We start from the raw sequence: 81,183 nt of genomic DNA on the forward strand, positions 1-81,183 counted from the left end.
AAGAACTTTTATCTCCGTGGTTTGGGATAAAAGAGCCGGAATATGATGAGCAGGAAAACAAACTTTTTGAAACGCCTGAAGTTATAACAAAGCATATTGAACAAGTGATTACTGAATTTGCATCGGCTACCCCGCAAAACCTTGGTTATAAAGAATTAAATTGGACCGTCAGGAGTATGGCACAGGTGTTATACGCACTGGGCGTGAGTAAACGTGAAAGGGATGAAATTGTTAAAGAGTGGGTGAACAGGGCCGGTGTAAATATTTCTGAAGCCAGGTTGCGGGATATTTTGGATAGGTTAGACGTGGCGGGCCGCAAAGATTTTTTCTTGGGACCGGTAAATTGGCAGAGATTGAATGAAAACCTGGGAGTTAAAAATACGCCGCCGGCGCCGTGGGAATATAAATTTAACCGTACTCAATCGCTTAACCTGGTTGGAAGTCTTTGGCGCAACGCCTGGCGGGCAATTGAGAGGGCGCGTTCCCGGGAAGAGGCCCGGGGCGAGATGGAAAAACGGGCGCAAGATGAAAAGCGCATGCGCAGGCGGGAAAAGGAAGAGGAGCGAGAGCAGGAAAGGTAGTCTTTTGATGATAATTAACTTATGAGTTGTAAATTGTGATGTATTCCAATATTAAATAATTTTAGTTGTTTGATTAATAGCAGGAAATTGTTGCATTAAGAGCGAAGCAAATAAGGCAAAGTAATGCTTGATAGGATGGTATGTTAAAGTGGTAAGTATACATCATTTACCTCAAGATATTCGGGAATTATACGAGGTTTATGAGTGGAGAAACGCATGCGCTGTACTTTGTGGAGCTTATCCTGAAGAATGGAATGACCTCATTACTGTATTACGGGGATTTCAACTTTATCGAAGCGAGATACTTAAGCCTGGAGGGCGTAAATCCCCGATTGCCAACCGTATCGATTCGCATTTTTACCGTCTGGGTTGGGTAGAGAAGTCATTTAATACAAAAATAATGGTGGATAATAATTCACATGACTCTCCAACACATAGCGTTGATTGTTTTAAAAACAAAGTGGCTTTAGAGGTTGAATGGAATAATAAAGATCCCTTTTACGATCGTGATCTTAACAACTTCCGTTTGCTGTTTGAATTAAGGGTGATAGATGTAGGTGTTATAATAACTAGGTCCGACGAATTGCAGGAAATTTTTAATGTACTCGGTAAGGGCGCTAGTTATGGAGCATCAACAACTCATATGAGCCGTTTACTACCCAGAATCGAAGGAGGAGGTGGTGGTGGATGTCCGATTCTAGTATTCGGAATTCAAAGGACCTTGTATGTGGAGGATTAGGGGTAAAAGCAAGTGAATCATTTCTAGAATATCTAAATGGCACTAAAGTAGCAACGGTGTTGGCCGATCCACCTTGGCGTTTTAACAACCGAACGGGCAAGATGGCACCTGAGCATAAAAGACTTTTACGTTACAGTACATTAAGTGTTGATGAAATTGCCGGATTGCCGGTGTCAGAAATTGTTTTACCCCAAAGCCATCTTTATTTGTGGGTGCCAAACGCTCTTATATTAGAAGGACTCAAGGTAATGGAATCTTGGGGTTTTACATATAAAACCAATCTCGTTTGGTATAAAGTTCGCAAAGATGGTGGTCCTGATGGACGTGGTGTAGGCTTTTACTTTAGAAATGTAACAGAGCTTGTGCTTTTTGGGGTACGTGGTAATCTTCGCACGCTGCCGCCCGGACGCAGTCAGGTTAATATCATTGTTTCCCGTAAACGCGAGCATTCGCGAAAACCAGAAGATTTGTACGACATTATTGAAAAATGCAGCCCAGGTCCATATTTAGAATTATTTGCCCGAGTCTCACGGCCAAATTGGTATCAATGGGGTAACCAATTAGGTAGTTATGAACCATCCAACTATCCGTCTTACACTCTTCATTCAGATACATTGACTTGCTTACCGCGCCCATAGTCTAAACCTAAAAATAACTTATGGGTAGAAGCCTCCGGGCTCATTCCGGAGGAGGTTCACAATCTTTGATTGAGTAACGAAATTAATATTTGAATTATCTTATCCAGGTGTTATTGACCCTGGATTTTTTATTTTTATATCACATTTTTTTGGAGGTGGTTGTTAGTTGTTTACAGGGAAAAGAATACCGGCATTTGTGAGGTTGACCAGGGGCATGAAATTCCGTCTGGTGCTTTTGACAGCACTACTTTTTCTTGATTTTTTCATGTTGCCCTTGTTGCTGCAACTTCCCTGGTACGTCAAGGAACAAGGTTTTCAAGCAGGGCTGGCCGGGTGGAAACAATTTGTGGCCCCAAAACCCTTTGCCGGGCCGGTTGTGTTGTTCAGGGAAGAAAAGACCCGAACGGTCTGGTATTACTTTCAGCCCATGGCTATGGCCGCAGTTATCGGTATATTTACCCAGTATGGCTTGATGCGGCGCAAAAAAGGCGGCAAAGACATCGGCGGGCCGGATGCTGTGGGCCAGGGGCAGTTCGGTACAGCCCGCTGGCAGACGGAAAAAGAGGTAAACAGCAATTTTCACCTGTGGAATGCCGGCCGGGAACTGCCCGGAGGTGGGGTGGTTTTGGGAGCGAAGCGGCAGGGCAAGAATTTTTATGCCTGGCTTGACACGGACGATACCCATACCCTCTTAATTGGCGCGACCCGTTCGGGTAAGTCCCGCCGGCAGATCATGCCCAGCATCTGGACTATTGCCCGGTCTGGGGAGAGTATGATTATGCCCGACCCAAAGAAGGAGCTATATAATACAACCGCCGGTTACTTGCGGGAGCAGGGGTACAACGTAATACTGTTGGATTTCCAGGATCCGGGCAGCGGTAACCGCTGGAACCTGCTGTACCCGGTCATAATGCGCCTGCAAAGCGGCGATGCTGCGGGGGCTTCGAAAGCGGCCAAGCAACTGGCGCACATGCTGACCTACCAGTTCCAGCGACCGGAAGACTATAAGGGAGACAAAATCTGGCCGCAGTCACAGAAGAGCCTCACTGCGGCCCTTGCTTTGGCGGTGAGCATGGAGGCCCCGGCGCCGGGCCGGCACATGGGCAGTGTTTACCGCACATTAACCACACTGGGCAAGAACGGAGGAGAGGATCTGGATGTATATTTTAACAGTCTTGATGACGATCACCCGGCCAAGATTGCATATGGCGTAGCGGCCATGGCCTGGGGTAAACTCCGCAACGGTATTTTTACCGGTACGGCCGCCCAGTTGGAAATGTGGTCCGATCCGGGGGTCTGCTGGCTGACGGCGGAGCAGGACCACGACCTGGCCGCTCCCGGCAGGGAAAAAACGGCTGTATTTATTGTGGTGCCGGACGAGGACAGCAGCCTGCATATACTGGCAGCGCTGTATATAGCGCAAGTTTACCAAGCGCTGACCGAACTTGCCCGGGCGAACTGTGGGCGGTTGGATAAAAGAGTCCACTTCCTGCTTGAAGAATTCGGCAACCTGCCGCCGATACCGGACTTTGCAGAAAAAATCACCCTGGCCGGCGGGCGCGGAATGAAATTTTTATTGGCGATACAGGGATTGGATCAGGTCAAGAAGCGTTATCAGGATGATGCAACTACTATTACCGGAAACTGCAATACGTGGGTATACCTGTCCACGGCCGATTATGAAACGGCCAGGCTTTTAAGCGAAAAAACCGGCAAGTACACCCAGCAGACGGAAAGCCTGTCCGCCCAGGTGAGGAAAATTGACCATACCCGGGGTGTTTCGTACGGGTTGGCGGGCCGGGCACTTTTACTGCCGGACGAGGTGCTCAGGTGGCCGGTGGGCCGGTCCCTTATCTTCCGGGGCCGGACAAATCCAGCCCGGCTGCCGCTGCCGGATTTATCCGAGTGGCCGGCGGCGGCTGACTTTGGAAAGTCGTCCATTACTTCTGGAAAGGGGGCGATAGTTTTACCTGAGATCTGGGTACCCAAACCCGGGCCGGTGGAGGATACGGATGACTTTATTGTTGAAAAAGCGGAACCCGTGGATATTTTAAGTGAGTTGTAATTAGTTGACTAAGGAGGACAAAAAACATGCGAAGAATTGCTAAAAAGCTTTTAACTGTTAGTCCGGTGACGATTATGGTTTTTCTTGTGGTTGTTTCCCCTGCTGCTGCGGCCGGGGAGCCTGAGTTTGTGACCGGTTTTAAAAATCTGCTCAATGATGCCACCAGCTGGATTTTGGGGTTGATTCCGGTCGCCGCCGGGGCCAAAATAGGATATCATGCATTAATGAAAAACCTTAGCCAGGAGGAAGAGATGCACAGTGTGTCAGTGCATAACAAGGGCATTAAAAACGCTCTCGTAGGCGGCGCGATAGGTGTCAGCGCAACTTTAATTGTTAAGGCGTTTTTATCGTATTTTTAAAGCCTAAAAGGGCCGGTGTACGCACCCGGCCCTTGTGAGGGGAGGTAAAAGAGTGGATGTAATATACAACCTTATTTCCGGCGCCATTGTCAATTTCCTCGCCGGCATAGCAGACTTTATGATCAACATGGCCATGATTGAGGTTACGAATTTAATGAAAGTGGCTATGGATGTACTTAAGAATCCCCTGGTACGAAACGCCATTGTGATATCCCAGGCGGTTGCAGGGAGCCTGCTTGCGGTGGCGGTGGCGGTGGAGTGCCTGCGCTCGTATATTTTATACCAGCACGGGGAACCCGGCGCGGATATTGGCAGGTTGTTGACCAGGGCTGCCTTGGGTACTGCTGCAATAGCCGGAATGCCGTGGCTGGCCGAGTTTGTATATAAATTGGGCAACAGCCTGGCCGGGGCGGTTGGTACTATATCATCGTATGAAGTAAAACAGGGTTTTGAGGGCATCAGTCTGAATTCGGCCCTGAATATGCCGGCATCCCTGATTATCATGGTTGTTATAGTTTTGGTTCTGTGGTTTCTTATTTTGGTCCAGGCTGCCATTCGCGGGGTGGAACTGGGCGCGCTGGCGGTTGTGGGGCCGGTGATGGCCGTCGGGCTGCTCAGGTCTGATGAGGGCGTGTTTGCCACTTGGTGGCGGGAACTGGTAGTTTTAAGTATGACCCAGGCCCTTCAGGTATTGCTGATCAAGGGCTTTCTGGCCCAGGGAGTAAACCTTTCCAGCAGCGGAACCGGCCCGTTCTTTGCCATCGCCTGGCTTTGGGTGACTTTTAAAGCGCCCAGTTTCTTGCGGCAGTTTGCCCACCATACCGGTATCGGCAGTGCGGCCGGGGGTGCGGCCAAGATGGTTCTGGTGCGGAAAATGCTGACGAGGGGGGCTTGATATGGGTTCGGTGAACGATACAAATTCCGATATGTATTTAATACCGCGCAATGTGATGACCAGGTATGAAATTTTCCCGGGCTTCGGCTGGTTTGAGCTGGGTGTGGTGTTGGCCGGCGCTGCCGTGGGGGCGGCGCTGTTCGGTGTGGTCAGTTTATTTACCTCGGCGGGAATACGTTTTGTGATGCTGGTTATCCCGCCGGCTCTCGTATTTACCGTAACCAGGCCCGGGCCGGACGGGCTGAGTTTTTATGATTTGATTCGCAGAAAACGCCGCTGGGCCAAATCCCGGCGGCGGTATTTGTACAGGAGGATTGGTTGATGGTTATTAAAAAAATCAGGGGTAATAAAAAGGCAGTCGGCAAAAAAGAGGCGGCGGAAGAAACCAAGCAAGATGCCAAAGCTACGGTGCAGCGGTGGTTGCCTTTTAAAGATGTAGCGGGTGGGGTTCTTCACATACGGGACGGCAGTTTGGCGGCCGTGTTGCGGGTGCGGCCCTATAATTTTACCCTGAAGTCACGAAACGAAAAGAGGCGTGTAATAAGCGCCGTGCATGAGGCGTTCAACGGGCAAAAAGAACCACTGCAAATACTATGTTTGGGTCGCCCGGTGGACCTGGATGCGTACTTGCGACATCTTGAAAACCTTTCCCGGGATTTGACCGGCAAACCGGTCAGGAGGCGGCTGCTGCAGAACTACTTGCGGTATGTCTCCGGCATGGTTGCCGGCGGCGAGGCGCTGGAACGGCGATATTATATTATTTTGCCCCAAAAGAAGGGGAGTCAGGCCCGTGAGGAAGCGATCCAGCGGGCTTTTGAATTAAAAGGGATGTTGGAGGGCGCGGGCCTGGAAGTAGATGTTTGTAATGATCAGGAGATTATCGACCTGTTGTTTTGTTTCACTCATCCGGTGCAGGCGGCTTTTGAGCGGCCGCCAGCTCCCACACAGTATATAACAACTCTGGTTAATTCGTAGGAGGCGTCAAAAATGGCTAAAAAAGGTACTACAACGGTGGCGGCATCAGGGCTCTTGGACAGCCTGGCCCCGCAGGCGCTGGAGTTTAACGCGCGCGACATTGTTTTTGGTGACCAAATGGGACGGGTAATTGTTATCACAGATTATCCGCCCCGGGTTAACTCAGCCTGGTTATCAAGAGTATCCGGCATGCCGGGGGTGGTTTGTTCTATACACATAACGCCCACAGAGCCAGTGGAATTAACCAGCAACATTAATAAGTCCATTGGTGAGTTGAAAGCGAGGTTGGAACAAGGCGGCAACGCCCTTATTATGCAGCGTGCAGAGCAGGGGTTGAAAGATGCCCGGGAGCTTTTAAGGAAAATTGACCAGGAACAGCAGCAGGTATTTAATTTGACCACGGTTTTGCTTGTACTGGCCTCCGACCGGGAGACGCTGGACAGGCGGTCGCGGGCTGTGGAGGCGGCGCTGGCGGCGGCGGGCATGCGGGGCCGGGCGGCCTTATTCAGGCAGGAAGACGGTCTTAAAGCCGTTGGCCCCTGGGCGATATTGCCCTCTGAAATATCGGATGCCGGTAAGAGGAACATGCCGTCCGAAACGGTAGCGGCTTCGTTTCCTTTTACGGCAGGCGGGATTAATGACGGTAGCGGTAGTGTTATTGGTCGGGACCGGGACGGTGGGTTGGTCTTGGTGGATATATGGAAAAGAGGGGGCGATAGAACTAATTCTAACTGGACGGTGCTCGCAAAGCCCGGAGCGGGTAAATCTTATGCGGTTAAAATGATGCTGCTGCGGGAATTGGCGCAGGGGGCGCGGGTGATTATTATTGATCCCGAGCGCGAGTACAGGGAGATGTGTAAGCAGCTCGGCGGAGCCTGGATTAATTGTGCCGGCGGGCAGGGGCGTATAAACCCCTTGCAGGTGCGGGCGGTGCCGGTCGGCGATGATGATGAAGAGGACTATCAAAAGGCTGTGTCTGTGCAAGGCCCTCTGGCGCTGCATTTGCAAACGCTGCGCACATTTTTTTCGCTGTACCTGCGGGACCTTTCGGACGTGGAAAAAGCGGCGTTGGAAGATGCCCTGGTGGAAATTTATAAAGAGTCCGGCATCGGCTGGAATACTGATCCGGCTACCGTACCCGGAGAAAAGTGGCCTACGACCAGGGAATTGTATGATTATATCGCGGCCAAAGCCAAAACCGGCTCCGGTAACTGGGAGCGGCTGGCCGTGTTGTTGCGCCGGGCGGCGGAAGGTGCTGATTCTTCCCTATGGTCCGGACCCACTACGGCCGAGGCTGATTCGGATCTGATTGTCCTTGACGTGCACGAACTGCAGAACGCCGACGAAGCCGTACGACGGGCGCAGTATTTTAATGTGCTATCCTATGCCTGGCACCAGATAGAGCGGGACCGTCAGGAAAAGACTATCCTGGTGGTGGACGAGGCGTGGCTACTGGTGGACCCCCAGACGCCCCAGGCCCTTGCCTTTCTAAGGGATACCTCGAAGCGGATCAGGAAGTACAAGGGCGGTCTGTTCGTTATCAGTCAGAATGTCGTGGATTTCCTTGACCCGACTGTGGCCAGGTACGGGCAGGCGCTATTGGACAACCCCTGCTACAAGCTGTTGCTTGCCCAGGGTGAGAAGGATTTGGAGGCGCTGTCGCGGCTGATGAACTTATCCGAGGCGGAGCAGGAGTTGCTTTTCAGCGCCAGGCGCGGCGAGGGGCTTTTGGTTGCCGGCGCTCAGCGCATCCGGGTCAGGATTGAGGCGGCACCCTACGAACTGCCCATGTTGACGGGTGGTGGCGAATAATGGCCCCGCCGGCTGGTTTTATCGCTAGGGCTATAGCTAGATCTTTTATTTCGGGAGTTATGCCGGAACCGGAACAGGTTGTTAAATTTATCTTGCTGGCAATAATGCTGCCCCTGGCTCTTATTGCCCTGATTTTTGCCGGACCGATTGTGATTTTTAAGCATGTGCCCATGGCGATGCCCGGTATAGTTCAAATGTATGTGGAAGCTGCCAAAGAGGTAACGGCAAGCACAAAGTCGCCCTGCGACGACGGGGTTGAGTTGATTAACTGGCAGCAGATGATTGCCATAGATGCTGTGCGCCTCAAACAGGATTTTAAAAATGTTACCAAGAGTAGGACTGAATCTTTGGCTGAAAGCTTTATTGAACAGGTGGGTACGTGAACTCACTGCGTGGGTAGTGGTGAGGATAAAACCTGAACCACTTATCCGGTTTTCAGGCTGAAAACCTTGGCGGAAGTTTGTAGTGACCTGGGTGTGGACATGGAAGAAGTTCAGAATTACTTAGTTGCCGACCTGAGCTTTCTTTTAAACGCCGGTTCCGGTGTACCACCCGGGTGGAAGCCGGGTGAGTCCGGACCTTTGGTGTGGCCTTTGACCGGTGTATTTAATATTACTTCAGGGTTCGGCGAAAGGATCGATCCTGTAAATGGCAGTATTGGTTTTCACGAAGGGCTGGACGTGGCCGCTCCGACCGGCACACCGGTGCATGCTGCCGGAGCCGGGGTGGTAGAGGCGGCCGGGTGGATGGGTAATGCGGGCAATGCGGTGATTATAAGCCATGGAGTTGCGGAGACGAGGTATTTCCACCTGTCCAGTATTGTTGTTGCTCCAGGTCAGCAGGTGGACGCCGGCGAGGTAATTGGTTATGTCGGCAGTACGGGCAAGAGCACTGGCCCGCACCTGCATTTTGAAGTACGTGTAGGCGGCCGGCCGCGCAATCCAGTTGATTTTTACGGAGGTGCTCAATAATGAATCGTAAGTATTTGGTTTTAGCTGCTGCGGCAATTTTAATTGCCGCTGTAGCTTTTTTCGCGGGAATGGTATTTCGGGAACCGGAACCCGGAGCTTTATCATCTGAAAATGCCGGCTTGAACGACATTCAAGAACCGGAGTTGAGTGGTAATTATTTTAACTGGAAAACCACAACGCGTATGTATGTTTTTCGTTTTTTAGATTCCCAGCCTAATGAACAGGTCATGGAAAAGATTAAGCGGGACGAGCAAGACAAAACCACCGGAAACCTGGGTGTCGTTTATATCGGCGCGCCAGTCGAAGAGAAGGATTTGCAAGTAATCAGGACCGGGCATTACGGTATTACGAAAACCATGTCCACGGAAGAGGAAAAGATTTATCACTTGAAGCCCGGTGGGATCACTTTTCCGGTGTCCAACCGTGGCAGGCCGGTTGACGGGATAGAGGTAATGGTTCGCGGCAGTCGTTTAAACTGGCATGAGGATTTTGAAAGTTATTCGCATGTTGATTTCGATTTGACCGGCTATATTAAGACGGAAATAGCGCTTTCATCCAAAGGTCCCTGGACGGAGGTTGATTATTATCGCTATGGACAGCTGGCCATCAAGCCTTTGCTCGGGGATTTGCGGGGACATGATACGCTGTATGTGCGTTTTACGGAGAAAAAGCCCTTGCCTGAAGATGTTACCATTGATGAACTTGCTTTTTCTGTTGCGGACGCTTGATTGGAGGAAGGCTGGTGATTTAATGTTCGCTGTAGTTACCGTCCCGGAGCGGGCGGAGCAGGTGCAAGCGGCTGTGCAGGAATTCGGTGATTTGGTGTTTTGCCAGGCGGAGAAAATGGACAGCGGCGGTATTAAGAGCATGTTTCAGTCGTTGTCCCGGGTGGCGGCTGATACTTTGATTCTGGACGTGGATGCCGGGCCGGGGGAGGACCTGGTAATCGCGGTAAAGGGGTATCGTATTGCCAGGCCCGGCGTGCGGATAGTGCTCCTTGTTTCGGATAGGGAGCCGGGTGATGTTACAGTGGCCCAGTTGGTCGGCCTAGGTATTTATGATATTTCAGCCGGCAGTGATGAGTCGGATTGGGCTCTTCTGACCGGCCGGACCCTGCAGGCGCCGCCGGCTACCTTTGCGCAGGCGGCCAGGTGGCATGTATCCCGTGATCGGGAATATAACGGAACGAGTGAGCGGGTTGTTATTGAACGCCACCCGATCGGCGCAGTGACTATATCCGTAGCCGGAGCGGCTTCGGGAATAGGCTGCACGCATACCGCCCTGGCCATAGCCTCGCATATAGCCCAAAAAAAATATGCCGTGGCCTTGCTGGAATTGAATAATAAAAGAAGTCTTGGATATTTGGTTAGAGTTATAAAATTGCGCGAAGGTGACATGCCGGATTCTTACAGGGTGGGGAATCTGCATATTTTCCCGATTGGTGTGGATGTGCACGATTCGGAATTGGACCAGGTGTTTTATAAAAAGCTGCAGCAAATACGCGGTAGGTTTAAGTATATCGTTGTCGATCTCGGTGAGCTTGATCATTCCAAAATAGCGGATTTTTCTAGGTCAAATCTGGCTGTGGTGGTCGCTTCCGCTGCACCCTGGCGCTGGCATGACCTGCTGTTGGTTTTATCGCAGTGCGGGGAGCAGAGTAATGTCAGTTTGGCCTTTATTGCGCCTTCAGAAGATTTTTATAAGATACTGGCAAGTGAAACCGGTTTAAAGGCTTATAGTTTGCCATACATTCCCGACCCGCTCAGGCCGGATGATGCGGGCGAGGCGCTGCAGGCAATGCTCTCGGAGGTGTTGCCGGACAAAGTGGTTGAACAGAAACGTTCGTTCTTAAGGTTCTTTAAAAAATGATATTTAAGATTAAATTAGAAAAACGGGAGGTTTTATTAATGCAAATTTCAAGATCATTTACGCGGCCCGAAGGTTTTAAAGCTGCTGCTGAGGCCAGCGGGCTTGATGTCTTGTACACGGTTTGGGAACGTAACCTGGTTGTTGAAGCTGAAGTGCTCAAGGTAACGGAGATAGGCGGTGAACAATGCTGGGAGCTGGAATTGGACGGCGCCAAAGGGTTGGTTCCTTTTTCCGAATCTGGTTTGGAGTACCCCGGGCAGATGGACCAGTTTACCGGTTCAATGGTTTTTGTCAAGGTGAAAGGTATTGATAAAGATTCAGGTATCGCGGCCCTTTCACGGCAAGAGGCGCTGGCTGATATGCGCAAGTCGGTCATGGAAAGGCTTAGTCCGGGACAGGTCGTAGATGCAATCGTGCGGGGTGTAGGACGCAATACCGTATACTTGGACGTTGGTGGCGGTGTGATAGGAGAGATGCCCCGCAAGATGGCCACGTTTTCTCAAAAGCTCCAATCGCTGCGCAAGGTTTTTAACCTTGGGCAGCAGCTGCGGGTTAAGGTGATGGAGGTTGATTCGGAGCGGAATAAAATCGTTGTATCCCGCACGGAGTTGCTGCCGGATCCCTGGGAGAAGGTTGACTTCAAGCGCCGGGACAGGATCTCCGGTACCGTGGTGAGGGTGCATGGTGACAAGGCTTTCGTGGAGTTCAAGGATGGTGTGGTCGCCCTGGCCAACTTTTCGCTTTTGGACAGGATCAGCCCCGGGGACCGGGTGCGCGGGGTTGTAACCAGGTTTGACCCGGAAAAGAAGTTGCTGCGCTTGAAACTAACGGACCGGCTGGCTTAGGGTGGTGGCAATGTGCGGGACAGTCCGTTAGCTTATTTTGATAATATTACCCCGGGACCTATGAATGAGGCCCGGGGTAAAATATTAAGTTTGAGCTCCCGGGCGCTGGCGGTGCTGGAATTGCTGCGCGAGTCAAGAGCGGCGCTTACTACTACTATGTTGGCCGGCTACTTTAGGTGTAAAAAGTCGTCGCTGCAGAAGAACATGTATGCTCTGCAGCGGGCCGGCCTGGCCTACCGGCTTGATTGCTTAAAAGATGGGCATTATGTGCGTGTTTGGCTTGCCTCCACTGTGCCCGTGCCCGGTCCGGTGGAGGCGGCGCGGTTGGCAGCCCTGGGGGTGCTTTTTTTGCGCTTGCGCAGAGAATATGCGGGGATGATCTGGGAGATGTTGCCGGGGCAGGTAGCGAGGATGATAATTAATAATACGCGCCTGGTGGACCCGGTGCGGCGTGGAGAAAAACCCTTCGAAAAGGCTGATCTGTTGTTGTTTCCAACGCTGGACGAGGCACGGCAGCTTACACCGGAGGGAAAGTTATATACTGCGGATACTTTACTTATTAGTAATAATAAGCAAATAATCTTTAAGCAAGTGAAAAAATAATATTTTTTTTATTGAAATGTTTCAGGTTATGTGTTATTTTACCAGTATAAGTTGTTTATTTTGACTTCGGCTTGCGGGCCGCAAGTATGTTTTTGTTTATTATTTCAGCTTGCGGGCTGAAATGTGTCTGTTGAGTACCTTCGGCTTTCGGGCCGTTGGTTTGTTTAATTTGATAATGGTAATTGAGTTTAAAAGACAAGTGTCTGTATGCGCTTGTCTTTTTCTGTTTCAAGAGAAAAAAAAGCGGCTAAATTGAGTTTTATTCAAAAAAGTTAAAGGGTAAAAAAGTCCGACGAATGTTACGCGTGGGCTTTTATTTTAAAAAAAAGGAGGAATATACAAGATGAATGAGGTTTGGTTGATTGGCCGGCTGACAAAGGACCCGGAGGAAAAGAAAACACCGAATGGAAAGACTGTTGCCAGGATGACTCTGGCTGTGGAGCGGGATTACGCAAACGCTGACGGGGAGCGGGAAGTTGACTTCATAGAAATCATCGTCTGGGAAAAGCTAGCCGAGACTTGCATTAAATATCTCGGCAAAGGCCGGCTGGTTTCCTTCAAGGGACGTTTACAGGTTCGGTCATATGAGGATAGCCAGGGAATCAGGCGTAAAGCAGCTGAAGTGGTGGCTGAGAAAGTAAAGTTTCTGGATAAGGCAAAGGAATAAAAAGAGGTGATTTGCTTGGCATACTTAAGATATAATAATCTTGAGGTGGTTGCCATGGCAGTCCAAGCCGTACAAAAAGAGCACGTAAAGGCTCTTATTGATCGTTTAAGCCAAGAACAGTTACAGGCATTATGGGTAATATTAAACTCAATGGCCTGGCCGGTAGTTGAAATTTCCCCGGAGGAAGAAAAAGACATTAAAGAAGGGCTGAATGAACTTGAATCGGGTCTTAAAGTGAGCGCTGAAGATGTATGGAAAGAACTTGGTATTTAAGGTTGACTTCTCCCGAAAATCTCTAAAACAGCTTCAATCTATTGATCGGCAAAACCAAATACGAATCAAAGAAGCTGTGAAAAAACTGGAAATATATCCTCCAGGAATTGAGATTGGGAAAGTTAAAAAATATTCGGATGTATTCAAGTTGCGTGTCGGAGACTGGAGGATATTTTTCCGCTACAAATTTTTAACTTACCAGGTGGAAATAATATCAATCAGACTGAGAGATAAAGCATATAAATAAGCACTTATGTGCAAGAGAGCAAGGGCAAAGAGGTTATGATAAATAACTTTTTTGCCCTTTTTATTTTAGAAAAAAGAGGGGGTTTTGATATGTATAACATGTACAACAGACCGTTGACGGAGCTCTTTGGGTGCTGGCGACGCAAATGGCTGCACTTAAGAATTAAGCAAGTAAAGAAAAGGGTTATGCCCGATATTCCAACACACTCGACAGGAGGTGAATGGATGCGGGCATGGCCCGTATCCCAAGAGATGACCAAATTATGTCCGTTTAGAAAAAGAAGAGTAGTTGTTGCCAAGAATGAATGGGAAGAACAGTTTATGAAATGCTTGCTGGAAGAATGCGCCATGTGGGCCGGGGATGGTTGTGGCCTGGGACGGATTAATACAATAACCTGCGACATGACCACCGGCCGGGAAGAAGCAGCCAAGGAAAAGTCTACAAAGAATAATGATGGAGAAGACCAGCCAAACGATGAACCACTTGATTGGACACCCATCAAAGTTCTGGAAGCGAAGGAAACCAAAACTCTCGGTACGGTCCGGGCCTGGTGCCAATATGCGGACAGTGGCAAAAAGGAAGCCTTCTTTGCCAAAAATGCTACCGGCAAGGCTCTGCTTCAGTCAGTGGGCAAGCCGGTAGAAGTAAAATTTCGCCGCATGGAGAGCGGTACCGCATTTGTGATATTCGTGAAGGCGGAGTGGTAAGCAGGCTAATTAAAGCCAGAAACCACAGGGAGAACTAATCCGGGGTAAATAGCCCGTTCGTTCTCCTTTTGCATTTTAGCACCCCATAAACAGGAGGGCGGGTCATGAAACAATATGAAAAATTTGTTAAAGCCAAGCCGTCGAATCCCTGTCCCATATGTGGTGTGGGTGACTGGTGTGGTTTTAATAGCTATATAGCGAGCTGTATGAGGATAAAGGAAGGTTCGTTTAAAGAAGTACACATGAGCAATGGCCAGGTTGCGTACCTCCATTGGCTTAAACCGGGTGCGGTTAATATAACGGCTGTAATATTGAACGAAAAAATAGCGGCTGTGACAACTGCACCAGTGGAAGCACGTAACCGTGTTTATAGAGATTTTTTAAGACTTTTATCGCTTAACCCACACCACAAGGACGACCTAATCAGACGTGGGTTAAGTGAAATGGATATAAAAAGGAACGGCTATAAGTCCATCCCGGAAAGCGATAAACCCTGGAGCATATGTCGCAGGTTAATTGAAAGAGGCCATGACCTGCACGGTATCCCCGGGTTCTTTAAAGCCCGTGGCCGGTATGGAGGCAACTACTGGACCTTTGATTGGCAGACCGGTTACTTTATACCGGTACTTGACAGCAACGGACGAATTCAAGCCTTACAAAGAAGGATGGATGACCCTAATCGTGGAGGTAAATATAAGTTATTTAGCGGTCGTCAGCACCAGGGCGGCTGCAGCTGCGGTACCCCGGCCCATATAGCCAGGCCGGAAAACCTGAAAGATAACAGGGTTTGGATTACCGAAGGCCCGCTAAAAGCCGATATTGCATCTAAGTACCTGGGTGCCGTAGTGATAGGCTCGCTAAGCGCAACCACCTGGAAGCCGGTACTTCAAACAGTACTGGAAATGGATGCAAAAGAAATTATTATAGCCTATGACATGGACGCAACAACTAATTGTAATGTGGCTGAAGCAGAAAAGGCTTTGAAACATGAACTACTAAGACATGGGCTGAAAGTAAAAAGAGCGAGATGGAAAACAGGCAAAGGTATTGATGATGTGCTTGTGGCTACAGCCATAAAAAAGCAAAGCGCTTAATGTTCTGGAAATAAAGGTTGGTAAGCAAATGGGTAAAGTGTTGTTTATTTGTGAAAGGTGCGCAAACTTAATTAACGGAAGGTTACAGATTGTGCAAGGAGAGTATTTCGTAAAAGGCTTTTTATTGGACGGTAAACCGGTAACCGCTTGTTATGCAGCACCGAGCCATAAACGGAAATGTGCTGAATGTGGAGAGAAAACAAGAGTTTGTTATAAAACTATAGCGTGAATTTAATCTAAGTTAACCGGGCGTACGCCCGTAGACCAATCATCCGAAAGGAGGGATTGGATACGGGCCGTAAGCCCGTATCCGTGATAATGAATTTATGGAGCGATGAGCAATTAAAACAATATACCGGAGAAGTACCCAGCTCACGGGACTTTAAAGTGAGACGACCGGTACAAACAGTTCAGAGAACACTGTCCTTGCAAGTTAGGGAAGAAGTTATTCGGTATGGGGTGGAATCGATTGAATTACCTGGCGTATTAGCTTCCATTCTAGGACCTGTACCCGATGAAGCAATGGAATTTTTAATGAAACAGGGACTACGGACACTTGCTCAGATGTCATCTGAAGAACTTAGGAATTTACCCGGGATAGGTAAAGAAAAAGCTGTACGTCTTACTGCTGCATTTGAACTTGCCAGGCGCATGGTCAAGCTCATGCCGGAGGATAGACCGGTTATTAATTCCCCGGAAAACGCAGCCGCTCTGGTGATGGAAGAAATGCGCCACCTTGACCGGGAGCACTTTTGGGTTTTGTTATTAAATACAAAGAACCATGTATTGGCCCGGGAGACCATTTCTATCGGCACCTTGAATTCTTCATCGATTCATCCCAGGGAACTGTATAAAGCTGCTATCAGGCGCAGCGCGGCCGGGGTAATATTGGTGCACAACCATCCCAGCGGTGACCCCACACCAAGCCAGCAAGACATAGAGGTAACCAAACGTTTAATAGAGTCGGGTAATATTATCGGCATCAATGTCTTAGACCACTTGGTGATCGGAGATAAAAAGTTTGTGAGCTTTAAAGCCAGAGGTTTGATGTAAAGATGCAGTAACCGGGAGGTATAAAAATGTTTGAAAGGATATATTGTGAATTACTTGAAATGGCTTGTGATGAATTTGAATACTATCATTATGTGAAAAATAATGGTTTAAATAATGCCAGAGGGCTAGACAACGGTATGGGCATTCTAAGAGCATTAGTTAGGGTAGCTGGAATTATGAACAATGAACATAAAATCGATCAAGAAATTTATAAAGAGCTAGTAATAATGGCATGGGGTAAAGATTGTGAACCTCCTCCGGGATAAGCCCAGAGGCTTCTCCACGAAGGTTTCTCATTTTATTGATCAGTTATTTAAGAATGGAGTGATAGCAATGACGATTAAAGAAGCTGAAAGCTTTGTTAAAGCAGTTTTATTGCAACAGCAAATTAACCGTGAAGTTCACGGGGATACGGAGTTGGATGATCAGCGTAAACCTATGGAATGGGGGGTAATAGCCGCTGAACATATGGGGCACCTCCTTGGCGCATTGCGCAATGGAAATGAACAAGTTATTGAAAAAGAAATATTGCATGTCGCCGGGCCTCTATTAGAATGTTGGAATGCGGTAAAAACCGGTGTTAAGAAAGTTTGGGAATACAGGTGTACGGGCTGTGGTGAGATATTCACCCTGGCGAAGTCTAATAATAAGTGTCCATTATGCGAAAGTACGCTTGAACTTGAAAAAGTTATAGCACCGCAAATTTCTGAATTTCTTCAGAAGTAAGGGGATGGGCGTATGGTCAAGAAGCTGACTTTTAAAGATTTAATGAATGAGACATCGGAGCAAGAATCCTTCCGGATGAAAGAGGCGGAAAAAGTCATTAAAGCTGCCGGTTGGTACGAAGCCGGCGGAATTAGTTTCTATTTTCATCCAAATAGCTGCTACTGGATGGACCTAAATACAGGTGTCATTGCGATCTACCATATGGACCGCAAGGACGTTGGTGGTATTGACAGTGTTGCTGATGGCTATGCCTATACCGGCGAAGAGGCACTTGGTTGGATTCAGGAACATGAAATTAATATGAAGACAGATCATCTTTACCCTTGCCCAACGTGTGCAAACAATGGATGCTTAGCTTGTAAGGAATGCTTTGACGGAAATGGTTATATGTATTTTGCCGAAAGGATAAAGTAGGTTTTGAATTGTAAGTTAACTGGCCTGGCGTAAGCCGGGCCAGCTAACTTAATGATCACAAGGTAAATAAGGTTACAATTTAATCAATATACAGGTAAATTAGCATAAATATTGGTTTCGCATTGACCATTTATATCAAATTTGATATAATAACATTTGGGAGTGGAAAATAATGGGCCGAATTACCAAAAAAGAATTACTGGAAAGGATGTCTCAATGCTCCAGAATCGTCATGACCGAAGAAGTTGCACGATATATTATGAATCACCCACAACCCAAAGTATCGGCAAAAATACTCCACGATATCATGTTGCTGAATGAATTTGGCCTTAAGTTGCCGGATAGATATATTCATCGCATATGGGATAGTAATGAAAAACTATGGGAATTGCGAACGAAATTTGCCCAGTATAATGAAAGGGCACTATTCTTTTTGGTTTTAGACGATAAGTTTTTAATGACAAATTGCTTTCGGAAAAACTCTAGTAAAGTGCCACATTCGGAAATACGCAAGGCCGAAAACATTCTCTATGAGTTTTTGCAAACGATAGGGGGAAAAAAAGATGACTAAATTCGTCACTATGAACGAAATTGCCGAGGAACTTGAAAACAAACCGCAAATCATCGAAGAAATGCTTAAAGATGAGTCTCGTTATCAGATTGCTAGGGCTATTATTGCCGAACGAACCAGGCGCGGCTGGAGTCAGGGAACCCTTGCCCGTAAGGCCCGTTTGACACAGGCTCAGGTATCCAGGTTGGAAAGGGCGCGTATCGGAAATTTCGTTACCGTTTTAAAAACTCTTGACGCACTAGATCTTAAACTGGAAATCGTTCCATCAAAGCAACGCAAGGTATAATTTTTGTGTGGCATCTTAATTTTTTCTGCGTACATAATCCCTTTTTCTAGTAATTGAAACCGATTCTTTTATTAGCATATTGGAGCGATTCCGGGTGTCGCCTCCACCTGAAGCCGGGAAAGTCGGGGAGTTTTTATCTCCGGCTTTTCTGCTTTTTAGCGATGCCTTATCAATGAGTACTGACTTTGGCTTGTCCAACTGGAGGTTTGAACCCGGGCTTCTTTCTTCGCTCCATTTCTAAACCTTTCATTTTCACCAACTCTGCATGTTCTTCATCTGAAATAATTTTTGGGTGGGCATTTTCTATCAAAAGCCATTCCGCTGTATCTTTCCACTTTTGGCAGGTACCTACCAGACCATTGCCGGTGCGGTTAAAGTAACCTATCTCGTTATAATAACCTTCCATTGCCTTGATGCGCATCTCTCGAATATATGTTAGGCTCCAAGGTTTGCCCTTAGAGTTTCGTACCGGTCACGCCGCTCGTCCCATTTGGGTTTAGTAGTATCACCTCGGTAAAAAATTAGCTCGGCTTGGGATCTTTAGATTAATCACTTGGTTGCGCTTATGTGTTTGGCTAGATGAAAATGTAGCAAACGGAAGTTAATTTTTGGAGCACCCCTGCTCCCATATATGGCATTAAATGGTACTAGCCTTAAATAGTAAACGTAGTCACATTTTATACATCCAATGATAGTCAGGCGGCCTTGACAGGTGCTAATTCCGGAACCTTTGGCGGTAGTTCCGCCGGCTTTGGCTCATAATTTCCGGAAGTTAATCTTACGAAGTTGCTCCAGATGCTGTCCGGTCACTTAGGCCACGAGCCCACAGCATGGATTCATTCTGCTGGCCATAAAGCCGGGGATGCGTTATCAAACCATATCTCCCGGGATGAGCCGCCTATGTGTTCGAAGATGCTTTTTAGCCCTTCCAGCAGGATTTTGACCTCTGGTCATCGGATACAGTAAAAAGAATATTCACAAGGTTGGAGAATTTAGGTATTTTATTGGTTGGCAACTTTGACCAAGACAGAAGAGATCGAACAAAAAATGATTTAATCAAGTCCCTGTACATGTCCTAAAAACAACCATAAAGGTGGTGGATTTAAATTAAAAATTTAGTTATTGCTGAAAAACCATCTGTAGCTCGGGACCTTGCCTCAGTGCTTGGCAGCTTCCAAAAAAAAGACGGCTATCTGGAAAATAACGAATACGTTGTCACCTGGGCCATCGGTCACTTGGTGGAATTGGCTGAACCCCAAGATTACGATACACAGCTAAAAAAATGGACTATGGATACATTACCCATCATACCGACCAGATTTCAACTTAAAGCCAACCCGAAAACCGCTAAACAGTTTAAAATCGTTAAACAGCTGGTTAACAGATCCGATATCGAACAACTTATCTGTGCGACTGACGCCGGACGCGAGGGCGAGCTCATCTTTCGCTATATTTACCGCCTGGCCGGCTGCCAAAAACCTTTCATGCGGCTCTGGCTTTCAGAAACAACTCCGGCTGCCGTTAAAAAAGGCTTTACCGAGCTGCGGCCCGGAACAGAATTCAACCGCCTGGCCGCTGCTGCGGAAGCCCGCAGCCGGGCCGACTGGCTCATCGGCATCAACGCCACCCGCTCATTTACCGTAAGGCATAACACCTTACTGTCAATTGGCCGGGTGCAAACGCCCACCCTGGCGCTTATTGTGAACCGGGAACGCGAAATTAAAAACTTTGTGCCCGAATCCTACTGGGAACTATACGCCGAGTTTACTAAAAGCAACGGCCAGTTATACGTGGGCAAGTGGTTTAAAGGCGAGCAAAACCGTTTCCAGGACCAGCAGGCGGCCCGGGCGGTACAGGCCCGGGTTGATGGTCAGCCAGCCAACGTGCTGGAGGTGGAAGAAAAGGACATTGCGGAGCTCCCGCCGCTATTGTTCAATCTCAACGACCTGCAAAAGGAAGCCAACAAAAAATACGGCCTGGCGGCAGCCAAAACCCTGGCGGCAGCCCAGTCCTTGTATGAGACCAGGAAACTGCTTACCTACCCCCGTACGGACAGCCGGCACATAACTACGGAGCTTGCTAAAACCATTCCGGAACGTCTATCCGCACTGGCCGGTGCGGCTGAATACATGCACTATACAGACACCGCAAAGGCGGCTGGCCCACCCGGCAAGCGTTACGTGGATAACGGTAAGGTAAGCGACCATACAGCGCTTATTCCCACGAACGTTAAGCCCATTTTGGACAACTATTCTCCGGATGAACGAAAGATTTACGACCTGGTGGCACGGCGGTTTCTGGCCATCTTTTTCCCGCCGGCCAGGTATAAGCAGACCAAAGTGGTAACCGAAGCTGCCGGCGAAAAATTCCTTACCACCGGACGGGTGGAGCTGGACAAAGGTTGGAAGACGGTATACGCACCTGTGGAAAATAACCATGGCGATGACGAAAATGATGGTATCATACCCGACCTTACCCGGGGCGAAGCAGTGCGAACCACCAAAACAGAAATCAAGGAAAAAGAAACCAGGCCGCCCAAACGATATACCGAAGCCAGCCTGTTGGCAGTCATGGAGGGGGCCAACAGGCTGATAGAAGACCGGGAACTGAAAGCGGCTATGAAGGAGCACGGCTTGGGTACCCCGGCCACCAGGGCAGCGATTATCGAGCGTCTAATCCAAGTGGGTTATATCGTGCGCCAAAAGAAAACTTTAGTACCCACTGCCAAAGGAGAGATACTCATTGACTTGGTGCCGGAAATAATCAAGAATCCGGAACTGACCGGCCGGTGGGAAAAAACGCTGGCCGACATAGAAGCAGGCACGGCTGACCCGGAAGAGTTTATGACCGGGATTAAAAAGCTAACCGGTGAGATTGTTGAACTGGCCCGCACTCAGACCGCCAGTAACCAGTTTCAAACAAGCCGTGAAGCATTGGGCAAATGTCCATTTTGCGGCAAGGCAGTGATTGAGGGTAAAAAAGGCTACGGCTGCAGCGGTTACAAAGAGGGCTGCAAGTTTGTCATCTGGAAAGAGATTGCCGGCAAAAAGATTACCGCCAAACAAGCACAGGGTTTATTGCAAAAAGGCAAAACCGGCATAATTAAGGGTTTTAAATCCAAAGCCGGTAAAAGTTTCGAGGCAATTTTAGTGCTTGGACAGAACGGCAAAGTTGAATTTGAATTTAATAAAAAGAGAAGTAATCAACATATCTAACCAAAACATAATGGAATTCAAGATGCGCTTGTATAAAATAACCAAACTGAACGGCTTATCGCTATGGAAATAAGGTATAAGGCTATATCTGAAAACGACATTGAACTTAACTTGCCTGCCCAAACAGAGGTGGTGCTACGGGACCCTGGGAAGATGTTAAGAGGCTTGGCGACAGATTGACCGTCTAAGAGTAAAGGAATATCCGTTAAGAATAATGCCCGGAAATTGTCCGGGCATTGGCAACGCTAAATAACAAAAATTAATTTTCTATACGGGCTGCTTATTTGCAATATTTTCTAGGGCTAAGTTTCACGGCTTTGTAACAATTCCGGGTGTCGCCTCCAAAGAGCTAAAGCCCTTGAAAGACAAGGGATGTCGAATCACCTACTGTAAGGAGTAGGTGATTTTTGTTTTTGGGCGGCAAAGGACTGGCAGCAGGGGATTTTTCAGACGAAGTTAAACCTGCTGTGATTAATAAAATCCCCTGTCATTGGTAGAGTCCGCCAAAAATTATTTTTTGAGGGCTTTACTATGAGAAGTATGCTGAAAATATTTGTTGCCGGTGCGGTTGACCGAGGCTTTCTAAAGTCACATTTTGCCAATAATACATGCAAGGTATAAGGGCAGAAAAAAGCTCGCCAGCCTTATGCCAGCGAGCTTATTAATGTCTTGGATCACCTGGTCATTGGTAATAACCAGTTTGTTAGTCTAAAATCAAAAGGGTTTATTATATCCCTCAAGGTTCTTCCCAAATAATGCTCGAATTACTCAATTATAGCTAGAAATTATATATTATAATATATGATATGAACAGGTTTCACTCCCACGCATGGCCCCTGCGCCGGTTAAGTTACTTCTACAATATAACTTTTATTGGTCATTTTGGCTTTTGTAGAGGCTATACTTGCCTTATTTATAAGGTTTTCAATAACCTCATAACATTTTACTTCATTTCTGGCATATTTTCTTTGGCCACCACAGATGCCAGCCGATACAGTAGCGGGAACTCCGGCTTTTGAAGTCTCAATGGCTATTAAATCAATGATATCTTTTACCATTTTTTCCGCGCTACTTATTTTTTTTAAAGATACAAGCACAAACTCATCACCACCATATCTACAAACAAAGTCACAGTTAACTTCTGTTTTATCTTGAAAAACTTTTGCTATTTGCTTTAAACACCGATCACCATATATATGCCCATTTTTTTTATTTAATTGCCCAAAGTTATTTACGTCAAATAAAGCTACAGAGATTTCATGACCTTCGGAAAGTAACTTTGAAGCAACTTGGTATATATAACCGGAATTATATATGCCAGTTAATGGATCATATAGTTGGCCTAAACTTTTCATTATTATGGATTTGGTTATCATTCCGACTACTTTACCGCTTTCCACCACCGGCATGCGTTCTATTTTATATTCATGTAATAGCTCGGCTGCTTCCCAAATTGTATCATCCGGTTCACAAGAAATAACCGGGCTGCTCATTGAATCAGCCACTATCCGGTTGGGGTGGTGAAAACGCACATCTTTGGAGGTTATTATCCCGACTAAATTTTCACCTTCGATAACCGGCAGGCCGCCCACTTGGTGTTCCCGCATATATTCTGCGGCTTGTAAGACACTTTTCCCGGAGGTGATGGAAAAAACAGGGTTACTCATTATGTGTTTTACGTTATACATTTATATCAACTTCTTTAAATACAGAAACTGAGATTTCCAATTTGGCCTTTATCAAGGATTGTGTGCTGGTAAACTTCATACCTTCTTCAAGTATGGTTTTGATCAGCGTATCACGTGGCATCCAATTAAACAAACTGGTTCTTACAGCTATGGCTTCAATATCACTGTTTTCGATTAAAATTACCTCATATTGGCCCGGGGCAAGAGCTTCAATCATTCTGCGAGCGGCCTCTGGGCCGATTGGGGCACGTCTGCCTATAAGCAATAAATCCTGCATGGGTGGGAGATCAAATTCAGAGAAATGTATTTGTAAATTTGCCTTTTTACTACTAAAACTTTTTTTATTTTTGGAACTCATAGGTATAAACCTCTTTCCAATATTGTTTAAACAATATTGCTTAATGCCTTATGCCAAAAGTCAATCTCAGATGTTTGGGGAGGCTTTTTAATTAAGTCCAGAATGCATGATTCAAATGTTTGGACCAAATCAGGGGCAAATTGAAGGCCTTTATTACTGTTTAGTTCCAAAAGAGCATTGTTAAAAGTTTTAGGTTTTTGGTATGGCCTGGGACTTGTCATCGCATCAAATGCATCAGCAATTGCCACAATGCGTGCCAGTTTAGGTATGTTTCTTCCGGACAAACCCTCGTAACCTTTTCCATCCCACCGCTCATGATGATAAAGAATAATTGGTAAAAGATCATTGCATTCTTCAAAAGTTGATATCATTTTGGTACCTAACACAGTATGCTGTTTAACTATTGAAAATTCTTCGCACGATAGCTTTGTGGGTTTATTTAATATTCTTTCATCAATGCAACATTTGCCGATATCGTGAAGTAAAGCGCCTAAGGTAATTGTTTTTACCTCTTGGTAGGTGCAACCAGCATATTCAGCCGTTTTCATAGCAAGATAACATACGTTTAAAGAATGCATCATCAGGTCTTGAGGAAATCCTGAAAGTATGGTGTTGACAGTCTTTATATTAAAGTGCAAGTATTTCATCCCTCCACCGTGACACAAGACATATTCATCGATAAGAGGGGGGAAGTTATTAATATCATTTTTTCCCGCAACCTGGCAATCATAGCGCTATAAACAAGCTTTAGCACTTTAGACCCATGGCTTTGCGCCCTAATCTTTCGATGTAGTTTGCCTTTGTGAAACAGATATTAAAACCAAGCCAAGCATATTATATAACTACCGGATTGCATATTTCAACAAAAATAAACCATATGTTTATATTGGAGAAGATTGAGGGTTGAAAATGATTAAAAAGATTGTTGGGAAAAATATAAGGTATTACAGAATTCAACAAGGTTTTTCTCAAAAGGAAGTGGCTTCTTTAGTTGGGATTACGCCTTCCTATTGGGGGTACTTGGAAAGAGGACAGAAAAACCCTTCTATAGAGCTTGTTGCGATAATAGCAGAAATTCTTGGTGTTAAAGCCAACTTGCTTTTTGTTGAATCTCCAGCCGAGAACTTGCCGGAAGAATTTGTGCATTGCATGTATATGGTAAATAGCATGGGAAATAACCACATTGATTTTATATTGACTGTAATTAAAGCGTATATTGATTTGCAAAAAGAGCAAAAAAAAATAACTTAAATATTTATGCAATATAAGTCTTCTTAAATTTCCAACTTGTATCGTTTAAGCTTTTTGTAGAGTCCGGCCCTTGAAATGCCAAGCAGGGCCACCGCCTGGTTTTTGTTGCCATCGCAGGTTTTTAATGCATCAATGATGGCTTCGCGCTCAATTTCCTCGATTAATTGGTGCAGACCACCGCGATTGTTGAGTCCCCTGTATTTTTGTGCGCTTAATAAGTATAGGGGGAGGTGTTCCTTGTTTACAGTATTTCCTTCAAGAATATTAAAAGCCCTTTCAACGACGTTTTCCAATTCACGGATATTGCCGGGCCAGCGGTGGTTGCGAAGAATAGTCATGGCTTCCGGGTCTATCCCCGTCACCCGTAAACCGAATTGTTTATTGAACCTTTCAATGAAATGTTGCAACAATAAGTCCAGGTCTTCTATTCTTTCCCGTAAAGGCGGGATATTCAGGGAAACCACGTTGATCCGGTAATACAGGTCACTGCGAAATTCGCCTTTGGCCACCATCTCTTCAAGGTTGCGGTTAGTTGCTGCAATAACTCTTACATCAATTCGCTTGGGCTTAGTATCACCAAGTCGTTCGATTTCTTTCTCCTGAAGAACGCGGAGTAGCTTTGCCTGCATTAAAAGAGGCATATCACCAATTTCATCCAAAAAAATGATTCCCTTGTGCGCAAGCTCGAATTTGCCGGTATGTCCGCCCTTTTTGGCACCGGTAAAGGCCCCCTCTTTGTAGCCAAAAAGTTCCGACTCCAAAAGGTTTTCAGGGATCGCGGCGCAGTTAACCTTAATAAAAGGGCCGTGCTTACGCTCGCTCTCTGTGTATATGGCATGGGCAAAAAGCTCTTTGCCCGTGCCGCTTTCGCCCCTGATCAATATCGTGGACTGGTTTCTTGCCACCCGCCTGGCGGTTTTCTTTAAAGCAACAAAAGCCGGGTTCTTGCCGATAATCTGATCAAAAGTAAACTTGGAACGTTGTGCTCTTTTAAGCTCATCCTTATAAAAATCAAGCTGGTCATGCAAATTATTGATTTTTTCAGACAAGGCGTAAAGATCGGATATATTTTTAAAGGCAACGATACCCAGGGCGCCTACTATTTTATCATTTTTCTTGATTGGCAGCCTGTTTGCTATGATTTCATGGCCGTTTAAAGTTGTTACATAACCGTATTCCGGTTTGCCCGTTTCCATCGCTTTGGGAAAAATTGGGTTACCGTAAACCTTTTTAACATGCTGTCCGATAATTTCATCAACTTTTTTATTGAAAAAACTGGCAAATGCCTGGCTTGCCATAGTTATTATATAATCACGGTTAACCGCAACTATGCCGTCGCTGGATAACTCCAGGATATTGGTTAACATTTCTTTTAACTCGGTGATTTTTTCATTGTTTGTTGTTAGCTCATCGATAACATTTTGTATTTCGGTGACATCCTGAAAAACCGCCACCGCTCCCACTATCTTACCATTTACAATAATCGGATTTCGGTTGGAAAGATAGGTGCCGTTATTTAAAGATAACCGGGCGCCTGTTTGCGGCTGTCCGCTCTTTATAACTTCCAGCAATCCGGTGGTGGGAAAAAAATCCTTGACATGCCTGCCGACAATTTTTCCGGTCGGCAGTTCAAGGAATTTCTCCACCTGCCGGTTGCAGTAAATGATTATACCGGAACGATTTACTGCCAGAACTGCGTTACTGGTTGAATCGTAAATATTTTGCAATTTGATGGTAGTGCTTAATTCAACCATGCTTATTACCCCAGACCTTCTTGGATATTAGATTTTATAAACTAATGCCTTTATTCGACGATTCCAAAGAAAAAACCTGCCGGTGTCCAAATGAGCATGTTAATAAATGCAGATGTTAAAGGTCATGAAGTAAGATTATCAGAAGTTTTAAATTAAATTCATTTTGCGGGCTGCGGCCCGTAAATCGGCGCGGAAATCGGGATGAGCAATAGAAATCAGTTCCAGTGCCCTTTCCCTTGCTGTTTTACCCCGTAGCTTGGCGACGCCGAATTCAGTAACAACGTGATCGACATCGTTTTTAGAACAACTTGCCACTGCACCTTGCTGTAAAAATGGTACAATTTTAGAAATAGTGCCGTTTTTAGCTGTAGCATGAAGCGCGATGAATCCTTTGCCGCCGGGGGAGCGCAAACACCCTTGGGCGAAATCAGCTTGCCCCCCGGTGGCGCTGTATTGTTTAGGTCCAATAGTTTCCGATGCGCACTGGCCGAGCAGGTCAATTTCAAGGGTGGCATTTATTGACACCATCTTATAATTTTTGCCGATTACATAAGGATCATTTACATAGGAAACAGGGTACATTTCCACCATCGGGTTGTCGTTGAGGAAATTATAAAGTCTCCGGGTGCCGGCTGCAAAACTGCCGATAATTTTGCCGGGGTGTATGGTTTTTTTCCTGCCCGTAACCGCACCGCTTTCAACTAAATCCACCATTCCGTCGGTGATCATTTCCGTGTGGATCCCCAGGTCTTTTTTATTTACGAGAGCTTGGGCCACTGCATTCGGCATGCCGCCAATGCCCAACTGAATTGTGGAACTGTCCTCGATCATTTCCGCTATATATCCCCCGATGATTTTATCTTCTTCTGTTAATGGGGGGATAGGAATCTCCGGTATTGGAGCATTGTTTTCAATTACATAATCCACATCGGAAATGTGAATCAGGCTTTCCCCCCTGGTCCGGGGCATGTTCGGGTTGACTTCCAGTATAACTACCCTGGCTTCGGCGGCAGCAGTGGTGGTGTAATCAACGGACAATCCGAAACTGAAAAAACCTCGTTCGTCCATGGGGGATACCATCCCCATGAAAACATCCACCGTTATATATTCTTGAAAAAGCCTGGGGTAATCGTGAAAGTGGCCGGGCATAAAATCCGCCCATCCCTCGTTAACGGCACGGCGGTTAACCCCGCTGGTAAACCAGGACACGTGGCGGAAGCTCTTGGCCATCTCGGGGCTTAAGTAGTCGGCTTCTTTAAGCGGCAGCATCTGGTGCACCTTGACCCCTTTTAGTTCATTGTGTCTTTTGGCCATAGCTGTAACCAGGGCTCTCGGCTCTCCACATCCAAGGGGCAACGCTATATTGTCCCCGGACTTGATTACCTTAACCGCTTCCTCAGCTGTGACCAGCTTTTTGCTATATACTTCCCTTATTTTATTACGCTGTACGGGGTAAAGGACCAGTTTACGGGTGGCAGATACATGGGCCAGTTCTTGAAATAAGTCCACTGACATTTGGAATATTTCCTCCTATCAATAATTTTTGAATAATTTGATATAACCACAGTCGCAAAAGTTGTACCGAAAAGGATATAAAAGATTGCATTTTAACAGGCATGCGGTAAATTTATAAAAATAAAAATTAGATGTTTTAGGGAATGTTTAAGAATGATGTAAACTTTGTAGACTGTTAAAAGATAAATTTTGCCTTCCCGATAGGTTATTATAATAACCACAAGCCCGGTGTCTACGATGTAGATGTTGTTAACCAGGTAGGCATATTGTTTTAGTTTTGTAAGGTACTGATATTACAAATCCAGATCGGCATAGCCGGTAATAAAAAAAACTCTGAGTAAAAACCCAGAGTTTCTCTTATCACGCAACGGGTCTGCTGATAAACCTAAACGGAGGCGTAGAATGCCTACCTACTATACATACTATCCAGATAACTCAGACCGGTTTTGGTTTTGAAATATTTTTGTTTTATTGAGTTTACTTGTTCTTTTCTCAGGTCATCTTCAAAGATGTTGACCAGAAAATCAGCTTCTACCAGAATTTGAAAATCTATGTCATCTATTTTGGTATATGTATGATGGTTCCCGATTAAATAACAAATCCGGTAGATAAAATGTTGACTTAAATTAAACCCCTGTAAGAGATCCCGTGCTACAGGAGGCCCTTCGATTTGCTGGTACTTTCCGGCAGATGATGAGTATTTTTTTTCACTCTCTTTGATTCCTATATCATGTAAAATTGAGGCCAATTCAAGGATTTGTAGTTTTTCACCGGAAACGCCCTCCAACTCCCCTATGCTTTTGGCGAACGCATACACCTTAATGGCATGGTTAATACGCTTAATGTCACCATCAAAATAAAGGATCATTTTCTTGATCACACTACTTGCCATAGTTGCCACCGGCATCACCTCAATAAATCTTTTCAACGTTATAATTATTATAAAAAAAATCCAATTAAAATACAGTGATCCAAATCACTTTATCGGAAGTTTCGGCTGCATCTACGCCGGGGAACACTGAATTCACTGTTTTGGAGTCATACAAATCTGAACAGGGATTTTTCACTATAGACTGTTGTCAAATTCATTCATTTCTGCTACTATAAAAAAAATACCTGAAAAAAATAACTGCTAAGGTAGCAAATCATTCATGGAAGATTACTTTGGCGAAGAAGCCTTAAAAGTTCTGTTTGCAGAACTTTTAAGGCATTTTGTTTTTTTAGGAGGCAATTAAAAATGGCTTCCGTTCATTCATTATGTAAACAGTACACCAGTTTAGACAATGATGATATCTATGTAATTGAGCAGTTAAGTAATTACCTGAAGTATATTGCGGATTTAACCAGGGCTGATGTTTTTATTGACGTGCTGACTACAGATGACGAGGAAGCCCTTGTCGTGGCAGAGGCCAATCCTACTACTGCACCATCTTTATACACACAAAGTGTCGTTGGCGAACTGGCTTTTAAAAAAAATGAACCAGCTGTTTTTAATTCGTTTGAAACAAGCGGTCCTGTCTGGGAGGTAAAAGGAGTTACCCAGCAAGGCATCTCGGTTAAACAGTCGGTTATCCCGGTAAAAGGTCCCAAAGGCAATGTTGTTGCCACTTTAATTATGGAACAAGACATTTCTGAACAAATCCAAACCGTAGCCAAAGTCGAACTTTTATCCGAAACCACCGAAAAGTTAACTGCCGCGCTGCTTGACGTAGCTACGGTGGAAGAGGTTCTGCCGACAATTTTACAGGATGCTGTTATCATTACCAACAGGGACTATACCGTTTTATATGCCAATCCGCTGGCACAACAATTGCTACAAACTTCAAACCACCTGATTACTGGAAAAAAGTTAATGGATGTCATTCGGGATATGCCGGCTACAAATGAATTGGTGATAGATAACCGGGTGTATATATTAAAGCATGTTCCTATAAAAAAGAGTAACCAGCTGGCCAGTCATATCTTTATGCTCAGGGATGTCACTGAGTTGCATAAAAAAGAAAAAGAACTTATGGCAAAAGCCGCTGTAATTAAAGAAATTCACCATAGGGTCAAAAACAATCTCCATACCGTAGCCGGCTTATTAAGATTACAAATGAGGCGTTCAGATTCAGAGCAGGTTAAGAAAGCATTATCAAGCAGTATCAATCGAATTTCAAGCATTGCCTTGATTCATGAGGCTTTAACGGTGAAAGATATTCATTATGTCGATTTGCTGCCGCTTATTGAAAAAGTTGTCGGGCTTTCTATCCAAACCGGCGTAGATACCGAAGATATGGTAACGGTTAGAATCTCCGGCATGCCGGTGCAGCTGCCTTCGGAAATCGCCACCGGAACGGCCATGGTGCTGAATGAATTAATTCAAAACTCTTTGGAACATGGATTTGCTCACAAACGTGGTGGAAGCATTTATGTTTTTAAAACAGGTTTTACTACCAGCGGGTTTCCCTACTGGTGGGCATTTCTGTTAGGTTTATTGCAGGCTCAATGGACTTTTACCGGTTATGATGCTTCCGCCCATACTACCGAAGAAACCATTAATCCAAGGGTGAAGGCCGCCTGGGGTGTTTATCTTTCCGTGCTGATTTCAGCGGTCTTTGGTTACATTATGCTGTTCGTCATCACCAGCACCATCGGTAATGCCGAAGAAGTTGCCGGGGCCACCAACCCCTTTATCTACGTTGTTGAACAGTCCCTGGGCGGTGTGGCCGGTCGTGCCACACTCTGGATGGTGACCATCGCCATGTGGTTTTGCGGTCTCTCCTCCGTTACCTCAAATTCCCGTATGATCTTTGCATTTGCCAGGGACGGCGGGATGCCCAAATCTGAACTTTGGTCCAAAATCAGCAAAACTTACCGTACTCCGGCGCCGGCCATCTGGCTGTCTGTAGCCGTGGCCTTTTTGATAGCCGTTTACAGCGGCGCTTATTCTGTAATCGTTTCGATTAGCACCATCGGGTTATACGTCTCCTACGGCATCCCACTTTTCTTGAAACTGCGCGCGCAGTACGGCGGCAAATGGAAAGAACAAAATAACGGCCCGTGGAATCTGGGCAAATGGAGCAAAGTCGTAAATACCGTCGGGCTAATTTGGATTTTCTTTATCTGTATTCTATTTGTGTCTCCGCCCAACCAGTTAACCGGTTATACGCTTCTTGGCATGAGCGCGTTATTAGTGCTCTATTATCTGGTCAGCGTTCGCAAATGGTTTAAGGGACCAAGCTTCCAGGCTGACAGTCAAAAAATATATGCTTTGGAGCACGAGTTTCAACATTAGTCCCGGCAAAATATGAAACGAGGTTATATATAATGGGGTTTAAAACCACACTTTTAGGGCAAACATTCAGCTTTAAAACCGTGAAAGAGGTGCTGGCCAAAGCGAATGAAGAAAAATCCGGCGATGTTTTAGCCGGCATCGCCGCCGGTTCTGCGGCTGAAAGAGTTGCCGCCAAATATGTGCTCAGCCGGTTAACTTTGAATGAGCTAAGAAATAACCCGGTGGTTCCATACGAGACAGATGCCGTGACCAGGCTCATCGACGACAATTTAGACCGGGAAGTATTCTCCGCCATCAGTAATTGGACGGTGGCCGAACTACGGGAGTATATTCTTGACGATCATACCCCGGGCCAGGCCCTGGTCGGGTTAAGCCGGGGATTAACCAGTGAAATGGTGGCCGCGGTGACCAAAATCATGTCAAATATGGATTTGATCGTGGGCGCCGGCAAAATAAACATTCAGGCCACCGCCAACACCACCATCGGGGTGCCGGGGGCTTTGGCCTCCCGGCTGCAGCCCAATCATCCCACGGACAGTGTTGCCGGTATTCTGGCTTCAGCCGAAGAGGGTTTGTCTTACGGGGTGGGTGACGCCGTGATCGGCATCAACCCCGTGGAAGACAGCGTGGACAACATCAGCCGCATCCTGGAAGCCTTGCATGAGTTAAAAAACTATTGGCAAATTCCCACGCAAATTTGTGTGCTGGCTCACGTCACCACGCAGATGGAGGCCCTGCGCAGAGGAGTGCCATGTGACCTGGTATTTCAAAGTTTGGCCGGCACCGAGGCAGCCAATCGCAGTTTCGGCATCACCGTCCCGCTTTTGGAAGAAGCGTGTGAATTAGCGAAAAATAAGGGGACGGCAGCGGGTAACAACGTGATGTACTTTGAAACCGGGCAGGGGTCGGAACTGTCATCGCACAGTCATCACGGAGCCGATCAACTAACCCTGGAGGCCAGGTGCTATGGCCTGGCCAGGCACTTTAACCCCTTTCTGGTGAACACGGTGGTTGGCTTTATCGGACCGGAATACCTGTATGACGGCAGGCAAGTGATCAGGGCCGGACTGGAAGATCATTTTATGGGTAAACTCTCCGGCCTGCCCATGGGCGTGGATGCCTGTTACACCAACCACATGAAAATGGATCAAAATGACCTGGAGAATCTGGCCGTGCTGTTATCCGCGGCCGGGGTCAACTATTTTATGGGGATACCTATGGGTGATGACGTGATGTTGAATTACCAGTGCACCAGTTATCATGACATTGCTTCTTTGCGCGGGGTTTTGGGTCTGAAGCCGCTGCCGGCCTTTGAAAAATGGCTGGAGAAAATGGGCCTCATGCAGAACGGCCGGCTGACCCGCCGGGCTGGGGACCCGTCTATTTTTCAACGCTCCCGGGTTGGGAGGGTGGTTTCGTGAAATACCGGCATCATATTCCTGCCCCGCAGGACAGCGCTTACCTGCAGCAGTTGCTTCAGGCGACCCCGGCCAGAATCGGTGTTTGGCGGTCAGGTACCAGACCGCTGACTTGCGACTTGCTGAAATTCAGGGCCGACCACGCGGCAGCCCAGGACTCCGTTAACGGCACTGTCTCCGAAGAGTTGTTGGCCGGGCTGGACTTGCCGGTGTTGCAAACCATGGTCAGGGACAAGGATGAATATCTCACCAGACCGGACTTGGGGCGGAAACTCTCCACAACCGGCAAAGCCTATTTTCAGCAAAGCACTTCGGAAAAGCGGCAGGTGCAGCTGATTATCAGTGACGGCTTAAGTGCCCAGGCCATTGAGGCAAATTTATCAGACTTTTTACCGGCATTTCAGCTGGGTCTGGCCTATTACCGGATTAGCTGCCACAGACCTGTTTTCGTAAAATATGGCCGGGTAAGACTACTGGAAGATGTTGCTACTGTCGTTGCCGCCGAGGTGTTTGTCATTCTGATTGGCGAGCGTCCCGGCCTGGTCACGGCCAAAAGCATGAGTGCCTATCTTGTTTACCAGCCAACGGCCGACACGATGGATGCCGATTATCTGGTGTTATCCAACATTTACAGTGGAGGCACTCCTCCTGTGGAGGCCGCCGCGCAATTGGCCAGGATGGTAAACCATGTCATCCAGGTCAAGTCCAGCGGCGTGAGCTTAAAATTAATTACCCTGAAGGAATAATACTCATATGAGCAGCGATTATATCAGTCTTAACTCCATCGGTATAGATATAGGCACTACCACAACCCAGGTCATCTTCAGTCGTTTACAGGTGGCCAATACGCTGCCGCAGTATATGGCGCCGCGGCAGGAAATTGTCGGTCGCGAGATTCTGTACCGGGGCCGGATTCACTTTACTCCCTTGCTGGATCCCTTTACCATCGACCCCCAGGGTATCAAGGCTTTGGTGAACCGGGAATTCCGGCAGGCCGGACTGAATAAAACAGATATCCATACCGGAGCTGTCATTATTACGGGACAAAGTGCCAAAAAAAAATAACGCTGCCGAAATAGTCCATTCCCTGGCTGATATCACCGGCAATTTCGTTGCAGTCACCGCCGGCCCCCATATCGAGTCGTTATTGGCCGGTAAAGGGGCCGGGGCTGCCGCCAGGTCCAAACAAAACGGCACCATCATAGCCAACATTGACATCGGTGGCGGGACATCCAACATTGCTGTGTTTAATAACGGTAATCCCATCGATTCCTGCTGTCTGATATCGGGGGGAGGTTGTTAAAGGTTAGTCCGGACGGAATTGTTACCGCCATTGCAGAAGAATTAAGCCCTTTGATTAAGCTCCTGGGCTTAAATATTCGTCCGGCTGCACCGGTGACCAGGCAGCAATTACAACAATTGACCGGGGCTTTGGCCGCCACCATTCGTCATGTTTTTTTAGAACCTTACAATGAGCATGTCAAGCTCTTTCTGACTACGGAAGGTTTGCGTTTAAACTATCAGATCAATGAAATTACCTTTTCCGGCGGCGTGGCCGATTTTATTTATCAACCGGTCACGCCCCAATCGATTTCCGAAATTTGCCGTTATGGTGACATCGGGCCTTTACTGGGCGCAGCTGTACGGGATGCCTTTAACCAATTCCCGGCACGGTGCGGCAAGCCGGTGGAGACCATCCGGGCCACCGTGATCGGTACCGGGATTCAGTTTGTGCAGCTTAGCGGCAGTACCATTTTAATCAACCGGAACCTGTTGCCGCTGAAAAACATTCCGGTGTTAAGAATTAACGATTTATCAGACCAACAACCCGTTATCCGCGCTATCACCACATTGGTTAAAGAGACCAGTCCGGCGGGCCTGGCCTTAGCCCTCAATAAAAATGCCCTTGGTTCCTTTGCTGACATCTACCGTGCAGCAGAGCGACTCAAGAGCATATTTAAAGCCACCCGGATGGAAAACCTACCTTTCATTATTATTACCGAAAACGATTGTGCCCTGGCCCTTGGGCAGACCATCGGGATTCTGACCAATAACTCCAAAATCATGTGCATTGATCAGGTTGTCGTTGACGAGGGCGATTATATAGACATTGGTTTTCCTATAGATGATCAGGCCGTACTGGTTATGATAAAAACTCTTGTTTTTTAACATTCCGTATTGAATCTTTACAGATATGCGGTAAATTTATGTAAAATAAATAAAATTACATATTTTAAGGATGGTTAAGAAAGATGTAATCTTTGTTTATTAGGAGGTATAAAAATGTTTCATAAATTTACCGGAATACAGTGAAAGTTGCAGTAAGTGAAGGAGTTCAGGTGGCCGGTAACGCCGGCGCTTCCCTGCAGCAGATCATTAAAGCGGTGGAAAAGAACAAGGCAATGATACAAGATATCGCGACCGGTGTCAAACAGTCCAATCAGGGTACACAGCAGCTTACCGCCGCCAGTGAACAGATTGCTACCACCGTGCAGCAGGTATCCAGTTCCGCTCAGGAGCTGGCCGATATTGCCGCCGAACTGCAAAACACCGTGGTAAAGTTTAAGGTTGATGCCTGAATGAAACCCCGGCAGGCGAGGCACATACGCCGTATTACCTATGTTCTCCGTTAAATAAAATAATAGAACGATACTTTGTAAAAGAAAAACCGGCATAAGACCGGTTTTTCTCTTTTATAGAGGGAAGTTTAAAAAACGAGGCTATTTGGACTAAATTTTCGGTTTAAAATAGCTATCAATTGTTTTTTCAGCAAGTCGCTTGGCGGTATTGGCCTGGGCGGTTAGCATCAAAACGGTAAGAAAAACCTCGGCCAGATCCCGGTAGGATTTTTCCCTTATATTGCCGGCCTTTTCTTTAATTAATAAAAACTTTTCATTGAAAGTACTGTAAAACTCTTTAAACTCGCTTTCCTTTAATTCAAGATACGTTGCATAAATATCTTCCAAAGGAATAATATCATCTTCCCGGTTCGCAATATCATAAGCCCGTAATCATGGCAGCGTTCTTAACCGTATTCGGTGGAGTTGGGATTATAGGGCTAAACTATCTGCAACTGGGCATAATTGTCACCCTGACAGCGGCATTAGCTTCCGCCTTGCTGGTTTCCTTTTTAATGTTCAGATATATCCTGGTACCACTTTATAAAGCCCAAACAAGCGCGGTATCGCAACAAGACTTAATCGGCTCGCTGGCGACGGTGAAACTGCATATGCACAGCAACAGTGTTGGGAGAATCATTTATGTAGTCAACGACAATACATATACCGCACCAGCCAGGTCAGTTGATGGAGCAGAAATACCCGCCGGGTCCAAAGTGGTAATTGTGGATATCGAAAAAAACGTTTTTAAGGTATCCAAAATATAAAGGAGGAATGTGCATGTTCTTTACAGCAGCGATTATTGTCGTAGTAATTATCCTTCTGTCCTTAAGTATAGCCACCATGTGGAAGAAGGTGCCCCAGGATAAAGCCCTGGTCATTACAGGTTTAAAAAAGAGGGTTATTTCAGGTGGCGGCGGCTTTGTTATACCGCTGTTGGAACGTTCCGACAGAATATCGTTGGAAAATATGAAGATCAGTGTTGAAACCAGGGGCGCGTTGACCGAACAAGGCGTGGATATCAAAGCCGACGGTGTGGCTGTAATTAAAGTCAAATCAGATAAGGAATCCATCCTATCAGCATTGGAGCAATTCAACACCGGGAAGGAACCGGATACAATAGCGGTGATAAAAGATACCGCAAAAGACGTTTTAGAAGGTAAGTTGCGGGAAATAATATCTAAACTTACCGTTGAGGAAATATACAAAGATCGTGAAAAGTTCGCCTCCCAGGTGCAGGAAGTCGCAGCCGTTGATCTGGCCGAAATGGGTTTGGAGATCAAGGCTTTTACCATCAGAGATATTTCAGATGACAACGGCTACCTTGAAGCACTGGGCAAAAAGAGAATAGCTGAAGTTAAACGCGACGCGGATATAGCAGAAGCTGAAGCGCTTAAAGAAACGCACATCAAAACCGCTGAAGCCAACAGGTTGGGTGAGGCGGCCCGGTTAGTCGCCGAGACGCAAATAGCCGAAGCTACCAAGGAAAAGGAATTAAAGGTTCACCAGTACAGGCAGGAGCAGGAAACGAAAAAGGCGAGCGCCGACCTCGCTTATGATATTGAAGCAAGCAAAGTACAGCAAAATGTTGAACAGGAAAAAATGCAAATTGAAATTGTTAAGAAGAAGAAGGAAATTGAGTTGGCTGAGCAAGAGGCGCTGCGCAGGGAAAGGGAACTTCAGGCTACTATTAAACTGCAGGCCGACGCAGAAAAATACAGCCAGGAAAAACAGGCTGAAGCTGTTAAATTCAAGAGCATCCAGGACGCGCAGGCCAAAGCGGAAAGCATCAAGCTTCTCGGTGAGGCCAATGCCCGGGCTAAAAAGATTGAAGGTGAAGCTGAAGTTGAAGTAATTCGCAAGAAGGGTGAAGCGGAGGCTGAAATATTGCTTAAAAAAGCCGAAGCATTCAAACAATATAATGATGCAGCCATAGCGCAAATGATTATTGATAAGCTGCCTGAAATCGCTAAAAGCATTGCTGAACCTCTGGCCAAGGTTGAAAAAATTGTCATCGTGGATTCCGGCGGCGGCCAGGGCAAAGGAGCAGCTAAAGTTTCGGGGTATATCACCGATATTTTATCAACTTTGCCTGAAACGGTTAAAGGTCTGACTGGATATGATTTAATGGATCTCTTTAAAAAAGGGATACCCGGCGGCACAACCAAGGAAAATAGTTTTTCTGTTAAAGACACTAATCATCATCAATTGGTTGATACCAAAGCCAACTTATAATACTTAAAAAAGATGCTTCGTTATCACGAAGCGTCCTTTTTAATCACTTGTGGGGAACCACCGCCTTCAGGCATACTTTTTTCATTATCTGCCGGCTGACTGTAAAAGTTAACTGTACCTGCATATTTATTATTAATTTTGCCAGTGGTATAATTATATAGTGTAAGGCCAGTAAAATGAATAAAAAGAAGTCATTTGGGGTGCCGCAAGGCTGAGAGGTAATAATGCCAACCCATTGAACCTGCTCTGGGTAATGCCAGCGAAGGGAAATGTAACAACGCCATTTGTACACTCCGAGCAGGGGTGTTTATTTTTTTACGGCCGGCAAACAGCATACGAGCATAGGAGTGATAAAGATGATCGGCAAGGTTAATGATGATTTTTAAAAAAGCTATTCTTCCGGAAACAGGCGCTTTAAACCCCGAGGTGATAGTTGGGCCGAGCATGGGGGGTGCTCACCGTTGATCCGGAACAGGCAGGGTCTTTACTAACAGCTTATGAAAAAGCCGGTATACCGGCTCTGCCGTTATCGGAAAAGTGGTACCACGGGCGGAGAGGCGCCGCTGGGTTGAAGACGACGGTAGGGAACAAGACTTGCTGCCGCCGCGGGTGGATCGCTTTTGGGAAGCTTTCTTTGGGGCACTGGCTCAAGGTTAGGTGTTAACAGAATCAATTAATTGCATAGGAATAGGGAGGGAAAAAAGTGATCAAAGTCTTGACCATAGCCGGTTCCGATTCCTGCGGCGGGGCCGGGATTCAGGCCGACCTGAAAACCTTCAGCGCTTTGGGCACTTACGGTATGAGCGTAATCACGGCGATTACCGCTCAGAATACCAAAGGTGTATTTAATGTCCGGGAATTGGATCCGGAAATCATCAGGGATCAGATAAGCGCTGTATTCGAGGACATTCAGGTAGATGCCGTTAAAATCGGCATGGTTTCCAGTGCAGCTATTATTGAGACCATCGGGGAATCGCTGCTCAAATATAAGGCCCAAAACATCGTTGTTGACCCGGTAATGGTCTCCAAAAGCGGCTGCGCCCTTCTACAGCCGGAAGCACGGGAAGCATTGATAAGAGTGCTTTTACCTTTAGCAGAGGTGGTTACTCCCAACCTTTTTGAGGCGGAGGTCATTACCGGAGCAAAAATATCAACCCTGAATGAAATGGAAAAGGCAGCCGTGGCCATTAACAGGCTGGGGGCGAAGCATGTGGTAGTCAAGGGCGGGCACCTAAAGGGTGACGCTATTGATGTCCTCTATAGCGAAAAAACTTTTCACCATTTTGGGAGTGGTAGGGTAGCCACCCCTCACACTCACGGTACAGGCTGCACTTTTTCTTCAGCTATCGCTGCCTCCCTGGCCAAAGGCTACCCGGTGGAAGAAGCTGTGGCAAAGGCCAAGGAATACATCAGCGGGGCGATTGCTCATTCTTTCCCGCTGGGCCGGGGTGTGGGACCAACCCATCACTTTTACCGGTATTATAAGGATAGTGACGAGAGGGTGGGAAGCAATGAAATGTGATTATAGTTTATACCTGGTCACCGACCGGGCCGTTCTTGGAAGCCGGGATCTGTGTCAAGCCGTAGAGGACGCCTTGCGCGGGGGGGTAACCCTGGTGCAACTCAGGGAGAAGGAAACCTCCAGCCGGGATTTTTACCAAATTGCCCTGGCTCTTAAAGACCTTACCGTCAAATATCAGGTGCCTTTAATCATCAATGATCGCCTGGATATCGCCCTGGCTGTCGACGCCGGCGGTATCCATATCGGCCAAGAGGATTTGCCTCTTCAGGTGGCCCGGCGTATTCTGGGGCCGGAAAAAATAATAGGTTATTCTGTTTCCAACATAGAGGAAGCAGTGTATGGGGAAAAATACGGGGCTGATTACCTGGGGGCCGGTCCTGTTTACCATACCACAACCAAGGTTGTCACCATCCAACCTTTGGGTGCGGAAGGGCTGCGGGACATTAAAAAGTCGGTGTCCATCCCTGTTGTAGGCATCGGCGGCATTAACCTGGATAACGTGAAGGAAGTTAAGAAGTCCGGTGCAGACGGGGTGGCCATCGTGTCGGGCATTCTGGGCAGCCCGGACCCGGGCCGGATTTCCGGGGAGCTGTGTGCTGCCTGGCAAGAGGGCTAGGGAAGGGGGAAACCGGTGAAGAGAACATTCTTCGTTGACTTTGACGGCACCATTACCAAAAGGGATACCAGCGAGGCTATGGTAGCTGCTTTTGCCGGCGAAGGCTGGCAGCAAATCAATGAACTGTGGGAGAAAAGGGAAATTTCAACTGAGGAATGCGCCAACAGGACTTTCAAGCTCTTTCGGGCCACCTTGGATGACCTGCGGAATCTGCTGGATACCATAGAAATAGACGAGGGCTTCGGGTCCTTTGTCAATTACTGCAAGAAAAACAGCCACCCTGTTTATATCCTAAGCGATGGCTATGACTTTTGCATTGAATATATCCTTAAAAAGTATGGTTTTAAATTACCTTATTTCGCTAATAAGCTGGTGTATGAAAAGGAGTTCCGCATTTCCTGCACCTACTATAATCAGGAGTGTGGTTTATGCGGCACCTGTAAACGCTCGCTGATGGAGCGTTTGACGGTGCCGGGCAGCCAGACGGTTTACGTGGGGGACGGTATTTCCGATACGTGCCCGGCCGGTTACAGTAACCTCGTTTTTGCCAAAGGAAAGCTGCTTGAGTACTGCTTGGCCGAGGGTATTCCGGCCTTACCCATCGCCAGTTTTGTCGACGTATTGGAAAAGCTGAGTTAGAATACAAAAAAGTCATGACCTCTATTGTTAAGAAAAATTTATCATATTGATTTTTTATTACTTGAGCTTTATAATCTTTATCATAACATAACACAAATAAACAATGTTGTACCTTTTGGCAAAGATGCCCCCACACAGAGGATAAACCACTGTGCGGGGGTTTTAACTTTTTATGGGGGTTAATCATATGCAAAATGAAATAAAAAAACAACACTTTAAACCGGCTCCCGCTATTGTCGATACCACTCTAAGGGACGGCGAACAGGCGCCGGGAGTTGCCTTCACCCTGCATGAAAAAGTGACTATAGCAAAAATGCTGGATTTCCTTGGAGTTGAGGTTATTGAAGCAGGAGTTCCCGCCATGGGCACCCTTGAACAGGCAGCGGTAAGGGCTATTGCCAATTTAAACTTGAACGCGCGGGTATCTGTATGGAACAGGCTTTTGCTGGCAGATCTTAGAGCTTCCATAGCCTGTGGCGTGCGGGAGGTACATATTTCAGCGCCGGTATCGGAACTGCACATAATAGAAAAATTGGGTAAAAGCAGGCAATGGGTCATGGATTGTCTGGTAAGGGCTGTACGTTATGCCCGTGATTATGGCTGCCGTGTTTCAGTGGGAGCCGAGGACGCCTCCAGGGCGGACTTCAGTTTTTTGCTGGAGTACGCTCTGCTGGCCCAGGAAGCAGGTGCGGAAAGGTTGCGCTTTGCTGATACCGTTGGCATTATGGAGCCGTTTAACACCCGCAGGGTGATAAGCATGCTGGTAGAAAAACTTGATATTCCGGTTGAGTTTCACGGGCATAATGATTTCGGCCTGGCCACAGCCAACAGCCTGGCTGCTTTTGCCGCCGGCGCCGGGTACATTAGTACTACTGTCGGCGGGTTGGGGGAGCGGGCAGGAAACACCTGCCTTGAAGACATGGTTATGTTGTTCAAAGAATGCGTAAGCCCCCGTAGCGGAGAATTCAAGCCGGGTATTCTAACTATACTGAGCAAGTATGTTGCCGGGGCGGCCAACAGGACATCTTTAAAATACCGGCATTATTCCGGAGACGTTATTATCCGTGCCGGAGAGGGCTAAAAGCACTGTGCAGCAAGGATATTTTAATATGCTGGTAAAATATGATTAAGCTTTATTTAGTATTGATTAATTAGTGATATAATATAATAAAACAAACATTGCCTTATGGGTATTTACTAATTAAATATTATGATAATTTTAATTTTAACAAAATAAGTTTATTTAAAATAATACTTGATTTTTGCTTGATATAGTATTATTATAATTAATATAACCAGGTACGTTGTTGTGCCACATAAATGGCAAGGACGCCGGTAATGATGCCGGTGCTTTATTATTTATTTTTATTATTAATTTTGAAAGAGGATATGCCTTCTTTATAGGTGCAATGGATGAATGTTCACAAAGTTTATTCTAAATTAATAATATGCGGTACATTGTTGTATCGAAAGGGATTGGGCGATGGCGCCGGTATTATTACCGGCGTCTTAACATTATAGGGGAAATTCCTCATATCTTGTTGGCAATCTTCCCTTGATTAACATTGTAGTAAACTATGCATTGAGGCATTAACAGTCGTTTTGGCTGTAAGTGCCTCTTTTTTTATAACAATATGGGGGGATGAAAAGATGAGACAAATAGCTATTTACGGCAAGGGTGGTATAGGCAAGTCCACCACCACCCAGAATACCGTGGCTGCCCTGGCTGAGTTGGGCAAAAAGGTAATGGTGGTGGGTTGTGACCCCAAGGCCGACTCCACCAGGTTATTGCTGCACGGCCTGAACCAAAAAACCGTCTTGGATACCTTGCGGGACGAAGGTGAAGACATTGACCTTGAAGACATTATGCGTTTGGGTTACGGCAATACCAAATGCGTGGAATCCGGGGGGCCCGAACCGGGTGTTGGCTGCGCCGGCCGGGGTATCATTACCTCCATCAACATGCTGGAATCGCTGGGGGCCTATACGCCGGACCTGGATTACGTGTTTTATGACGTGCTGGGTGACGTGGTTTGCGGCGGGTTTGCCATGCCCATTCGGGAAGGCAAGGCACGGGAAATCTACATCGTGGCCTCGGGTGAGATGATGGCCATGTACGCCGCCAACAATATTTCCAAAGGGATAAAAAAATTTGCTGATTCCGGCGGCGTGCGGCTGGGCGGGATCATCTGCAACAGCCGCAAAGTAGACAACGAACATGAACTGTTAAAGGCTTTCGCTGAAGAACTTGGTTCACAGCTAATCCACTTCGTGCCCCGGGACAACATTGTGCAGCGGGCCGAAATCAACAAGAAAACCGTTATTGATTATGACCCCACGGTGCCCCAAGCCGACGAGTACCGGACCCTGGCAAGGAACATAGACGGCAACGACATGTTTGTAATTCCCAAGCCAATGACCCAGGATCGACTGGAAGAACTACTGATGACCTACGGCATCTTGGATTAAGAGGAAAAGGAGTGATTGCCAATGTTAATGATCAGAGCCATTGTGCGCCCTGAAAAAACCAATACCATCCTGGCCGAATTAAACAGCGCCGGGTTTCCCGCAGTAACCAGGATTGACGTGGTGGGCCGCGGTAAACAGCGAGGAGTGAAAGTAGGTGAAGTGGTTTACGACGAGATACCCAAGGATATGTTGATGCTGGTGGTACGGGATGATAAGGATAAGGAAGATGTGATCAGCATCATTTCCAAGTACGCCAAAACCGGCGAAAAGGGCGCCTTTGGCGATGGTAAGATTTTCGTCACCCCGGTTGAAGAGGCTTATACAATCAGCAGCGGTACCAAGGAGTTGTAAGCGGAATGGGGGCACACTTCTCTTTAGGGCCTATCTCTGGGGTCGGAGGAATGCCCCCGGCGATGAAAGGGGATACACCTCCCCTATGGAGCCGGGTTCCGGGGTTAATGTTCCAAATTAAAGGAGGACTAACATGAAGGAGATTATCGCCATTATCCGGATGAATAAGGTTAATGTCACCAAAAAAGCCCTGGCGGATATCGGGGTTTGCGGCCTGCACGCCATGAAGGTGATGGGCCGGGGTAAGATTCACGTAGACCTGTCACTTCTGAACGATATGGGCGCTACCGAGGAAATAGCCGGTATTGTCAGTGAAAGCCTGTCCAAGGGCAGCAGGCTTATTCCCAAGCGTATGCTTAGCATTCTGGTTCAGGATAACGAGGTTGATAAAGTTGTAAACACTATTATAAGCGTCAACAAGGAAGGCAATAAGGGTGACGGCAAAATATTCATCTGCCCCGTCTTGGACGCCGCGCGGGTTAGAACCGGCGAACGGGGCGAGGCGGCAATTTAATGAAAGGGGACACACCTCCTTCGGAGGAATGTCCCCAAATTAAGGGAGGTGGATAATTTTGGCTATTAATGAAAAAATGCTGGAAGAGATTCTCAATAAATATCCCGCCAAAGTGAAGCGTAATCGTAAAAAACATATCCTGATCAGAGACTCCGCCCTGGAAACTCAGGAGATAGAAGCCAACACCAGAACCATCCCGGGGATTGTCACTAACCGCGGCTGTGCCTTCGCCGGCTGCAAGGGTGTGGTACTGGGGCCGCTCAAAGACATGGTGCACATAGTGCACGGCCCCATCGGGTGCGCTTATTACAGTTGGCTGACCCGGCGCAACAAAGCCAGGGCCGATGAGCCGAAAAAAAATTTCCTGGCTTACTGTGTATCAACGGATATGCAGGAAAGCGACATCGTTTTCGGCGGCGAAAAGAAACTGGCCCGGATGATCGACGAGGTGGTGGAAATATTCAAGCCCAACGCTATTACTATCTCCGCCACCTGCCCTGTGGGTCTTATCGGTGACGACATCCAGGCGGTGGCCAAGGCGGCCCGGGCCAAGCACGGCCTGAACATCACAGCTTACAGCTGTGAGGGTTATAAGGGGGTCAGCCAGTCTGCCGGCCACCACATTGCCAATAATGGACTGATGGAGAATATCATCGGCGAGGGTGACTGGGAGGAGCCGCCCAGCAAGTATACCATCAATATCCTGGGCGAGTACAACATCGGCGGCGACAGCTGGGAAGTTGAACGGATCTTGAACGAGATCGGGTACGAGGTCCAGGCGGTAATGACTGGCAACGGCTCTTATGAAAAGCTTAAAAACGCCCATGTGGCGCAGCTGAACTTGGTGCAGTGCCACCGGTCCATCAACTATATAGCCACCATGCTGGAAACCAAATACGGCACTCCCTGGCTGAAGGTTAACTTTATCGGCATTCGGGCCACCATCGAATCGCTGCGCAACATGGCCCGGTACTTCGGGGACGAGGCCCTGATCAAGCGTACCGAAGAGGTTATCGAGAAGGAACTGGCTGAGATTGAGCCGCAACTGGAGCCTTACCGGAAAATTTGCTCGGGTAAAACCGCCTTTTGCTTTGTGGGGGGGTCCCGCGGCCACCATTACCAGGGATTGTACGAGGAACTGGGTGTGACCACGGTGCTGGCGGGCTACGAATTCGCCCACCGGGACGATTACGAGGGCCGGGACGTATTGCCGAACATTAAAGCCGACGCTGACAGCAAAAATATTCCCGATCTGCACGTAACTCCGGACGAGCGGCGCTACCGGCTGAAAATACCGGCGGAGAGGATGGAGGAGCTAAAGCAGGAGATTCCGTTGAGCAACTACAAAGGGATGATTGACGATATGACGGACGGCAGCATTGTAGTTGACGATTTGAACCATTATGAGACCGAGGAATTTATTAGAATCCTTAAGCCGGATATCTTCTCCTCGGGGATCAAGGATAAGTATATTCCTCAAAAAATGGGTATTCCCACCAAGCAGCTGCACAATTATGATTACAGCGGTCCTTACGCAGGGTTTCGGGGTGCGGTGAACTTTGCCCGTGATGTGGCCATGGGATTTGCCACTCCAACGTGGAACTTCATTATGCCGCCTTGGAAAAACCAGCCGCTGCTGGAGGGCACCGTTGAGGATTGTACGGCTAATACATGCGTTGAGGAGGTAGCGACATAAAATGTTGGATTGTACGCCCAAAGAACTAATTAAACGCACCGGCGGGGGGATTAACCCCGCCAAGACCTGCCAGCCCATCGGGGCTATGTACGCCGCCCTGGGCATCCACAATTGCATGCCCCACAGCCACGGCTCCCAGGGCTGCTGCGCCTATCACCGCTCGCACTTGACCAGGCATTTCAGGGAGCCGGTAATGGCCACCACCAGTTCGTTTACCGAGGGCGCCTCGGTGTTCGGGGGCGGCGGCAATCTGAAAACCGCCATCAAAAACGTGTTTGCCATCTATAATCCGGATGTAATAGCGGTGCATACCACTTGCCTGTCGGAGACCATCGGGGACGATATACCTACCATCATCAAGGGCGCTGAGATTCCTGAAGGTAAACTGGTAATCCATGCCAACACGCCCAGCTACCAGGGCTCGCATATAACCGGCTTCTCCAACATGGTCAAGGGCATGGTTGCCTATCTGGCGGAAGCAACGACGGACGAGAAAAAGGAGCAGGTGAACATCATCCCCGGTTTCGTAAATCCCGGGGACATGCGGGAAATCAAGCGGCTGGCGGGCAAGATGGGTGTCAGGTTCATCATGTTCCCTGATACTTCAGGGGTGCTGGACTCCCCCATGACCGGCAAGTTTGAAATGTTCCCCGCCGGCGGCGCCAAAGTGGAGGATATCCGCGACTCGGGCAACTCCAAGCTTACCATTGCCTTGGGTTATTACGCTTCAAGCGACGCCGCCCACTTGCTGGAGCGGAACTGCCGGGTGCCGGCTCTTACCCTGAAAACACCGGTTGGGATTAAGGCAACTGATGATTTTCTGATGACGCTGCGGGGCAAGTTTGTCCGTGAGATACCTTATGAATTGGAGGAGGAGCGCGGCCAGCTGGTTGATGTAATGACCGATAATCACCACCATTTTTACGGAAAGAAAGTGGCAATTTTCGGTGACCCGGATATCCTCACCGGGCTGACGGAGTTCGTTTTAAGCTTGGGTATGCATCCGCTGCACGTGCTTACCGGTACTCCCGGCGGCATTCTGACCGGCTCGGGTATATTTGAAAAGGAAATTAAGGCCATGCTGGCGGCGGCCGGCTTGGAGGGCCGGGTTAAAGCGGCGGGCGACCTGTTCGAATTGCATCAGTGGATCAAGAACGAGCCCGTGGATCTTTTGCTGGGCAACACCTACGGGAAGTATATCGCACGGGCGGAAGACATTCCTTTCGTGCGGGTGGGGTTCCCTATTCTGGACCGGGGCATCCATTCTTATCTGCCCATTGTCGGTTACCGGGGCGCCATGCGGCTGGTAGAGATGATCGGCAATGCCCTGTTGGACCGTAAGGACCGTGATGCTGCGGATGAAGATTTCGAACTGGTGTTGTAAAGGAGCAGGAATTCAGAATCCAGAATTCAGAATGGGAACTAATTATAATTCTTCTTCCTTGTTCATTTTGGATTCTGACTCCTGGCTCCTGAATTCTGGCTTCACAGATTAGCGGTTTAGGATTTTGGTTCCGGCTTTAGTTTTAAGGAAAGATGTGATAAAAATGGCGGGAGCTGTAAAAAATGAAAATTTGATATTGGAAAGGGAATCTTCCATTCTGATCAAGGGACGGCAGAGGAAAAGCCGGCTCAAGTGTGACACAGACAGCATTGCCGGTTGTGTCAGCCAGCGGGCCTGCGTTTACTGTGGGGCCAGGGTTGTATTGAATCCGGTAACCGACGCCATCCACCTGGTGCACGGGCCCATCGGCTGTGCCAGCTATACCTGGGACATCAGGGGCAGTCTCAGCAGCGGTTCGGAACTATACCGCAACAGTTTTTCGACCGACCTGAAGGAGAACGATATCATTTTCGGCAGTGAAAAAAAACTGGCCGGGGCCATTGACGAACTGGTGCAAAAGTACCGGGCCGAACTGGTTTTTGTGTATGCCACCTGTGTGGTGGGCGTAATTGGTGACGACCTTGAAGCAGTTTGTAAGGCTGCGTCTAAAAAGCACGGCATCAAAGTTATACCTGTTCAATCCAGTGGTTTTATCGGAAATAAGTCAGCAGGTTACCGGGCGGCCTGCGATGCGCTGCTGCGTCTCATTGAGCCGCCGGGGGGAGCTAAGCGACATACAAAAAAAATTAACTATCTGGGAGACTTTAATCTGGCTGGTGAGGCCTGGATTATCACCGGTTACCTCAGACAAATCGGCGTGGAAATAAACGTGGTCTTCACCGGGGACAGTAACTACCATAACTTACAAAAAGCCCCAGAGGCCTCGCTGAATATCATCCAGTGCGCCGGCTCCATGTCTTACCTGGCCCGGCGGATGGAGGAACTTTACGGCATACCTTCCCTGCAGGTCTCATTCCTGGGGTTGGAGGATACCTCGGCGTCACTGCGCAACATTGCTGCTTTTTTCAATGATGCCAGGATGATGAACCTGGCGGAGGAGCTTATAGAACGGGAAACCGGTGCGTTCAGACCGCAGATTGAGCGTTACCGGGAAAAACTGGAGGGCAAAAAGGCGGCTGTCTACGTGGGCGGCGGTTTTAAGGCCATTTCATTAATTAAACAGTTCAGGGAAATAGGCATTGATGTGGTCATGGTGGGTACCCAAACCGGCAGGGAAGAGGAGTACCGGATACTGCATGATCTGGCCGATGACGGGACTGTCATCCTGGATGACGCCAACCCTTCCGAACTGGAACGGTTTATGATTGAAAAAGGGGCTCACCTGCTGGTAGGAGGAGTTAAAGAAAGACCCCTGGCCTATAAACTGGGAATGGCCTTTATTGATCATAACCACGACCGCAAGCACCCTTTGAGCGGCTATGTGGGCGCGGTGAACTTTGCCCGTGAGGTTTACTCCACGGTTTGCTCACCGGTTTGGAAATATGCCCGGGAGATATGAGGTGAAATCTATGGCGCGAGAAAAAACGACATACCGAATGGTTAATGAAAATCCCTGCAATATGTGTATGCCCATGGGGGGTATCCTGCCCTTCAAGGGGATTGAGGAGTCCATGGTGATCATCCACGGCTCCCAGGGCTGCAGCACTTACATGCGTCGTCACATCGCCGAGCACTATAATGAACCCATCGACGTGGGTTCCTCCTCTTTAAACGAAAAAGGAACGGTTTACGGTGGGGCCCAGAACCTGTTTCAGGCACTGGACAATATCCGTAAGGTATACAGACCACGGTTGATCGGCATACTCACTTCCTGCCTGGCGGAAACCATCGGGGAGGACGTGGAGGGGATCGCCCGGTATTACTTGAAGCAGCGAGGTCTGGAGGGAATATCCCTGGTTGCCGTTTCCACTCCCGGCTACGGGGGCACTCACAGTGAGGGGTACTGGCTGGCGGTGAAAAAAATTGTGGCCGGCCTGGCTGAGACTACGGGAAAGCATGGCGGCATAAATGTCATAGTGCCCAACCTTAGTCCCGCCGATATCCGGGAAATCAAGCGTATCCTGAACTTGATGGGGGTACGGTACACACTGGTACCGGATATATCCGATACCCTGGACCGGCCCATTGCCAGGCCTTACACCAAAATTCCCCCGGGAGGTACTTCAATTGAGTCCGTCCGCCGTATGCCGGGCGCAGCGGCCACCATTCAATTTGGTGTGACGGTGGAGGAAAAGCTCTCCCCGGGCCACTATTTGCAATCAGAATTCGGGGTGCCCCTGTATAACCTACCGGTGCCCATGGGTGTTGAGGCCACGGACAGGTTGGTAGACCTGCTGGCGCAATTGAGTGGAAACAGCGCGCCCCAGATACTGAATATGGAGAGGGGCCGCCTGCTGGACTGTATGGTTGACTCGCACAAATACAATGCGCTGGGCAGCGGCGCCTTGTTCGGTGACCCCGAATTGGTTTACGCCGTGGCGCGAACTTGTGCGGAAAACGGCTTGTACCCGGCGGTGGTGGCCACCGGCAGTGGTAATGCCATCCTGGAAGAACTGCTCGGCCCGATCCTGGCGGACAGCCCACAGCAAGCGCGTTATTTAAATGAAGCTGATTTTACCCAGATTCGGGAAGCATGCCGGGAGACCGGGGTGAATATAGCCATCGGCCATTCCGACGGCAAATACCTGACGGAAAGAGAAGGTATACCTCTGGTCAGGATAGGCTTTCCCATTCACGACCGGGTGGGCGGCCAGCGACTGTTATCAGTTGGCTATACCGGCACCACTATGTTCCTGGACCGGGTTACCAATACCATTCTAGAACACAAGCATAGAAACTACCGCGCCGCCATGTACCGGAAATTTTACCGGAAAACTGGAATTGAGGAATGTCCCCATGAAAAGTACTGCGCTAAAGAGGTGAGGTGAATACATTGACCTTTAACTGTGCAAACAATTCTCATGCGATGCAGGTAGATGCCGGCACCCTGGAAATGACCGGCCGGCACCCCTGCTATTCTTTTCAAGCCCACCGGCATTATGCGCGGATGCACCTGCCTGTAGCGCCACGGTGCAATATTAGCTGCAACTACTGTAATCGCAAGTATGACTGCGTCAACGAGAGCAGGCCCGGGGTGACCAGCGAGGTATTGACACCGGAAGCCGCCAGGGACAAATACCTGCTGGTGCGGGATAAGGTCGCCAACCTCAGCGTGGTTGGTATAGCCGGCCCGGGAGACGCTCTGGCCAACTGGGGCAGTGTTAGTAGAACCATTAAACTAATCAAGGAAGTTGACCCGGAAGTTATCTTCTGCCTGTCCACCAATGGTTTAATGCTGCCGGAATATGCCCGGGAAATAGTGCAGCTGGGTGTCAGGCACGTAACCGTAACCGTTAACTGTGTCGAACCCGCTACGGGGTCATTAATTTACAGGCGCGTCAATTATCGGAGCCGGGTTTACCGTGGTGCGGCGGGTGCGGAAATACTATTGCAAAACCAGCAAAAAGGTATCGGGTTTCTTGCCCGGCAGGGGGTGCTGGTGAAAGTGAATATCGTGATGGTCAAGGGCATCAATGATGAACGGATTCCTGAGGTGGTGCGGCTGGTGAAAGGACTGGGCGCGTTCATCACCAATATTATGCCGCTGGTGCCTGCTCCGGGTAGTGTTTTTCAGAATTTCGCCCCAACTGATGTTGCGGAACTTAACCGAATGCGTGAAATCTGCGGCCACGAAATGCGACAGATGCGCCACTGTAAACAATGCCGGGCCGATGCCATCGGATTGCTTGACGAAGACCGGTCCCAGGAGTTTAACGCTGCGGGTAAAAAGCCTGCTGCTGATAGCGGCGGCAGTGGCAGGGAGCGGAAAGTTGCGACGGCTTTATAAAGTTAAAATCATCGTTTTTTAAAGTAATGGGGGCATTCCTCCGACCTTGGAGCCCATTATTGGGGACATTTCTCCTACCCCAAAGCCTAACCCCAAAGAGGATGTGTGTCCCCTTTCCTCTGAAGAGGAGGCGTGTCCCCTTTCATTAGAGGGGGTCGTTATATGAACAAGCCTAAACACCATATATTCGTTTGCATCAGCACCAGGACCGGCAGCCAACCAAAGGGTCTGTGTCACGGCAAGTCTTCCTTGGAAATACTGTCCTCTTTTTTGGAAGAAATTGAGGACCAGGGGCTGTCCGGGGAGATCTTTATCTCCAATACCGGTTGCCTGGGCCTCTGTGAGCAGGGTCCCGTGGTGATAATTTACCCGGATAATGTCTGGTACGGAGGTGTAACTCCAGGCGATGTGGAGGAGATCATGGAGGAGCACATCTTGGGTGGCAATGTCTTAGAGCGTTTACTCCTAAAGTAACCTTAACATGGAAATCGAGAGTAGGTTAAAGGTCCGACCTTGGAGGTGATTTATCATGGGTTTCGATATAGCGGTTTACGTGAATGAGAATGGCGAAACGGCACCTTTAAACGCTCCGGGGAAATTGGTGGTGTACCGCAAAAGGCAGGGCAGCTGGAAGGTTTGCCGGGAAAAAAGTTTTAACCCTGCCTCCGTGGAGGGCATGGCGGGCTTGCGCCGGATGATGGACGAAATAGCCGATATAATGGGCAGCTGCAAAATATTTGTGGGACAAACGGTTACCGGCATACCTTATTACGAACTGGAAAAGTCCAATTGCACGGTATGGGAGATGCAGGGAAAACCTGGCGATTTTTTGGATTATATTCTATACTGTGCAGATGATGAACAAAGCTTAACCTCAAAAACTACCGCCGTTGTAATTCCGGTGCCGTCGGAGATTGGTGAAGGTCGCTATCGAGTTTCCATCAAAGAAATCCAGGACAGCGGTGGCGGTATTACCTCCAAACAGGTACTGCAGCCGTTTTTGCGCCGGGAGAAATTTTTTGAACTGGAAGTAATCTGCAGCCACGTTCCACCCTGGTTGGAGGCGGAATTTGCCGCAGGTGCGCTAAATGGTGAAATTTTAGAAGGAGGGAAAAAGATAATCATATCAAAAACCTGCTGTGGTTAATCATGGTATAGCAAAGAACGAGACGCCCAAAAGCTTCTCGTTCTTTGATCTTTAAAGTATAGTACTTGTGACCTCCAAGCAATCTTGAATAAGTTGGTTTATCACATTTAACACCTCCGGGAATTTTGTAAAAATGTAGCTGCCGCAGGGCTTCTTAATCGAATTTATAAGTCTATTTTCAGCATATCTTCTGATATTTGTGCCAGTCTTTCGGCCATAACTTTAATCTTTTCCAAATTCGCTGCCATCTCTTCAGTCGTGGCGGCTTGTTGCTGTGAAACCGCCGAGATTTCATGTGTATGTGTTGCAAAGCCCAGTATTGTTTCCTGAATATGTTTTAGCTTAGCACCAATTTCTTTTACCGACAGATTTGTTTTGCTTGCTAATTTGCGAATTTCCTCTGCCACTACATTAAACCCGCGCCCCTGGTCTCCAGCACGGGCTGCTTCAATGGCAGCATTTAAGCCTAACAGGTGTGTTTGGTTGGAAACCTCTTTAATTAAGGCAATTACAGTGTCCATGTCTTTTATGTCTTTTTCAATTTCTGAGGTATTGTCGGCCAGTTCCTGTGCCGTGGCGGCTAATTCCTCTGATGCGCTCATTAAATTGCTGCTGGTTGTGGAAATGTTATCAAGAAATGAATTTAAATCCAACGCCATATTGCTTAACTTTTCCTGCGCTTCTATTGATAAGCCGGTGGCTATGGCGCCGATGACGTTTCCCTTATCGTCAGTTACGGGTATGCCTTTCCCAATGTAGGGAGTTCCCAGCACTTCTTTGGGAATTCGTTTTACTTGTACCTTACCTGTTTTTATAATGGTGTCGGCAATACTTCCATTTTTAATGAGATCTCCCGGATTTACAGGTAACTTTAACTTTGTTCCCTGGAATACACAAAGGTATTTCTCTGTGTCAGTTAAGCTAAATACGTTTTCAACCCCCATTGTTTGATGAATGTAAGGTGCGACTTTTAATAATAATTGCAAATTATCATCTTTTTTCGAATTGGTATCGTTATTTATTGTCAACGCCTCCCCGCAATCTGAATATTAAATAAATTTGATAAATTATGATAAATTCCTGCAATATTTATTGTTTCAACCGGCACATCTAAAATATTTGCATCAGAAAACGTTATCTTTTCCTGGAAATTATAAAAATTATTTAATCATAAGAAAAATATTTTTTGAGGTTTTGGTTGAAATTTGTTAATTAATTAATTTTCATAAACTTGGTAAGGTGAGGCAATAATGGCAAAATTGAAAATTGCGGGGCGTCTTGGGCTGGGGCTTAATATTGGTGAAATAAGGGCAGCATCCGATTCAACATCCAGTTTAGCCGCCAAGGGCGCGTGTTTGCCGTGGTCGCGGAAGAGATCCGTCTGCTGGCCGAACAGTCGGCTGGCGCTGCTAAAGAAATTTACGGCCTGGTTAACGCTATCCGGCTGGAGACGCAAAAAGCCGTAGATATAATGGCTAAAGGCGGTAAAAATGTAGCTGACGGGGATAAGGTTGTACGGGAAGTCGGGCAAAACTTTAAAGATATTATTAGTGCGGTGCAGGCACTAAATGAGCAAATCAAAGAGGTAGCTTCGGTTGCGGGTCAAATGACTTCCGGAATTCAGGTAGCAGTAGCTTCCATTGAAGAGCAAACTGCCTCGACGGAGGAAGTCTCGGACTCTGCGGAATCATTAGATAGTTTAGCAGTGGAGCTAACCGATCTTGTGCAAAAATTTAAAGTGTAGAAAAACGAAAAAATTTTTTATAAAAAATTGCAAAACTTGCAGGAAACTTTATTATTTCGCTGAATAAGGTATTTATAAATGGTAGGATGGCTAGGACGGTAGGAAAAAGGGATGCATTTATTTTCAGGCATATTGATATTGATAATATAATATGCTTGGAGGAAAATGTTCTTCTTTTTAACTCCTACGGGGGTTTTTTTATTGCTTTAAATTTTTAAAACGGGAGGATGGTTGAAAGTGTTTAAATTGTTGCAGAAACGGCGGTTATTGTTATTACTGGTCTTTTTGGCGTCAGCGCTGTTGGTTGTTGTAACTGGCTGTTCATCTTCTAAAGCTCCGGCTGAACAGGGTAAACAGCAAGTGGTGGAACTCAAACTGGCCCACTTTTTCCCCAGCACGCACCCTGCCGAGACTGATTTAATCCAGCCCTGGGCCAAGGCTATTGAGGAAGCAACCAACGGACAGGTTAAAATTACAAGTTACCCCGGCGAAACGCTGCTAAAAGCAGATGCAATTTATGACGGGGTAGTCAACGGTATTGCCGACATCGGGCTTTCATGTTTTTCTTATACCAGGGGCCGTTTTCCGGTGCTTGAGGCCTTTGAATTACCCGGCATTACCTATAATAATTCCAAGGTTGCCAGCAATGTTGCCTGGGAAGGCATCCAAAAATTAAATCCTAAAGAGGTTCAGGATACCAAGCTGATGATGGTGATTACGACCGGCCCTGGCGACTTGTATACCAAAGTTCCGGTACGCACTCTTGATGATCTGAAAGGATTAGAAATCCGGGCAACCGGTCTTAGCGCCAAAACCCTGGAGTTACTGGGCGCCACCCCTGTAGCCATGCCCCAGTCCGATGCTTATGAAGCTTTATCCAAAGGGGTTGTAAAAGGCAACCTGGGACCTGTTGAGGTATTAAAAGGCTGGAAACAGGCTGAGGTGACCAAGTATTTAACCCGGACCCCATTCCTATACAACACTTTGTTCTTTTTAACCATGAATTTGGATAAATGGAATTCCTTGAGCCCGGAAAATCAAAAGGCCATAGAAGAAGTAAACAAAAAGTTCTTTAATGAAGTTGGCGCCGGGTTATGGGATAAACAAAACGAACCGGCACTCAAATGGGCGGTGGATGAAAAAGGCATGGAAGTGATAACACTGCCGGACGCGGAAAAAGAAAAATGGATTAGCCGAGTTAAACCTATCCAGGACGAGTTCGTGAAAAGTATGAATGAAAAAGGACTTAACGGCCAGGAAATTTTGGATACGGTTAAGAGTTTAGCTGATAAATATAATCAACAAGTCAAGTAATTTTGGAGGTCATTGGTGTCATGAAAAAGCTGTCGGGCTTGGTTGCCGGGTTTAGTAAATTTTTAGATCAGATAGCCGCATTTTGTATAGTATTGGTAATGCTGCTGACCGTTGTTAATATTATCCTGCGTGTGGCGGTCAGCCGTCCCATCCTGGGCGCATATGAGTTTGTGGGCTATTTAACCGCCGGAATGATCGGCCTGGCTCTGGCTTCATGCGCCCTGCAAAACGGCCATATTGCAGTTAGCTTTGTTGTTGATAAGTTTTCCAGAAGGATACAAGCCTGTGTTGACGTTTTTACCAATGTGCTGGCTGTTTCCTTCTGGGGGGTGGCGGCCTGGTACATTGGTAAATACGCGGGCAGCATGAGTGCAAGTGGAGTGGTGTCACCAACCTCGCAGATACCTTTCTATCCTTTTATTTACCTGGTATCATTTGGACTGGTGGCCCTGTGCCTGGTGCTGGTAATCAGACTATTCGAGTCAATCAGAAAGGCGGCTATTAATAAATGAACCCTGAAACAATAGGTTTGATTGGTATCCTGGCTTTCTTTGCGCTATTGGTATTAAGGATGCCAATCGCCTTTGCCATGGCACTGGTAGGCTTTGCCGGTTTCAGTGTGTTAACTTCAACGACTGCGGCATTTAGTATGGTGGCAAAGGAAACATATTTGACATTCTCATCGTATACCCTGAGTGTAGTTGCCATGTTTGTTTGGATGGGGTTCCTGGCTTATTACTCCGGCATAGGTTCAAAACTATATATTTTTGCGTATAAAATGATCGGACACCTGCCGGGCGGCCTGGCTATAGCAACCCAGGCCGCGTGTGCGGTGTTTGGAGCAATATGTGGCTCCAACACCGCTACGGCGGCTACCATGGGAGCTATAGCCCTGCCGGAAATGAAAAAGTATAAGTACGACATTTCACTGGCCACCGCCAGTGTGGCAGCCGGTGGGGTTCTGGGGGTGCTCATTCCCCCCAGCGTTATTTTTATTGTTTATGGGATGTCCACCGAGCAGTCTATTGGAGAATTATTTATGGCGGGTATTTTACCCGGCATACTGCTGATGTTGCTATACATGGCTGTAATTTATTTTTTAGTTGCCCGGAATCCCCAGCTTGGCCCGGCCGGACCGAAAGCAAGTTGGAAAGAAAGGGCGGCTTCTCTGCGCGGCGGTCTGGGTGAAGTGTTGGTGGTTTTTAGCCTGTCCATAGGCGGCCTTTTTGCCGGCTGGTTTACACCCACAGAAGCCGGTGCAGTGGGTGCAGCCGGAGTACTGGCTATCGCCTTGCTGGAAAGGCGCATCAGCTGGGATGGCTTTAAAAAATCCCTATTTGATACTACCAGGACCACAGCTATGATCATGCTGATGGTGGCGGGCGCAGTTATTTTCGGACGCTTTATGGCCGTAAGCAGGGTTCCCTTTGAACTGGCCAACTGGGCTGGTGCCCTGCCGTTTCCACCCTTTGTGGTTATGACTGTAATATTATTCATCTATCTCATCTTGGGCTGTTTTATCGACGCGCTGGCCCTGGTTTTATTAACCATCCCGATATTTTATCCCGTTGCTGTCAACATCCTGGGCTATGATCCTATTTGGTTTGGGGTTATTATCGTATTAGTGGTTGCCATGGGTGTCATTACGCCGCCTGTGGGCATGAATGTTTATGTGATCAAGGGGGTTGCCCCGGAGATACCTTTGGAAGTTATTTTCAAAGGTATTTGGCCCTTTTTATTTGCGTTATTTATTTGCCTGGCAATTTTAATTGTATTTCCGCAAATTGCCACCATATTGCCTCAAACGCTGTTGCATTAAAGAAAATCCGGTGGAAATGAGACTGATAAAATAGGACAGTGGGGGATAACATAGTCAAAACCATACTTAAGGTGGTCTTTGACTATGTCTCCGCTGCTCTACTTGGTTTTAGGTATAGTTATTGCTTTTATTTTGGCGCTAATTTTTTTTGCTTTGTCGGAATGATAGATGTTATGACGAGCTTAAGGCAAAAAGCCCCGGGTGGGGCTTTTTGGTGATTTGGGGGATAGAGGATTTATTTCTTATGGATTACTTATAAATTATCATTTTAGCCAGTAATAATCTGTCAGACAAATGACAAAATTTTAATGTTCATGATGTTAAATAAAAGTACATAAAAACAAATTTTTGAAAAATAATAAATTGGGGGAACGATAAAAACCAATAAAGGGGGATTAGCGGTTGAACCAGCATATTCACTGCATTATTAACAATTGCCATTATTGGACAAACGGAAACAAGTGTTCAGCTAATGAGATTCTGGTTGCCTCTGACGAATTTGGAGACAACCGTTCGGACGCCATTGATGCTACGATGGCCCAGCAGCTTACCCCTACTTCGGCTCAATCCTGCATGGCTACTTGCTGTAAAACCTTTGTTCCCAAAGGGTCTGCCAGAAAAACATCGGACGGCATTAACAAAATGTCATAATGCCAGAGCCAACCCGGTCGTAGGCCGGGTTCGGTTCTTTTATGAAGTGGTTTTTAAGGGTTGTCCAGGAGACCAAAAGGGTATATTATTTCTAAGAGTGTTAAATTTAAGAAACAGAGGGAGCTGGTACCTTGGAACAAACGAAAAAAATCATGTTGAACACTAGCAAAGGCGAAATTGAATTTGAATTATACCCGGACAAGATGCCTATTACAGTTGGTAACTTTTTAAAGCTAACAGAGGATGGTTTTTATAACGGGTTAACCTTTCACCGGGTTGAACACTGGGTGGTTCAAGGAGGAGACCCTAAGGGGAACGGCACGGGTGGTCCAGGGTGGACTATTAAATTCGAAACCCATAAGGATTTAAAAAACGTGCGTGGAGCGGTAGCCATGGCCAGATCGGCCAATCCTGATTCAGCTGGTTCCCAATTTTATATCCTAAAAACAGATGCCGGCTGGCTGGATGGACAATATGCCGTTTTTGGCAAGGTAATAAAAGGCATGGATGTTGTTGACAAATTGGAAATAGGAGATCAAATGAATGAAGTCAAGGTAATTGACTAATTTCTCCGGAACCGGGAAGCCAGGTATTAAACCGGGCTTACCCGGGCCGGTTTTATATTGCTTTGGTAAATACGGCAACAATAAGACCTGCTGCGGCTAAACAAGTACCAAGAACAAATTTAACGTTCCATTGCACAGACCGGTCAAGTTTATGCCCCATGTTATCTATGCGCTGGTTTAAATTAAGATACTCCTGGTGTCGTTCCTTATTTAAAATTAATAGTTTAGCCATGTTGCGTTCTAAATCTTCTGCCAGCTTTTTTTCAATTGAATTTAGCTGCTTGTGCATAGATTCAAGCTCTTTTTCTATTTTTTCTACATACCTTGATTCCCAATCCATTCTGATCTCACCTGCCCTGGATTATTGTTTTATTATATGTAAATAACCATAAAAAGGGACCGAAAGGAGTTTCGCGAAATGGCGCCAAGGAGCTTATGGGCCTTGCTTATACTTGTGATTTTTCTTGCAGGTTGTTCACTGCCAAAGTTATCAGCGGTAGATAAAGGAGTTGCAGCGGATCAGCAGGCAAGCGGGAAAGAAAAAAATAAACAAACTAAAACACCTGATATAGCTGTGGCTGCACCTCTGCCCGGCCAAAACGAAAGTACGGTTTATACGGTAGATCAATATAATAAAAATATTTCCGATGTTAAGTTGGCACTAAATACGTTAATTGACAGTCTGATTATCAACGACTTAAGCAAGGCTCAGTCTTGTATGATTGGCCTTGATGAAAGTGGCGGTGAAATAACTATAGAAAAGCTGCAGCAGGAAATGGAAAAGCTGCACCCGGTTGAATGGCAGTTAAAAGACTTCCATCCGGTGGGAAGCGACAAAGCCCTCGTGGAGGTCGATTATACGATGTCCGACGGAACGGTTAGGAGTACTGAACCTTTTAGCGTAATCAATCTTGGGGATCAATGGGCGGTCCATTTTAATTCTTTTGCCATGTCTTTTCACGGTGTAGCCAGCCATATGATAAAAGATTTAAAAAAACAGGGATAAAAAGAAAAATTCGGGACAATAATATAAATACTGCAGTGAGCAGTAACCAGCCTCCTAAATCTCTCTCAGCTACTCCGTCCGGGTGGACGGAGTTTTTTTCTTTAATGCTTTTGTTTATTCGGGAGGAATTACCGGGCTAAAAATGAATATTACATATGGAAAAGGGGGCGTTATATTTGGTGGAAAAAGGAAACAAAAATTTTTCCCAGCCGGTGCGGATTACTTTGGCTATGGCCATGTGGGCAGTAATTCTCTGGGTCCTGTCAATTGGCCACCCGGCTTTGGCTCAAGTAGCCCGGGCTGTGTTTATAATATTTGTTATTCCAACTGGATTGGTGGAATGGTTTAAATATAAAGGGATTGTTGGGGACAAAAGATCCGGTTTGATAAAAGTTCTGGGAATGGCCGGAGCGGCCGTGCTGTGGTACTTCGAATACCGTTAGCAAGAAACCTGCCTTTTCAGGCAGGTTTTATCAACATATAAGTTGCCGCGGCCGCGGCAAATGCCAGAGCTACGCTAACAATAACCCAGACAAGATCCTTTTTGACCCTTTTTACCACAGTTTCTGCGTTTCTTGTTTCCGTGGGAAAACTGTTGATTGTTTTGTTGCTGGTTGTTTTATTATTGATTGTCTTGCTCATGGAGCACCTCCTGTTGTTTTAAGGCCATTGCAGTGGAACCGAAACTACGTCCAGCATACTGCCGTCTTTGGGACTGGCCCAATAAACCTCTAATACGCCGTGTCCTTCTGCCGGAGGATCAAATTTAATGCTCATTTCAAAATTGCCTCGTTCCGGCGCGCCTGCCGTTGCTGTTGCGCAGCTTTTTGCCATAACATTACCCTTGTCATCCAGCAATCTGGCGCTGACCGCCCCTTCAAATACTCTGGCGCTGCCTTTGACCAGCAGTGGTACGCTGGCAACCTGGTTGGGTGTTGGGTGGGTTACCCAGATGGCGGGTTCGTAGACTTTGGAAAGATCCCTGGAAAACGGCTGCCCGTAAAGCCCTACATGTCCCCACCAGTCCATAGCGCGACCGTTTGTTTTACCATTAACCTGAAAAGCAACTTTTTCAATGTTGGGAAGTTCAGTTAATGTGTTGACGATACTTTGAATGCCCAGCGCTTCGCCTGCAGAACCGGTGTTTGTTTCCAGTACATTATCATTGAAGTTAACCGTGGCCAGCCCGTTTTCAATGGTTATGCCCAGCACTTTGGTTCCGGGTGCAAGAATGCTCTTTTTATCCCTGATTAATTCGGTCATGGCTGCTGAGGCTACATTTTTGGTATATGGAATAGAACGAACTTCCCTGACCAGATAAGCATCTTCTGCTGTAAATTTAACAAAGTAAAGTGCAAGGTTGATATCCGGTTGCTTTTTTTGCTCCTCATTTACATTGCCCGGTTGTTCGGATTTAACCGGCGATGGTCCCCTGGTACTGCATCCTACCATGGTTATTACAAATGAGAAAACTAAAAGCAACAATACTTTACGGCTTAACTGCAATGCTTCACTTCCTTTGTAAATTTAGAAGAAAATATATAACAGTATACCATTTTACCGGGGTCTTTTCCATACCATAAAAAAGCAAAGATCTCCTTCCGCGCGTATGGAAGGAGATCTTTTAATAAACAAATAACTTATTAATCATAAGGGATATATGAGTGGTGATCCGTTACTTTGCCGTTAGCCAAATACTCAAGCTTGCTTATAGCTTTTTTAATCGAATTGGCAAATATCCCCGAGGCGATGCCGACAACTGCAATTGTACCCATGATGATATAAAAATCCATCCAGTGTCCTTCCATCTGAATAATCCCCCTTTCAAAGTCAGAAGTATAATGTTTTTTTTAATGTATCACTATAATTTTATGTAGTCAACGAATTAATGCTGGTATACATTACATTTGCATAAGACAGCTGAATGGTTTATAATTACGTAATGTCAATATTTAAATATAATCGAAGTACGGCGGACAGTCGCTGCCGGCCGGTTAAAGCGGTTGGTAGAGGAAAGTCGAGACACGCACACCGGCGCATCATTGACCGGTGTAGTATGGTGCCCGGCGCAAGCCGGGGCAGGGCGACCTGACGACGACAAAAGAAACCCAACGGGTTTTGAGTAGTCATAAAGTGCCACAGAAACCAGGTCACCGGGTAACCGGTGAGTGCAAGGGTAAACTCCGCCAGCGTGCAACCCAAATAGGCGGCCTTTGAGCCGCGGGTAGGGGCACCCCCGTTAGGGGGAGGCAGACTGTGGTCTGCCTAGATAGATGACTGTCGAAACAGAATCTCGCTTACGGCCGTGCTTCGTTTATTTTAATATTGGCAAACGAATTTTTGAGTGTTAGTGTCAAACGATCTTGAAAAAATTTATCGTTTATGAGAATATAATATTACCTACTTGGTACGTAACCCCTTGTTTTTTTAACCTACAAAAGTAACAAGGGAGCTTTCGGTCCGGGTGCTTATGTCAAGCCGCCAAGTATTGCGGAAGACAGAACCAGCCGGCCGGGCACCCACCTGTGAGAGGTGGGTTGATAAAAAGCTGGTGGGTTACGGCTTGGTGGGGAATATGTTTTTAATGGGTCTTCGCTTTATTGCGGGGGCCCTTTGTTTTTAATAAATTATTTTCAGAATATTCAAGCCTGATATTGACAATATAGAGAACTTTAGATTAAACTTGAGGTAACTAAATAGTTACTTGTGAGGTGTCTATGGGGGGAAGAGGTAACAGGCAGGAAGATACTAAGGAGCGGCTCTTGTTCTGTGCAGAAAGAATCTTTGCGCAAAAAGGTTTGGATGGTGCCCGGGTGGATGAAATAGCAGCCGAGGCTAAAGTCAATAAAAGGATGATTTACCACTACTACCAAAGTAAAGAAAACCTGTATACTGAAGTTTTAAAATATAACTTTGGCAAGATTTATGCTCTGGGTGAAAAAGTATTCGATTCCGCCGCCAGTCCTCTGGACAACCTGTGTATAATCATTCGGGAATATTTTTATTTTTTGGCGAATAACGAAAATTTTGTGCGGTTACTCAGCTGGGAGAACCTTTACGGCAGTAAGCAAGCCGGGCGGTTGCTGCCGGGGTATCTGAAGAACGCCATGCCCGGTCTGCGAAAAATTTTTAAGGACGGGGTAAGCCAGGGGCAAATCCGTCCCGATGTTGACGTCAACCAGCTAATCATAAGTATCCACGGGCTTTGCCTGGTCTACCTCACCAGAAGAGAATTGTTGTATTCTCTTTGGAGGGAAGATATGGTTTCACCAGTCCGGTTGGAGGAAAGGTTAAAGCATATTATCAATTTAGTCTTACATGGTGTTGCTGTTAGTATTAGTGAATGATAATTCATTCATTAAATTGCATTTAGATAGATGCGGTGCCGTAAACGCGCCGATCTTATAAAGTACCATATTAAAGGGGGATTATAATTAATGAGCATGAAAGAAGTTTTTGCAGGTATCCAGGAAAAACTAAACGCTGACCCTTCCAAAATGGCCGGCCTTACAGCCACGTACCAGTTTAGCCTTTCCGGTGATGGCGGCGGAGAATACTTTGTTGTTTTTGATAATGGGACAGCCCAGGTAAACGAAGGCACGGCAGACAACCCCAACATTACTATTTCCATGGAAGCAGCTGATTTTCAAGATATGGTAGATGGCAAGCTGGACGGCATGGGCGCGTTTATGAGCGGCAAATTGAAAGTAACCGGCGACATGTCACTGGCAATGCGCCTGCAAACACTTTTAAGCTAATTGGAGATTATCTAAGCCGGAGGGGTTTCCCCTCCGGTTAATTGTTATTTTAAAAATTTTCTTTTGACCCCCGGCAGGGTTATACTGGATAATGAAGAAAATGTATGCACAAAATAAAATAACTGACGGGAGGGAATAAAATGCCTCATCATGTTAAATGGCTGGGACATGCTGCATGTATGATCAAAACCCAAAGCGGCAAAGTTGTTCTTATTGATCCCTGGATTACGGGCAATCCCGCTTGTCCGGTTAAGAAGGAAGAATTGAAGCAGGCAGACTTGATTTTAGTTACCCATGACCATTTTGATCATATGGGTTCAGACATTCCGGACCTGGTTAAGGCTACCGGCGCCACTGTGATTGCGCAGCCGGAACTCTGCAGTGCGCTGCAGGAGGCCGGGGTTGGTGCAGAAAATATTATTAACGGGATGGGTATGAATATCGGGGGAACAGTAGAAGTAGCCGGGATCAAGGTGATAATGACCCAGGCTTTCCACTCGGGGACAGCGGGAGAGGCTGTTGGCTATATAATCATCCTGGAAGACGGCAAAACCATATACCATGCCGGAGATACAGGTATTTTTGCCAGCATGGAGTTGCTTGGCCAAATTTATCCCATTGACCTGGCCCTGCTGCCCATTGGCAGTGTGTTCGTCATGGACCCGGTGCAGGCTGCCTATAGCCTGACTTTGTTAAAACCGCGCGTAGCCGTTCCAATCCATTTCGGAACATTCCCCATCTTAGTTCAGGATGGTGCAGGATTTGCCAAACTTGCTGCTGAAAAAGCGCCGGAAGTCAAAGTGGAGGTTCTGAAACCCGGAGAAGAAATTACTTTATAACTTATAAATTATAGGTGGTATGAGAAGTGTTGAAAGATATCCGTATTCTGGATTTAACCCGCCTTCTTCCCGGCCCTTATGCCAGTATGCTGCTGGCGGACCTGGGTGCCGAAGTGATAAAAATAGAGGAACCTGACACCGGAGATTATATGCGCCATTTTATGCCCCGGGTCGGTGACACCAGTGTGTTTTTTCTGGCGGTCAACCGAAACAAAAAAAGTATTACCCTTAATTTAAAAAAAGAACGGGGCAAAGAAATCTTCTTATCACTGGTCAAAAGGGCCGACGTAGTATTCGAAGGTTTTAGGCCGGGCGTAATGGATGCGCTGGGTTTGGGCTATCAAGACCTGCAAAAAGTTAACCCCGGTATTGTCTACTGCTCACTTTCGGGGTACGGCCAGGACGGTCCCTACCGGGATAAGGCGGGGCATGACATCAATTATATGTCTGTAAGCGGCGCCCTCGGCATTACCGGATTAAGGGGAGCCCAGCCGGTGGTTCCCGGAATTCAGGTGGCGGACTTAACGGGTGGAATGTTTTCCGTAATCAGTATTCTGGCGGCCCTCTGGCAAAAACAAAGGGATGGGCAGGGGAATTATGTGGACGTGTCAATGACTGATGGATTGTTCTCAATGATGTCCATTCACCTGGCCAATTTGGCGGCTACAGGTACGCCGGCGGCCCGGGGCGACATGATGTTGTCAGGTGCACTTACCTGTTATAACATCTACCGGACCAAAGACAGCGGCTATGTGGCGCTGGGTGCCCTTGAGGCTAAATTTTGGAAAAATTTCTGTACCGGTATTGGGCGGGAGGACCTGGCGGCAGGCCATCTATCGCGGGCAGTGGAGGAAGACCAGGTATACAAAGAGGTAAGGGACATATTCCTCTCCCGGACCACGGCTCAGTGGCAGGAATTTTCCGGCAAGGTGGATTGCTGTCTAACTGTAGTAAGCGATGCGGAAAGCGTAATGAACGGTGAATATGCCAGTGCACGGAGGATCTTTTTAGATGTTCCTGCTCCGAATGGAAAAAACATGAAACAGGTGCGTAACCCCATGGTTTTTGGGCAGCCGCGTGACGGAGATGTATTGCCGCCTCCCGCCCTTGGCCAGCATAACGCCGAAATCTACGGGGCACTGGGCCTTGACGAGCAAGAGCTGGAATTATTAAAACGCGATGGAGTGGTTTAAAGAATAAATTTTCACCAGGGGAAAAAAATAAACCCGGGGTGATATTATGGAAATAGAAACAACCTGGGATAAATGGAAGAAAACGCTAAGCCGGGCGGTTGAGGCAGCTGAGTTCGCGGGCATGTCTGAAAAGACAATTGATGAAATAGCTTACAGGCTGGGAGACTTTCTGGCCAACAAGATAGACCCGGGCAATAGGGAGCAAAAGTTACTCAATGAGCTTTGGGCTGAAGCCGGCGAAAACGAGAAGAGGGTTCTCGCCTCGTTGATCGTACGTATGGTGGTGGATAAAGATAATTAACCAAGCACCACTTGCACCGGCAGGTTGTTTTCCTCCCGGTAGCGGGAATCTTCCACCACCAACTCATAAATCCGGTGGTCCTTCAACATAATCTTCCAGGCTTCTTCTACCGTGCTGATAAAGCCCTGATGAAGGGGTATGCTTTGTGTAATCAGCGGGCACCGGTACGGCAAATCAAGGGTCTCATAAATCATGAGCAATTCCCCGTTTAACTGCAGGTGGGGAGTGACGGGGAAAAAACGGCAGGCCAGGGGACGAGCCTCCCTGGGGCATTGTCCGGTGCAGCGAATAAAAAAAACCGGGTTGGGCCAGGATGCTGGGAAAAACTGCTCGGCAGGATCCTGTTCCTCCCAGAGCAACCAATCCTCCTGTCTGGTAAACATCACTTCTTCACCCGGGAATAAATACATGCCCAGCTCGTTATTTTTCCCGGGGCGGCAGCAGGTTTTGCCGCATAGTAATCCGCAGTCCCCGGCCAGTGGTGTGAATTTTGCCGTAATTTGGTACAGGTGCCGGTAATCCTTTGATGAGAGCATTGCCAACCTCCACGCAAAATTATAGTTCTTCCCGCCCATGGATTTTTTCCTTTAAATCTTCTGCTTCCCCATAACTATCAAGGAGTAGGCCGGCTATTTCGCCGTCGATTGCCCGGCTTTTAACTTGTCCAACTAAAATCTTTTCGATTTCGTTTCTGGACATTCCCTGGCGGTAAGGCCGGTCTTCAATTAGAGCGCTGAAAATATCGGCGACGGCCATGACACGTGACCCGGTAGTCAGTTCTTTACCTGTCAGGTGAAAGGGATAGCCCGTTCCATCCAACTTTTCATGATGGTATGATGCCCAGCTGTTAATTTCCTCAAAGCAGTCTATATTGCTCAGGATCTGGTAAGTAATGTAGGTATGCTGTTTGATCACATTATACTCTACTTTGTTTAATCTGCCCGGCTTTTCCAGGATCTCATCCGGAATGCTCAGTTTACCCAGGTCGTGAAGCAGGCCGGCGATATACATATTATTTTGCTGTTCCTTATCAAATCCTATTTTCTCCGCCAGGAATCTTGCCACTTCAGCTACCAGCTGTGAGTGTCTGAAAGTGAAAGGGCTTTTCCCGTCAATAATTTTGGAAAAAATTAGACTGATGCCGGTTATTTCATCCTGGTTGACGGTTACCGGACAATTGCCTAAATTTTGTTCCAGCCGGGATTGTATAAACTGGTTGGTTAAATCCAGCCACAGGCATTCTTTTTGGGCGATATGGCTAAAAGCCTCAACCAGCCCGGGGTCAAACATGGTGCCGGATTTGGATTGAATTTTTTCAACTATTTCATCCCGGTGATCAAGAATATTGCCCGGTTTTTGTGCTAATATGTCAACGCGGTCGGCAAGATAGATGATACGGCTGGCCAGAGGTATCAAGTTGCCCGACAGTCCGGAAAAGTTTTGGCCGTCCCAATTGTCATGGTGGTGCCGGACGATGCCGGCCAGCGGCTTTAAGATCCGTACCGAATCAAGCAGGTTGAAACCCCTTTCACAGTGTTCCCAGGGGTTATTTACTTCAAAATGCTCCAGGTTGGCTTTCTCCCGGAAAGTGCTGGACCCGGCGTCATGGATGATGGCACTGCAGAACAATGGAAGGTATTCTTCTCCAGACAATTGTAGTTCTTCCGCCAGGTACAGTGCCAGCAGCGCTACCCGCTGGTGATGGCGCATCAGCCCATGACGATTGTAATCCATGGCCAGGGAAAAGGCGCTAAGCAATTTGTATAATTGAATTTTTAGTTGATCAGCCAATAGTTTTTCTCCTTCTTAAATAAGTATCCTAATCCCATATTGAGATAGATTCGCTACGCTCGCAATGACATTAATGAAAAAGAGGAGGCGTGTCATCTTTTCTATGATGCCGCGGTTTTAGTTTCCTGCCTTTTGGAAGTGTTTTCAAAAACCTGCCGGTACTGCTCCATGGTCATTAATACCGACCTTGGCTTGCTTCCCTCAAATCCGCCGACTATCCCTCTTCTTTCCATAATGTCGACAAGCCGTGCTGCCCTTGAATAGCCTATGTGCAACCTTCGCTGCAACATTGATATCGATGCCGTACCGCTTTCGATAAAAAGTTTGGTGGCCTGGGGGAGCAGTTCGTCGTAGTCTTCTTCTGCTTCCACGTTTTCTCCGCCCCCCGGCTGCTCCTGTAAAACAGCCTCATTGTATACCGGCCTGGCCTGGTCTTTAAGAAAGTCAACCAGGTTTTCAACTTCCCGGTCGGAGAGAAACGCACCCTGCACCCGCATAGGTTTTGATGCGCCCACCGGATAGAAGAGCATGTCCCCCTTGCCCAGCAGCTTTTCCGCTCCGCCCATGTCAAGGATGGTGCGGGAGTCCATTTGGCTGGATACTGCAAAGGATATGCGGGAAGGAATGTTTGCTTTAATCAAGCCGGTAATGACATCTACTGACGGGCGCTGGGTCGCCACCACCAAGTGCAAGCCTGCGGCCCGGGCCATCTGGGCCAGGCGGCAGATGGAGTCTTCCACGTCGGCCGGCGCTACCATCATTAAATCAGCCAGTTCATCAATAATGACGACAATATAAGGAAGGGGTACCTGGTCCGGCTCGTTTTCATTTTCCTCGAACATGGCATTATAGCGGGTTATGTCCCTAACCCCCGCGGCGGCAAAAAGGTCGTACCTGGTTTCCATTTCCCTAACCGCCCAGCGCAGCGCTCCGGCAGCTTTCTTGGCGTCCGTCACCACCGGGCTGACCAGATGGGGAATGTCATTATAATTGGCCAGTTCCACCATCTTTGGGTCGACCATGAGGAATTTTACTTCTTCCGGGGTGGCTTTGAACAGGATGCTGCTGATCAAGGTGTTGACGCAGACACTTTTACCCGAGCCTGTAGCCCCTGCAATAAGCAGGTGGGGCATTTTGGCCAAATCTGCAATTACCGGTGAGCCGGCAATGTCTTTACCCAAAGCCACTGTAAGCCGGGATGGTGAGCCGGTAAAGTTCTTGCATTCCAGGAGTTCCCGCAGTGACACGGTTGCTATTTCATCATTGGGGACTTCAATGCCAACCGCGGCTTTACCAGGGATAGGTGCTTCAATGCGCACACCCGTGGTGGCCATGCCCAGTGCTATATCGTCGGATAGACCGACAATTCTACTCACTTTCACCCCGGGCGGCGGCGTTAACTCGTACCTGGTAATTGACGGGCCAACCGCCACGTGGGTGACCTTGGCCTTAATACCAAAACTCTCCAGGGTCTGCTCCAGAGTTGCTATCTTCTGATTAATGTCTTTACTGGTATTTTTCCCACTTGAGCTGGAACCCTGGTTGAGCAGAGAAAGAGGCGGCAGGTGGTATTCCTGTCCCTGGTTAACCGTATTCTTTACAGGCACTGCCGGCTCATCTTTTGTAGCTTCCGAGTCAGGTTTATTGATCTGCCCCTTAACTGATTCGTCATTATTTCCGCCCGGGGCGATTTCTATCACAGGTTGTTCGTTAGATTCCGGCAAGCCGGGCGGACCGGCGCTTTTTTTAAATTTATTTTTGATCTTATTGCCAAGGCCGGGCTGTTCTTCATCTTCATCAGCCTCAACAAAAACAAAGTTTATAATGGCATGCCATGTGCTTACTGCTGAAACTCTTAGCTTTTGCCATGAAATTCCTCCCAAGTCTTTAACCGAACTCGCGGTGCACAAAGCAATACCCACCAAGATGAGGAATACCAGCATGATATTTGTTCCCACAGTCCCAAAGCAATATTTGAACACCGACCCGAGCGCAGCGCCGGTTAGACCTCCTCCCTCGCCCCGCAGACCTGCTTCAAAGGATTGAGAAAGGTAGATGTGCCGGTGCAAAAAAATCTGCAGGCTGCCGAATAATACAACTACACCCCAAAAACGGGTGTTAACTTTCCAGCTGTCACGCTTCATTATTTTAATGCCTGATACGATCAGCAACAGCAAAAAGACAGCATAGCCCTTACCGGTTAGTATGGCCAACCCTTGTTTGATCAACAATCCCACTTTACCGACCGAACTGGTAAAGACACCTGCTAAGCCGATCAGTGCCAAAGCAATGATTGACATACCGGCAATATCATATTTAAAATTTGTTTCTTTTTTGGATGCCGCATTTTTTACAGTCTTGCCCAAAAAATATACCTCCCCTGCGAAATATGGGGAAAATCCACATAAAATTCATATAGGAAGCTTACCATAAAATGGTCGTAAGGGCAAGCGGTGCGCTGGTTTAGAGGCCGCACCGGCTTAAATAATAATAATGAATATACAAATTAAAAGGATTTTGGACCTGGTTATAGAAATTAAAAAACAATCAAAAAATTGTCTGATTGTGTAAATAAAGCTGTCAAAAAACAAACGTAATTGATCTGGGGTGTGGGCTTGCTTAACGGGGATGATAACAGAATCAGGGAGTTCATGGAGTTTGAAGAATTGAGAAATTTGATAATTACTGCATCTCCATGCGGCGTGCTTGTTGTTAACACCGACGGGGTGATTGTGGGTTGCAATGACATTTTGAGCAGGCACAGGCTGGTTCGCCATCAGAATATACTCAACAGGCATATTAAAGATGTTTTGTACCGGGACCCGGAAAGTGAAGACATATACTCCAGGGATCCGATAATGATAACATTGCAGAGCGGGTGGGGAGTTGTTAAGGAACTGACATTGCGGACAAGTTCAGCGGATTGGGTGGAATGCCGTGTCTGGACGACAACCTTGAAAGATACCACGGGTAAAATAATCGGCGCCTGTGGCGTATTCCATGATTTGACTCCCTATCGCAAAAAGAAAAAGCAGCTGGAAGAAATAAACCGGGCATTGTTGGAGACCGGCAACCAGTTGATCCAGCAGCATATGGAAACAATGATGGCATTTGCCAATGCCATTGCTGCCAGAGACAGTTACACCAGGTGGCACTCGGAAAAGGTGGCCGAGTATGCCCAGCAAATTTGCATTAACCTTGGTTTGGATAATGAAACAGCCAATATGGCTTATTTGGCGGGGTTATTGCATGATGTGGGGAAAATCGGTGTGTCCGAGGAAATCTTAACCAAACCCGGCAAACTTACAGATCAAGAATATGAAGTGATCAAAACGCACCCTGTTATCGGAGTGAATATACTTAAATCAATGAAGAATATGAAAGGGATACTCCAGGTAATCAAGCATCACCATGAGCGATATGATGGTAAAGGTTATCCCTCCAAGTTGAAGGGGAGTAAAATACCTTTACTAAGCCGGGTGCTGGCGGTGGCGGATTCTTTTGACGCCATGACTTCGGATCGCAGCTACAGGAATGCTTTCCCCGTGGAAAAAGCGATTGAGGAAATAAAATCCAACTCCGGAACTCAATTTGATCCACGGGTGGTCAAATCATTCATGCAGCTGGCACAAGAACAGTATTTACAATAAAAATGGCGCAAATCAGCGCCTTTTTATTTTCCTTCCTGGTCCGACCAGAAAATTTCAATATTGTCACCATCCTGAACAGGGTCGGTGAAATGGGCCCTTTGCCCGTTCAGTTTCATAACCGGAAAACCTTTTTGGTTGGTGGTATTCATATCGATCAAATTGAAAATGTCAACAAATATGGCGTCGGATTTATTCAAGACCAATTCTTTACCGTTAATGGTGATTTTTATTCCGGCAATATGCTCAGCCGGAGCAATGATTTCTATGATTTCTACCATGTCACCGGGGCTGATTTGGTCCTGAGGTGTGGAAATTCGCCCGTTGATTAATATTTTGTCGATGGTGTTAAGGTGATAAGCTTTTGCTACCTGTCCAACGGTGGGGTTGGCGTTAAATTCCAGATTATCGCCGGTTTTGATGGGTGTGCTTGGTTCGGCTTCGGCGCCGTTTAATAAGGCCTTTGCCCTCCATTTTCTGTCAGTCCCGTTCAGTTTAAATCTAATTTCGCTTGACCGGGGTACAAAGTCTGAAACCCTGGCCGAAGCGTCCCTGCCGTTCACCGCTTTGATGACCATGATATCGTCTCCGTCCTTGACCGGCGATTGCAAATTTGCCTCTTTGTTATTGATGTAAATCCGGGCCGGCTGGCTCAATTCGCCGTAAACAATATGTTCTTTTCCGTTAAAAGAAAATTTAAGATTTTGGCCGTTTTTGCTGATCAGGTTGCGGGGGTCAAACCTGATCAGGCCGAGGGCTTGAGATACATTTATTTCCCGTGTATTGAAAAGTTTATACTCATTCCCGTTTACCCGTACCGACATAAATTCATAGCCCACACTGGTCAGGGCAATGGTGGCAATACCAACTACGGTAACCCCTTCCGGTCCGGACAAAAAACTTTTTTCATCGAAAACAACATTGCGCAGGTGGCTTCTGTCCCGCATTACCACCCTTTCTGGGTCCATTTGCAGCTTTTGGGCCAGTTTGTCTGCCAGCTTTGGTGTTCTGGCCCCTCCCCCGATACAAAAAACCGATTTTGGTGGAACGCCGCCGTTTAAATCCAGAATATTGGCGCTGATGGCATCTGCCAGCCGGTCCAGGACAGGCTCTATTAATTGCAGCAATTCACTTTGAGCAATATTACCTGTTATTCCCAGTATATCTGTATAAGTTATATCTTTGCAGGTGCCGGCCAGCCTTTTAATTCTTTCAGCTTCGTTAAATTCCACCAGCAGCTTTTCCACAATGGGCTCGGTAATCTCGTCACCGGCCATGGGCACCATGCCGTAGGCGATAATGCTTCCATCCCTGGTAACTGCTATGTCGGAGGTGCCTGCTCCAATATCGACCAGGGCCAGATTTAACAGGCGGAAACTGGCAGGGATGGCGACATCGATTGCTGCGATGGGTTCCAGGGTTAGGTTGACAGGCTCCAAGTCCACCCTGTGCAGCACTGCGTAAAGACCGTTGACCACGGATACGGGGAGAAACGTAGCCACGATTTCCACACCAATTTTGGCTGCGCGGTGACCGAGTAGATTTGATACGGGCATATTGTCAAGCATATAGGTAATGACACAATGGCCGACGCAATAGTAATCAGCGATATTGTTGGATTCGAGCTCCCGGTGGGCTATCCTTAAGGCTGCTAATTCAAGGCTGCGGACGTCCACCAGTTCAATCTCCCTGTTGGCGTCGTGCTCCAATTCCGCCGTGCAGCGGACAGTTTTCAAGGAACGGCCTGCCGCAGCAACCGCCACCTTATCCAGCTTCAGACCGGTTTTTTGCTCAAGGCCGGATTTTACCTGCGCAACCACTTCAGCAACCTGGGGAATATCGTGTATTTGCCCGTCGAACATGGAGCGGCTCTCGTGTTCAACCATCTCTTCGGCGATAACTCTATAGTTTTTTCCTTCCATTCGCCCGACGATCCCGATAACAGTTCTGGTGCCAATATCCAGGGCAAAAATATGGTTGTCGGTGGTAGACTGGGATAAAGACATGGTATAATCCTTTCACCTTATGGTTGTTTTCTAAATTATACCTTAGAATTATACCTTAGAAGCAATATTTTCTTCAACAAGACAGACTTAATTAACATTTTGAGGGAAAATTGTTGATAATGGACAGGATTGCTTCTCCATGGGCAGATACTTTTTTCTCTCCCAGCCCCTTTATGCCCCTCAGCTCTGCCAGGGTTTGGGGCCGTACTCTGGCTATTTCCATGAGCACGCTGTCGTGGAAGAAAATATAAGCTGGCTTTTGCTCTTGCCTGGCAAGGCTGCTGCGATATTCTTTCAGCGCAGACAGCAACCCCATCTCATCCGGTGCCGTTTCATTTTTGTTTGCATCGTCCTTTACAGGCCGGCCGGCTAATTCTTTTAATCCCACCTTGTTTTTCTTAATCATTACCGGCAGGGGCTCACTTTTCTTCAATGCTTTCCTGCCTAGCGCAGTCAAAACCACCACCGGATACTCCGCGCCCTTTAAGGCAAGGTAGCCGTCCGCCAAGAGCCGGTCGACCATTTCCAGGATCGCTTTTCCGCTTTTGCCCGCCAGGCTGCGGTAGTAAATCAGGCTGTCATACCCAAAGGCAGACATGTTAGCGGACGCGGCACCCCGGAGAATGTCCGCCAGTTTCTTGCGGCCCACCCCCCGCTGCAGTTCCGCCACGCAGGACAGCACAACCAGCGGCTCTTTTGAAAACTCCAGATTGCCTGACGCAGCGGCCAGGCAGTTGTCACAGCAAGGTTCCGTCCTGCCCTCGGGTTCTTCTCCAAAATACTCCAGCAGCATTGCTCTTCTGCAGCGGGTGGTATTGGCCCAGTTCACCACGGTAGAGAGCTTGTTCTTGCGGTAGGCCAACCGGTTTTCCACCTCCGACAGGGCGGCTTGCACCGCCCCTGGCGCCGGGCGTTTTCCCGGTTCCACATAAAGGTATTCTTCGTCCCGATCGAACAATCTAATAGCCTGCAGCCGCTCAAGCATGCTGACAACCAGTCGCAGCTTGGTTTCGCCCAGGCCGTTTCGCTCCAGCTCAACCAGCGGTACGGCAGACCTCCCGCCCTCCGCGTGCCTGGCACAGGCCCGCCAGAAAATAGCCAGATCATCGCGGGTGACTGCATCGTTGTCAATGAACCATTCCTGCAGTCTTTTGTCTTTTAAAGAATACAGCATCCGGCACCGGGCCGGTAGGCCGTCCCGCCCGGCCCTGCCGATCTCCTGGTAATAGGCCTCCAGGGAGGCAGGCAGGCTGTAATGGACCACAAAACGAATATTGGCCTTGTCTATACCCATGCCGAAGGCGTTGGTGGCCACAACTACCCTGATTTCTTCCCTGATGAAAGCCTCCTGCACCCTGTCGCGCTCGCCGGGGGGCAGACCGGCATGGTAGCAACCTGCGGGAATACCCAAAGAATCTTTTACCCAGACGGCCACTGCCTCGCTCTCTTTCCTGGTGGCGGCGTAGATAATGCCGCTGCCACGCTGCCCGTTGAGGAACTCTCGCAGTGCCGCCTGTTTCTCCCCCTCGTCGTCAGCCCTTTGTGCTGAAATATACAGGTTGGGCCGGTCGCTGCTTGCTGCTACCATCCTGGCGCCGGGTATGCCCAGTTGCTTCAAGATGTCCCGCTGGACAGCCGGCGTGGCCGTGGCGGTGAGGGCCATAATCCGCGGGCGCCGCGGAAGTTGTTCATAAAAATCTCCGATCCAGAGGTAGTCCGGCCGGAAATCATGACCCCACTGGGAGATGCAGTGGGCTTCGTCCACCACCAGCAGATCCACATCCAGTTCTTTGATCAATTCATTGAAATATCTGTTGCGCAGTCGTTCCGGCGCAATGTAAACAAGTTTATACTGGCCGCTGCGAATACCGCGCATCCTCAGCCGGTACTCTTCCGGGTTGAGCTGGCTGTTGAGCGTGGTGGCTCTGGAGTAATCCTTTTCCTGCAGGTTGTCCACCTGGTCCTTCATCAAAGCCACCAGGGGAGAAATTACCAGGGTAAGGCCGGGAAGCAGCAGGGCCGGAAGCTGGTAGCAAAGGGATTTTCCGCTGCCGGTAGGCATAACCGCCAGTACATCATCCCCGGCCAGAGCCGCTTCAATCACCTCTCTTTGCCCCGGGCGGAAGCGTTCAAAATGAAAGTGCTTGGACAGGGCTTCATCTAAAGCCGGACCCGTTCTCATAAATAACCTCCATTGCATCTTACGTAAGAATATCAGCTTTGCGGTCAAGTATAGCTTTCATTAATATATTCTAGTTGCACATTTGAACAGTTCCCCGTATAAAACTATAACAGAATTATTTAGTGTAATAGAATCCCACTTGCATATAGGAATATCCTAATAATATAGCGGTTTAAAAACCGGCGTTTCTTAGTAAACTGAAGTGTTGGGAAAATATTCAGAGTCAGAACTTAACATATGTTTTTTACATCATTTAAATCTTTACCTTTTAACAATTGAAAATTTGCCCAATTTTTTTCCCAATTCTTATTCTTTCTTCCGAAGATGGCCAGGCACAAGTACAACAGTACTTATATTATGGATATCCGCCATGGTTTCAAAAGAAATGCGGCCTTTCCATTAACCGGAGGGCTGGAATTGGTCCGCTGGATAGCCCGCGGTGCCATAGCAAGAGGTGATAGTTTCCTGTCATGATTAGAAAATAATCCTTTTTTATGGAAGGAAAATGTACGTATATGTAGAAATGGATAATATTATCACCGGGTCGCAGACATAATCGGCCCGGTGTTTTTGTTTTGTTCTGGATACTTTATATAAATGCTTGATGTGATTTTAAAAAATTTTCCGACCTGTTATTTAGCAATGACAAATAGTTGTCTTTATACTTTGTTAGTATAGAAATAGAAATATGTAAAATATTAGTACACAGGAGGCTCATTTTGCACGCATACATCAAGTTGAGGATGGACCTGTCCTCGCCGGCCATACCCATTCACTACAATTATCTTATCCAATCGGCCGTTTATGCCGCGTTGCCGGAGGTCATGGCAGCTCGTATCCATGACGAGGGATTTAAAAGCGGCAAACGTAGCTTTAAAATGTTTTCCTTTTCCCGGTTGCTGGGCAGGTTTTCCTTCGATCGAACCGCAGGAACCATTGCCTTTCCGGAAGGGGTATCCCTGGTAATTTCCTCACCGGACACGGGATTTTTCCTTGCGCTGGTTAACAACCTGCTTACAAAAAGCTCTATTCGCCTCGGTCAATCTCGTTTTTATGTGGAAGAAGTGCGATTTGATGAGCAAAAGGCGGAAAGTGAGGTTCTGACTGTGCGCACTCTTTCACCGGTGGTGGCTTACAGCACTCTTTTAAGGCCCGAAGGGGGCAAGTATACCTGCTACTACCAGCCTGGGGAAAGGGAATTCGATAGGCTGATCACGGCCAACCTGGCTAAAAAGCACGAAGCCTTCCACGGCCTCCGGCCCCCGGATGGGGAGATAAAGGTACGACCGCTGGACAGACCCCGCCTGCACGTAACTACGTATAAAAACACCGTGGTGAAAGGCTACACCTGTCGCCTGAAGCTGAGCGGGCCGCGGGAACTGCTGCAGATGGCCCTGGACGCCGGCCTGGGAGGCAAAGGGAGCCAGGGGTACGGGTGTGTGGAGAAGATCGAGAGGTTAAAGGCCGGGAAAACTTAACTTTAAAGATGGCGCGATATGCGACTGTATACTAATCAATGCCCCCGGCTTTTTTAGCTTCGTTTAAAAAGTTAAAGAAACATTTTCAGATTTCCGGCTTTTCAAGTAAATAGCTGAGTTCTTTAACGATCGGATCAAGAGGCTATGTTCAAGGACGTTCGTTCAAGGACGTTCATTGTATTCTCCTAAAAGGGCAAAACGCTAGACGCATTTTTTGCAACTGCCAAACTTTTTCCTTAACTATTTTTTTCCGTAACCAATCGGAGTTTTGGGTGATGGCCATTTCCCATTCATCACAGTACCATTGGAATGTTTTTAATAGATCAATTTCAACCGGATTGCGGATTTATGATTGCCAAGCGTTATATATTTTCCTATGGTTATTGCGGTTGAAAATCTGTTTGTTGCTTTGGAACAAGAATATAACCTCTTTTTATTTAAATAATCCTTATAGGTAGACTATCAACAAAAACAAATGTTTCAATTCCTAGGCAGGTATAAATATCAATTTTTATCAATTTCAACATTGTTTAATTTTACCATAGATTTTTTGTAGATGCAAGTAACTATCAACAAAATCAAATTAAGAACTTGGACTTGTTAACAATAATTAGTATACTTAGAAAGAGTATATTATAATTGCATTTTTATGGGTTACAAAAGTAAGCTCACTCAAATTAAGCTATGGAGGTGAGGTAATTGAATTTAACCCAGATTACATCCCAAGTTGGTTCTACTGTTTTAAATAATTTACCATTCGTTCAATTACCAAAAGTAAAAAAAGAAAAAGGGGAAGTATCTTGTTCTGCTAAACTGGTTTTTGATTTACAAAAAATACAGCTTTATTTTAAGTTTCACTCACGAGATAAAACTGAGCAGGAACTATTCTATTTTGGGAATAACAAGGGTGCTTCGGCACAGATATTTTTAGTTCGTGCATTGAAGGATGTAAGATACTTGTTAGGTCCTGCATTAAGTGATTTGTTTTTGGAATTAAAAAAATTTAATATGCAAAATTGTGAGCTTGGCCAGATTTTAAAGGATTTGCAGAAAGCGGAATTATATGTTCAACTGGATAAAGTAAAGGGTGGATATGTAGCGAATGATAAATGGCGTGAATACCAGGGGAAAAAAGTTTATTATGATAAAAATAAAGGTACTTTTGTGGTTTCAGAACAGGTAATTACTATTGAAAGAATGATTAGAGATTTTGAGGAATTAAATCCACAAGAGAAGATTGTTGTAATTATTCCATCCGTGGTTTTACCGGATGGCTCAGAACTGGCATTAAACGAACATCCGGATTATCATTTATTGGTGCGGAAATCAATGCGATTGGAAATGGATGATGTTAGCAAATTAAACAAGACAAAATTAAGAATATGTCATTTGTGTCGTTGTATGATGCCCCAAGTTGCTAGTGATAAATATTTAGCGAAGTTGTCACGAACTGGATTAAACAAAATTTTTACGACAACTACAATAAATACTGCAAAAGGTATTAAAAAAACAGGATTCGATGATTCTTATGCTATTTGTCAGAAATGTTACGGAAAACTCAGTCAAGGTGAACGGTATATAGCAGATAATCTTTCTGTCCGAATTGCTGGGGAAAGTGTTTTTATCTTACCCGAAGGATTGCAAAAACCTTTTACCACATATGATTATTTCCCAAAAATTAAAGATGCCGTGGACTTTGTATTTAAAGTTAAGGATGCTAAAAAATGGTATGATGAGGCCGAAATAGAAGCTGAAAATCAGTTTTTTCCTGGCGGAGGATATACTATTAATCTGGTGTTTTATAGATCTGATGGGAAATCAATTAAGGTATTAGATACATTGGAAGACGTACCCCCCTTTAGGATAATCGAAATCATGAAGTTTTTTGGAACTTGGAAAGATAGAATGAGAGAGCAGACTAAATCTGGTATGTCTTTAGGAAAAGTTTATAGGATCATTCCTGTGCGCTCTAATAAAAAGAAAGAGCAACTGGATATTCAACGCGTCTTAGATGTATACAAGTCGCTATTACTAAGACAATTGATTAATCCAAGACTATTATTTCAATATGCAATGGAATCAATAGGTAAAGGATTATCTCAGATTCATAGACAGAAATATGATATCTATCGAAATTTACCGTATTACGCAAAAGAAGGAGCCGATTTTTATTTGCGCGATACTATAATGAACCATTTAGTTCTTATGCAAGTGTTACAAAAAACTGATGTTTTACTTAAACCTATTTTTAGAAAGGATGTGGTGGCTTTGGAGCAAACATTTCAAAATGAGAAGGTGCAAGAATCTATTCAACGTATGGAGAATTTTATACAGGAGCAAGGGTTTAGTGCTGAAGCTAGAGGGCTATTCTATTTAGGAGCGCTACTTCATCGAGTGGCATTAGCGCAATATAGTAAGGGACACAAAAGTAAACCGATCTTGAAAAAAATAAATTTTCAGGGGATGAAGTCGCGGGATTTGCAACGACTTTTTTTGGATTTGACTGAAAAACTTTTACAATACAGACGGATGACAGCTTTTACGGATGCTCTTATTAGCCAGCACCAAATGTATTATGGCCATGTTGTTGCTAGTTCTAATGCAGAATTGGATGAATTACAAAATGTCTTCTTCCTGTTAACAGGATATTCATATATGGTAAGTAGCAAAGTGCCGGATGCAAACAGTGAAGAAATACAGGCACAACAGGGTATTATGTCTGAAGAAGAGATTGGTCAAGAGGAAACTGAATAAAAGAAAGGGGAAAAAATAGTGGTTAAAAGTAATCGTGATTTTTTATTTTTGTTTGAGGCGGTAATGAATAACCCAAATGGCGATCCTGACCAGGAAAATAAGCCACGCATGGACTATGAGACTAATACCCTACTGGTGAGTGATGCCAGACGTAAACGGGATGCGAGGGATTTCATAAAAAGTAAGGGATACCCTATTTTTGTTGATACCTTATCAGAGAACAAGGTGTCCATGGAGACGATGTTTGACGCAGTAGTTGGGAGTTTTTTGCAAGATAACGTAAAAGCTAATAACCTTTTTAATAAGTATTCAAATCTAAAAGAACTGGCTGAAATTGCGGAGGTTTCTATCGAAGATTTAGATCAGTATATTCGAAACAGAAAGGAACTACTTAAAAATAACAAGAAAAAGGCCGAGCTTATTAGATTCAACAATGAATTATTAACTGCAATAATTAAGGAAAAATTGATTGACATTCGTTGGTTCGGTAGTGCGATGGCCGTGGAAGGAGTTTCAAGGACATACACAGGTCCTATTCAACTGGCTTGGGGTTACTCGTTACACCCTGTGGAATTGGTAATTTCAAATACGATATCTTCAATTATGAATGAGGATAATTCTACATTCGGAAAAAAATATAAAATTCATTATGCGCTAACAGCACATTACGGGACTGTAAGTAAACGCAATGCCGAAAAGACTGGGATGACAGAAGATGATTTAGCTTTATTTCGTAAGGCGTTGGTGCAAGGAATGATGAGTAATCAGACGGATAGTAAACAAGGTCAATCTCCTCTGTTGTATTTGGAAATAGTTTATAACCCGGAATTTGACGGATATTTAGGTGATTTAAGGCGATTTATTAATGTGAATTATGATGAAAAACATTCAATTCGTAAGATTACTGATTTACAAATTGATTTTAAACCTTTAAATAATGTGTTAAGTAAAATTCCTGGAATGTATGAAAAAGTATTATTGTGGAAACATCCAGCTTTGGTGGAAGATGTCTTTAAGAACGTACCGATTCAGGTTGGTGAATTAGATTTATTTGAAACAATTCCGGCCCGTTCATAAGGGGGTATGGTTTTGAATATTCTTTCATTTCGTCTAAAGGGGAAAATGGGGCATTTTCGGAGGTATTATTCTAATTCTTCCTCTTTAACATATTCCATCCCACCCCGAACAACAATCTGCGGAATACTGGCTGGAATTTTAGGAATGGAGCGAGACAGTTATTATGAGCAGTTTTCTGTGGAGAACTGTGATATAGCTTTGGCACTGCTTAGTCCGATAAAAAAACAGATTCATACTTTAAACTTGTTGATGATAAAATCTGATAACGACCTAAATGGTTCCCAAGAATTTCATACGCAAATACCTACAGAGATGATCCTACCTGCTAATATACGCTCCGGTGAATTGCATTACCAGATTTGGGTACACCACAAAAATACACATATAATGAATGTATTACATGAGGTATTGGGACAAGCTGATTACGGTTATGGTTCCAGATATATACCCGTCAGTTTGGGAACAGCCTATCATTTAGGATGGTTGGAGTATGATGGTATAATCAAGGGAGTCGAGTGTTACAGCGAAGATGCAGAAGATGCATTAGAGTTTGACTCGGTTTTACCTATTAACTGTTTAAAACAGCTTTGCCTTGATGCGGTAGAGATAGGGGATCGATTTATCAGAGAAGAGCTACCGTTGGAGTTTGATAAAGACCGGCGATTAACTGCTAATGGAATGGGGGATGTACTCATCAACTTATCAGCATCACATATCAAGGCTAAAGTTCATAGTTATGTCAAATTAGGTGAGCTAAATCAAAGAATTGTTTGGCTTAAATAAATGTATTGAGAATATACTAAATTACGTGTAAATGGTTAATACTACCATTAAAGGAGTTGACCATTTATGCAAGCCATGCAAGACAAAACGATCAAGGAATTAGCAAAGGATTGCCACAGTGTGGAAGACGTACATGAGATGCTCAAGAATCTATTCAAGGACATTTTGCAACAGATATTCGAGGCTGAAATTGAAGAGCACCTCGGGTATAAAAAACACAGCATCGAAGGTAATAATACTGGAAACAGTCGTAACGGTTACAACAAAAAAACTATCCAAACCAAGTTCGGCAAGACAGAAATAGAAATTC

At 46.7% G+C, this 81,183-nt stretch carries 87 protein-coding genes, 2 other RNA genes, 1 pseudogene and 2 riboswitches; of the genes and pseudogenes, 72 read left to right on the top strand and 18 right to left on the bottom strand.

Annotated features, from left to right (window positions below; translation table 11 throughout):
• The 26 genes from H569_RS19925 to H569_RS0109950 form a co-directional block, all read left to right on the top strand.
• Positions 1–581: hypothetical protein (locus H569_RS19925; protein ID WP_034630163.1), on the top strand; the 581-nt coding region annotated here is incomplete at its 5' end.
• Positions 582–729: 148 nt separating this feature from the next.
• Positions 730–1,320, top strand: coding sequence for a BglII/BstYI family type II restriction endonuclease (locus tag H569_RS0109835; protein ID WP_034630165.1), 591 nt, complete (start codon positions 730–732; stop codon positions 1,318–1,320).
• Positions 1,269–1,958: an MT-A70 family methyltransferase gene (locus tag H569_RS21785; protein WP_081410962.1), complete on the top strand. Its 690-nt coding sequence runs from the start codon at positions 1,269–1,271 to the stop codon at positions 1,956–1,958. Before H569_RS0109835 ends, H569_RS21785 begins: the two co-directional genes overlap by 52 nt.
• Before the next feature lie 166 nt (positions 1,959–2,124).
• A complete protein-coding gene (locus tag H569_RS0109845; RefSeq protein WP_114679284.1) occupies positions 2,125–4,023 on the top strand; it encodes a VirD4-like conjugal transfer protein, CD1115 family in 1,899 nt (632 codons plus the stop codon).
• Between the two features lie 26 nt (positions 4,024–4,049).
• Positions 4,050–4,382 (top strand): hypothetical protein, encoded by a 333-nt coding sequence (locus H569_RS0109850; protein ID WP_207637543.1) that lies wholly within the window; start codon positions 4,050–4,052, stop codon positions 4,380–4,382.
• A gap of 52 nt (positions 4,383–4,434) precedes the next feature.
• Positions 4,435–5,277 (top strand): conjugal transfer protein TrbL family protein, encoded by an 843-nt coding sequence (locus tag H569_RS0109855; RefSeq protein WP_027364871.1) that lies wholly within the window; start codon positions 4,435–4,437, stop codon positions 5,275–5,277.
• Between the two features lies 1 nt (position 5,278).
• Entirely contained in the window at positions 5,279–5,599 is a 321-nt protein-coding gene (locus tag H569_RS0109860; protein WP_051273547.1) for a PrgI family protein, read from the top strand.
• Complete coding sequence (locus tag H569_RS19930; protein WP_051273549.1) at positions 5,599–6,252, top strand: TraC family protein; 654 nt, start codon at positions 5,599–5,601, stop codon at positions 6,250–6,252. The genes H569_RS0109860 and H569_RS19930 overlap by 1 nt, the downstream gene beginning before the upstream one ends.
• A gap of 12 nt (positions 6,253–6,264) precedes the next feature.
• On the top strand, positions 6,265–8,064 hold the full coding sequence (locus H569_RS0109870; RefSeq protein ID WP_027364873.1) for a VirB4 family type IV secretion system protein: 1,800 nt from the start codon (positions 6,265–6,267) through the stop codon (positions 8,062–8,064).
• Complete coding sequence (locus H569_RS22865) at positions 8,064–8,447, top strand: hypothetical protein (RefSeq protein ID WP_051273551.1); 384 nt, start codon at positions 8,064–8,066, stop codon at positions 8,445–8,447. The genes H569_RS0109870 and H569_RS22865 overlap by 1 nt, the downstream gene beginning before the upstream one ends.
• 66 nt (positions 8,448–8,513) lie before the next feature.
• The gene (locus tag H569_RS22870; RefSeq protein ID WP_051273553.1) at positions 8,514–9,035 is read left to right on the top strand and encodes a M23 family metallopeptidase; all 522 of its coding nucleotides are present in this window, start codon (positions 8,514–8,516) and stop codon (positions 9,033–9,035) included.
• The gene (locus tag H569_RS0109880) at positions 9,035–9,763 is read left to right on the top strand and encodes a hypothetical protein (protein ID WP_027364874.1); all 729 of its coding nucleotides are present in this window, start codon (positions 9,035–9,037) and stop codon (positions 9,761–9,763) included. The genes H569_RS22870 and H569_RS0109880 overlap by 1 nt, the downstream gene beginning before the upstream one ends.
• Positions 9,764–9,785: 22 nt before the next feature.
• Complete coding sequence (locus H569_RS19940) at positions 9,786–10,904, top strand: hypothetical protein (RefSeq protein WP_034630168.1); 1,119 nt, start codon at positions 9,786–9,788, stop codon at positions 10,902–10,904.
• 38 nt (positions 10,905–10,942) lie between these two features.
• The gene (locus H569_RS0109890; RefSeq protein ID WP_027364875.1) at positions 10,943–11,749 is read left to right on the top strand and encodes a S1 RNA-binding domain-containing protein; all 807 of its coding nucleotides are present in this window, start codon (positions 10,943–10,945) and stop codon (positions 11,747–11,749) included.
• A gap of 12 nt (positions 11,750–11,761) precedes the next feature.
• Entirely contained in the window at positions 11,762–12,352 is a 591-nt protein-coding gene (locus H569_RS0109895; protein ID WP_027364876.1) for a hypothetical protein, read from the top strand.
• A gap of 343 nt (positions 12,353–12,695) precedes the next feature.
• Complete coding sequence (locus H569_RS19945) at positions 12,696–13,019, top strand: single-stranded DNA-binding protein (protein WP_034630200.1); 324 nt, start codon at positions 12,696–12,698, stop codon at positions 13,017–13,019.
• A gap of 6 nt (positions 13,020–13,025) precedes the next feature.
• Positions 13,026–13,292 (top strand): hypothetical protein, encoded by a 267-nt coding sequence (locus H569_RS0109905; RefSeq protein WP_238492520.1) that lies wholly within the window; start codon positions 13,026–13,028, stop codon positions 13,290–13,292.
• Positions 13,267–13,539: a type II toxin-antitoxin system RelE family toxin gene (locus H569_RS23625; RefSeq protein ID WP_114679285.1), complete on the top strand. Its 273-nt coding sequence runs from the start codon at positions 13,267–13,269 to the stop codon at positions 13,537–13,539. Before H569_RS0109905 ends, H569_RS23625 begins: the two co-directional genes overlap by 26 nt.
• Positions 13,540–13,628: 89 nt before the next feature.
• Positions 13,629–14,246 carry a hypothetical protein gene (locus tag H569_RS0109915; RefSeq protein ID WP_157833506.1) on the top strand — a complete coding sequence of 206 codons (618 nt, stop codon included), beginning with the start codon at positions 13,629–13,631 and terminating at the stop codon, positions 14,244–14,246.
• A 104-nt stretch (positions 14,247–14,350) separates the two neighbouring features.
• Entirely contained in the window at positions 14,351–15,340 is a 990-nt protein-coding gene (locus H569_RS0109920; RefSeq protein WP_027364879.1) for a toprim domain-containing protein, read from the top strand.
• Positions 15,341–15,625: 285 nt separating this feature from the next.
• On the top strand, positions 15,626–16,393 hold the full coding sequence (gene radC / locus H569_RS0109925) for a RadC family protein (RefSeq protein WP_238492521.1): 768 nt from the start codon (positions 15,626–15,628) through the stop codon (positions 16,391–16,393).
• 26 nt (positions 16,394–16,419) lie between these two features.
• Positions 16,420–16,659, top strand: a complete 240-nt coding sequence (locus H569_RS0109930; protein ID WP_027364881.1) for a hypothetical protein — start codon at positions 16,420–16,422, stop codon at positions 16,657–16,659.
• A 67-nt stretch (positions 16,660–16,726) separates the two neighbouring features.
• Complete coding sequence (locus H569_RS22875) at positions 16,727–17,119, top strand: FmdB family zinc ribbon protein (protein ID WP_207637544.1); 393 nt, start codon at positions 16,727–16,729, stop codon at positions 17,117–17,119.
• Positions 17,120–17,131: 12 nt separating this feature from the next.
• Entirely contained in the window at positions 17,132–17,533 is a 402-nt protein-coding gene (locus H569_RS0109940) for a hypothetical protein (RefSeq protein ID WP_027364882.1), read from the top strand.
• A gap of 172 nt (positions 17,534–17,705) precedes the next feature.
• Positions 17,706–18,104 carry a type II toxin-antitoxin system RelE/ParE family toxin gene (locus tag H569_RS0109945; protein WP_027364883.1) on the top strand — a complete coding sequence of 133 codons (399 nt, stop codon included), beginning with the start codon at positions 17,706–17,708 and terminating at the stop codon, positions 18,102–18,104.
• The gene (locus tag H569_RS0109950) at positions 18,097–18,390 is read left to right on the top strand and encodes an XRE family transcriptional regulator (protein WP_027364884.1); all 294 of its coding nucleotides are present in this window, start codon (positions 18,097–18,099) and stop codon (positions 18,388–18,390) included. Before H569_RS0109945 ends, H569_RS0109950 begins: the two co-directional genes overlap by 8 nt.
• 169 nt (positions 18,391–18,559) lie before the next feature.
• On the opposite strand, the gene H569_RS0109955 is transcribed toward H569_RS0109950, so the two are convergent.
• Positions 18,560–18,811 carry a hypothetical protein gene (locus H569_RS0109955; protein ID WP_027364885.1) on the bottom strand — a complete coding sequence of 84 codons (252 nt, stop codon included), beginning with the start codon at positions 18,809–18,811 and terminating at the stop codon, positions 18,560–18,562.
• A gap of 700 nt (positions 18,812–19,511) precedes the next feature.
• Here H569_RS0109955 and H569_RS19960 point away from each other — a divergent pair.
• Complete coding sequence (locus H569_RS19960; protein ID WP_257720101.1) at positions 19,512–21,605, top strand: DNA topoisomerase III; 2,094 nt, start codon at positions 19,512–19,514, stop codon at positions 21,603–21,605.
• Positions 21,606–22,450: 845 nt separating this feature from the next.
• Here H569_RS19960 and H569_RS0109970 read toward each other — a convergent pair.
• From H569_RS0109970 to H569_RS19965, 3 genes are read right to left on the bottom strand one after another with little or no spacing between them, the layout of a single operon-like run.
• Complete coding sequence (locus H569_RS0109970) at positions 22,451–23,293, bottom strand: GGDEF domain-containing protein (protein WP_027364886.1); 843 nt, start codon at positions 23,291–23,293, stop codon at positions 22,451–22,453.
• A complete protein-coding gene (locus H569_RS0109975; RefSeq protein ID WP_027364887.1) occupies positions 23,286–23,651 on the bottom strand; it encodes a hypothetical protein in 366 nt (121 codons plus the stop codon). Before H569_RS0109975 ends, H569_RS0109970 begins: the two co-directional genes overlap by 8 nt.
• 26 nt (positions 23,652–23,677) lie before the next feature.
• The gene (locus tag H569_RS19965; protein ID WP_081410969.1) at positions 23,678–24,298 is read right to left on the bottom strand and encodes an HD-GYP domain-containing protein; all 621 of its coding nucleotides are present in this window, start codon (positions 24,296–24,298) and stop codon (positions 23,678–23,680) included.
• 63 nt (positions 24,299–24,361) lie between these two features.
• Positions 24,362–24,460, bottom strand: a riboswitch (cyclic di-GMP riboswitch).
• 100 nt (positions 24,461–24,560) lie between these two features.
• Here H569_RS19965 and H569_RS21330 point away from each other — a divergent pair.
• Positions 24,561–24,902 (top strand): helix-turn-helix domain-containing protein, encoded by a 342-nt coding sequence (locus H569_RS21330; protein WP_157833508.1) that lies wholly within the window; start codon positions 24,561–24,563, stop codon positions 24,900–24,902.
• 23 nt (positions 24,903–24,925) lie between these two features.
• On the opposite strand, the gene H569_RS0109990 is transcribed toward H569_RS21330, so the two are convergent.
• The 3 genes from H569_RS0109990 to H569_RS0110000 all read right to left on the bottom strand — a co-directional run bounded on the left by H569_RS0109990 (position 24,926) and on the right by H569_RS0110000 (position 29,072).
• The gene (locus H569_RS0109990; RefSeq protein ID WP_027364888.1) at positions 24,926–26,656 is read right to left on the bottom strand and encodes a sigma-54 interaction domain-containing protein; all 1,731 of its coding nucleotides are present in this window, start codon (positions 26,654–26,656) and stop codon (positions 24,926–24,928) included.
• 147 nt (positions 26,657–26,803) lie between these two features.
• Positions 26,804–28,171, bottom strand: a complete 1,368-nt coding sequence (locus H569_RS0109995) for an acetyl-CoA hydrolase/transferase family protein (RefSeq protein ID WP_081410963.1) — start codon at positions 28,169–28,171, stop codon at positions 26,804–26,806.
• Between the two features lie 406 nt (positions 28,172–28,577).
• A complete protein-coding gene (locus H569_RS0110000; RefSeq protein ID WP_027364890.1) occupies positions 28,578–29,072 on the bottom strand; it encodes an HD domain-containing protein in 495 nt (164 codons plus the stop codon).
• 336 nt (positions 29,073–29,408) lie between these two features.
• On the opposite strand from H569_RS0110000, the gene H569_RS21335 reads away from it, so the two are divergent.
• The 6 genes and pseudogenes from H569_RS21335 to H569_RS0110035 all read left to right on the top strand — a co-directional run bounded on the left by H569_RS21335 (position 29,409) and on the right by H569_RS0110035 (position 35,445).
• The gene (locus H569_RS21335; RefSeq protein WP_051273557.1) at positions 29,409–31,448 is read left to right on the top strand and encodes a histidine kinase N-terminal domain-containing protein; all 2,040 of its coding nucleotides are present in this window, start codon (positions 29,409–29,411) and stop codon (positions 31,446–31,448) included.
• Between the two features lie 32 nt (positions 31,449–31,480).
• The gene (locus H569_RS0110020) at positions 31,481–32,869 is read left to right on the top strand and encodes an ethanolamine ammonia-lyase subunit EutB (RefSeq protein ID WP_027364891.1); all 1,389 of its coding nucleotides are present in this window, start codon (positions 31,481–31,483) and stop codon (positions 32,867–32,869) included.
• Positions 32,866–33,612, top strand: coding sequence for an ethanolamine ammonia-lyase subunit EutC (gene eutC / locus H569_RS19985; protein ID WP_051273558.1), 747 nt, complete (start codon positions 32,866–32,868; stop codon positions 33,610–33,612). The genes H569_RS0110020 and eutC overlap by 4 nt, the downstream gene beginning before the upstream one ends.
• A gap of 7 nt (positions 33,613–33,619) precedes the next feature.
• Positions 33,620–33,931, top strand: coding sequence for an ethanolamine ammonia-lyase reactivating factor EutA (locus tag H569_RS23275; protein WP_051273559.1), 312 nt, complete (start codon positions 33,620–33,622; stop codon positions 33,929–33,931).
• Positions 33,915–35,035, top strand: a pseudogene (locus H569_RS23130) (ethanolamine ammonia-lyase reactivating factor EutA). The gene H569_RS23275 and the pseudogene H569_RS23130 overlap by 17 nt, the downstream one beginning before the upstream one ends.
• Before the next feature lie 140 nt (positions 35,036–35,175).
• On the top strand, positions 35,176–35,445 hold the full coding sequence (locus H569_RS0110035) for a hypothetical protein (protein ID WP_027364892.1): 270 nt from the start codon (positions 35,176–35,178) through the stop codon (positions 35,443–35,445).
• A 150-nt stretch (positions 35,446–35,595) separates the two neighbouring features.
• Here H569_RS0110035 and H569_RS19995 read toward each other — a convergent pair whose 3' ends face one another.
• Positions 35,596–35,832 (bottom strand): hypothetical protein, encoded by a 237-nt coding sequence (locus H569_RS19995; protein WP_051273562.1) that lies wholly within the window; start codon positions 35,830–35,832, stop codon positions 35,596–35,598.
• Positions 35,833–35,879: 47 nt separating this feature from the next.
• Here H569_RS19995 and H569_RS0110045 point away from each other — a divergent pair, with 47 nt between their 5' ends.
• The 17 genes from H569_RS0110045 (at position 35,880) to H569_RS0110135 (ending at position 51,964) form a co-directional block, all read left to right on the top strand.
• Positions 35,880–36,251 carry an NfeD family protein gene (locus H569_RS0110045; protein ID WP_051273563.1) on the top strand — a complete coding sequence of 124 codons (372 nt, stop codon included), beginning with the start codon at positions 35,880–35,882 and terminating at the stop codon, positions 36,249–36,251.
• Positions 36,252–36,264: 13 nt separating this feature from the next.
• The gene (locus H569_RS20000) at positions 36,265–37,719 is read left to right on the top strand and encodes a flotillin family protein (protein ID WP_114679286.1); all 1,455 of its coding nucleotides are present in this window, start codon (positions 36,265–36,267) and stop codon (positions 37,717–37,719) included.
• Between the two features lie 186 nt (positions 37,720–37,905).
• Positions 37,906–38,004: riboswitch (TPP riboswitch) on the top strand.
• Between the two features lie 148 nt (positions 38,005–38,152).
• Positions 38,153–38,383, top strand: a complete 231-nt coding sequence (locus tag H569_RS22510; protein WP_157833509.1) for a hypothetical protein — start codon at positions 38,153–38,155, stop codon at positions 38,381–38,383.
• 39 nt (positions 38,384–38,422) lie between these two features.
• Positions 38,423–39,241, top strand: coding sequence for a bifunctional hydroxymethylpyrimidine kinase/phosphomethylpyrimidine kinase (gene thiD / locus H569_RS0110060; RefSeq protein WP_027364895.1), 819 nt, complete (start codon positions 38,423–38,425; stop codon positions 39,239–39,241).
• On the top strand, positions 39,231–39,857 hold the full coding sequence (thiE, locus tag H569_RS0110065; RefSeq protein WP_027364896.1) for a thiamine phosphate synthase: 627 nt from the start codon (positions 39,231–39,233) through the stop codon (positions 39,855–39,857). The genes thiD and thiE overlap by 11 nt, the downstream gene beginning before the upstream one ends.
• A 15-nt stretch (positions 39,858–39,872) precedes the next feature.
• Positions 39,873–40,496 (top strand): MtnX-like HAD-IB family phosphatase, encoded by a 624-nt coding sequence (locus tag H569_RS0110070; RefSeq protein ID WP_027364897.1) that lies wholly within the window; start codon positions 39,873–39,875, stop codon positions 40,494–40,496.
• 187 nt (positions 40,497–40,683) lie between these two features.
• On the top strand, positions 40,684–41,577 hold the full coding sequence (locus tag H569_RS20005; protein ID WP_051273565.1) for a beta/alpha barrel domain-containing protein: 894 nt from the start codon (positions 40,684–40,686) through the stop codon (positions 41,575–41,577).
• A 569-nt stretch (positions 41,578–42,146) separates the two neighbouring features.
• Entirely contained in the window at positions 42,147–42,965 is an 819-nt protein-coding gene (gene nifH / locus H569_RS0110085) for a nitrogenase iron protein (protein ID WP_027364898.1), read from the top strand.
• A 21-nt stretch (positions 42,966–42,986) separates the two neighbouring features.
• The gene (locus H569_RS0110090; RefSeq protein WP_027364899.1) at positions 42,987–43,316 is read left to right on the top strand and encodes a P-II family nitrogen regulator; all 330 of its coding nucleotides are present in this window, start codon (positions 42,987–42,989) and stop codon (positions 43,314–43,316) included.
• A 133-nt stretch (positions 43,317–43,449) separates the two neighbouring features.
• Positions 43,450–43,830 (top strand): P-II family nitrogen regulator, encoded by a 381-nt coding sequence (locus tag H569_RS0110100; RefSeq protein ID WP_027364900.1) that lies wholly within the window; start codon positions 43,450–43,452, stop codon positions 43,828–43,830.
• A gap of 58 nt (positions 43,831–43,888) precedes the next feature.
• Positions 43,889–45,526, top strand: a complete 1,638-nt coding sequence (gene nifD, locus H569_RS0110105) for a nitrogenase molybdenum-iron protein alpha chain (protein ID WP_027364901.1) — start codon at positions 43,889–43,891, stop codon at positions 45,524–45,526.
• 1 nt (position 45,527) lies between these two features.
• Positions 45,528–46,910 (top strand): nitrogenase molybdenum-iron protein subunit beta, encoded by a 1,383-nt coding sequence (gene nifK / locus H569_RS0110110; RefSeq protein ID WP_027364902.1) that lies wholly within the window; start codon positions 45,528–45,530, stop codon positions 46,908–46,910.
• 163 nt (positions 46,911–47,073) lie between these two features.
• Positions 47,074–48,429: a nitrogenase iron-molybdenum cofactor biosynthesis protein NifE gene (gene nifE, locus H569_RS0110115; RefSeq protein WP_027364903.1), complete on the top strand. Its 1,356-nt coding sequence runs from the start codon at positions 47,074–47,076 to the stop codon at positions 48,427–48,429.
• A gap of 10 nt (positions 48,430–48,439) precedes the next feature.
• Positions 48,440–49,858, top strand: a complete 1,419-nt coding sequence (locus H569_RS0110120; RefSeq protein ID WP_027364904.1) for a nitrogenase component 1 — start codon at positions 48,440–48,442, stop codon at positions 49,856–49,858.
• A gap of 5 nt (positions 49,859–49,863) precedes the next feature.
• On the top strand, positions 49,864–50,817 hold the full coding sequence (gene nifB / locus H569_RS0110125) for a nitrogenase cofactor biosynthesis protein NifB (RefSeq protein WP_027364905.1): 954 nt from the start codon (positions 49,864–49,866) through the stop codon (positions 50,815–50,817).
• A gap of 162 nt (positions 50,818–50,979) precedes the next feature.
• Positions 50,980–51,291, top strand: coding sequence for a (2Fe-2S) ferredoxin domain-containing protein (locus tag H569_RS0110130; RefSeq protein ID WP_027364906.1), 312 nt, complete (start codon positions 50,980–50,982; stop codon positions 51,289–51,291).
• A 55-nt stretch (positions 51,292–51,346) separates the two neighbouring features.
• On the top strand, positions 51,347–51,964 hold the full coding sequence (locus H569_RS0110135; protein ID WP_027364907.1) for a Fe-only nitrogenase accessory AnfO family protein: 618 nt from the start codon (positions 51,347–51,349) through the stop codon (positions 51,962–51,964).
• Between the two features lie 164 nt (positions 51,965–52,128).
• Here H569_RS0110135 and H569_RS20010 read toward each other — a convergent pair whose 3' ends face one another.
• Positions 52,129–52,992, bottom strand: a complete 864-nt coding sequence (locus H569_RS20010) for a methyl-accepting chemotaxis protein (protein WP_051273566.1) — start codon at positions 52,990–52,992, stop codon at positions 52,129–52,131.
• A 323-nt stretch (positions 52,993–53,315) separates the two neighbouring features.
• On the opposite strand from H569_RS20010, the gene H569_RS0110145 reads away from it, so the two are divergent.
• From H569_RS0110145 to H569_RS0110180, 6 genes are all read left to right on the top strand, one after another.
• Complete coding sequence (locus H569_RS0110145) at positions 53,316–53,708, top strand: methyl-accepting chemotaxis protein (RefSeq protein WP_027364908.1); 393 nt, start codon at positions 53,316–53,318, stop codon at positions 53,706–53,708.
• A gap of 237 nt (positions 53,709–53,945) precedes the next feature.
• Complete coding sequence (locus tag H569_RS0110155) at positions 53,946–55,022, top strand: TRAP transporter substrate-binding protein (RefSeq protein ID WP_034630192.1); 1,077 nt, start codon at positions 53,946–53,948, stop codon at positions 55,020–55,022.
• Between the two features lie 20 nt (positions 55,023–55,042).
• Positions 55,043–55,534 (top strand): TRAP transporter small permease, encoded by a 492-nt coding sequence (locus H569_RS0110160; RefSeq protein WP_027364910.1) that lies wholly within the window; start codon positions 55,043–55,045, stop codon positions 55,532–55,534.
• Positions 55,531–56,841, top strand: coding sequence for a TRAP transporter large permease (locus H569_RS0110165; RefSeq protein WP_027364911.1), 1,311 nt, complete (start codon positions 55,531–55,533; stop codon positions 56,839–56,841). Before H569_RS0110160 ends, H569_RS0110165 begins: the two co-directional genes overlap by 4 nt.
• 402 nt (positions 56,842–57,243) lie before the next feature.
• Complete coding sequence (locus H569_RS0110175) at positions 57,244–57,492, top strand: DUF1540 domain-containing protein (RefSeq protein ID WP_027364912.1); 249 nt, start codon at positions 57,244–57,246, stop codon at positions 57,490–57,492.
• Between the two features lie 152 nt (positions 57,493–57,644).
• A complete protein-coding gene (locus tag H569_RS0110180; RefSeq protein ID WP_027364913.1) occupies positions 57,645–58,058 on the top strand; it encodes a peptidylprolyl isomerase in 414 nt (137 codons plus the stop codon).
• A gap of 52 nt (positions 58,059–58,110) precedes the next feature.
• Here H569_RS0110180 and H569_RS0110185 read toward each other — a convergent pair whose 3' ends face one another.
• Positions 58,111–58,398, bottom strand: a complete 288-nt coding sequence (locus tag H569_RS0110185; RefSeq protein WP_027364914.1) for a hypothetical protein — start codon at positions 58,396–58,398, stop codon at positions 58,111–58,113.
• Between the two features lie 78 nt (positions 58,399–58,476).
• Between H569_RS0110185 and H569_RS0110190 the strand changes: the two genes are divergently transcribed.
• Positions 58,477–59,064 carry a hypothetical protein gene (locus H569_RS0110190; RefSeq protein WP_027364915.1) on the top strand — a complete coding sequence of 196 codons (588 nt, stop codon included), beginning with the start codon at positions 58,477–58,479 and terminating at the stop codon, positions 59,062–59,064.
• Positions 59,065–59,240: 176 nt separating this feature from the next.
• On the top strand, positions 59,241–59,507 hold the full coding sequence (locus H569_RS0110195) for a hypothetical protein (protein WP_027364916.1): 267 nt from the start codon (positions 59,241–59,243) through the stop codon (positions 59,505–59,507).
• Between the two features lie 16 nt (positions 59,508–59,523).
• On the opposite strand, the gene H569_RS0110200 is transcribed toward H569_RS0110195, so the two are convergent.
• From H569_RS0110200 to H569_RS22515, 3 genes are all read right to left on the bottom strand, one after another.
• The gene (locus H569_RS0110200) at positions 59,524–59,706 is read right to left on the bottom strand and encodes a hypothetical protein (protein ID WP_027364917.1); all 183 of its coding nucleotides are present in this window, start codon (positions 59,704–59,706) and stop codon (positions 59,524–59,526) included.
• Positions 59,707–59,724: 18 nt separating this feature from the next.
• On the bottom strand, positions 59,725–60,570 hold the full coding sequence (locus H569_RS0110205; protein WP_027364918.1) for a Gmad2 immunoglobulin-like domain-containing protein: 846 nt from the start codon (positions 60,568–60,570) through the stop codon (positions 59,725–59,727).
• Positions 60,571–60,707: 137 nt separating this feature from the next.
• Complete coding sequence (locus tag H569_RS22515) at positions 60,708–60,872, bottom strand: hypothetical protein (RefSeq protein WP_157833510.1); 165 nt, start codon at positions 60,870–60,872, stop codon at positions 60,708–60,710.
• Positions 60,873–61,032: 160 nt separating this feature from the next.
• Here H569_RS22515 and rnpB point away from each other — a divergent pair.
• The 7 genes from rnpB (at position 61,033) to H569_RS0110240 (ending at position 65,155) form a co-directional block, all read left to right on the top strand.
• An RNA gene (gene rnpB / locus H569_RS21795) (RNase P RNA component class B) lies at positions 61,033–61,369 on the top strand.
• A gap of 89 nt (positions 61,370–61,458) precedes the next feature.
• Positions 61,459–61,641, top strand: a non-coding RNA gene (gene ssrS, locus H569_RS21800) — 6S RNA.
• A gap of 140 nt (positions 61,642–61,781) precedes the next feature.
• On the top strand, positions 61,782–62,411 hold the full coding sequence (locus tag H569_RS0110220) for a TetR/AcrR family transcriptional regulator (protein ID WP_027364919.1): 630 nt from the start codon (positions 61,782–61,784) through the stop codon (positions 62,409–62,411).
• 90 nt (positions 62,412–62,501) lie between these two features.
• Positions 62,502–62,822 carry an SCP2 sterol-binding domain-containing protein gene (locus tag H569_RS0110225; protein WP_027364920.1) on the top strand — a complete coding sequence of 107 codons (321 nt, stop codon included), beginning with the start codon at positions 62,502–62,504 and terminating at the stop codon, positions 62,820–62,822.
• A gap of 140 nt (positions 62,823–62,962) precedes the next feature.
• Positions 62,963–63,661 (top strand): metal-dependent hydrolase, encoded by a 699-nt coding sequence (locus H569_RS0110230; protein ID WP_027364921.1) that lies wholly within the window; start codon positions 62,963–62,965, stop codon positions 63,659–63,661.
• Positions 63,662–63,687: 26 nt separating this feature from the next.
• On the top strand, positions 63,688–64,854 hold the full coding sequence (locus H569_RS0110235; protein WP_027364922.1) for a CaiB/BaiF CoA transferase family protein: 1,167 nt from the start codon (positions 63,688–63,690) through the stop codon (positions 64,852–64,854).
• Positions 64,855–64,900: 46 nt separating this feature from the next.
• On the top strand, positions 64,901–65,155 hold the full coding sequence (locus H569_RS0110240) for a DUF3243 domain-containing protein (RefSeq protein WP_027364923.1): 255 nt from the start codon (positions 64,901–64,903) through the stop codon (positions 65,153–65,155).
• On the opposite strand, the gene H569_RS0110245 is transcribed toward H569_RS0110240, so the two are convergent.
• The 3 genes from H569_RS0110245 to H569_RS20015 all read right to left on the bottom strand — a co-directional run bounded on the left by H569_RS0110245 (position 65,152) and on the right by H569_RS20015 (position 69,246).
• Complete coding sequence (locus H569_RS0110245; protein ID WP_051273569.1) at positions 65,152–65,691, bottom strand: hypothetical protein; 540 nt, start codon at positions 65,689–65,691, stop codon at positions 65,152–65,154. The two genes, H569_RS0110240 and H569_RS0110245, sit on opposite strands and share 4 nt — an antisense overlap.
• Positions 65,692–65,710: 19 nt before the next feature.
• Positions 65,711–66,946, bottom strand: a complete 1,236-nt coding sequence (locus H569_RS0110250; protein ID WP_027364925.1) for an HD-GYP domain-containing protein — start codon at positions 66,944–66,946, stop codon at positions 65,711–65,713.
• A 101-nt stretch (positions 66,947–67,047) separates the two neighbouring features.
• Positions 67,048–69,246, bottom strand: coding sequence for an FtsK/SpoIIIE family DNA translocase (locus H569_RS20015; RefSeq protein ID WP_051273575.1), 2,199 nt, complete (start codon positions 69,244–69,246; stop codon positions 67,048–67,050).
• Between the two features lie 315 nt (positions 69,247–69,561).
• On the opposite strand from H569_RS20015, the gene H569_RS0110260 reads away from it, so the two are divergent.
• Complete coding sequence (locus tag H569_RS0110260; RefSeq protein ID WP_051273570.1) at positions 69,562–70,596, top strand: HD domain-containing phosphohydrolase; 1,035 nt, start codon at positions 69,562–69,564, stop codon at positions 70,594–70,596.
• A gap of 23 nt (positions 70,597–70,619) precedes the next feature.
• On the opposite strand, the gene H569_RS0110265 is transcribed toward H569_RS0110260, so the two are convergent.
• Together H569_RS0110265 and H569_RS0110270 are read right to left on the bottom strand one after the other, a co-directional pair.
• On the bottom strand, positions 70,620–72,599 hold the full coding sequence (locus tag H569_RS0110265; protein WP_027364927.1) for a cell division protein FtsA: 1,980 nt from the start codon (positions 72,597–72,599) through the stop codon (positions 70,620–70,622).
• Between the two features lie 91 nt (positions 72,600–72,690).
• Positions 72,691–74,781 (bottom strand): RecQ family ATP-dependent DNA helicase, encoded by a 2,091-nt coding sequence (locus H569_RS0110270; protein ID WP_027364928.1) that lies wholly within the window; start codon positions 74,779–74,781, stop codon positions 72,691–72,693.
• Positions 74,782–75,500: 719 nt separating this feature from the next.
• Here H569_RS0110270 and cas6 point away from each other — a divergent pair.
• The 5 genes from cas6 to H569_RS0110295 all read left to right on the top strand — a co-directional run.
• The gene (cas6, locus tag H569_RS0110275; protein WP_027364929.1) at positions 75,501–76,259 is read left to right on the top strand and encodes a CRISPR-associated endoribonuclease Cas6; all 759 of its coding nucleotides are present in this window, start codon (positions 75,501–75,503) and stop codon (positions 76,257–76,259) included.
• Between the two features lie 699 nt (positions 76,260–76,958).
• A complete protein-coding gene (locus H569_RS0110280; RefSeq protein ID WP_027364930.1) occupies positions 76,959–79,013 on the top strand; it encodes a TM1802 family CRISPR-associated protein in 2,055 nt (684 codons plus the stop codon).
• Between the two features lie 18 nt (positions 79,014–79,031).
• A complete protein-coding gene (locus H569_RS0110285; protein ID WP_238492523.1) occupies positions 79,032–80,090 on the top strand; it encodes a CRISPR-associated protein in 1,059 nt (352 codons plus the stop codon).
• A gap of 12 nt (positions 80,091–80,102) precedes the next feature.
• Positions 80,103–80,873 carry a CRISPR-associated protein Cas5 gene (gene cas5 / locus H569_RS0110290; RefSeq protein ID WP_027364932.1) on the top strand — a complete coding sequence of 257 codons (771 nt, stop codon included), beginning with the start codon at positions 80,103–80,105 and terminating at the stop codon, positions 80,871–80,873.
• A 66-nt stretch (positions 80,874–80,939) separates the two neighbouring features.
• On the top strand, positions 80,940–81,183 hold a 244-nt coding region (locus tag H569_RS0110295), incomplete at its 3' end, for a transposase (protein WP_027364933.1).

It is taken from the genome of Desulfotruncus alcoholivorax DSM 16058 (genome assembly GCF_000430885.1).
Lineage (GTDB): Bacteria > Bacillota > Desulfotomaculia > Desulfotomaculales > Desulfallaceae > Desulfotruncus > Desulfotruncus alcoholivorax.

Coding starts and splice junctions, on each gene's coding strand:
- H569_RS21785 (WP_081410962.1), top strand. CDS start 1,269: ATGTCCGATTCTAGTATTCGGAATTCAAAGGACCTTGTATGTGGAGGA.
- H569_RS0109850 (WP_207637543.1), top strand. CDS start 4,050: ATGCGAAGAATTGCTAAAAAGCTTTTAACTGTTAGTCCGGTGACGATT.
- H569_RS0109860 (WP_051273547.1), top strand. CDS start 5,279: ATGGGTTCGGTGAACGATACAAATTCCGATATGTATTTAATACCGCGC.
- H569_RS19930 (WP_051273549.1), top strand. CDS start 5,599: ATGGTTATTAAAAAAATCAGGGGTAATAAAAAGGCAGTCGGCAAAAAA.
- H569_RS0109870 (WP_027364873.1), top strand. CDS start 6,265: ATGGCTAAAAAAGGTACTACAACGGTGGCGGCATCAGGGCTCTTGGAC.
- H569_RS22865 (WP_051273551.1), top strand. CDS start 8,064: ATGGCCCCGCCGGCTGGTTTTATCGCTAGGGCTATAGCTAGATCTTTT.
- H569_RS0109880 (WP_027364874.1), top strand. CDS start 9,035: ATGAATCGTAAGTATTTGGTTTTAGCTGCTGCGGCAATTTTAATTGCC.
- H569_RS19940 (WP_034630168.1), top strand. CDS start 9,786: ATGTTCGCTGTAGTTACCGTCCCGGAGCGGGCGGAGCAGGTGCAAGCG.
- H569_RS0109890 (WP_027364875.1), top strand. CDS start 10,943: ATGCAAATTTCAAGATCATTTACGCGGCCCGAAGGTTTTAAAGCTGCT.
- H569_RS19945 (WP_034630200.1), top strand. CDS start 12,696: ATGAATGAGGTTTGGTTGATTGGCCGGCTGACAAAGGACCCGGAGGAA.
- H569_RS23625 (WP_114679285.1), top strand. CDS start 13,267: ATGTATGGAAAGAACTTGGTATTTAAGGTTGACTTCTCCCGAAAATCT.
- H569_RS0109915 (WP_157833506.1), top strand. CDS start 13,629: ATGTATAACATGTACAACAGACCGTTGACGGAGCTCTTTGGGTGCTGG.
- H569_RS0109920 (WP_027364879.1), top strand. CDS start 14,351: ATGAAACAATATGAAAAATTTGTTAAAGCCAAGCCGTCGAATCCCTGT.
- H569_RS0109930 (WP_027364881.1), top strand. CDS start 16,420: ATGTTTGAAAGGATATATTGTGAATTACTTGAAATGGCTTGTGATGAA.
- H569_RS22875 (WP_207637544.1), top strand. CDS start 16,727: ATGACGATTAAAGAAGCTGAAAGCTTTGTTAAAGCAGTTTTATTGCAA.
- H569_RS0109940 (WP_027364882.1), top strand. CDS start 17,132: ATGGTCAAGAAGCTGACTTTTAAAGATTTAATGAATGAGACATCGGAG.
- H569_RS0109945 (WP_027364883.1), top strand. CDS start 17,706: ATGGGCCGAATTACCAAAAAAGAATTACTGGAAAGGATGTCTCAATGC.
- H569_RS0109950 (WP_027364884.1), top strand. CDS start 18,097: ATGACTAAATTCGTCACTATGAACGAAATTGCCGAGGAACTTGAAAAC.
- H569_RS0109955 (WP_027364885.1), bottom strand. CDS start 18,811: ATGCGCATCAAGGCAATGGAAGGTTATTATAACGAGATAGGTTACTTT.
- H569_RS0109970 (WP_027364886.1), bottom strand. CDS start 23,293: ATGTATAACGTAAAACACATAATGAGTAACCCTGTTTTTTCCATCACC.
- H569_RS0109975 (WP_027364887.1), bottom strand. CDS start 23,651: ATGAGTTCCAAAAATAAAAAAAGTTTTAGTAGTAAAAAGGCAAATTTA.
- H569_RS19965 (WP_081410969.1), bottom strand. CDS start 24,298: ATGAAATACTTGCACTTTAATATAAAGACTGTCAACACCATACTTTCA.
- H569_RS21330 (WP_157833508.1), top strand. CDS start 24,561: ATGATTAAAAAGATTGTTGGGAAAAATATAAGGTATTACAGAATTCAA.
- H569_RS0109990 (WP_027364888.1), bottom strand. CDS start 26,656: ATGGTTGAATTAAGCACTACCATCAAATTGCAAAATATTTACGATTCA.
- H569_RS0109995 (WP_081410963.1), bottom strand. CDS start 28,171: ATGTCAGTGGACTTATTTCAAGAACTGGCCCATGTATCTGCCACCCGT.
- H569_RS21335 (WP_051273557.1), top strand. CDS start 29,409: ATGGCTTCCGTTCATTCATTATGTAAACAGTACACCAGTTTAGACAAT.
- H569_RS0110020 (WP_027364891.1), top strand. CDS start 31,481: ATGGGGTTTAAAACCACACTTTTAGGGCAAACATTCAGCTTTAAAACC.
- H569_RS23275 (WP_051273559.1), top strand. CDS start 33,620: ATGAGCAGCGATTATATCAGTCTTAACTCCATCGGTATAGATATAGGC.
- H569_RS0110045 (WP_051273563.1), top strand. CDS start 35,880: ATGGCAGCGTTCTTAACCGTATTCGGTGGAGTTGGGATTATAGGGCTA.
- H569_RS20000 (WP_114679286.1), top strand. CDS start 36,265: ATGTTCTTTACAGCAGCGATTATTGTCGTAGTAATTATCCTTCTGTCC.
- thiE (WP_027364896.1), top strand. CDS start 39,231: ATGAAATGTGATTATAGTTTATACCTGGTCACCGACCGGGCCGTTCTT.
- H569_RS20005 (WP_051273565.1), top strand. CDS start 40,684: ATGCAAAATGAAATAAAAAAACAACACTTTAAACCGGCTCCCGCTATT.
- nifH (WP_027364898.1), top strand. CDS start 42,147: ATGAGACAAATAGCTATTTACGGCAAGGGTGGTATAGGCAAGTCCACC.
- H569_RS0110090 (WP_027364899.1), top strand. CDS start 42,987: ATGTTAATGATCAGAGCCATTGTGCGCCCTGAAAAAACCAATACCATC.
- H569_RS0110100 (WP_027364900.1), top strand. CDS start 43,450: ATGAAGGAGATTATCGCCATTATCCGGATGAATAAGGTTAATGTCACC.
- nifK (WP_027364902.1), top strand. CDS start 45,528: ATGTTGGATTGTACGCCCAAAGAACTAATTAAACGCACCGGCGGGGGG.
- nifE (WP_027364903.1), top strand. CDS start 47,074: ATGGCGGGAGCTGTAAAAAATGAAAATTTGATATTGGAAAGGGAATCT.
- H569_RS0110120 (WP_027364904.1), top strand. CDS start 48,440: ATGGCGCGAGAAAAAACGACATACCGAATGGTTAATGAAAATCCCTGC.
- H569_RS0110130 (WP_027364906.1), top strand. CDS start 50,980: ATGAACAAGCCTAAACACCATATATTCGTTTGCATCAGCACCAGGACC.
- H569_RS0110135 (WP_027364907.1), top strand. CDS start 51,347: ATGGGTTTCGATATAGCGGTTTACGTGAATGAGAATGGCGAAACGGCA.
- H569_RS0110160 (WP_027364910.1), top strand. CDS start 55,043: ATGAAAAAGCTGTCGGGCTTGGTTGCCGGGTTTAGTAAATTTTTAGAT.
- H569_RS0110165 (WP_027364911.1), top strand. CDS start 55,531: ATGAACCCTGAAACAATAGGTTTGATTGGTATCCTGGCTTTCTTTGCG.
- H569_RS0110180 (WP_027364913.1), top strand. CDS start 57,645: ATGTTGAACACTAGCAAAGGCGAAATTGAATTTGAATTATACCCGGAC.
- H569_RS0110185 (WP_027364914.1), bottom strand. CDS start 58,398: ATGGATTGGGAATCAAGGTATGTAGAAAAAATAGAAAAAGAGCTTGAA.
- H569_RS0110190 (WP_027364915.1), top strand. CDS start 58,477: ATGGCGCCAAGGAGCTTATGGGCCTTGCTTATACTTGTGATTTTTCTT.
- H569_RS0110200 (WP_027364917.1), bottom strand. CDS start 59,706: ATGAGCAAGACAATCAATAATAAAACAACCAGCAACAAAACAATCAAC.
- H569_RS22515 (WP_157833510.1), bottom strand. CDS start 60,872: ATGGAAGGACACTGGATGGATTTTTATATCATCATGGGTACAATTGCA.
- H569_RS0110220 (WP_027364919.1), top strand. CDS start 61,782: ATGGGGGGAAGAGGTAACAGGCAGGAAGATACTAAGGAGCGGCTCTTG.
- H569_RS0110225 (WP_027364920.1), top strand. CDS start 62,502: ATGAGCATGAAAGAAGTTTTTGCAGGTATCCAGGAAAAACTAAACGCT.
- H569_RS0110230 (WP_027364921.1), top strand. CDS start 62,963: ATGCCTCATCATGTTAAATGGCTGGGACATGCTGCATGTATGATCAAA.
- H569_RS0110240 (WP_027364923.1), top strand. CDS start 64,901: ATGGAAATAGAAACAACCTGGGATAAATGGAAGAAAACGCTAAGCCGG.
- H569_RS0110245 (WP_051273569.1), bottom strand. CDS start 65,691: ATGCTCTCATCAAAGGATTACCGGCACCTGTACCAAATTACGGCAAAA.
- H569_RS20015 (WP_051273575.1), bottom strand. CDS start 69,246: ATGTCAATCATTGCTTTGGCACTGATCGGCTTAGCAGGTGTCTTTACC.
- H569_RS0110265 (WP_027364927.1), bottom strand. CDS start 72,599: ATGTCTTTATCCCAGTCTACCACCGACAACCATATTTTTGCCCTGGAT.
- H569_RS0110270 (WP_027364928.1), bottom strand. CDS start 74,781: ATGAGAACGGGTCCGGCTTTAGATGAAGCCCTGTCCAAGCACTTTCAT.